At 59.8% G+C, this 115,343-nt stretch carries 95 protein-coding genes and 1 pseudogene (2 of these 96 cut by a window edge); 65 read left to right on the top strand and 31 right to left on the bottom strand.

From position 1 onward, the window contains the following. Nucleotides 1-852, bottom strand: the 5' portion of a protein-coding gene (locus tag ACKUG4_RS03080) for an OprD family porin (RefSeq protein ID WP_047530962.1). Its footprint begins 456 nt before the window's first position; the window shows 852 of its 1,308 coding nt (coding positions 1-852); its start codon is at nt 850-852; its stop codon lies off the left edge, out of view. A gap of 752 nt (nt 853-1,604) precedes the next feature. Between ACKUG4_RS03080 and ACKUG4_RS03085 the strand changes: the two are divergent. Further along, nucleotides 1,605-2,588, top strand: a pseudogene (locus tag ACKUG4_RS03085) (LLM class oxidoreductase). 142 nt (nt 2,589-2,730) lie between these two features. On the opposite strand, the gene ACKUG4_RS03090 reads toward ACKUG4_RS03085, so the two are convergent. Further along, on the bottom strand, nt 2,731-3,738 hold the full coding sequence (locus ACKUG4_RS03090) for a zinc-binding alcohol dehydrogenase family protein (RefSeq protein ID WP_445433396.1): 1,008 nt from the start codon (nt 3,736-3,738) through the stop codon (nt 2,731-2,733). A gap of 110 nt (nt 3,739-3,848) precedes the next feature. Between ACKUG4_RS03090 and ACKUG4_RS03095 the strand changes: the two genes are divergently transcribed. Further along, on the top strand, nt 3,849-4,739 hold the full coding sequence (locus tag ACKUG4_RS03095; protein ID WP_445433397.1) for a LysR family transcriptional regulator: 891 nt from the start codon (nt 3,849-3,851) through the stop codon (nt 4,737-4,739). 22 nt (nt 4,740-4,761) lie between these two features. Here the strand turns inward: ACKUG4_RS03095 and ACKUG4_RS03100 are convergent, their stop codons facing one another. Continuing rightward, complete coding sequence (locus ACKUG4_RS03100) at nt 4,762-6,543, bottom strand: monovalent cation:proton antiporter-2 (CPA2) family protein (RefSeq protein ID WP_445433398.1); 1,782 nt, start codon at nt 6,541-6,543, stop codon at nt 4,762-4,764. 462 nt (nt 6,544-7,005) lie between these two features. On the opposite strand from ACKUG4_RS03100, the gene ACKUG4_RS03105 reads away from it, so the two are divergent. Further along, nucleotides 7,006-7,869 (top strand): SPOR domain-containing protein, encoded by an 864-nt coding sequence (locus ACKUG4_RS03105; protein WP_445433399.1) that lies wholly within the window; start codon nt 7,006-7,008, stop codon nt 7,867-7,869. Nucleotides 7,870-7,939: 70 nt separating this feature from the next. Further along, a complete protein-coding gene (locus tag ACKUG4_RS03110) occupies nt 7,940-8,227 on the top strand; it encodes a DUF6388 family protein (RefSeq protein ID WP_445433400.1) in 288 nt (95 codons plus the stop codon). Nucleotides 8,228-8,330: 103 nt separating this feature from the next. On the opposite strand, the gene ACKUG4_RS03115 is transcribed toward ACKUG4_RS03110, so the two are convergent. Beyond that, nucleotides 8,331-9,185, bottom strand: a complete 855-nt coding sequence (locus ACKUG4_RS03115) for a helix-turn-helix transcriptional regulator (RefSeq protein WP_323607655.1) — start codon at nt 9,183-9,185, stop codon at nt 8,331-8,333. Nucleotides 9,186-9,373: 188 nt separating this feature from the next. Then, a complete protein-coding gene (locus ACKUG4_RS03120; protein WP_210552744.1) occupies nt 9,374-10,345 on the bottom strand; it encodes an XdhC family protein in 972 nt (323 codons plus the stop codon). Nucleotides 10,346-10,436: 91 nt separating this feature from the next. Here ACKUG4_RS03120 and ACKUG4_RS03125 point away from each other — a divergent pair, with 91 nt between their 5' ends. Then, nucleotides 10,437-11,222, top strand: a complete 786-nt coding sequence (locus tag ACKUG4_RS03125; protein ID WP_210552743.1) for an alpha/beta fold hydrolase — start codon at nt 10,437-10,439, stop codon at nt 11,220-11,222. Here the strand turns inward: ACKUG4_RS03125 and ACKUG4_RS03130 are convergent. The 13 genes from ACKUG4_RS03130 to ACKUG4_RS03190 form a co-directional block, all read right to left on the bottom strand. Further along, nucleotides 11,215-12,567 (bottom strand): MFS transporter, encoded by a 1,353-nt coding sequence (locus tag ACKUG4_RS03130; protein ID WP_445433401.1) that lies wholly within the window; start codon nt 12,565-12,567, stop codon nt 11,215-11,217. The two genes, ACKUG4_RS03125 and ACKUG4_RS03130, sit on opposite strands and share 8 nt — an antisense overlap. Before the next feature lie 101 nt (nt 12,568-12,668). Further along, complete coding sequence (locus ACKUG4_RS03135) at nt 12,669-13,472, bottom strand: enoyl-CoA hydratase/isomerase family protein (protein WP_445433402.1); 804 nt, start codon at nt 13,470-13,472, stop codon at nt 12,669-12,671. Between the two features lie 19 nt (nt 13,473-13,491). Further along, a complete protein-coding gene (locus ACKUG4_RS03140) occupies nt 13,492-15,030 on the bottom strand; it encodes an AMP-binding protein (RefSeq protein WP_445433403.1) in 1,539 nt (512 codons plus the stop codon). Nucleotides 15,031-15,035: 5 nt separating this feature from the next. Next, nucleotides 15,036-15,536 (bottom strand): (2Fe-2S)-binding protein, encoded by a 501-nt coding sequence (locus ACKUG4_RS03145; RefSeq protein WP_064596717.1) that lies wholly within the window; start codon nt 15,534-15,536, stop codon nt 15,036-15,038. Between the two features lie 2 nt (nt 15,537-15,538). Continuing rightward, nucleotides 15,539-16,345: an FAD binding domain-containing protein gene (locus tag ACKUG4_RS03150; RefSeq protein ID WP_445433404.1), complete on the bottom strand. Its 807-nt coding sequence runs from the start codon at nt 16,343-16,345 to the stop codon at nt 15,539-15,541. Next, nucleotides 16,342-19,341, bottom strand: coding sequence for a xanthine dehydrogenase family protein molybdopterin-binding subunit (locus ACKUG4_RS03155; protein ID WP_445433405.1), 3,000 nt, complete (start codon nt 19,339-19,341; stop codon nt 16,342-16,344). The genes ACKUG4_RS03150 and ACKUG4_RS03155 overlap by 4 nt, the downstream gene beginning before the upstream one ends. Before the next feature lie 162 nt (nt 19,342-19,503). After that, complete coding sequence (locus tag ACKUG4_RS03160) at nt 19,504-21,714, bottom strand: putative bifunctional diguanylate cyclase/phosphodiesterase (protein ID WP_445433406.1); 2,211 nt, start codon at nt 21,712-21,714, stop codon at nt 19,504-19,506. Between the two features lie 501 nt (nt 21,715-22,215). Beyond that, nucleotides 22,216-23,604 carry an LLM class flavin-dependent oxidoreductase gene (locus ACKUG4_RS03165; RefSeq protein WP_445433407.1) on the bottom strand — a complete coding sequence of 463 codons (1,389 nt, stop codon included), beginning with the start codon at nt 23,602-23,604 and terminating at the stop codon, nt 22,216-22,218. A 35-nt stretch (nt 23,605-23,639) separates the two neighbouring features. Then, the gene (locus ACKUG4_RS03170) at nt 23,640-24,485 is read right to left on the bottom strand and encodes an amino acid ABC transporter permease (RefSeq protein ID WP_221397371.1); all 846 of its coding nucleotides are present in this window, start codon (nt 24,483-24,485) and stop codon (nt 23,640-23,642) included. Then, complete coding sequence (locus ACKUG4_RS03175; protein WP_445433408.1) at nt 24,482-25,303, bottom strand: ABC transporter substrate-binding protein; 822 nt, start codon at nt 25,301-25,303, stop codon at nt 24,482-24,484. The genes ACKUG4_RS03170 and ACKUG4_RS03175 overlap by 4 nt, the downstream gene beginning before the upstream one ends. A 138-nt stretch (nt 25,304-25,441) precedes the next feature. Beyond that, complete coding sequence (locus ACKUG4_RS03180) at nt 25,442-26,467, bottom strand: sensor histidine kinase (RefSeq protein ID WP_445433409.1); 1,026 nt, start codon at nt 26,465-26,467, stop codon at nt 25,442-25,444. A gap of 10 nt (nt 26,468-26,477) precedes the next feature. Then, entirely contained in the window at nt 26,478-27,938 is a 1,461-nt protein-coding gene (locus ACKUG4_RS03185) for an ATPase domain-containing protein (protein WP_085610326.1), read from the bottom strand. Then, entirely contained in the window at nt 27,935-28,369 is a 435-nt protein-coding gene (locus ACKUG4_RS03190; protein ID WP_445433410.1) for a hypothetical protein, read from the bottom strand. The genes ACKUG4_RS03185 and ACKUG4_RS03190 overlap by 4 nt, the downstream gene beginning before the upstream one ends. 266 nt (nt 28,370-28,635) lie before the next feature. Here ACKUG4_RS03190 and ACKUG4_RS03195 point away from each other — a divergent pair, with 266 nt between their 5' ends. The 7 genes from ACKUG4_RS03195 to tspO all read left to right on the top strand — a co-directional run bounded on the left by ACKUG4_RS03195 (nt 28,636) and on the right by tspO (nt 38,127). Next, nucleotides 28,636-30,081 (top strand): ATPase domain-containing protein, encoded by a 1,446-nt coding sequence (locus tag ACKUG4_RS03195; protein WP_166742306.1) that lies wholly within the window; start codon nt 28,636-28,638, stop codon nt 30,079-30,081. 24 nt (nt 30,082-30,105) lie between these two features. Next, a complete protein-coding gene (locus ACKUG4_RS03200; protein WP_039768563.1) occupies nt 30,106-30,468 on the top strand; it encodes a response regulator in 363 nt (120 codons plus the stop codon). Between the two features lie 508 nt (nt 30,469-30,976). Next, the gene (locus ACKUG4_RS03205; RefSeq protein WP_440812533.1) at nt 30,977-31,960 is read left to right on the top strand and encodes an LLM class oxidoreductase; all 984 of its coding nucleotides are present in this window, start codon (nt 30,977-30,979) and stop codon (nt 31,958-31,960) included. A 459-nt stretch (nt 31,961-32,419) separates the two neighbouring features. Next, nucleotides 32,420-32,962 (top strand): DUF3833 domain-containing protein, encoded by a 543-nt coding sequence (locus tag ACKUG4_RS03210; RefSeq protein ID WP_445433411.1) that lies wholly within the window; start codon nt 32,420-32,422, stop codon nt 32,960-32,962. Between the two features lie 8 nt (nt 32,963-32,970). Then, nucleotides 32,971-34,509 (top strand): cryptochrome/photolyase family protein, encoded by a 1,539-nt coding sequence (locus ACKUG4_RS03215; protein WP_064600839.1) that lies wholly within the window; start codon nt 32,971-32,973, stop codon nt 34,507-34,509. 158 nt (nt 34,510-34,667) lie between these two features. Then, nucleotides 34,668-37,613: a PAS domain-containing hybrid sensor histidine kinase/response regulator gene (locus ACKUG4_RS03220; protein WP_445433412.1), complete on the top strand. Its 2,946-nt coding sequence runs from the start codon at nt 34,668-34,670 to the stop codon at nt 37,611-37,613. 58 nt (nt 37,614-37,671) lie between these two features. Further along, complete coding sequence (gene tspO / locus ACKUG4_RS03225; RefSeq protein ID WP_064600841.1) at nt 37,672-38,127, top strand: tryptophan-rich sensory protein TspO; 456 nt, start codon at nt 37,672-37,674, stop codon at nt 38,125-38,127. 27 nt (nt 38,128-38,154) lie between these two features. Here tspO and ACKUG4_RS03230 read toward each other — a convergent pair whose 3' ends face one another. Further along, on the bottom strand, nt 38,155-39,132 hold the full coding sequence (locus ACKUG4_RS03230; RefSeq protein WP_445433413.1) for an NAD-dependent epimerase: 978 nt from the start codon (nt 39,130-39,132) through the stop codon (nt 38,155-38,157). Between the two features lie 602 nt (nt 39,133-39,734). Between ACKUG4_RS03230 and rfaH the strand changes: the two genes are divergently transcribed. From rfaH to ACKUG4_RS03305, 15 genes are all read left to right on the top strand, one after another. Continuing rightward, entirely contained in the window at nt 39,735-40,271 is a 537-nt protein-coding gene (gene rfaH, locus ACKUG4_RS03235) for a transcription/translation regulatory transformer protein RfaH (protein WP_236187962.1), read from the top strand. A gap of 37 nt (nt 40,272-40,308) precedes the next feature. After that, entirely contained in the window at nt 40,309-41,469 is a 1,161-nt protein-coding gene (locus ACKUG4_RS03240) for an outer membrane beta-barrel protein (RefSeq protein WP_039768571.1), read from the top strand. 12 nt (nt 41,470-41,481) lie between these two features. Then, a complete protein-coding gene (locus ACKUG4_RS03245) occupies nt 41,482-42,015 on the top strand; it encodes a polysaccharide biosynthesis/export family protein (RefSeq protein ID WP_085610331.1) in 534 nt (177 codons plus the stop codon). A gap of 2 nt (nt 42,016-42,017) precedes the next feature. After that, nucleotides 42,018-44,330, top strand: a complete 2,313-nt coding sequence (locus tag ACKUG4_RS03250; protein ID WP_039768574.1) for a GumC family protein — start codon at nt 42,018-42,020, stop codon at nt 44,328-44,330. Nucleotides 44,331-44,478: 148 nt separating this feature from the next. Continuing rightward, complete coding sequence (locus ACKUG4_RS03255; protein WP_445433414.1) at nt 44,479-45,870, top strand: undecaprenyl-phosphate glucose phosphotransferase; 1,392 nt, start codon at nt 44,479-44,481, stop codon at nt 45,868-45,870. Nucleotides 45,871-45,937: 67 nt separating this feature from the next. Further along, nucleotides 45,938-47,278: a UDP-glucose dehydrogenase family protein gene (locus tag ACKUG4_RS03260; protein ID WP_064596759.1), complete on the top strand. Its 1,341-nt coding sequence runs from the start codon at nt 45,938-45,940 to the stop codon at nt 47,276-47,278. Nucleotides 47,279-47,291: 13 nt separating this feature from the next. Then, the gene (locus ACKUG4_RS03265; protein WP_445433415.1) at nt 47,292-47,996 is read left to right on the top strand and encodes a WecB/TagA/CpsF family glycosyltransferase; all 705 of its coding nucleotides are present in this window, start codon (nt 47,292-47,294) and stop codon (nt 47,994-47,996) included. 2 nt (nt 47,997-47,998) lie between these two features. Next, nucleotides 47,999-49,078, top strand: a complete 1,080-nt coding sequence (locus tag ACKUG4_RS03270) for a glycosyltransferase (RefSeq protein ID WP_445433416.1) — start codon at nt 47,999-48,001, stop codon at nt 49,076-49,078. Further along, nucleotides 49,075-50,187 (top strand): glycosyltransferase, encoded by a 1,113-nt coding sequence (locus ACKUG4_RS03275; RefSeq protein ID WP_445433417.1) that lies wholly within the window; start codon nt 49,075-49,077, stop codon nt 50,185-50,187. The genes ACKUG4_RS03270 and ACKUG4_RS03275 overlap by 4 nt, the downstream gene beginning before the upstream one ends. Further along, nucleotides 50,184-51,497, top strand: coding sequence for an O-antigen ligase family protein (locus tag ACKUG4_RS03280; protein WP_445433418.1), 1,314 nt, complete (start codon nt 50,184-50,186; stop codon nt 51,495-51,497). Before ACKUG4_RS03275 ends, ACKUG4_RS03280 begins: the two co-directional genes overlap by 4 nt. A gap of 16 nt (nt 51,498-51,513) precedes the next feature. Further along, nucleotides 51,514-52,467 (top strand): glycosyltransferase family 2 protein, encoded by a 954-nt coding sequence (locus ACKUG4_RS03285; protein ID WP_085646629.1) that lies wholly within the window; start codon nt 51,514-51,516, stop codon nt 52,465-52,467. Between the two features lie 13 nt (nt 52,468-52,480). Next, nucleotides 52,481-53,899 carry an oligosaccharide flippase family protein gene (locus ACKUG4_RS03290; protein ID WP_445433419.1) on the top strand — a complete coding sequence of 473 codons (1,419 nt, stop codon included), beginning with the start codon at nt 52,481-52,483 and terminating at the stop codon, nt 53,897-53,899. A 29-nt stretch (nt 53,900-53,928) separates the two neighbouring features. After that, nucleotides 53,929-54,984, top strand: a complete 1,056-nt coding sequence (galE, locus tag ACKUG4_RS03295; RefSeq protein ID WP_445433420.1) for a UDP-glucose 4-epimerase GalE — start codon at nt 53,929-53,931, stop codon at nt 54,982-54,984. A 5-nt stretch (nt 54,985-54,989) separates the two neighbouring features. Next, nucleotides 54,990-56,462 carry a family 16 glycosylhydrolase gene (locus tag ACKUG4_RS03300; protein WP_445433421.1) on the top strand — a complete coding sequence of 491 codons (1,473 nt, stop codon included), beginning with the start codon at nt 54,990-54,992 and terminating at the stop codon, nt 56,460-56,462. A gap of 127 nt (nt 56,463-56,589) precedes the next feature. Then, entirely contained in the window at nt 56,590-57,639 is a 1,050-nt protein-coding gene (locus ACKUG4_RS03305) for an acyltransferase family protein (protein ID WP_103385229.1), read from the top strand. A 103-nt stretch (nt 57,640-57,742) separates the two neighbouring features. On the opposite strand, the gene ACKUG4_RS03310 is transcribed toward ACKUG4_RS03305, so the two are convergent. Continuing rightward, nucleotides 57,743-58,651: a helix-turn-helix domain-containing protein gene (locus tag ACKUG4_RS03310; RefSeq protein ID WP_445433422.1), complete on the bottom strand. Its 909-nt coding sequence runs from the start codon at nt 58,649-58,651 to the stop codon at nt 57,743-57,745. Nucleotides 58,652-58,812: 161 nt separating this feature from the next. Here ACKUG4_RS03310 and ACKUG4_RS03315 point away from each other — a divergent pair, with 161 nt between their 5' ends. From ACKUG4_RS03315 to ACKUG4_RS03335, 5 genes are all read left to right on the top strand, one after another. Further along, complete coding sequence (locus ACKUG4_RS03315) at nt 58,813-60,171, top strand: glutamine synthetase family protein (RefSeq protein WP_064600843.1); 1,359 nt, start codon at nt 58,813-58,815, stop codon at nt 60,169-60,171. Between the two features lie 90 nt (nt 60,172-60,261). After that, nucleotides 60,262-61,350, top strand: a complete 1,089-nt coding sequence (locus ACKUG4_RS03320) for a polyamine ABC transporter substrate-binding protein (protein ID WP_445433423.1) — start codon at nt 60,262-60,264, stop codon at nt 61,348-61,350. Beyond that, complete coding sequence (locus ACKUG4_RS03325) at nt 61,347-62,648, top strand: NAD(P)/FAD-dependent oxidoreductase (protein ID WP_445433424.1); 1,302 nt, start codon at nt 61,347-61,349, stop codon at nt 62,646-62,648. The genes ACKUG4_RS03320 and ACKUG4_RS03325 overlap by 4 nt, the downstream gene beginning before the upstream one ends. 113 nt (nt 62,649-62,761) lie before the next feature. Continuing rightward, entirely contained in the window at nt 62,762-64,417 is a 1,656-nt protein-coding gene (locus ACKUG4_RS03330) for a PqiB family protein (RefSeq protein ID WP_074690527.1), read from the top strand. A gap of 16 nt (nt 64,418-64,433) precedes the next feature. After that, nucleotides 64,434-64,985, top strand: a complete 552-nt coding sequence (locus ACKUG4_RS03335; RefSeq protein ID WP_445433425.1) for a PqiC family protein — start codon at nt 64,434-64,436, stop codon at nt 64,983-64,985. 14 nt (nt 64,986-64,999) lie between these two features. Here ACKUG4_RS03335 and ACKUG4_RS03340 read toward each other — a convergent pair whose 3' ends face one another. Further along, complete coding sequence (locus ACKUG4_RS03340; protein ID WP_064596788.1) at nt 65,000-65,938, bottom strand: site-specific integrase; 939 nt, start codon at nt 65,936-65,938, stop codon at nt 65,000-65,002. Between the two features lie 354 nt (nt 65,939-66,292). Between ACKUG4_RS03340 and arnB the strand changes: the two genes are divergently transcribed. From arnB to ACKUG4_RS03390, 10 genes are read left to right on the top strand one after another with little or no spacing between them, the layout of a single operon-like run. Then, nucleotides 66,293-67,441 (top strand): UDP-4-amino-4-deoxy-L-arabinose aminotransferase, encoded by a 1,149-nt coding sequence (arnB, locus tag ACKUG4_RS03345; RefSeq protein ID WP_445433426.1) that lies wholly within the window; start codon nt 66,293-66,295, stop codon nt 67,439-67,441. Further along, nucleotides 67,438-68,460 (top strand): undecaprenyl-phosphate 4-deoxy-4-formamido-L-arabinose transferase, encoded by a 1,023-nt coding sequence (gene arnC, locus ACKUG4_RS03350; protein WP_445433427.1) that lies wholly within the window; start codon nt 67,438-67,440, stop codon nt 68,458-68,460. Before arnB ends, arnC begins: the two co-directional genes overlap by 4 nt. After that, entirely contained in the window at nt 68,457-70,448 is a 1,992-nt protein-coding gene (gene arnA / locus ACKUG4_RS03355; RefSeq protein WP_445433428.1) for a bifunctional UDP-4-amino-4-deoxy-L-arabinose formyltransferase/UDP-glucuronic acid oxidase ArnA, read from the top strand. The genes arnC and arnA overlap by 4 nt, the downstream gene beginning before the upstream one ends. Continuing rightward, entirely contained in the window at nt 70,448-71,332 is an 885-nt protein-coding gene (gene arnD, locus ACKUG4_RS03360) for a 4-deoxy-4-formamido-L-arabinose-phosphoundecaprenol deformylase (RefSeq protein ID WP_445433429.1), read from the top strand. Before arnA ends, arnD begins: the two co-directional genes overlap by 1 nt. Continuing rightward, a complete protein-coding gene (gene arnT / locus ACKUG4_RS03365; RefSeq protein WP_445433430.1) occupies nt 71,329-72,978 on the top strand; it encodes a lipid IV(A) 4-amino-4-deoxy-L-arabinosyltransferase in 1,650 nt (549 codons plus the stop codon). The genes arnD and arnT overlap by 4 nt, the downstream gene beginning before the upstream one ends. Beyond that, nucleotides 72,975-73,319, top strand: coding sequence for a 4-amino-4-deoxy-L-arabinose-phosphoundecaprenol flippase subunit ArnE (arnE, locus tag ACKUG4_RS03370; protein WP_440812470.1), 345 nt, complete (start codon nt 72,975-72,977; stop codon nt 73,317-73,319). The genes arnT and arnE overlap by 4 nt, the downstream gene beginning before the upstream one ends. Next, entirely contained in the window at nt 73,316-73,720 is a 405-nt protein-coding gene (gene arnF / locus ACKUG4_RS03375; RefSeq protein ID WP_440812468.1) for a 4-amino-4-deoxy-L-arabinose-phosphoundecaprenol flippase subunit ArnF, read from the top strand. The genes arnE and arnF overlap by 4 nt, the downstream gene beginning before the upstream one ends. After that, entirely contained in the window at nt 73,717-75,096 is a 1,380-nt protein-coding gene (locus ACKUG4_RS03380; RefSeq protein WP_064596803.1) for a UDP-glucose dehydrogenase family protein, read from the top strand. Before arnF ends, ACKUG4_RS03380 begins: the two co-directional genes overlap by 4 nt. Next, a complete protein-coding gene (locus tag ACKUG4_RS03385) occupies nt 75,096-76,688 on the top strand; it encodes an ArnT family glycosyltransferase (protein ID WP_445433431.1) in 1,593 nt (530 codons plus the stop codon). The genes ACKUG4_RS03380 and ACKUG4_RS03385 overlap by 1 nt, the downstream gene beginning before the upstream one ends. A 36-nt stretch (nt 76,689-76,724) precedes the next feature. Beyond that, nucleotides 76,725-77,252: a GNAT family N-acetyltransferase gene (locus ACKUG4_RS03390; protein WP_445433432.1), complete on the top strand. Its 528-nt coding sequence runs from the start codon at nt 76,725-76,727 to the stop codon at nt 77,250-77,252. On the opposite strand, the gene ACKUG4_RS03395 is transcribed toward ACKUG4_RS03390, so the two are convergent. Then, nucleotides 77,236-78,201 carry a LysR family transcriptional regulator gene (locus tag ACKUG4_RS03395; RefSeq protein ID WP_064596810.1) on the bottom strand — a complete coding sequence of 322 codons (966 nt, stop codon included), beginning with the start codon at nt 78,199-78,201 and terminating at the stop codon, nt 77,236-77,238. The genes ACKUG4_RS03390 and ACKUG4_RS03395 overlap by 17 nt on opposite strands. A 312-nt stretch (nt 78,202-78,513) precedes the next feature. On the opposite strand from ACKUG4_RS03395, the gene argH reads away from it, so the two are divergent. The 15 genes from argH to ACKUG4_RS03470 all read left to right on the top strand — a co-directional run bounded on the left by argH (nt 78,514) and on the right by ACKUG4_RS03470 (nt 94,871). After that, nucleotides 78,514-79,941 carry an argininosuccinate lyase gene (gene argH / locus ACKUG4_RS03400; protein WP_445433433.1) on the top strand — a complete coding sequence of 476 codons (1,428 nt, stop codon included), beginning with the start codon at nt 78,514-78,516 and terminating at the stop codon, nt 79,939-79,941. Between the two features lie 150 nt (nt 79,942-80,091). Further along, nucleotides 80,092-80,970, top strand: a complete 879-nt coding sequence (locus tag ACKUG4_RS03405; protein WP_085610364.1) for an amino acid ABC transporter permease — start codon at nt 80,092-80,094, stop codon at nt 80,968-80,970. Nucleotides 80,971-80,980: 10 nt separating this feature from the next. After that, nucleotides 80,981-81,745, top strand: a complete 765-nt coding sequence (locus ACKUG4_RS03410; protein ID WP_039768627.1) for an amino acid ABC transporter ATP-binding protein — start codon at nt 80,981-80,983, stop codon at nt 81,743-81,745. Nucleotides 81,746-81,784: 39 nt separating this feature from the next. Further along, nucleotides 81,785-82,609: an ABC transporter substrate-binding protein gene (locus ACKUG4_RS03415; protein WP_445433434.1), complete on the top strand. Its 825-nt coding sequence runs from the start codon at nt 81,785-81,787 to the stop codon at nt 82,607-82,609. 208 nt (nt 82,610-82,817) lie between these two features. Continuing rightward, on the top strand, nt 82,818-83,666 hold the full coding sequence (locus ACKUG4_RS03420) for a polysaccharide deacetylase family protein (protein WP_236187868.1): 849 nt from the start codon (nt 82,818-82,820) through the stop codon (nt 83,664-83,666). Next, nucleotides 83,659-84,549, top strand: coding sequence for a polysaccharide deacetylase family protein (locus tag ACKUG4_RS03425; RefSeq protein ID WP_445433435.1), 891 nt, complete (start codon nt 83,659-83,661; stop codon nt 84,547-84,549). The genes ACKUG4_RS03420 and ACKUG4_RS03425 overlap by 8 nt, the downstream gene beginning before the upstream one ends. Continuing rightward, a complete protein-coding gene (locus ACKUG4_RS03430) occupies nt 84,546-85,898 on the top strand; it encodes an MmgE/PrpD family protein (RefSeq protein WP_445433436.1) in 1,353 nt (450 codons plus the stop codon). Before ACKUG4_RS03425 ends, ACKUG4_RS03430 begins: the two co-directional genes overlap by 4 nt. A 16-nt stretch (nt 85,899-85,914) precedes the next feature. Next, nucleotides 85,915-87,093, top strand: coding sequence for an MFS transporter (locus ACKUG4_RS03435; RefSeq protein WP_064596823.1), 1,179 nt, complete (start codon nt 85,915-85,917; stop codon nt 87,091-87,093). A gap of 157 nt (nt 87,094-87,250) precedes the next feature. Next, nucleotides 87,251-87,937 carry an HPP family protein gene (locus tag ACKUG4_RS03440; protein ID WP_445433437.1) on the top strand — a complete coding sequence of 229 codons (687 nt, stop codon included), beginning with the start codon at nt 87,251-87,253 and terminating at the stop codon, nt 87,935-87,937. 408 nt (nt 87,938-88,345) lie between these two features. Beyond that, nucleotides 88,346-89,959 carry an acyl-CoA dehydrogenase family protein gene (locus ACKUG4_RS03445; RefSeq protein WP_445433438.1) on the top strand — a complete coding sequence of 538 codons (1,614 nt, stop codon included), beginning with the start codon at nt 88,346-88,348 and terminating at the stop codon, nt 89,957-89,959. 2 nt (nt 89,960-89,961) lie between these two features. Further along, complete coding sequence (locus ACKUG4_RS03450; RefSeq protein ID WP_445433439.1) at nt 89,962-91,188, top strand: cytochrome P450; 1,227 nt, start codon at nt 89,962-89,964, stop codon at nt 91,186-91,188. A 3-nt stretch (nt 91,189-91,191) separates the two neighbouring features. Then, the gene (locus ACKUG4_RS03455; RefSeq protein ID WP_445433440.1) at nt 91,192-91,596 is read left to right on the top strand and encodes a RidA family protein; all 405 of its coding nucleotides are present in this window, start codon (nt 91,192-91,194) and stop codon (nt 91,594-91,596) included. Continuing rightward, complete coding sequence (locus ACKUG4_RS03460) at nt 91,589-92,443, top strand: alpha/beta hydrolase (RefSeq protein WP_445433441.1); 855 nt, start codon at nt 91,589-91,591, stop codon at nt 92,441-92,443. Before ACKUG4_RS03455 ends, ACKUG4_RS03460 begins: the two co-directional genes overlap by 8 nt. A gap of 166 nt (nt 92,444-92,609) precedes the next feature. Next, a complete protein-coding gene (locus ACKUG4_RS03465) occupies nt 92,610-93,716 on the top strand; it encodes an enoyl-CoA hydratase/isomerase family protein (RefSeq protein ID WP_445433442.1) in 1,107 nt (368 codons plus the stop codon). Nucleotides 93,717-93,719: 3 nt separating this feature from the next. Next, the gene (locus tag ACKUG4_RS03470; protein WP_445433443.1) at nt 93,720-94,871 is read left to right on the top strand and encodes an acyl-CoA dehydrogenase family protein; all 1,152 of its coding nucleotides are present in this window, start codon (nt 93,720-93,722) and stop codon (nt 94,869-94,871) included. Between the two features lie 255 nt (nt 94,872-95,126). Here the strand turns inward: ACKUG4_RS03470 and ACKUG4_RS03475 are convergent, their stop codons facing one another. The 5 genes from ACKUG4_RS03475 to ACKUG4_RS03495 form a co-directional block, all read right to left on the bottom strand. Further along, nucleotides 95,127-95,900, bottom strand: a complete 774-nt coding sequence (locus ACKUG4_RS03475) for an enoyl-CoA hydratase (RefSeq protein ID WP_064381493.1) — start codon at nt 95,898-95,900, stop codon at nt 95,127-95,129. 14 nt (nt 95,901-95,914) lie between these two features. After that, the gene (locus tag ACKUG4_RS03480; protein WP_445433444.1) at nt 95,915-97,042 is read right to left on the bottom strand and encodes an acyl-CoA dehydrogenase; all 1,128 of its coding nucleotides are present in this window, start codon (nt 97,040-97,042) and stop codon (nt 95,915-95,917) included. Nucleotides 97,043-97,173: 131 nt separating this feature from the next. After that, the gene (locus ACKUG4_RS03485; RefSeq protein ID WP_445433445.1) at nt 97,174-98,367 is read right to left on the bottom strand and encodes an acetyl-CoA C-acyltransferase; all 1,194 of its coding nucleotides are present in this window, start codon (nt 98,365-98,367) and stop codon (nt 97,174-97,176) included. A 12-nt stretch (nt 98,368-98,379) separates the two neighbouring features. Continuing rightward, nucleotides 98,380-99,141, bottom strand: a complete 762-nt coding sequence (locus ACKUG4_RS03490; protein WP_445433446.1) for an SDR family NAD(P)-dependent oxidoreductase — start codon at nt 99,139-99,141, stop codon at nt 98,380-98,382. 15 nt (nt 99,142-99,156) lie between these two features. Further along, the gene (locus ACKUG4_RS03495; RefSeq protein ID WP_236187846.1) at nt 99,157-100,821 is read right to left on the bottom strand and encodes an AMP-binding protein; all 1,665 of its coding nucleotides are present in this window, start codon (nt 100,819-100,821) and stop codon (nt 99,157-99,159) included. A gap of 242 nt (nt 100,822-101,063) precedes the next feature. Here ACKUG4_RS03495 and ACKUG4_RS03500 point away from each other — a divergent pair, with 242 nt between their 5' ends. After that, on the top strand, nt 101,064-104,261 hold the full coding sequence (locus ACKUG4_RS03500) for a dermonecrotic toxin domain-containing protein (RefSeq protein ID WP_445433447.1): 3,198 nt from the start codon (nt 101,064-101,066) through the stop codon (nt 104,259-104,261). Nucleotide 104,262: 1 nt separating this feature from the next. On the opposite strand, the gene ACKUG4_RS03505 is transcribed toward ACKUG4_RS03500, so the two are convergent. Then, complete coding sequence (locus ACKUG4_RS03505; protein ID WP_445433448.1) at nt 104,263-105,300, bottom strand: AraC family transcriptional regulator; 1,038 nt, start codon at nt 105,298-105,300, stop codon at nt 104,263-104,265. A 179-nt stretch (nt 105,301-105,479) separates the two neighbouring features. On the opposite strand from ACKUG4_RS03505, the gene efeU reads away from it, so the two are divergent. Genes efeU through efeO (ACKUG4_RS03525) form a run of 4 tightly spaced genes read left to right on the top strand, consistent with a single transcriptional unit; the run spans nt 105,480 to nt 109,689 of the window. Beyond that, the gene (gene efeU, locus ACKUG4_RS03510) at nt 105,480-106,319 is read left to right on the top strand and encodes an iron uptake transporter permease EfeU (protein WP_445433449.1); all 840 of its coding nucleotides are present in this window, start codon (nt 105,480-105,482) and stop codon (nt 106,317-106,319) included. Between the two features lie 8 nt (nt 106,320-106,327). After that, nucleotides 106,328-107,527: an iron uptake system protein EfeO gene (gene efeO / locus ACKUG4_RS03515; protein WP_445433450.1), complete on the top strand. Its 1,200-nt coding sequence runs from the start codon at nt 106,328-106,330 to the stop codon at nt 107,525-107,527. 17 nt (nt 107,528-107,544) lie between these two features. Further along, the gene (gene efeB, locus ACKUG4_RS03520; protein ID WP_085610379.1) at nt 107,545-108,843 is read left to right on the top strand and encodes an iron uptake transporter deferrochelatase/peroxidase subunit; all 1,299 of its coding nucleotides are present in this window, start codon (nt 107,545-107,547) and stop codon (nt 108,841-108,843) included. Nucleotides 108,844-108,864: 21 nt separating this feature from the next. Next, nucleotides 108,865-109,689 (top strand): iron uptake system protein EfeO, encoded by an 825-nt coding sequence (gene efeO, locus ACKUG4_RS03525; protein WP_039768660.1) that lies wholly within the window; start codon nt 108,865-108,867, stop codon nt 109,687-109,689. Nucleotides 109,690-109,838: 149 nt separating this feature from the next. On the opposite strand, the gene pssA is transcribed toward efeO (ACKUG4_RS03525), so the two are convergent. After that, entirely contained in the window at nt 109,839-111,182 is a 1,344-nt protein-coding gene (gene pssA, locus ACKUG4_RS03530) for a CDP-diacylglycerol--serine O-phosphatidyltransferase (protein ID WP_445433451.1), read from the bottom strand. 217 nt (nt 111,183-111,399) lie between these two features. Between pssA and ACKUG4_RS03535 the strand changes: the two genes are divergently transcribed. Together ACKUG4_RS03535 and ACKUG4_RS03540 are read left to right on the top strand one after the other, a co-directional pair. Next, the gene (locus tag ACKUG4_RS03535) at nt 111,400-111,966 is read left to right on the top strand and encodes a TetR/AcrR family transcriptional regulator (RefSeq protein ID WP_445433452.1); all 567 of its coding nucleotides are present in this window, start codon (nt 111,400-111,402) and stop codon (nt 111,964-111,966) included. A 53-nt stretch (nt 111,967-112,019) separates the two neighbouring features. Beyond that, nucleotides 112,020-112,499, top strand: coding sequence for a nuclear transport factor 2 family protein (locus tag ACKUG4_RS03540; RefSeq protein WP_007951263.1), 480 nt, complete (start codon nt 112,020-112,022; stop codon nt 112,497-112,499). 42 nt (nt 112,500-112,541) lie between these two features. On the opposite strand, the gene sfnG is transcribed toward ACKUG4_RS03540, so the two are convergent. Next, complete coding sequence (sfnG, locus tag ACKUG4_RS03545) at nt 112,542-113,636, bottom strand: dimethylsulfone monooxygenase SfnG (RefSeq protein ID WP_064596862.1); 1,095 nt, start codon at nt 113,634-113,636, stop codon at nt 112,542-112,544. A 349-nt stretch (nt 113,637-113,985) separates the two neighbouring features. On the opposite strand from sfnG, the gene ACKUG4_RS03550 reads away from it, so the two are divergent. Continuing rightward, the gene (locus ACKUG4_RS03550; protein ID WP_027611974.1) at nt 113,986-114,765 is read left to right on the top strand and encodes a TSUP family transporter; all 780 of its coding nucleotides are present in this window, start codon (nt 113,986-113,988) and stop codon (nt 114,763-114,765) included. Here ACKUG4_RS03550 and nudC read toward each other — a convergent pair. Then, nucleotides 114,733-115,343 carry the 3' portion of an NAD(+) diphosphatase gene (gene nudC, locus ACKUG4_RS03555; RefSeq protein ID WP_445433453.1) on the bottom strand. 220 nt of this gene lie beyond the right edge of the window, so the window shows 611 of its 831 coding nt (coding positions 221-831); its start codon lies beyond the right edge, outside the window; its stop codon occupies nt 114,733-114,735. The genes ACKUG4_RS03550 and nudC overlap by 33 nt on opposite strands.

The following is a 115,343-nucleotide window of genomic DNA, read 5'->3' on the forward strand; positions in this document are numbered from 1 at the left end:
CCAGGTACGGTTATCGATTTCTCCATCACCGTTTTTGGTGTAGCCACTCATTCTGTAGCCTGACGTACCGGAGCTATTTGCACCTGACGAGTCAGTTTTGAAGTAGCGCAGGTCGGTTTTGAGGGACTGATTGTCCGAGATGGCAAGGGTGTGAATCAATCCCAAAAAATGCTGCGTATAGTAGTTATCGAGGCCGGCGTAGTAGTACTGAGCTGTCAGATCCTTGGTGACTTTCCAATCGCCCCCGGCGAAGTCAAACTGATTGCTTTCACGCGTACCACCAGTAACGGCCAACCCCGTCTGATCGCTCGAACCACGTCCTGTTGCATGTTCAATCCGACCTCCAGTCAAGGTCAGGCGATTGAGCTCGCTCGAGGTGATTTGAACGCCCTCGAAGGTTTGCGGAAGCACGCGCCCATCGTTGGCGACCAGAATGGGGAGTTTCGGAATCAAGGTGCCGTAGCGAAGTTCAGTTTTCGACATTTTGACTTTTCCGGTCAGCCCCAGCCTGCTCCACTCGTCGACGGCACGGTTGTCACTGTCAGAAGGCATCATGCTGCTGCCGACATGCCGTCCTTTGCCGCTGTCCAGGTTAACCCCCAGCAACCCCAGGCCATCGACACCAAAGCCAACCATGCCGTCGGTATAGCCCGATTTGAAGTCCAGCATGAAACCCTGCGCCCATTCTTCGGTTTTAGAAGGGGCGGCAACGCCATCGCGGTTGTCGTTATTGAAGTAGAAGTTTCTCATTCCCAAGGTGGCTTTGCTATCACTCAGGAAGTCAGCATGCGCCTGGACACTCAGGGTGATACTAAGAAACACCGAACTTGCAGTTATTGTTTTTCCACTCATTTATATAGCGCTCCATTTGTTATTTTTAAGTAATAGAAGCAACGCAAAATTTTCCAGGTGCGCGTTTTTATTATTCTTAATATCCTGCTAAAGACGAGAAATCGACGATGCCTAGCCCCTCGTGCATCAAGCTAATATCGTTAATGCAAGTTCCAAAGTCGCTCATCGCACCTGTTTCTGTTATGCAGCGCGATAGCGTTAGAGCCGATTGTGTGAGAAAGGCGCAGGGAGTGCCTTGCCTGGGGAAATGGAGTTCTGCGTTGGGGTCTGAAAATTTATCTTATCGTCTGAATTTCAGGACTGGGGCCGGACACAATTGTCGGTCGAGTATCTAAAGGCTCAGCGGGCTGACCTGACGACTGTCCTCAATAGCAACCCGCGGCGCGCCGATCACGACGCCCAAGGCCCAGACTGCGGTGTAATCATCTGCGACAGGTACCGAGACGGACGACGAACATGGCGGTTCCCCGCAATGCCGCCTACGCTTGTTGGATGGTCCCCATGCTTTTGCTCAGGCGATGTATCGGGTTGGAACGATCTGATTTATTTTGACCGTCAGCTCAATGCCAATCCGGACCTGCCCGCGCGTATTGCCAGCAACTGGCCCCTCACTCCGGTCGACCCGACCAGCATGTACGGCGCAACGGGCGAAGACTACACCATTACCCCACCTGTCGTTCTCAAGCGACCGATGCCGCAGCAACTCTGGAAACAGGGGCGCTGTTCACGTTCTCCCATTGAGGAAGATGAGTATGTATCGGCCGAGCACGATTCCTTACCAGCAGCACCGAGGGTTCAGCCGAACCTTCACTCAGGGTCATTTGAGCATTGGATTGTTCTTTCCTTTGGAGGCCTTCGATGGGGACACTCCGAGCATGCTCAACTAGGTCGAATTGGCTAAACGAGCGGAGGCTCTGGGCTTTTGCGCACTCTGGTTTCGCGACGTGCCTCTTCGGGACCCTGGCTTCGGCGATGTTGGCCAACTGTTCGACCCTTGGGTTTATCTGGGCTACATGGCTGCTCATACGTCGAAGATAGCGCTTGGCACCGCATCCATCGCCCTCCCTGTACACCATCCTCTGCACACGGCCAAGGCATCAGCCAGTGTTGATCAGTTGAGCGCAGGTCGCTTGATACTGGGGGTAGCTTCCGGCGATCGCCCAGTGGAGTTTTCGGCTTTTGGCGTCGATCCCGAAAGGCGCGGAGAAATTTTTCGGGAGCACTACGAGGTGATTCGCAGAGCCCACAGCACCAGCTTTGAGCCCATTCGCTGGAGCGGTGGTGAGATGCGGGGCGCAGACCTCATTCCGAAACCTACAACCCAAGTCATTCCAATGTTCGTGACCGGCAATAGCCGCCAGTCACTGGATTGGATCGCGCGCGAAAGCGTCGGATGGATCAACTATCCACGCATTCCGAACATGCAGCGAATGATCGTGGAAGATTGGCGGCAGGAGGTCATGAAGCAATGTGGCCCCGTCTATAAGCCCTTCACTCAGTCGCTCTACATCGACCTCGATGAGACCCCGTCTACGCCGCCCACTCGCATTCATTTGGGGTTCAAACTTGGACGCTACCATCTCCGGTTTTTGCTGGAGTCGCTTGAGGAAATCGGAGTGGACCACGTTATCCTGAATCTCAAATACGGAAAGCGCCCTGCTGCGGAAGTCATTGAAGAGCTGGGTACTCACATCGTTCCGCAATTCGGAGTACAGCCGCGTCCTGAAGCGAATTGATACGCCGGCCGCTTCCACGCCCGTCGAGATGGTGCGGTTCAACAGTTGCAACGGCTCTTCGAACAGGTCATCTGCCGTGGCGGTGACGCGTTGATACCAATGCATCGAAAAACGCGCAACCGCCCTCGCCTGATGAGTGAAATCAGAACCCCTCAAGAACAATCTTGCCCCGGGTTTTGCCGCTTTCGACCAGCGCATGGGCACGACGCATGTTTGCCGCATTGATCGCACCGAAGTGCTCGCCCACGGTGGTTTGCAGAACACCTTGGTCAATCAGAGCGCTGACCCGATTAAGCAGGTGATGCTGGTTGATCATGTCCGGGGTTTCATACAGCGAACGGGTGAACATCAGCTCCCAATGCAACGACAGCGATTTGCGCTTGAGCGGCATCACGTCGAGGCTGTCGGGATCGTCAATGACAGCCAGACGCCCTTGCGGCTTTAGGACGTCGATCAGTTGTGCAAAGTGCTGTTCGGTGTGAGTCAGGCTGGCGACATAATTGATTTCGGGCACGCCGAGCGCTTGCAACTGGACGAGCAGTGGCTGGCTGTGATCGATCACATGATGGGCGCCCAACTGCCGCACCCAATCAGCTGTCTCCTGGCGTGAAGCGGTACCAATGACGGTAAGGCGGGTCAACTGTCGGGCCAGTTGCACCAGCATCGAACCGACGCCCCCAGCCGCTCCGGTGATCAACAGGTACTTGCCCTCCCCCGAACCCTCGACGACACCGAGCCGGTCAAACAACAATTCCCAGGCAGTGATCGAGGTCAACGGCAACGCGGCCGCATCGGCGGCACTCAATGACCGAGGCTTGTGCCCGACGATCCGCTCATCGACCAGATGGTATTCGCTGTAGCTGCCAGTACGAGCAATCGAGCCGGCATAGAACACTTCATCGCCCGGCTGAAACAACGTCACCTCAGAGCCGACCTCGCGGACAATGCCTGAAGCATCCCAGCCGAGGATTTTCGGTTCTTTTGTGAAAGTTCCGGCGCGCACCTTGGTATCGACCGGATTCACTGATACCGCGCGAACTTCAACCAGCAGATCCCGTGGACCAGGTTTGGGCACCGGGAGACTGATGTCAATCAATGCTTGTGGATTGTCGATGGGCAAGGCGTGTTCGGTGAAGGTGATGGCTTTCATGGACACTCGCTGTCTGAAGGGTTTGTGCATTCGCTTGCAGCCATCTTCGACTTCCCATGTGCAAAGAAAAACCAGCAGAATGCGCCAACACTTTCACTGCAGGAGTGAAAATGATCCGCATCGATGATCTTGGTTTATTCATCCGCAGCGCCGCGCTGGGCAGTTTCACCGCAGCGGCGCTGGAGGCTGATCTTCTGCCTGGTCAGGTCGCCGCCGCCATCAAGCGTCTGGAGCGCGAACTGGACGTGCGCCTGTTCGCCCGCACCACTCGCAGCCTGCGATTGACTGCCGAGGGCGAGCAATATCTGCCCACCGCCCACGCAGTGCTTGAGACCCTGAAGCAAGGCAAGGAAAACCTGCGTGGTGAGAACGCCACGCTGAGGGGCGTACTGCAAGTGACAGCGCCGTCCGATCTGGGGCGCAACATACTGCTGCCGTGGTTGACGCAGTTCCGCCGTCAGCATCCAGAATTGACGTTGCGTTTTTTCCTGTCGGACCAGATGGCCAATCTGTTTCGCGACCCGGTGGACGTGGCGATTCGATACGGCCCGAACGAAGACGCCAACTATGTGGCACTGCCGCTTGCACCGTGGAACCAGCGGGTGCTGGTTGCCTCGCCGGAGTATGTGCAACGCTGCGGTTCTCCCCAAACGCCGGATGACTTGAGCAAGCATCCCTGCCTGCTCTATCTGCAAAATGGCCGGGTCTACGACAAGTGGAACCTTGGCGGGCAAACCGTTCAGGTTTCAGGACCGTTGTTCAGCGACGACGCCGATGTCGTGCGACGCTGGTCGTTGGAGGGTGAAGGTATCGCCAACAAATCCTGGCTGGATGTCAGTGCCGATATCGCTGCAGAGCGTCTGCTTGTGCTGCTGCCGGACTATCCCGGGGAAGCTTCACCGTTGAGCCTGGTGTGCCCACATCGCAAGCAGATCAGCCCTGCGGTCTCTCAGCTTTATACGTGGTTGAGAGGTCAGTTTTCTGCTCTGGAGCCCCGTTGAACCGAATGACTGAGATTGATGCTCACTGAGCATCCCGCGCTTCGTGGTTCGGCGGATCAATGCGCTCAATATTCCCCAATACCAACGCTCGTCCGGCAAACAGGTCGCCCGCTGTTTCCAAGGCAAAACGTTCGGCATCACGTTTGCGCACTTCGTCGATAACTGCGTCGGCTTCGTGCTCCGACGCACCCAGCGTCACCACGGCCTGACGGCCGAGCAGCAGGGCGGTCTCAAAGGTTTCCCGCACTATGTAGTCGGCGTCGTGTTCTACCAGTTCCAGCGCGTGTTCGCGGTCAAAAGCGCGCACCAGCACTTTCACCTGCGGGCAGTAGTGCCGCGTACTTTCGACAATGCGTGTCGCGGCTTTTTTATCATCCACACAAATAATGATGGCGCGGGCGTGATGGGCACCGGCAGCGTGCAATATTTCATGGCGGGCGCCATCGCCGTAATAGACCTTGAAACCGTAGGATGTCACGGCGCGGATGATCTCCGGATTTATATCGATGATTGAAATTTTCGCTCCCTGAGCGAGCGGCGCCTGGCAGGCAATCTGCCCCACACGGCCAAAACCGATGATCAGTACATTGCATTTCAGATTCTGTGCGGCTTCCACACCGTCCATGGAAACGGTCTGCGCGCGAGCAAACCGTTTGTACAGCAATAAAGTCACCGGCGTAATGATCATGGAGAGCACCACAATAGCCGTCATATTGGCGTTGACTTCAGGACTGATGGCCCTGAGTTTGAGCGCTTCGGCAAACAGCACAAAAGCAAATTCGCCACCCTGCGCCATAAGCAAGGCGCGATCCAGCGCGTCGTCATGACCGCTTTTCGCGAGGCGCGCGACCCCATAAATACACAGCGCCTTGACCAGCATCAGCGCCAGCACACCGGAGATGATGAGCTTCCAGGCCTCGGCCACCAATCGCAGATCCAACGACATGCCGACGCCGAGGAAAAACAGCCCCAGCAGCAGGCCGCGAAACGGATCAATGTCGGCCTCCAACTGGTGGCGGAAGGTGGATTCGGACAGCAGCACACCGGCCGCGAAAGCACCCATCGCCATTGAAAGACCGCCGAGTTCCATCAGCAACGCTGCGCCCAACACAACCAGCAGCGCAGCTGCAGTCATTACCTCGCGCGCTTTGACTTGGGCCAATACCCGAAACAGGGGATTGAGCAGCCACAATCCGATGGCCACCAATGCACCCAAGGACAGCGCTGCGGTACCTATGCGTTGCCAAAGGGGAGACGTGGGTCCATTCGCCAACTCAGTGGGCGCCAGAAATGCCACCACCGCCAGCAAAGGGGCTATCAACAGGTCTTCAAACAGCAAAATGGACACGACGTGCTGCCCTCTCGGCTCGGTAATGTCACCGCGTTCCGAGAGAACTTGCATAACCAGGGCCGTGGAAGTGAGTACAAAACCCGCTGCGCAGACAAATGACACCTGCCAAGGGAATCCAAAAGCCATGCCGACAAAAGTGAGCAGACAAGCGCAGACCACCACCTGCAGGCTGCCCAACCCAAAGATCTGCCTACGCAGATCCCATAGGTGCGAGGGTTTCATCTCCAGTCCAATCACAAAAAGAAACATGACCACACCCAACTCGGCCACATCAAGGATGGTGTGTGGGTCATTGATCAGTTGCAGTCCGAAGGGGCCAATGATCAGGCCCGCCGCCAGGTAACCGACCACTGAGCCGAGCCCGATGCGTTTGAACAGCGGTACTACCAGCACGGCGGCGGCAAGCAAAATGACGACACCCAATAATTGTCCTGCATTGCCTTCAACGGCCATGGCATTGACCCTCATCCCACATCAGGACCGGTAATGCGTCCACGGCCAGGCGTGTTGAGCAGAGCTTTCAGTCTGAAGCGCTCAGTTCCGCAAATTCTTCTGGACCAAGCACAAGATTCGGAGGGTTCGCCAGGAACTCTCCAGGGTAGGAGTGGCACCTGAAGTGTAGTGCAGGACACCCGCATCGTTTGAAAGGGTGACAAAAAATTCAGTAACAGCTTCCTCTCCGTACCGAAAAGGGCCGGCTAACAATCCTTTCATTTTTACCGAACTCGTAGCCTGAATCTTGGACAAGGCACTTTGCCCACGATATCAGCCTTAAATACAAGTGTTTTAATGACTCATCTTCAAATCCACCTGATACGGTTTTTTTTCGATCATCTGAGCCTTTTTCGTTAACCAACACTCTATAAAGTGCATGCCCGATGCTCTTTAAAACAACAAAAAAGCAGCCAACTAGTTTTGGCTCTTGGGCACACTGACGCGCTCGAGAATTTAGACCATCCCAGGATCAACAATAGAACCCCGCTTTATAAAAAAAATGGGCCAAATAACTATTCATTTGATTTGGAGATGGCCGCTGTGCGAAAGCTTGGCTTCGGCTTACTGGTAACTGGCGTTTTGGGGCAACTATCAGCGCTTATATGGGCCTACGTGTCTACAGGACAAACTTGTCAAAATAACGTCGACAATTCATACATCCAGCAAAAAGTGACAGCGTTCGAACAACCGGCCGATGACACCGCTAATAAAGTTGTGACAGAGCTCAGTACAAAACATTCCGACGGGGTCGTCGCACCCTTTGAGAAAAAGGGATCTCATGTACCCGATTCAGTGGAGGCTGACGCCGTACAGTATTTGATCGATCAGTCAGAAGAAATGCCAGAACTTACGTTGCCTTCATTGCCCTCACATTCACACAATTGGACGATTGTTCTCAGCGGTCTGATTACTTTTATCGGCCTGCTCCTGGCACTCTTCGCCCGCAAAAAAACCATTGCGCAATGGCATGTCTTTCGCACAGTGCCAGGATCGCTCATTACGCTGGAGCGCCCGTGTTTGACGTGCTGCGGCTATATTCTCCACACTAAAAAAGAAGCTTCAACCACGCCTTCATCCGGCCTGTGGGTGGTCGAAATCGCATTGAACACACCCCACCGCCATCACGCCGTAATGGCCATTCAGCAGATGGAGTTGCCGGTAGCACGTAAAGAAAACAACTTTGTCGTCATCGGCCCGTATAAACAGAAGCAGGACGCAGCTCGAGTTGTGAAAGAGCTGAGTGAAAGTCACGGCGTTCGAGGATGGGTGATGGCAGGAAATTGACATACTCAGACTTAGCGCTGTGCCGACTTCGAACAACCAGCTACTTACTGCATGCAACAAGAGAGCACTCATGATCGCAAAAGAACTTAGAGCCGAACTCGCCCTGACGAAATTCTTGGACGCCAACTTATGGATCCAACTTGAACTCGAATTGAACTACGACCTCGCTGAAAACTGTGGACTTTCGCCAGAAGAATATCGCCTTAAATTTCTGCAAGAAGCATTTGAAGCAGAAGCGGACGCTCACGACTGCGATTGCTGGGACTTCATCCTACAGTGGGTAGCTGAAACCAAGGAAGAACTTGAGTTGATGCGAGAAGAACGCATGAAGGAGATTTATGACTTTCTGGATAATTAATAGACCCTACAATTTTCGCAGTCTATAAAAGCCGCCAGCTTCAAAATAAAAGACTAATTTCATTGACGGGAGTATTGCCCAATACCCCCGCCCTCCTCTCGGTTCAAACCGTCGCATAACAATCCACCACACGCCGATATTGGCTGGGTGAAGCTCCGATGTGCTGACGGAAAAACCGTGTGAAATGACCTTGCTCGGAGAACCCGAGGTTCTCCGACAACAGGCCCAACGTGCCACTGCGCTCTCGCTCCAGCCAGGCAAAAGCCCGGCGCATGCGCGCGTCGTTAAGCAACAGGGTCGGCGTCATGCCGGTGTCTTTCTTGAACAGCGCAAAGAAGTGTGCCCGAGACAGACCACAGGCCCGCGCGGCGTTGTCGATCGGGTTCGGATCATCGAGGTGCTCAAGCAACCAGGCCGTGCCACGGCGCACGCGCGCATCCCGGAACTCACCTGTGTTGGGCGCACCCAGTAGAGACAAATGCCGCCAGCTGGAAAAGGCCTCGATCAGTTCGATCAGGAAGTCGAACAGCATGAACTCCAAGCGCTCTTTCGGCACGATCCCACAACCATGCGCTTCGGCGACCAGGATGTCGGCCAGGGTGCGATTTCGACTCGACAGCTCGATGCATGATTGGGCGAAAAAGTCCGGCCGACCGCTGAGCGCCAGCGACTGCTGGGCAGTGGCCAGCCAGGCGGGCTCGATGTAAAGCGCCAGGATAAGGGTGGCACCGGCACCCGGCTGCGGATCATAGAAATGCGGCTCCCAGGCGTTGACCAGCACCGCAGTGCGATCACTGAGCGGAACCCGCCGACCGTTAACGTTGAAGTAAGTGTCCTCGCCGGACACTTTGACCAGCACATGGCATTCGGAATGGGTATGGGTGACCAGCGAATGATCCATATTCAGCAAGGCGACCCGGCCAAACCTGCCGTGGAAAACCCGTTGGGCAATCGACATCAGATTCCTCCGCTCGCTTGAAGCGATATTGTTATCGGCCTCAATGCCTATCATCGGGGCGTTTATCTATTACTCAAGCCCGTCGATCGGTCCATGGTTCAGCAACACTTGGCTAGCCACTATCGCGCGCGACTGACCGAGCGTCTACCTCGACTTTCGCAGCCCCCACGTTCGTCGGAAAAACCGCCTTACAGGGCATGGCGTTCTTTGCCGTGATAAACACGCAGGATATCGGCCACCACCGCCAGAGCGATTTCCGCCGGGGCCTTGCTGCCCAGATCGAGGCCGATGGGCATGTGTAAACGGGCGATCTGTTCATCCGTCAGACCACCGATGCGCTTCAGCCGCTCGGCGCGTTTGGCCGAGGTTGCCTGAGAGCCCATGGCGCCGATGTAAAACGCCGGGGTGTGGACCGCTTCCATCAGCGCCAGATCATCGATTCGCGGATCGTGAGTCAGCGCCACCACCGCGGTCGCCGCGTGGCAGCCTCCGGCGGCAATGAACATCGAAGGCAGCACACGTTGCATCTCCACGCCTTCGAGATGCACATGCAGCATCTCTTCCCGGGGGTCGCAGGCGATAACTTCGCATCCGATGGCTCGGGCGAAACTGGCGCAAACTTCAGCGACCGGCGAGAGCCCTGCCAGAATCAGGCGTAACGCCGGGCCAACGCTGATGCGCACTCTTTCGTCGTCGACTTGTACCCGTTCGCTGCCGTGCCCCGCGTCCGGGTCCAGGCGCAAGGCACCGCTGCTCAGCTCGATATGACGCTGAAGACGTCGCTGACCGAGTAACGCCGCTTGCAGACTCTCCAGGTGTGCGATCCATTCAAGGCTGGCATCGCGGTGTTCGACCAGCACGATCAGCACACCACCACAGGGCAAACGCAGACGGTGGCGTTGCTCGACGCTGTCGCCATAACTGACGATCTGCGCCGGTTCGCGTAATTCACCGCGCGTCAGGCTTTCGAGAAACTCCTCTTCGACGCAGCCACCCGACAGCGAGCCGACGTGTTCGCCCGCGCCATTGGTCACCAGCATCGCACCCGGCGCACGCGGCGCCGAGCCATAGGTGGAGAGCACTGTGCACAGCCATTGGGCCTGCCCGGCGCGAGCCCATTGCAGTGCCTGGTCGATCACCTGAACATCGAGATGACGCATGTTTTCAATACCTCAAGCAAAAGCGTGGTGCTGCATGCGGGGTTACGTTTACGGTAACCTGCGAGCAATCTTGTTCAATTGTTGATTCAACATGTCGCCACAACAGTTTTTGCAACTTGGGCCGCTGCGCCTGGAATATCGCCAAATCCCTGCGGCTGAGCCTTCGCGACCGACGCTTGTGCTGTTGCACGAAGGCCTCGGCAGCGCCGAACAATGGAAAGACTTCCCCCTACGCCTGGCCCAGGCCAGCGGTTACGGTGTGGTCACTTACAGCCGTCAGGGTTATGGGCAATCGAGCCCGGTAACCCTGCCGCGTCCGCTGGACTACCTGAGCACCGACGGCCCTCGTGAACTGCGGCAATTGCTCGATGCCTTGCAACTGCCGCAAGTGGTCTTGCTCGGTCACAGTGACGGCGCATCCATCGTCCTTGCCTATGCCGCCACCAACGATCCACGCGTGTTGGGCAGCATCGCACTGGCACCTCACGTGATTGTCGAGACCGAGAGCCTCGATGGCATTCGCCATACCACCGAGGTGTGGCATCAGGGCGAATTGCGCGAGCGCCTGGCACGTCACCATGGGACCAATGTCGACGGCGCTTTTCACGGTTGGAGCGACAGTTGGTTGCACCCGGACTTTTCCCTGGACGATCTCGAAGCGCAGTTGGCTTATATCGAAAAACCGCTGCTGGTCATTCAAGGGCGCGAAGACCACTACGCCACGCCCGAGCAACTGGTGGTCATCCAGCGACAGGTATCTGGACCGTGCCGCTGTGTACTGCTGGATGACTGTCGACACTTTCCCCAAACCGAAGCGACCGAACGGACCTTGCAGCTGATCGGCGAATTCCTGGAGCACCTCCCCGCCTTTACTTGAAATTGCCTTGGGTTTCTGGAATCACCAGGCTGCCAATCAGGTAGATCACCGACAGACCGACGGCGAAAAACGCCAGTACCATGGGGATCTGCGCCGGGCTGCTGCTGACCAGAGAGACAAAGGTCGGCATGGTGCCGCCGAGGGCGAAACCGATGTTCCAGGACAACCCGGTGCCGCTGGCTCGCAGCTCGGTGGCAAAGCGTTCGTTAAGGAAGATCAGAATCGGCGCGATGATCGCCCCGCCCATGAAACCTATCCCCACGCAATACAGCGCAGTGCGGGTCAGCGAACCCGGGTCGGCGACCCCAAGGAACATCATGGGCAGGCCCACCAGGTTGATCACACCCAGCAGCATGAAGGTCTTCTTGCGACCGATCAGGTCACTCAGGTAACCGAAGGCCAGTGCTCCGACAATGGTTGCCACCGACCCATACATGAGCAGCTGCGAAGTCTGCGTATGAGGCACTTTAGCGACCACATTGAGCAATGTCGGCAGATACCCGCAGGCCAGGTAATACGTGGCACCGCCGCCGAATGTAATCAGCAGATTGACCAGCATCACGGCGCGGTACTCGCGACCGAACAGACGCTTGAGTGGCGACACGACCACTACCGCCGGCCCCTTGGTTTTGCGGGCTTGTTGCAGTTGCCGCCAGACCGGACTTTCATCCAGGTAACGGAACATCACCAGTCCGAAAAATGTGCTGAGCAGGCCGCAGAAGAACATGAAGCGCCAGCCCCAGACGTCAAATTCCTCCCCGGGAAAGATCTCCGACAACACCAGATAAGTGAATGACGCCAACAGCGCGCCCATGCCGGCACCGGCGCCACCGATCAACCCGGACATCAAGCCGCGATAGCGCGGCGAGATGGATTCGGTGCCGATGGTGTGAGTGGAGGCAACGATGCCGCCCACGAAAATGCCCTGAATTACACGTAATAACAGGAACAGTATCGGGGCCAATATGCCGACTTGGTGAATGGTCGGCAACGCACCAAACAGTGCCGTGGAAATACCGACGCCGACCATCGATACCATCAGCGCACGCTTGCGACCGTGTTTGTCGGCATACGCGCCGAAGATCGCCGAGCCCAGCGGACGCACCAGCAAGGCCACAGCGAACGAGGCATAGACCGCGGCCAGCGACAGGGTCGGGGTGTCCGAGGGGAAGAACATGCGGCCGATGATCGGCGCTACATAGAGCAGAATGAACAGGTCAAACAAATCCAGTGCCCAGCCGAATGTTGAAGCAAATGCCGCGAGCAAGGCCTTGCCCGGTGGGATCTGCGGTGTATCGGTAGTGGCGCTGGTGGGTGATGCAGTTATTGTTGTTGTCGTGGTCATGATTGCCTCACACAAGCGGTGAATCAAAAAGGGCGGCAGGCCCTGCTCCGTAAGGCGTACGCTATTGCCAACATACTCCCGGGCCTGCTCACTGGTACGATTTACTCGCCGATAAACACGGCCGTACGCTTGCTGTGAAACGCTTCGACGCCTTCCTTGAAGTCCTTGGAGCTACGCAGGCGGCTGTAGCAGTGACCTTCCATTTCGATCGCGACCGTCAGCGGCGCATCTTCGTTGTCGTTGATCAGTTTTTTCGCCGTGCGCTGAGCCAGCGGCGAGAAACGACGCAGTTCGTCGACCAACGCATCGACAGTGCTTTCCAGTTCGGCATCCGGCACGACCTCGGTCGCGATACCCCAGGCATACGCCTGGTCGCCCGTGATGCGTTTGGCGCGCATCACCATGTGTTTGGTGCGGGTGATGCCGATGATTTTCTGCAAGCGTGCGGAGCCTCCCGAGCCCGGGATCTGCCCCAGGTTCTGCTCAGGCAAGGCGTAGCGAGTGGTTTGCGAAGCAATGCGGAAATCGCAGGCCAGGGACAGTTCGAAACCGACGCCGAAGGTGTAGCCACGGTTGGCAACGATCACCGGTTTTTCACAACGTGCCGGTGCCGCGACATTCCAGGCCAGCTTGGAAACATGCTCCGGCGAAGCTTCGAGAAAGCCTTTGATGTCGCCACCGCTGGAGAAGTGTTCGCCCACCGAGCGCAGCACGATGACGCGCACGCCTTTGTGTGCATCGAGGGCTTCGAAGACCTGGCGCAGTTCATCACGCTGCCCCATGGAAATGACGTTCAACGGCGCGCGGTTGAGGATGATGTCGGCGCGCTCGCGAGCCACATCGACTTCAACCTGAAAGCCATCGAACTGAGTGTCGAGAAATTGCTGGATCGCTTGCTGTTGCATGAGAGTGTCCTCTGGATGATTAGCTGATGGCCTTCAAGGCCTGTTCCTGAAATTCGGCCAGCAGCACGCGCCGCAGCACCTTGCCCACTGGAGATTTGGGAATCTGGTCGATGAACTGGTACCGCCGTGGCCGCTTGAACTTGGCCAGGCCCGAAGCGATGCAATGGGCATCGAGGTCGCATTCCGAAACGTCGGCGCGGAGCTTGATGAACGCGGCAATGATCTTGCCCCACTGCTCGTCCGGCAGACCGACCACCACCACTTCTTCCACCGCCGGGTGCAGAGAGAGCATGTTTTCGATTTCTGCCGGGCTGACGTTTTCGCCGCCGGTGATGATCAAGTCATCAACACGACCCGTGACGAACAGATCGCCTTCCAGATCGAAGTAGCCGATGTCACCGGTGAAATACCATCCGTCACGCAATGCCTTGGCGGTCGCTTCGGGGCGGTTGAGGTAGCCTTCGAACGCCTCGTCACTCGCCAGGTCGGCGATGATCTGGCCCTCCTCCAATGGTTTGACTTGCACGTTCGCCGTTTCAGCATTGATCGGCACCACGCGCACGCGCTGGTTCATTGCACTGCGCCCTGACGAGCCGGGTTTGCGACTGGCTTGCTGGTCGATGGTGAAGGTGTAGATCTCCGAGCTGCCGTAATGATTGACGAACAATTGCGGCTGGAACGCCTGCTCGACACGACGCATCAAGCCGTCGCTCATCGGTGCACCGGCAAAGCCGATTTTTTCCACACTGGCGACTCGCTCGCGAGCGAAGGCCGGGTGTTCGATGAGCATGTGGTAGAGCGTCGGCACCAGGTACAGGTTGCTGACCTTTTCCCGCTCGATGGCCTGCAGCGTGGCTTCCACGTCGAACTTCGGCACACAGACGAAATGCCCGTCGATCAGCGCCATCGACAGCAACGAACGCACGCCCATGGTGTGATAAAGCGGCATGACACCCAGCGTGCACTCGCCCTGGCGATAAAGGTTCTGCGCTACGTGGGCAACCGCCGCGGCGCGTTCGCTACGGTGCCGACGGGGCACGCCCTTGGGCTTGCTGGTGGTTCCGGAGGTGTACAACAGCAGTGAAAAGTCTTCGGCGTCGGCCTCCAGAATGATGCCTGAGGGGCTCTGCGAACACAGTTCCTCGAAACTCAGGTCGGTGTTGGCGGCACAGAGTCTGGTGGCGATCCGTGGCAGCCTCGTGGCGGCGCTGCAACCCGCCACGGCGGTCACTGTAGCGTCGTCGTAAGCCACTGCACGGATTTGCGCATCTTCGATGCAGTAACCCAGCTCAGCGGCAGTCGAACGCCAGTTCAACGGGGTCATGACGATGCCCGCAAATTGACAGGCCCAATGCAGGGTCGCCATCTGCCAGCGGTTCTGCATCACAACCAGCAGTCGATCACCGCGTTGCAGTCCAAGGCATTGCAAGCCCCGAGCGGCACTCTGGATATCGACGAACCAGTCTTCATAAGTTTTCTTCAACGCACCGTCACTGACCGCCACAGCGTGCGGCCGGCGTTCAACGGCTGCGAGGAAACTGCGTCCGAGATCGAACATTATTGTTATACCCCTTCGTTCGTTTGGCGCTGGGCAGCGACTTCGAGCACGGCCTGGACGATGCCGGTGTAGCCCGTGCAGCGACATAGATGCCCGGAAAGCATGTCGCGCACCTGGGTCTCGTCCGGGTTGGGTACCCGTTCCAGGAAATCCACGCAGGACATGAGAATGCCCGCTGTGCAAAAGCCGCACTGCAGGGCGTGATGACGGCGAAAGGCTTGTTGCAGATCGCTCAGTGTGTCGTCGTCAGCCAGCGACTCGACGGTCTCGATACGCCGCTCGTGCCCCTGCACCGCGAGCATCAGGCAGGAACGCATGGCGACTCCGTCCACCAGCACCGTGCAGGCACCGCAGACACCGTGTTCGCATCCGACATGGACACCGGTGGCACCGAGGTCGTGGCGCAGGAAGTCGCAGAGTTGGGTCCGCGGTTCAGCCAGGGCTTCACGGGAACGGCCATTGAGTTCCAGGCGAATCGGAAAGGTTTGGTCGGCAGTTACACGCATGTTCAGACTCCTTCGATCAGCTGATGACCCAGTTCGCGAATCAGTTGGCGGCGATAGGCAGCGCTGGCCTGAACGTCGTCTTGTGCATCGAGCGACCAGGCGGTTTGATTGAGCGCGTCCGGCAGCCCTGCACCACGAGGCAGACTGCGACTTTGCGGACGGTCAGCGACCCCGCCGATGCCGAGTTCAACCTGGTCCGCGCCGATGGCCGCAGCCAGGGAGACAATTGCAAAGTCGCCGTGGCGCATGGCGATTTCGCGGAAGCGATAGGTGATGCCTTCACGCTTGAGCGGAAAACGCACCTCGACGACCAGTTCGTCTGCACGCTTGTCGGTGGTGAGAATGCCTTGAAAGAAATCCGCAGCCTTGACGACGCGCTTGCCTGTTTTCGACTCGAGAACGATGTCGCCGCCCAGCGTCACCAGGCACAGCGGCAATTCGGCGCTCGGGTCGGCATGAGCCACCGAACCGCAGACCGTGCCGCGATTACGCGTCTGGAAGTGACCGATCCATGGCATTGCCAGTGCCAGCAAGGGCACCTCGTCCATCAGGGTCGAACGCGCCAGCAACTGCGCCTGTCGTACCCCGGCCCCTACAGCCAGGCAATCCTTGCGAAGTTCGATATAGGCCAGTTCAGCCACATGATTGATATCGATCAGTAACTTGGGTTGAGCCAGGCGCATGTTCAGCACCGCCATCAGCGATTGGCCACCGGCGATGATGCGAGCTTCCTGGCCGTACTCGGCGAGCAACTCAACCACCTGACGACGGGTGTCAGCCCGAACGTAATCGAAAGCTGCTGGTTTCATTGCGCACCTCCCTTGCCAAACAGCGCGCCAAGCGAGGCTCGCAAACGCGCCCACCAGCCGGTGGAGATGGCTTGGCCGCTGACCCGTTGCGACAGGCGAGTAAAGATTTGTCCGATGATCACTTTCGAGGCCCCTTGCAACATACGGCCGCCGACCGCGGCGACTTTGCCGCTGACCGCCACCTGGTATTGGTATTCCAGACGTGTGTGGCCATTTTCCAGTTCGACGAAACGAACCTTGGCCTGGCCTTGAGCAGAGCCCATCGAACTGCTGCCGGAACCGGACAGACGCAATGAATGCGGCGGGTCCAGATCACTCAGTGCAACCTTGGCCTCGAAGCGCGCACGGATCATGCCGACGCCGACGGTGACGTCTGCGCGGTAACGGTTTTCGCCTTCAAGCACGAGGTCGTGGCAACCGGGAATGATTGCCGCCAGCGTCTGCGGGTCGAGCAAGGTATCGAAGACCTGTTGCGGCGCAGCAGGAATCACCACCGAGTCGTTGGCCCGCAGTGCCGGTCCACCGGCAGCTGCCGCGTCCAGGCTTTCGTCGGGTTCCATACCGGCAGGCCGTGGCGTCTCCTCGATCCCGATCAGCGTGCGTAATTTCGATGGCGTCAGTGGCAGACGGATGTCCGAGCGACCCAAGGCGTCGGCCACCGCGTTGGCGATGCACACCGGCGTGCTCATATTGTTGCCCTCGCCCACACCCTTGGCGCCCAGCGGGGTGAATGGCGATGGCGTTTCCATGTGCAGGATCACCGGTTCGATGACTTCCGGTGCGGTCGGCACCAGATAATCGGCGAAGGTCCCGGAGAGGAAGCTACCGTCCTCGCCATAGGCGAATTCTTCCATCAGCGCCGCGCCGAGGCCTTGGGTGAACCCACCACGAATCTGGCCATCGACCAGTGCCGGGTTGAGCAGGCGGCCGGCGTCATGGCAGGTGACGTAGCGATCGATGTGGATCTCGCCGGTCATGCGGTCGATTTCCAGACCACAGATGTCGAAGACAAAGCCGTAGCACAGCGAGCTATTGACCTGATCCTGGTCATCCGGTGCCTCCAATTGCGGCGGGCTCCAGAACGCAGTTTCACGCAGACCGCCGTTTTCCCCTTCCGGCAGCAGGCCCGGCGACCAGTGGGTCGCACCGGCAATCCGATGGAATGGCGCCACCGCCCCGCCATTGACGACAAAAATTTTGCCGCCCGCGAAACGAATATCTTCTGGACTGGCCTGCAATTGCTCGGCGGCAATCGCGGCAAGGCGATCACGGATTTTCAGTGCCGCCTTGTAGACGGCACCGGCCACAGCACCGGCGAAGCGGCTGGAATAGTTGCCCGAGGCAATCGACCAGGCATCCTTCTGGGTATCCAGCTCGACGTTGACCACGATGGATTCCAGCGCAACCCCAAGCACTTCGGCGACGACCTGAGCGACGGTGGTTTGATGGCCCTGCCCTTGGGGTGCCGAGGACACGTGCACACTGACGTCACCCAATGGGCCGACGTTGATGGTGGCGGTGGCGACAGCGCCGTTTTTCGGACCGGCCTTGCGCCGCTCTTCGGGTGTCATCGCGGTGGTGATGTATCCCATGTTGGAAATCGAAGGCTCGATGACGGCGGCATAACCGATGCCGTAGATCCGGCCTTCGGCACGCACCTGATCACGACGTTTGAGCAACTCGTCGAGACCGCCATCAGCCGCCGCCAAGGCAATGCCTGCCTGGTAATTGCCGGAATCGAGCAACGCACCGGCGGCCGCGCGATAAGGGAAGGCATCGGCTGGCACCAGGTTGCGGCGGATCACGTCCAACGGATCAAGCTTCAACTGCACGGCGATGTGTTGCAGCAGCCGTTCAAGGGCGAAATACACCTGCGGGCCACCGAAACCACGGTTCAGGCCGGAAGGAGTTTTGTTGGTCAGCACCACTCGATTGCGCACTTGCAAATTGCGGATCGCGTAGGCACCCGTCAGGTTGCCGTGCATGCGGTAGAAAGTCGCCGGTTCAGGCGCTCTCAGGTAGGCACCACAATCGTCGATCTGGTCATAACGCAAAGCGGTGATACGGCCATCCGCTTCTACCGCTGCTTCAATTTCGGTCACCCGATTGGTCGCCGAAGAAGCCCCCTGAAGATGTTCCAGACGGTCCTCGACCCACTTCACCGGTGCACCGACCTTGCGTGACGCCAGCCCCATCATCACCACGTAAGGGAAAACCCCTTGCTTGATGCCAAAGCTGCCGCCGGAATCTTTCGGTGTACGCAAACGGAGGCGGTTGCCGGGTACATTCAGTGCCCGGGCCATGACCGTGTGCAACGCATAGGGACCCTGAAAATTGGCCAGCACGTCATAAATGCCGGTGGCGCGCTCGTACTGAGCCAGCACCACATAGCATTCGATGGGCGTGCAGGAACTGCGCGGAAACTTCACTTTGAGCGAGACCTTGTGCGGCGCCTGCTCGAAGGCCTGCTCCGGCTCGCCATAACGAAAGCGCCGTTCGTTGACCACGTTGCTGCCGACCGCTTCGTGCAGGATCGGCGCCTGTTCGGCGGTGGCCCGTTCGGGATCGATGATCGGTGGCAGCGGCTCGTATTCAACGCGCACACCTTCGATGGCGTCCTCGGCCAGATAGCGGCTCTCAGCGATCACTACGGCCACCGGCTCTCCGACGTAACGTACCTTGTCGACGGCGACGCACCAGTGCTCCATCGGCTGCCGGACACCCACCGGGAACGGCAGCGCCCAGCGTTTGACGTCTTCGCCGACCAGCACGCCGTGCACGCCTTTCATCAGCAGCGCACTGGAAAAGTCCACCGAGGTGATCCGCGCATGAGCGTGGGGTGAACGGATGATCGCCGCATGTAGCGTACCCGGAGGGATCGCAGCGTCGTCGGCATAGCAACCGAGGCCGCGCAACAATGCGGCGTCCTCGACACGGGGCTGGCGGGCTCCGATGTGGCCGGTCTGGCTTTCGGTAGCAGGTTGGAAACTAGTCATTTTTTCGCGGCTCTTGTTGTTGTGCAGCGCGATAGCGTTAGAGCCGAGTGTGTGAGAAAGGCGCCGGGAGCGCCTTGCCTGGGGAGAGGGAGTTCCGCGCTGGAGTCTGAAAATTTGCCTTAGCGTCTGATTTTCAGGACTGGCACCCGACAGAATTGGCGGTCAGGGATGCGACGCGGGATGACTCAGGAACGCTTCGATTTCTGCATAGGGCATCGGTTTGGCGAAGTAATACCCCTGAAAGACATCGCAGCGACTGCCCTTCAGGAAATCCACCTGGGACGCCGTTTCCACGCCTTCGGCAACCACCGTCAGGCTGAGGTGATGGGCCATGGAAATAATGCCTTGGGTAATCGCTGCATCGTGGTGGTCGGTGGCGATTTCCTGGATGAACGAGCGGTCGATCTTGATCTTGTCGATGGGCAAACGTTTGAGGTAGCTGAGGCTGGAAAAACCGGTGCCGAAATCATCGAGCGCAATGCGTATACCCAACGCCTTGAGCCGGCACAGCGTGTCGATCGCCTGTTCAGCGTTATGCAACAGCAGCGATTCGGTGATCTCCAGCTCCAGCTGCTCACCACGCAGGCCATGTTTCTCCAGGGTAGCCTGGACACACTGGACGAAATGGCCACGCTGAAAATGCATCGGCGAAATATTCACGGCCATCGAGATACCGGTGATGCCCTGCTCGCCTAGCTCGCGCAGGTGCGCACAGGCCGTATCGAGTACCCAAAGGCTCAGCGGGATGATCTGACCACTGTCCTCTGCCACCGGCACAAACACCGCGGGTGAAATAAATCCTTTTTCCGGATGCTCCCAGCGCAGCAACGCTTCGATCCCGACCACCCGCCCCGTGCGCGCGTCTACCTGCGGTTGATAATGCAGTTGCAACGACTGAGTCTCGATAGCCTTTTGCAGGTCATTGCGCAGGCTCGCGTGTTCGCAAACGCGCTGATTGAGATCGCTGGTGTACCACTGAAAGTTGTTGCGCCCTTGCTGCTTGGCTTTGTACATGGCCATGTCAGCCTGCTGGATCAGTTGCATCGGCTGCTCGATGTGGCCATCGCTCAAGGTGATGCCGACACTTGCACTCACGTGCAGGTCAATGCCCTGGATGCAGTAGGGTCTGGCAATGCTGGCCATCAATCGCTCGGCTATTGGAACAACGTCCTCATCGTGAAGCAGGTCCGGCAGCAGCACGATAAATTCGTCACCGCCCATGCGTACGACGGTATCACCGGGACGAACCTGCTGAGTCATCCGCTGCGCCACTTCAATCAGTACCTGATCGCCGAAGTAGTGTCCGATCGAATCGTTGATGGATTTGAACCCATCCAGATCAATACACATCACCGCCAGACGACGCTTGCGCCGACGACTGAGGTGACAATCCAGAACAAGCCGCTCTTCAAGCGAAACACGGTTAAGCAAGCCAGTCAGACGATCATGGCAGGCGTTGAAGCTCAATTGGCGCTCGAAATGTTTCTGCTCGCTGATGTCCCGGGCAATGCCAAATACCCCGACGATCTCTCCGTTGACCATGATCGGCAGATTGGAGATGTCCATGGTCAACAGTTTTTTACTCTCGTCGAGAACCCGCGCCTCGAAGCGTTGAGGCTCTCCGGCGCGGGCTGCGGAAAAATGCTGACTGACCCGTTCCAGGTCCTCTTCGAGTACCAAATGGGAAAAGTGATGACCAATGAAATCGGTTGCCGTATGCGGTTTCAGCTTCAGGCCTGCCGGATTCACACTCTGGATGTTGCCGGCCAGATCGAGGGCGAACACCGGGTTGGGGTTGTAGGTGAACAACGAACGGAATTGTTGTTCGCTTTTCTCCAGACGTTGGCCGTCACGCTCATGGCGGATCGCAATGACCGCCAGTTGGGCTGCGCACGACAGACGTTGAACTTGTGCCTCATCCGGGGCATGGGCGCGGTTCTGGTACAGAGCGAATGTACCCAACACGCTTCCTTGATGGGAGAGCAAAGGCACCGACCAGCAGGAACGCAGGTTATGCCCCAGCGCCAGGCTGCGAAAACGCTCCCAATTCGGGTCACAGGCGATGTCTTCGGTTATTACGAGCTCGCGCCGGAACGCTGCGGTGCCGCAGGTGCCTTCCTGAGGGCCGATGGCCATTCCATGAATCGCGTCACTGTATTCGACCGGAAGACTGGGCGCTGCGCCATTCAGCAAGCGTTTGCCCTCGGCGTCGGTGAGCAATATCGAGCAGAAGGTCTCGGGGGCCTGTGCGTCGTGCATCTGGCAGATGGCGCAGAGTATGTCGCCCAGATGATGATCGGTCGCGATCATACCGAGGATGTCACGTTGCGATTCGGGGAGTGTCTTGTGGTGAAAGCCTGGACGAGTATTCATGGCGGTTCCTGAAGACTCTCTAGGTCGTCCGGTCTTCAGAGAGCCAGAAATAGTGGCGGCCGATCACTGTCCACTAGTGCGTCGGACGCGCACTCTATAGAGCACCAGCCAATGAATAAAAGGCTCAGATCCAATTTTAAAAACCGTATCAGGCTGCCAACGTTTGCAGGAATGGTCGGGGTGTTCGGCATTTGAAAGGCTCGATCGCACAGACACAACGTCAGCCCCTGAGATACAGCAGATTATCCCTCGCCGACTTCAAGAACGGCATATTTCGACTGAGCCCTTTTGCTAGCTTATTCAAACCACAGGGCACCCCATATACCGGTGCCCCGGCGTTGCTCTGACCTCCCTCCGTCCCTGCGGTTAACAGCCCCCATCAGTCCTCTAAGGAGCTAGTTGGATGACAACACAATCTTCGAATATCCACGCCGTGGATTCGCAAACGGCTCAACAGTTTTATATCAATGGTGGCTGGTGTTCGCCGGCAACGCGCTGCCATCAGCCATGAAGCGCCTTGTCGAAACGGAACGAAGCCCCATAGGCCGAGGCAGGCAGGTGATTAGAATGATCTGCCCGCAACCGCGAGCGGAAAGTGCCACTCTGCGGTTGAGTACGGTACAGACCACGCTTTTGCAGTTCGGGAATAACCAGTTCGACAAAATCCTCAAGGCTGCCGGGGCTGATCAACGGGTTGAGCATGTAGCCGCTGGTGCCGGAAATTCGCGCGTGCTCTTGGATGCGCTCGGCGACTTGCTGCGGTGTACCGACGAGAATCAGGTCGCTGCCACGGGTAACGCTGGCGAAGCGCTTTTTCACATCACCCGCCGTCAGCGGCTGACCACTGCCATCGGGGCGCATCACGTAAGAGGTCAGGCCTTCGGTGTGCGTCGAGAGTGCATCGCTGTCGGCGTAGCGGCTGATGTCGATGCCGGTGTCGCCGGCGTAACTGACCAGTTGTGCCTGCAAGTGATAGTTGCTTTGCAACTCGTCGTATTTGCGCTGGGCTTCGATTTCGGTTTTGGCCGTGACGATGCGCAGTACCGTCAACGATTTCACGTCTTCACGTTGACGCCCTCGCGCCTGAGCCTTGGCCCAGATGTCTTCCAGGCCCTGACGGATTTCCTGCGGGTTGGACTTGGCGATGAAGATCAGTTCCGCATGCTTGGCGGCGAATTCTCGACCGCGTCCCGACCAGCCCGCCTGAATCAGCAACGGGGTGCGCTGCGGGGACGGAGCGGTCAGGTGCGGCCCGGCCACGCGATAGTGCGCCCCCTCGTGATTGATCGGTCGCACTCGCTCGCCTCTGGCATACAGCTGGCGGGCCTTGTCGGCAACCACGGCGTCGTCGGCCCAACTGCCTTCCCAGAGTTTGTACACCACATCGAGAAACTCCTCGGCGCGTTCATAGCGATCGTCATGCTTGATCATTTGCTCCAGCCCGAAATTGCGGGCGGCGCTGGACAGGTAAGAGGTGACGATGTTCCAGCCCACTCGCCCATTGGTGAGGTGATCAAGCGTGCTGAAGCGCCGGGCGTGGGTGAACGGATGCTCATAACTGGTGGTCACCGTGACACCAAACGCCAGGTTTTCTGTCACGGCCGCCAACGCTGGAATGATCATCAACGGATCGTTGGCCGGTGCTTCCACCGCCCATTTCATGGCTGCATCGGCATTGCCGCCGAACACATCGTAAAAACCCAGCACATCACCAAAGAACAGCATATCGAGATGCGCCTGATCGGCAATCCGCGCCAGGTTGGACCAGTAGCCCAGCGAGTTGATCGCCAGGCGTTCGTCAGCCGGGTGCGTCCACAGACTCGGCGCACCGCCGCACCCGACACTGGCTTGTTCATAGAGTGCAAAAAGCAGAGGTTTAGGATCGGACATCTTGGTTCCTGCAAGAAATCATTCAACGGAATGGCTCAGCGCTGATGCTTGAAGCCTCTGCCGTAATGGCGTTCGAGGCGATGCTGGATCAGTTCGAGACCGATGGATAACAGCCAATAGATGGCGGCTGCGGTGGTCAGCATTTCAATGTAACGGTAGGACGAACGCCCATACGACTGCGCCAGAAACATCACTTCCCAAACACCCATGACCGAAATCAGGGACGAGTCCTTGAGCATCGAAATGAACTGGCTGGTGGTCGGCGGAATGATCGTGCGCATGGCTTGCGGCAGGATGATATGGATGAACGTCGCGGCCGGCCTCAGGCCCAGTGCGGCGGCTGCTTCGCGCTGACCTGGGGCAACTGCGAGGATGCCGGCACGAAAAATCTCACTGAGATAAGCCCCGTAGTTGAGCGACAGCGCGATGATCCCGGCGCTGATTGCGCCTGGCACCACGCCCAACTGCGGCAGCCCCAGATAGATCAACAGGATCTGGATCAACAGTGGCGTGCCGCGAAAGAACGAGGCGTAGAAGCTGGCGATACCAAACGCCACTGCGCTGCTCGACAGCCTGGCCAGCGCGGTGACAAAGCCCAGCAATAGCGAAAACCAGATCGAGCAGAAACACAGGAATATCGTCAGCGCGGCGCCTTGCAAGAACCCGTTCGGCCCCAGATGCAGGCCGACCAAGTTGGGCAACTTTTCCACAATGATCGAAAACTTCAGATCGAAGCGCATGAAAAACCACACGCCCAGACCCGACAGCGCCGCCCACGTCAGATACAGGCGCGTGCGAAAGCCGAACAGCTGACGTGTCAGTGGCGGCTGCTTTTGCGGGCTGACAGCCGCTTTGGCCGGATGCGGATTGATGGCTGTCATTGGCTGATATCAGAACCGATCCACTTGCGGGATATTTTGCTCAGCGTGCCGTCAGTCTTGAGTTGCGCAATGACCTCGGTGACTTTCGCATTCCATTGCGGATCGCCCTTCTCGACCGCCACGACGTTCGGCTCGGCATACAGTGGATCTCCGGCAATCTTGAAACGCGGATCCTGAGCGATGCGTTCACGCGCGGTGATGAGGTTGGTGACCATGGCATCCAGGCGCACGCCGGTGCCCAGTGCGAGATCCTGGAAGGCAACGGTTTCATTGTCGTAAGGGGCGATCTGGACATTGTCGAACGGATAGCTCAACGGTTTGTCCTCGGCGCCTTCAATGACCAGATCCTTGTTCAGATAGGCCTCATAGGTCGACGCACTGATCACACCGACTTTTTTGCCGGACAAGTCCTTGCCGGTGACTATCTCCTTGTCCTTCGCATTGACCACGATCACCGCCGGTGACTGGTAATACTCCACGGGGAAGTCGAACACTTCGGCCCGCGCCTTGCTCGGTGTCATCGAGCACACGCAGATGTCGTATCGACCGTTCCAGTGCCCCGCGGCAATCACGTCCCAGGAAGGTGTTTCAAGTTTCAGCTTGACCCCAAGGCGCTCGGCCACAGCTTTAGCGACATCCACATCGAAGCCGTCGAGCTGGTTCTGGTCATTGAGAAAAGAGAACGGCGGGTAACTCTCCATCAGGACACCGGTGAGCTCACCTTTTTGCGTCACGCGATCAAGGGTGGGCCCCGCGAATGCTGCCGCGCAACTGACGGCGAGCGCCAGGCCAAGTGTAAAATGTGTGGGGATCTTCAAGTGCGAATGCTCCAATCAGGAAATTTCTGGTTAGATTAAAACGCACTATAAAATTAATATGAACTTCGTTTTAGGAATAAAAAGCTACGCTTGAGCTATATGAAATTCAGGCGCCAAGATGTCGACTTGTAGATGGCGTCAATGTTCAGCCAAGGGCAGTTTCATGACGAACTCGCTACCCTTCCCTTCTCCCGAGCTGGCCCCCGTCACAGTACCGCCATGGGCTTCGATCAATTCCCGCACGACCGTAAGTCCAATGCCCAGGCCTGCGCCATTGAAACCGACCGCGTGAACATCCTGTACGAACGGCTCAAAAATGAACGGCAGTGCCTTGGGCGTTATTCCAATACCGGTATCGCGAATGCATATCGTCAGGTGATCGACTTCAATCGTCGCAGTCAGTGAGACCGTGCCATTGGCGGGCGTATATTTGGCGGCGTTGCCCAGTAGATTGCCGAGGATTTGAGTGAGGCGCGCTGGATCACCATTAACCATCAAGGCGCATTCCGGCAGATTCGAGCTGAAACTCAAACTGTTAGCGATCATGAGCGGGCTGCAGGCATCTATCGCCTCATGAATGATTCGAGCCATATCGACACGCTGGCAATCAAGTCGAAACTTGCCGGTACTGGCGCGAGCGATATCGAGCAGGTCTTCGACCAAGCGGGACATCTGCTTCACTTGCCCCTCTATCAACACCTGCATGCGCGGCAGTTCTTCACTCGGCACACGTACCAGCCGGCCGGCAATCATGCTGATGGGTGTCAGAGGATTGCGAAGTTCGTGTGCAACCAGGTTGAGGAAGTTGCGTTGCTGTTCCAGCGCATGTTCAGCGGCCGCCTGCAAATCCTGGGCACTCAGCGCGGCTATCACCAGCTTCTCGTTTGCCTCGCGCAATTCGAGATACATTTGCTGCTCTGCCTGGGCGACTGTCGGATTTTCTGCATCCGACTGCGCCGACAGGATTGACAGCACCAGTTGCTGGTTGGCTTCAATCAATTGTTCGACATGGTGGCTATCGACGAGCTGGGCATTGGCCTGGTTGAGTTCTTTATGAACCGCTGCCAGCACCGCACGCGCCGCCACCGTTTTCTGGCCGAGCACGAACAGTTCGCGTGCAGCGCCAGCGATGGCTTGCTCATTCTTGCCGTGACCCTCGCTCATGATATTTCGCTCATCCTTCGATGGTGACCGCGCGCTGCTGGGTAGGACGTCCCCCTAACAACCCTTCCCTGTCCGGCAACATTTCGCCGATCTGCAAGCCATCATCATCTATCCGGTACAACCTCAACTCGTCGGAATGCGCGCTGGCCCGCACCTTGACCACGGCCATGATGCGCAACAAGCGGCTCTGCACTTCTATGTAGCGCTGGACGATGATGGCATCGGTGAGAAACGCCGTGCCGTAAGGACTGAAACGCAGGTCGGTGTAGCGATCCTCCAGCTCGGAGGTCATCAATACACTGACACCTGCACTGGTGAGAGCGGTCACCATGCGTGACAGCGACTCACGAAAGTCTTCGCGGAATGTCGGAGCCAACGCCAGCTCAAAGCCTGACAGGGAGTCAATCACCAAACGAGTAGCGTTCAGGCGGTTGATCTCGCTCAACAGTAACTGGACGATTTCGTCGATTGACAAGTCTGGCGCGCGACTATCGACCAAACCCACCTTCCCGCCCTGAATCAACCCGGCGAGGGTGGCGTTCTGGGAGCGATTGGGACGCTGCTCGAATACCGCGATCACGCCGGTCTCACCATTGCGCACGCCTTCGGCGAGGAAGGTCGCAGCCAGAATGCTTTTGCCCGAACCTGATGGACCTGCCACCAGCAGGGAGTATCCACGGGGCAAGCCACCGCCCAGCATTTCGTCGAGTTGGGGCACACCCATTTTCAGGCGCTGCATCGGAAACGTCAGCGTGGGTTCAACGTGGTTGAGGGGGGCCGGTGCGAAAACCTTTATGCCTGATGTAGCGATGCGAAAGGTGTGCAGCCCCGGCAGCGTCGGCTGGCCGCGCATCTTCATGATTTCCATCTTGCGCACCATGGAGTTACGTTGAACGCTCTGACGCAGCCAGATCAGACCATCGGCCACCGTGAAAATAGGGTTGGTGTCAGTTTCAGTGAAATATTCACCGATCAGGAAAGTGGTGGCCTGCCAAGTGGTCATCAACATGCCTAACTGCTGAATGAACTGCGGCAAGTTGTTGTTGGGATTGTCCTGGGTCTGGCTCGCGAGCACCACTGAACGAAACGAATCGACGAACACCAGCGCCGGAGAGTACGCCTCAACCTCAGCGACGATTCGGCGTAGCACTTCGTCCAGATCCCCCGCCAGGGTGTCACTGGCCAGGTTGATATAACGGATTGACTGATTGACGGCTTCCTCGTCGAAAAAGTCGAATTGCTGTTGGTAACGCAACATCTTCAACGGAGGCTCGCCGAGCACGGTGAAGAACAGTGCCGGACGCTCGGGCGTCGCCAGGGCAAACATCATCTGATGCGCCAGGGTAGTTTTGCCACAGCCAGGCGGGCCGGCGATCAGGTTGAACGAGAACTCCGGCAATCCTCCGCCCAGCACCTCGTCCAGTCCTGGCACTCCAGTGGACAGACGCTTGATAGTCACTTTGGTGTTCATGGCGAGTTTTCCTGCGCAGATATGTCGCTCAAAGAAGGTTTCCACACGTCACGAAGCAAGCGTGCGGTGAGCGAGGGCCCGATCAGCGTAGTGAGCAGTTCGTAGAAGGTGGTCAGCATCACTTCACCAAACAACAAGGCGTCTGCTTCGCTTTCTGTAACGAGTTCAGAATGAAGAGCGTTCAGACCCGGCGCGGCTTGTACACGATCAGACAGGGGGGCCAGGTGTGGTTGGCGGGAGGCGCAGAGATGAAGGCTGCGTCGGTAAAGCGCAGCGACTCCCTGCTGACCGATGATGGGGGTAAGCGCTGTGTGCATAGCCTCCAAAATCGAGACAGTCGCTTGCGCGATACTTGCAGTATCAGCATTGGGGCCAACCCGGTGCGCCAGAGCAGCTACGATCTGGCGGCTCTCTTCGTTTAGCGCGGACATGGCTAGCTGATTTCTGATGGGCAGGTCTTGATAGTACACCCTGCAAGGCGTTGCAGAGACTCAATTGGCCCGAGAACCTTCTTTACTTTCGATTCCCCCGATTTATCGCCCACATTGAGGCTTCGCAGCTCCAGATTTAAGCGAATGAATAACTTTACCGGCACTGCTGCCTGAAACGTCAGTGAAGTGCAGATAGCCCCGGCACACAAATGGCGTTAGCATCCCGTACATTCGGTTTAACAGCATGATTTCAAGATCAGGGTCGCATAGTGGAAAAGTTAAATCGCCTTCAGAGTGGAATCGAAGGCCTGGATGCTCTGCTCAAGGGCGGATTGGTCTCAGGCGCTTCCTACATTATTCAGGGGCGTCCAGGGTCGGGCAAAACGATCCTCGCCAACCAACTTGGATTCCATCATGCGCGCAACGGCGGCCGTGTACTGGTAGCGACACTGCTTGCCGAATCCCATGACCGGCTTTTTCAGTTTCTGTCCACCTTGAGCTTTTACGACGCTTCCAAAGTTGGCGCTGAAATCCAGTTCGTCAGTGCATTCGATACGCTGGAAAATGAAGGTCTGGATGAAGTCGTAAAACTGCTGAGGCGTGAGATCAGCCGCCAGAAGGCGACAGTCATGGTTGTCGACGGATTGCTGAACGCACGCTCTAAAGCCGACTCGCCAATCGACACCAAGAAGTTCATCTCTGAATTGCAAGGGCACGCTGCATTTGCTGGATGCACCGTGTTGTTTCTCACCAGTTCCCGACTGGATGACGGCAGCCCCGAGCACACCATGGTGGATGGCGTGATCGAAATGGGAGAGGAGCTTTATGGCACCCGCTCGGTGCGTCGTATTCAACTGCGTAAAACCCGGGGTAGCGCGGCACTGACCGGACTTCACGAGTGCGAAATCACCGAGAACGGTCTGGTGGTTTATCCGCGCCTGGAAAGCCTCTACAGCCACCCCTCTTCGCCCGACAGCGCCAACATGACGCGCATCCCCAGCGGTATACATTCTCTGGACACGATACTGGGTGGCGGGCTGCACAGTTCCAGCGTGACGCTGGTCATGGGCCCATCAGGAATAGGCAAGACAACCCTAGGTCTTAAATTCCTGGGTGAGTCGACGGTGAAGGCACCGGGCCTGCATTTTGGCTTTTATGAAAGCCCGGAGCGGTTACGCCTGAAGGGCCAGTCACTAGGAATCGACATCAAAGGCATGGAAGAAAGCGGTGCGTTGAGCATCGCGTGGCAACCGACCACCGAAGGTCTCCTGGACGGCCTGGGCTCAAGGTTGCTGAGCATCGTCGAAGAAAAAGGCATCAAGCGTCTATTCATCGACAGCCTTAGCGGCATGACGCGGGTGTCGACGAATCCAGCCCGAATTACTGACTTTTACAGTGCCCTCATGAACGAATTACGTTCCAGGGGCGTGACCGTGTTTGCCTCTTGGGAGATGCGAGATCTGTTCGGCTCCGAGATCAGTTCACCAAACTCTGACCTGTCCAGCATCGTCGACAATCTGATGCTGATGCGGTTCTTCGAGAATGACTCTGAACTAAGCAGAACCATTTCCATTCTAAAAGTCAGAGATAGCTCTTATGACCCTTCGCGATTTGAAGTGGTCATCCGTGACCAGGACGTTGATCTGAAAAAGGCTTCAAGAAATGAACCGCCAGTTCCTAATCCTGCAGCCCTGCCAGGTTCATTTTCCTAGGTCTTCTATTCAGGTTGCATTCTCATGACCACCATCCTGGTTGTCGACGACGAATATTTGATCGCTGACATTCTCGGCTTTGCGCTGGAGGATGAAGGCTTCATGGTCGTGAAAGCCAGCAATGGCAAAAAAGGGCTTGAGGTACTTGAGCGAGAGCGCCCTGACCTGATCATTACCGACTTCATGATGCCGGTAATGGACGGACTCGAATTCGCCACGGCCGTCCGCGCCCTGCCCTCAGCGCATCTCTTGCCCATCATTCTGATCAGCGGCGCGCAAGCCCACCTCGGCATGGAGAGATCGGACTTGTTCAATGCTGTCCTGGAAAAGCCTTTCAATATCGATTCAATCCTTGCTACCGCCAGGCGACTGCTGGCTGCAAATTGAAACGGATTGAATCCATCTCCAAGACTGAACCTACCCGCTCGGCCCTGCATGCCTGATGGCATGCAGCTTTCACCCTTTGCTGGAACCGCTCGAGATTCATCGATGATTCGCTCAATGACCGAAGACATGTCGAGTGGGACTCGATGGACCATGATCCTGCCACCTGCTTGTGATCGGGTGAAGTCGCAAAGGTCTCCCACGATGTGCGAGGCACAATGGCGCAACACGGCAATACCGCCTACGCTGATGAGGTAACCTCTGGGCCCGTTTCCGAGTTGACGGTATCGAGCCGGGAGATGATTACTTTTACCGTCCGCTTATCACCCATCCGGACCTGCCCGCGCATATCGCCAGCAACTGGCTCCTCAATCCGGTCCAGCCGACCGGCAGTACGGCGCAATGGGCAAAGCTGCACTCAGCCCCCCCACCTGTCGTTCCCAAGCGACCGATGCCGCAGCACCTCTGGCAACGGGGCGCTGTTCACGTTCTGCCACTGAGGAAAATCAGTATGTATCGGCCGAGCACGATTCCTTATCAGCAGCATCGAGGGTTCAGCCGAACCTTCACGCCGGGGCATTTGAGCCTTGGATTGTTCTTTCCCATGGAGGCCTTCGACGGCGACACGCCGAGCATGCTCAACCAGGTCGCATTGGCGAAACAGGCCGAGGCACTGGGCTTCAGCGCGCTCTGGTTTCGTGACGTGCCGCTTCGCGATCCCGGATTCGGCGATGTCGGCCAAGTCTTCGACCCCTGGGTCTACCTGGGTTATATGGCCGCCCATACATCGGAAATTGCGCTTGGCACCGCCTCCATCGCCATCCCTTTGCACCATCCCCTGCACACGGCCAAGGCGTCAGCCAGCGTCGATCAGTTGAGCGCAGGTCGCTTGATTCTTGGGGTGGCGTCCGGCGATCGCCCGGTGGAGTTCTCGGCTTTTGGCGTCGATCCCGAAAGGCGCGGGGATATCTTTCGCGAGCACTACGCGGTGATTCGCCGAGCCCACAGCACCAGTTTCGAACCCATCCACTGGAGCGCCGGGGAAATGCGCGGCGCGGATCTGATTCCGAAACCGACCACCCAATTCATTCCAATGCTCGTGACCGGCAATAGCCGTCAGTCACTGGATTGGATCGCGCGCGAAAGCAACGGATGGATCAACTATCCACGCATACCGAACATGCAGAGACTGGTCGTGGAAGATTGGCGGCTGGAGGTCACGAAGCAATGTGGTTCCGTCTATAAGCCCTTCACTCAGTCGCTTTACATCGACCTTGATGAAAACCCGTCCACGCCACCCACTCGCATTCATTTGGGGTTCAAACTCGGACGCTACCATTTGCGGTTTTTGCTGGAGTCGCTTGAGGAAATCGGCGTCGATCACGTCATCCTGAATCTCAAATACGGAAAGCGCCCGGCAGCGGAGGTTATTGAGGAGCTGGGTACTCACATCATTGCGCAATTCGGTGCACAGCCAAGTCCGACAGCGCATTGATCTGTCGGCCACTCCTATCCCCGCAGGATGCTCACTGAGCATCCTGCGCCTCACGGTCCGGCGTTCACTGCGCTGGATATTGCCCAGTACCAGCGCTCGACCGGCAGACCGGCCAACCGCTGTTTCCAGGGCAAAACGTTCGGCATCGCGTTAAGGCGCAGCAAGCGCCCTGCGTGAGGGAAGAAGTATTGTCAGATGGTTTTTTTCAGCCTATCTTGATTTATACCTATACAGACCATCCAACCACGTACAACTATTTCGCGATGGCTTGCCCTCACGTACAGCGCTGCCGCGAGAAAAACAAAGCCGGCCATCGCCGTAAGACTCTCGTTGACGTCGTCAAAAGTCGAGCGTCAAGGCCAGCCGGGGAAAACGATAAACCTGTACATGTCCAGCCCACCGTACAAGCAAATGGTTCGAACCTGGCCTTCGACACCTTTGCAATCAGGGAGTAAGGCAATGACGCGATTCCTGCTGTTACTGACACTGATATTCAGCATCGCAAGCTGCACCAGCGTGGACGTCGCCCGTTATGCCGACCAACAACCAGCACTGGATCTGCATCGGTTTTTCAGCCAGCCCGTCAAGGCCTGGGGAATGTTTCAGAAGCGCAGCGGCGAAGTGACCAAGCGTTTCGAAGTGAATATCGTCAGTCGTCGCGAAGGCAACAACCTGATTCTCGACGAGCGCTTTCTGTACAGCGATGGCACCCGCCAGCACCGCGTATGGACATTGACGCCCGAGGACCAGGGACGCTGGAGCGGTCGCGCCGGCGATGTAGTCGGCGTTGCCCAAGGCCAGGTGGCGGGCAACACATTTCACTGGCGCTATCGGCTGAACGTACCGGTCGACGATTCGACCTATGAAATGAGCATGGACGACTGGATGTTCCTGATGGATGAGGACACGTTGATCAACCGCACCCGCATGTCCAAGTTCGGCGTGGAGGTCGGCCAGGTGACCTTGTTCTTCCGTCGCCAGGGCACCGAAGCAAGCCAATGAACCGCAAAATGAACACTACCCGCCGCTTGTGCCTGGTCCTGGGCGACCAGTTGTCCTTCGACCTGGCTTCCTTACAGGCACTCGATGCGGAGCGCGATACGGTGCTGCTGGTCGAGGTCATGGAAGAAGCCAGCCATGTGCCCCACCATCCACAGAAGATTGCCCTGATCTTCAGTGCCATGCGCCACTTCGCTCAGGCGTTGCGAGACCAAGGCATACGTGTCGAATACGTGACCCTGGATGACCCGGAAAACAGCGGCTCGGTGCCGGGTGAGCTGCATCGTTGGAAAAAGCTGTCGCAGGCCGACGAAGTGCACGTGACTGAGTGTGGCGACTGGCGGCTGGAGCATTCGATCAAGGAATGCCGTTTGCCCGTCCAGTGGCACGCCGATACGCGTTTTCTGTGCGGTCGCGAAGAATTTGCCGCATGGGCCGAGGGCAAAAAACAGCTGCGCATGGAGTTTTTCTACCGTGAGATGCGGCGCAAGAGCCGCTTGCTGCTCAATGGCGACGGTTCACCAGTGGGCGGCGCGTGGAATTTCGATGCCGAGAATCGCAAGGCCCTGCCCAAAGGCGTCAAAGCCCCCTACCCGGTACGCTTCAATAACGACCCCATCACCCGCGATGTGCTGGCACTGGTCAAGGCGCGCTTCAGCCAGCACTACGGCGCGCTCGATGACTTCAACTACCCCGTCACCCATGCCGATGCACAGGCTCTTTGGGCGTACTTTCTCGATTATGGCCTGGCGGGGTTTGGCGATTACCAGGACGCCATGGCCAGTGACGAGCCGTTCCTGTTTCATGCGCGCATCAGCGCAGCGCTGAACATTGGCCTGCTGGATTTGCGGCAAATTTGCAGTGATGTGGAGTCGGCGTACTGGGCCGGCAGCGTTGCGCTCAATGCCGCCGAAGGCTTCATTCGGCAACTGATTGGCTGGCGGGAATATGTGCGGGGCGTGTACTGGCTGAAGATGCCGGATTACGCGCATGGCAACTCGTTCGGCAACACCCGGGCATTGCCCGAGTTCTACTGGACCGGCGACACGCAAATGAACTGCATGCGCCACGCCATCGGGCAAAGCTTGCAACACGCCTACGCGCATCACATCCAGCGACTGATGGTCACCGGTAACTTCGCCCTGCTCGCCGGTATCGCGCCGAGCCAGATCTGCGAGTGGTATCTGGCGATCTACATGGATGCTTTTGACTGGGTCGAGCTGCCCAACACGCTGGGCATGGTCATGCACGCCGATGGCGGTTATCTCGGTTCCAAACCCTATTGCGCCAGCGGCCAGTACATCAATCGCATGTCGGATTACTGCCGCGGTTGCGCGTACAAGGTCCGCGAAAGCACGGCGGACAATGCCTGCCCGTTCAACGCGCTGTATTGGCATTTCCTGATGCGCCACGGTGAGCTGCTGCGCGGCAATCAGCGCATGGCCATGATGTACAAGAACCTCGACCGCATGCCGCAAACCAGGCAACAGGCACTCTGGCAACGCGGCCAGGCACTGTTGGCGCGCCTGGATAACGGCGATTCGATTTGAAATCAGCGTTCACCCGAAGCGACCTTGCTTCATCAGTGAAACTTAACGACGACGCAACCTGTCAACGGATGAGCAACCACAGAGCCACACCGCTTCGCGCTGATGGTTGCACCTGACGGGCTTACCCGCCCCATGAAAAACATGACCAAGAAGGTGAGATGGACACCCTCAAACACCTTAGTCGCGAAGCGCTCGAGTCCGAGGTCAAGCGATTACGCGCCGCGCTCAAGAGCACTGAAGTCGACAATGAGCGCGACATCACGGCGCGACTGCACGCCAGTCAGGCCGCGCTCGCTCGTAGTGAGGCGCGGCAGCGCGCGGTTTTCGAGAGTGCAGTGGATTTCGCGATTGTCGTCACTGACCTTGGCGGGAACATCACGGAATGGAACTGCGGCGCGACCAACGTGCTGGGCTGGTCCGCCGAAGAGGTTCGCGGCCAGAGCGCGGCCTGCTTTTTCACACCTGAGGACCGCGCTGCCGGCCGTGTAGAAGAGGAAATGCAACGCGCCCTTGTCGAAGGCCGTGCCTACGATGAGCGCTGGCATTTGCGCAAGAACGGCGAGCGATTCTGGGCCTCTGGCGAGCTGATGCCGCTCTACGATGAAGACCAGACTCACCTGGGGTTCGTGAAAATTCTCCGCGACCGGACTCAGGAGCATCTGTTCGGACGCGCCATGACCGAAACCCAGGAGCGCTATCGACTGGCGGTCAAGGCGACCAGCGATGCGGTGTGGGATTGGGACCTGCAAACCAACCAGATCATCTGGAACCAGGCGTTGCAACAGGCGTACGGTTTCCCGCTGGAGAATGTTGATCCCAGTGGCGACTGGCGGTTCGCGCGGATCCATCCGCAGGATCAGGCGCGGGTGCAGGCATCGATCCGCGCCGCCATCGAAGGCGACGGCACGACATGGAGCGCGGAGTATCGGTTCTGCTGTCAGGACGGCTCTTACGCCGAGGTGCTGGATCGCGGACACTTGATCCGCAATCCCGCTGGCCAGGCCGAGCGCATGATCGGCGCGATGCTTGACCTGACGCGCTCGCGCAGTGCCGAAACGGCGCTGCGCCAGAGTGAGGAACGCTTCAGTACCATTCTGGAAACCATCGAGTCGGCGTTCGCTATCGTCAAAGTCAAATTCGACGCCAACGATGAGCCTGTCGACTACTACTTCGTCGAGGCCAACCCGGCGTTCGAGCGCCAGTGCGGGGTCAACCTGCGCGGTAAATGGGTCACCGAGTTCGCGCCCAATCTGGAGCGTTTCTGGTTCGAAACCTACGGCCACGTGGCCAAGACCGGGGAACCGGCGAACTTCGAAAATTACGCCAATACCTTTGAACGCTGGTTCGATGTACGCGCGGTGCGGGTCGGCGATCCGGCCGACCGGCAGATCGCGATCCTGTTCAACGACGTCACCGAGCGGCGCGCCGCCGAGGAACGCTTGCGCGCCAGCGAGGCAATTGCCCGGGAAAACGTCGAACGAGTGCAACTGGCCCTTGCCGCCGGCGCCATCATCGGCACCTGGCACTGGGACCTGCTGACCGACCGCTTTGCCATCGACGAAGGCTTCGCCCAGGTGTTCAACCTCGACCCGGCACTGGGGCGCGAAGGCCTCAGCCTCGAACAAGTGATCCCCAGCGTGCACCCCGACGACCGCGATAGCCTGACCATGGCAATCGACGAAGCCATTGGCCGCGGTGGCGCCTATTCCCATCAGTACCGTGTACGGCGCGAGGACGGCAGATTCCAGTGGATCGAAGCCAACGGACGCGTTGAGTGTGCAGATGACGGAGTTCCCCTGCGTTTTCCCGGCGTGCTGATCGACGTCGAGGAGCGGCGGACCGTCGAGGCGGAGCGCGACCGGGCTCTTGCCGCGTTGCGTTCGCTCAACGACACCCTCGAGCAAAGGGTTTCATCGCGCACCGCCGAGTTGATGCAGGCAGAGGAAAAACTGCGTCAGTCGCAGAAGATGGAAGCGGTCGGCCAACTGACGGGAGGCCTCGCTCACGATTTCAACAACTTGTTGGCCGGCATTTCCGGCGCACTGGAGTTGATGGGCGCGCGGATCAATCAGGGCCGTTTGAACGAAGTCGACAAGTACATGGTGACCGCACAGGGCGCGGTCAAGCGAGCCGCGGCCCTTACCCACCGCCTGCTGGCGTTCTCCAGACGCCAGACCCTCGATCCACGACCGACCGACGTCAACACGCTGATGACCGGCATGACCGAGCTGATCCAGCGCACCGTGGGCCCGAGCATTCTCCTGGAAACCATTGGCTCGCCCGTGCTTTGGCCAACACTGGTCGATGCCAGTCAACTGGAGAACGCGCTGCTCAATCTGTGTATCAACGCGCGTGATGCAATGCCCGATGGCGGACGCATTACCATCGAGACGGCCAATCGCATCATGGATGCCGAGATCGCCGGCGCGCTGGACATGCCCGAGGGCGAGTATGTGTGCCTGTGCGTCACCGATACCGGCACCGGCATGTCGGCCGATGTCATCGCCAAGGCCTTCGACCCGTTCTTCACCACCAAACCGCTGGGCCAGGGCACAGGGCTGGGCTTGTCGATGATCTACGGGTTCGCCAAACAGTCCGGCGGCCAGGTGCGCGTGCACTCCCAGGTCGACCGGGGCACCACGATGTGCATCTACCTGCCTCGTCACCGTGGCGATCCCGTGCAGAGCCACGATGACAAGCACATCGCACCGGCGGTGGTGCCCAAGGCCAGCGAGACCATTCTGGTGGTGGACGACGAACCCACGGTGCGCGCGCTGCTGACCGAAGTGCTTGGCGATCTCGGCTACAACTTGCTTGAGGCAGGCGACAGCGTTGCCGGGCTGAAAGTATTGCAATCAAACGTGCATATCGACCTGCTGATCACCGATGTCGGCCTGCCAGGTGGCATGAACGGCCGGCAACTGGCCGACGCCGGCCGGGAGATCCGCCCGAACCTGACGACCCTCTTCATTACCGGTTACGCGGAGAACGCAGTAATCGGCGCCGCCCAACTGGGCCCGGGCATGCAGGTGCTGACCAAGCCGTTCGCGGTCGACACGCTGGTAGCGCGGGTCAGTGAACTGATGTGCTCAAGATCCGAATGAACGACCGCTGCGGCGGAACAAACCAGGCAAACGGGCTGCGGCCAAGGAGTGTGAAATGGTGACTTTCCTGATTTTTCTGATCGCGTGCGGTGCGGCGGCAACCACCGGCATGGTTTTCAAGCCCGGCCAATGGTACGCGCAGCTCAACAAACCGAAGTTCACGCCACCCAACTGGGTGTTTCCGGTGGCCTGGACGACGATCTACCTGCTGCTGGCCTGGGTCGGCTATCGCTTGACCATGATTCCCGGCAGCGAACAGGTGCTGGCATTGTGGGCGGCGCAGATTGCGCTGAACACACTGTGGACGCCTGTGTTCTTCGGCGCGCAGCGGATCGTTGCCGCGATGATTATTCTCGTACTGTTGTGGCTGGTCGTCGCCGTGATGGTGGTCCTGGCCCTGCGCCTGGATGTGATCACCGGGTTGATCCTGTTTCCTTATCTGGCCTGGCTGTGTGTCGCTGCGGCGCTTAATTTTTCGATCATGCGCAACAACCGGGTGGGTCTCGGCTCATGACCGTACTACAGGCGCATGAAGCGCCGCTCAAATCCGATAGTACTGGCGATACCAACTCACAAACTGCGCCACACCCTCTGCAACTTCCACTCGCGGAGAAAACCCGATCCATTGTTCCAATGCCGAAACATCAGCCCAGGTCTTGATGACATCGCCGGCCTGCATCGGCAACAGATTGCGCTGGGCTTTTATGCCCAGTGCCTGTTCGAGGCAGTCGACGAAATCCAGTAATGCGACCGGTTTGCCGCGTCCCAGGTTGAAAATCCGGTTGACGCCACTCACCTCCTTCTCCGGCGCTGGCGGTTTCGGACACAGGCGGACGATGCTTTCGACAACGTCATCGACGTAAGTAAAGTCCCGCGCCATCTGACCCTGGTTGTAGATGTCGATCGGTCGTCCCTGAAGAATGGCTTCGGTAAATTTGAACAGCGCCATATCCGGCCTGCCCCAGGGCCCGTAAACCGTGAAAAAGCGCAGGCCGCTGGCCTTCAAGCCGTAGAGATGGCAATAGCTGTCGGCGAGAAGCTCATTGGCGCGCTTGGTGGCGGCATACAGCGAGACAGGGTGCTCGACCGCATCATCGACGCTGTAGGGCAACTTGCTGTTGGCCCCGTATACCGAGCTGCTCGACGCGTAGATCAGATGCGCGGGCGGATAATGTCGGCAGGCTTCCAGCACATTCAGAAACCCCACCAGGTTCGATTGCGCATAGGCATCCGGGTTGTCGAGCGAATAGCGCACACCCGCCTGAGCGGCCAGATGCACCACCTCGGTGAAATCGTGCGCTTTGAATAACGCCATCAAGGCAGGCTTGTCGACAATATCCAGTGTTTCAAAACTGAAACTCTGCAGACTGCTCAACTGTTCAAGCCGCGCCTGTTTGAGATTCACACTGTAGTAATCGTTAAGGTTGTCGATACCGACAACTTCCTGGCCTTGCTGCGCCAATCGTTTGACCGCGTGATAGCCGATAAAGCCCGCAGCGCCTGTAACAAGAACGGTCATAATCCCTGCTCCACACAAGCCGACAGGCGATAAGTTATAGCGCTGGATGACTTATTCAGTCCAGGTTTTATAACAGCACCCAATAGTGGGGAAAGCTTTCGATCTAAATAATAGTCGCGACCATAACAGGCAGAAAAAGTTTCTACCGTTCAGCCAAAAGAATAAGTTATTAAAAAACAGTCAGTTATCCATCGGCAAAAGCATTACTGGATGGATGGCGTGTTTTTTGACTGCTAACGTTTGACAGACCAGAAAGACTGGCCGATAACTACCAAGGTTGATTTTTTGCAGGGCGCGAGCAGTCACTTACTCGCGCCCTGTCGCTTCAGGGACAACTACTTAGTTACCTAACCTTAAGCCTGAATGAACAGACCGTGCGGTAGCTTTGCCTTCTAAAAAGTTGAACCGATAATTCCTCCAGAGGTGACGCATAACAGAGCGAAACTTCACTGCTCGATGCACACCAATGAAACACTTTGTGATTCATGTTTGAAACACTTCAATAACCCATAATAAAAAGCACTTTCGCTGACAGCCCTTACTTAGCCCTCAATAGAGCTTCTGCCTGCCATAAACTTTCGATCATTACAGAGTTTACCAGCATGCCAGTCATCAGCTCGGACCACCCAAATTGGTACCTTTTGCAATGCAAGCCACGTCAGGATGAGCGTGCTCATCTCAATCTGCTTCAACAGAATTACGTGGTCTTTCATCCCCAACTCGTCAGCGAGCGCATTATTCGCGGAAAACGCCAGCGAGTGCACGAATCCCTCTTTCCTGGATATTTGTTCATCCAACTCAGTCGTGACGACAACTGGGCACCCTTGCGTTCCACCCGAGGGGTCAGTCGTTTTGTCGAATTCAATCATGGTCCCGCGACAGTGCCTGAGCACGTCATCGAGCATCTGCGTACGCGTTGCATCGAATCAATGACGTCGGGGCCGGATGAAGCGCTGAAACCCGGAGAGAATCTACAGATTGTCAGCGGCCCGCTCGCGCCACTGGAGGGCGTGTTCCTCGGATTGCACGGAACCGACCGCGTGATGATCCTCCTGCAGTTTCTCAACCGTGAGCAGCCTGTCTGCCTGCCATTGGGCGTGATTGAACGACAACAAGCCGGTTTTCACCCCTACAACTAACGACTTGCCTTATATGCCCTTGCTCAGGAGCTATAACATGGCTTTGAAGTCACGATGCCCTGTCGCGCTGATGATGGCCTGTCTCTATCCCGAAATGGCCTGGAGCATCAATCCGCAAGCCATTGATGTGTATGGATTCGACTTCACGCCATCGTTCCTGTTTTCGGAAAGTTATGACGACAACTTTCGCGAACTGGAAAACAGCAAACAGTCCTCCATGGTCACCAAGCTGGCGCCTTCTTTCGAGCTCAAGGCCGAGGATCGCAACAGTGCCACGCGACTGATCTGGCAACCCACTCGCTACATTTATCACGACGAGTCGGATGCCTCGAACACGGCACAACGCGTGCGTGCCGACAGCATCATGGAGTTCACTGACCGGCATCGTCTGAAGCTCGACGCCGAGTACCGCAAATGGGAGCGCACGGAATCGACGGCGGTCGAAGGCATCAACGACAAGCTCAACAACAAACGGGTGGGCGGTCTCTACACCTTCGGGGCGAAAAGCGCTGACAACCAAATCGATCTCGGGGCCAGTTACGCACAACTGCGCTACGACAACGCCGATGGCATCAACGACGACAAGGAGCGCAATACCACTGCCTTGACGAGCACCTGGTATCACCGCATCGGCAGCAACACCCGAGGTCTGGTGGAATACAACCACACCGACTTTGATTACCAGCAGGCCAACAGCCCGCGCAGCAGTAAATCCGACGCCGTCATGGCCGGTGCCGTATGGGATTTCACGGCACGCACGACGGGCAAGGTCCGCGTCGGTTACGAGAAAAAGAACTTCGACAACAGCGAATCCAAAGACCTCGACAACCCGACCTGGCAAGTCGATCTGCAATGGAAACCGCGGACCTATTCGACATTCACCTTCGTCGCTCGCCAGGCCCTTGCCGAGGGTGACGACGGCGCTGATGCCGTGAAGTCGACCTTCACCCAGGTCGGCTGGCGTCACGGCTGGACTGAACGGATTACTACCGTGGCCCAGGCCGGTTACGGGCGTTATGTCTACGAAGGCCAAAGCCGTACCGACAATCTTCAGGACTACAACCTGGCCGTGGTGTACGCCATGCGCCGTTGGCTGGATATCGAACTGGGTTATCGATACCGCGACAACGATTCCGATGCCGACAATGAAAGCTTCACCCGCAACGTGTTTCAGATCAGCTTCAACGTCAGCCTTTAAGAGGGTCTCGACATGAACACTCGCACACTTGTCCTTTTGTTCGCGTTGTTTCTCTTGCCCCACACCTATGCGGCAGATCCCGATACGCAATACAAACTCGCTGCCGGCGACGTGTTGCGAATCATCGTTTTCGGTGAGCCGGAATTGAGCATGAAAAAGATCCGGCTCAGTGATGCCGGCACCTTTTCCTACCCGTTTCTCGGCGAAATATCCGCCAAGGGACTGACCCCCGGCCAGGTCGAGAAAATCATCGTCGACGGGCTCAAGCAGGGTTATCTGATCGACCCGAAAGTCAGTCTCAGCCAGATCGAATACCGCTCGTTCTACATCAATGGCGAAGTGAAAAAGCCCGGCAGCTATCCGTTCGTGCCCGGACTGACACTGGAAAAAGCCATTGCACTGGGCGGTGGCTTGACCGAGCGGGCTTCGATGAAGCGAGTGACCATCTTGCGCGGTGATGGTGGCGCGACCGTGACCGATAACGTCACGCGCAGCACCACGATTGCCCCCGGCGATACCATTTCCATTGCACAAGGCTTTTTCTGATCATGGACAACAGCCCAAGCAACTACGTCGAACGTCCTCTTCAAGCGCATCTGCATCCGCAGCACGCCGAAGACAAGGACACCCTGGATCTGCTCAATCTGTGGAGGATCATCTGGCGCGCCAAGTGGCGCATCGGCTGGCTGGTGCTGCTCAGTTGCGTATTGGCGGCCGTGGTGGTCTCCAATATCACGCCGCAATACATTGGCAGCACCACCCTGCTGTTCAACGACAAAACACCTCCGCTGATGTCGTTCCAGCAAGTCAAGGACTCCGGCGGCAACGCCACAGATTACTTGCAGACTCAGCAGGCGCTCCTGCAATCGCGAGACCTCGCCGAACGCGCGGTGAAAAAACTCGGGCTGACGACTCACCCGGTCACCGATCCGCGCCAGCAGCCAAAGTCCTGGTTCGCGCCGCGCCAATGGCTGGCCGATCTTGACCTTGATCAATGGATCCCGGGGCTAGGTCGATATCTACCGCAAAAGAAAGAGCCACTCACTGAAGCAGACGTTTTCAACCAGGTCACGCAGAACCTCATGCTGCACACCAGCGTCAAGTTCGTTGGCAAAAGCCAGTTGCTCGAAATCGAAGTCGAGTTGCCAGACCCTGTTCTGGCAGCGGCGGCGGCCAACGCACTGGCTCAGGGCTTTACCGACAGCCAGCTCGATACCAGCGAGAAATCGTCGCAAACCACCACGGCCTGGATGAACACACGTCTGATCAAGCTGCGCGACAACCTGCGGGCGGCCGAGAAAAAACTCCAGGGTTACCGCGAAGAACAAGGTCTGGTGGATGTTGGCGGCGTTGCCACCATCAGCGCCAACGAACTGGAAATGACCGGCAATCGCATGGTCGACGCCCGACGCAACCGCGCTGAAGCCGAGAGCGAGTACCGGCAGGCGAAAGCCCTGGGCAACGGCGATCTGAGCCGACTGTCCAGCGTGCCGGCGGTCTTGAGCAACCCTCTGGTGCAGAAATTCCAGGCCGATCGCGCGGTGGCCCAGGCGAAGGTTGATGAACTGGCCGGGCGCTATGGTCCGAAGCACCCCAGCCTGATCTCCGCACAAACCGAGTTGCGCACCGCCACCACCAGTCTGCAATTGCAGGTGCAGCAAGTGGTGGCCGGTATCGAGCGGCAATACCAGCTCGCCACGGCGAGTGAAGCGTCGCTGCGTCAGTCCTTCAACAGCAACAAGGCGCAGATCCAGGACATCGCGCGCAAAGAGTTCCAGTTACGCGAATTCCAGCGTGAGGTCGACAGCACGCGCGCGCTGTATGAAACCTTCGTCACACGCCTGAAAGAAACCACGGCCACCGCCGACATGGACTCGACGAAAGTGCGCATCGTCGACCCGGCCATCGTTCCCGTCGACGCGAGCAAACCGCGCAAGACATTGATTGTCGCGATCGTCGGGTTGATTGCTGCAGTCATCGGCGTCGGGCTGGCACTGCTCTTCGAGAGTCTGAGCAATACCTTCAAAACCGATGAATCGATCGAGAGCGTGTTGAATGTTCCACTGCTCAGCGTCGTGCCGCTGGTGATAAAGAAAAGTCGCCGGCAACTGGCACGCCTGTTCGAGGACAACGACAACCCGCGTTTTTCCGAGACCATTCGCAACCTGCGCACCTGGCTGATGCTGCAAAGCAGCGAAAAACCGTCACAAGTGGTGCTCGTGACCTCCACGGTTGCCGGCGAGGGTAAAAGCACCATCGCCACCAACCTCGCCAGTTCGCTGACACCGCTGGAACGCGTGCTGCTGATCGATGCCGACATGCGTCAGCCAACCCTGTCGCTGAACTTCGATTTTCCGCCGGACAGCCCCGGACTGGCGAATGTCATTGCCGGCACGGCCAGACTTGAAGACTGCATTGTTTCAGTGGGCAATCTGGACATGCTGCCGGCCGGGAAGGTCTTGCCGCCGTCGCTGGATATGTTCGTTGCGCCACGCCTGCCGTCCCCTGGCGATCCGCTCAACCCGGTTCAGCCACCGCCACAGGATTTGCTCAGCTCGCCGCGCATGGCGCGCATGCTCGAAGCGCTCAGGTCACGTTATCGCCACATCATCATCGATTCTCCCCCAGCGGAGATGATCAGTGACGCGCTGCTGCTGGCAAAACATTCGGACGCGGTGATCTATGTCGTGAAGGCTGACAGCACGTCGATCAGCCAGGTTCAGCGAGGGATTGCCATGTTGCAACAAAGCCATGTGCCGGTCTTTGGCACGGTGCTCAACCAGGTCGACCTGCGCAAGGCGCGCAAGTACGGCTACCACCACTCCCGGGCGTTCTATAACTACGATTTCGCGCCCAGGTAACCATCGGGCGCATACGCCCGCCGCTACGCCCTCTTCTGCCAACGCACTACTCGCTTCACCTCCGCCGAGCTACGGAAAAGCCATCGGGAGGCACGCCGTGCCTGCTCGATTCGCGCTGATGCATGAATGCTGTCTCGAGGTTAAGCCCATGACATCGCTCTATACCGCTCACATGACACACCGCCGAGGCCTGACGTTCTGGGGCCAGTGGCTTTGCGCGCTGTCGCTGGTGACGGCGCTGTTGATATTGCTCGTGCATTGGCGCGTCGGCAGTCTGACCAGTGAATACCGCATCCTGATCATTCTGACGGTGCTCGGCTCGGTGCCGATCTACAGCGTGATGCAGGTCTACCACAAGCGCCATGGCCTGCTGGTCGGGCTCGGCAGATTGCTGGCCGGGTGGTTGACCCTGCTGGCCGTACTGGCGGCGATTGCGTTCTTCACCCAGACCAGCGCCATTTATTCACGCCAGGTGATCATGGTCTGGGCGGTGCTGGGTTTTGTGGTTCAGGCCTTGAGCTTTCTGCCCCTGCATTACCTGGCCCGCCTGTACTCGCGCAAGGTCTGCAACGGACGCCGTTCGGTGATCATCGGTACCTGCCCGACTGCCCATGAACTGGCGAAAAAGTTGTCCCGACCGAACCGCGCGCTGGTGCTGGGCTTCATTGCCGCCGAGGACAGCTGTGGCCCTGCCCCCAGCATTCTGCCGTTGCTCGGCCACGTTTCCGCCATCCGCGAGATCATCACGGGCCAGGAAGTGCGCCGCGTCTATATCGTGCTGCCGATGGCCCATGCCGCCACCATCGAAGCCCTCTACATCGACCTGCTGGACATGAACGTCGACGTGGTGTGGATCCCGGATTTCGGCAGCATGGTGTTGCTCAACCATTCGATCTCGGAAATCGAGCGAATGCCGGCCATCTACCTCAACGAGAGCCTGATCAGCTCGCACCCTGCCAGCCTGTTTTGCAAGGATCTGTTTGAACGCAGCCTTGCCGCCCTGGCGATTATTCTGCTCAGCCCGGTGCTGCTGGTGGTGGCCATCGCCGTCAAGCTGACCTCCGCCGGCCCGGTGCTGTTCAAGCAGAACCGTCACGGCTGCAACGGTGAAGTGATCAAGGTCTGGAAGTTTCGCTCGATGCACGTCCACGACGACCAGCAGGTCCGGCAGGCCACTCGCAACGATGACCGCCTGACGCCGATCGGTGGTTTCCTGCGCCGCAGCTCCATCGACGAATTGCCACAGCTGTTCAATGTGCTGTCCGGTCGCATGGCCCTGGTCGGCCCGCGCCCGCATGCCGTCACCCACAACATCTATTACACCGGCAAGGTCCGCGCCTACATGGCCCGGCATCGCCTCAAGCCGGGGATCACCGGCCTGGCCCAGATCACCGGCCACCGTGGCGAAACCGAGACCGTGGAAAAGATGCAGCTGCGCGTCGCCCAGGACCTCAACTACATCAACCAGTGGTCGCTGTGGCTCGACATCAAAATCCTCATCAAGACCCCCTTCACGCTGTTCTCGAAAAACATCTACTAAGCCCGCCCCAACTCTGCCGTCCCCTGCCCGACCGTTGATAACCGTCACCACGATCTGAGGTTCGACCATGAATGTGAGCGTATTCGGTATTGGTTACGTAGGCCTTGTCCAGGGTGCTGCATTGGCCGAGGTTGGGCACAACGTGCTCTGCGTCGACGTCGACGCCGGCAGGGTCGAGGCATTGAAAGAGGGCACGCTGCCGCTCTACGAACCCGGCCTGAAAAGCCTGGTGCGCGACAACTACCAAAGCGGCCGGCTGCGGTTCGGCACAGACCTGGTGGACGCCGTTCACCATGGCGATGTGCTGTTGATCGCCGTCGGCACACCGCCCGACGAAGACGGTTCGGCGGATCTCCAATACGTGCTGAGCGTGGCGCAGACCATCGCGCTGAACATGGATCGGCACCAGATCATCGTCGACAAATCCACCGTGCCCGTCGGTACGGGGGACCGAGTTCGAGCGTGTATCGAGCAGGTGCTGGCCGACAACGGTCGCGGCGATCTGACGTTCGACGTGGTTTCAAACCCGGAATTTCTCAAGGAAGGCTGCGCGGTCGAGGACTGCATGCGCCCGGACCGGATCATCATCGGCACCGACAGCCCGCGTGCCGAAGAGGTCATGCGCGAACTGTATGAACCGTTCAATCGCAGCCGCGAAAAAATCATTGTCATGGACGTTCGCAGCGCCGAGCTGACCAAGTACGCCGCCAACTGCATGCTGGCGACCAAGATCAGCTTCATGAACGAAATGGCCTGCCTCGCCGAAAGACTCGGCGCCGACATTGAAAAAGTGCGCCACGGCATCGGCGCCGACCCGCGCATCGGTTACCAGTTCATCTACCCAGGTCTGGGCTACGGCGGCTCGTGCTTTCCCAAAGACGTGAAAGCGCTGATACAGGCGGCCGACGGTGTCGACATTGACGCCCGGGTGCTCAAGGCCGTGGAGGCGCGCAACCAGGAACAGAAAGCCAGCCTCTACCGCAAGGTATTCGATCACTTCGACGGCCACCTTCGCGGCAAGACGTTTGCCCTGTGGGGGCTGAGTTTCAAACCCAATACCGACGACATGCGCGAAGCCCCCAGCCGGGTACTGATGGAGGCTTTGTGGCAAGCCGGCGCCAGCGTGCAGGCGTTTGATCCCAAAGCCATGGAAGAGGCCCAGCGCCTTTACGGCTCGCGCGACGACCTGACGCTGACAGGCACCAAGGAAGCGGCGCTGAAAAATGCCGACGCCCTGATCATCGTCACCGAATGGCAATCGTTTCGGGCACCGGACTTCGACCAGCTCAGCCGGTTGCTCAAACAGCCGTTGATTTTCGACGGGCGCAATCTGTTCGATCCGCAGCGTTTGAGCAAACGTGGGTTCACCTACGTCTCCGTGGGTCGGCAGACCCCTTCAGTTCTCTGAGAGGAGCCGCGCCATGTTCAAACTGGAGATAGTCGGGCACTACTCGGCGAAATTGCTGGAGGCCAACCAAGCCTATTCCTTCATCAACTTTGCCTCGATCGGCAGTTTTTTCGAGCAAAACCCGAGCAGCGTTGCCTATTTTTGCGACGGCATGCTGATGTCGACCTTCATGTCTCGCATCACCGGCAGACCGATTGGCCGGGTCAGCTTCGACTTCACCTCGATAGCCGACGTTGTGCTGCGCAGCGCCGAGCAACAGGGCAAACGGGTTTATTTCGTCGGCGCCCGACAAGCCGAACTCGACCTGTTCATCAGCAAGATCAAGAGCCTTTATCCACAGCTGAGCATCGCCGGCTATCACAACGGCTATTTCGACGCTGTCCAGGCCGAAGACATTCGGTACGACATCTGTCGCAGCGCAGCGGACATTCTGATCGTCGGCCTGGGCGCCGGACGGCAAGAGCAGTTCGAGCAGGATGCCCTGCGCGCAGGCTTTCGCGGGGTCGCCTTCAGCTGTGGCGGGTTCATCCGCCAGGAAGCTCTGGCCACGCGGCAGTACTACCCGGCGCTGATCAATCGCCTGCACTTGCGCGCGTTCTATCGCATGTACCGCGAGCCCCACACGATCAAACGCTACCTCATCGATTACCCGAGCAACTTCCTGCACCTGCTGAACATGATCGTTCGACACAAAGTCGCCATCAGCGTTGGGGAATGACCATGCACATCCTGTTTACCCTCAAGGATTTCAAGCCCGGCGGTGGCGTCGAGCGCGTTCAGCAGCGGCTGTCCGAGCAGTTTCTCAAGGACGGCCGGCGCGTGAGTTTTTTCGTCATGAACGCAGACATGCCCGACGCCCGGGACATTCAATGCTACAGCGGTGGCGGCAACGGCCTCGTCGGCCTGTTCAAGTCCATCGTTTTGCTGCGCCGGCTCATACGGCGTGAAGGTGTCACCCACCTCATTTCCGCCAAGGAGCAGGCCAACCTCTGCACGTGGTTCGCCACCCTCGGCAGTGCCTGCAAAGTCATCTACAGCCGCCATGCGACCCTCGATTGCAGCGAACAGAAAACCGGCCCCTCAAGCCTGCGCTTTCTCTACGCCTTGTACCTGTGTGGCAGCGGCAAGGTGGTGACGGTGTCCTCGGCGTTGCGCCAGACCCTCGCCGATGCCGTGCCCTGGGGGCGGCAGCGCATCCGTTATTGCCCGAACGCGGTCGTCACCGATCAACTGTTTCAAGCCGCCCGGGCGCCCCGGCCCGCCGACTTGCCCCGCAACTACTGGCTGAGCCTGGGGCGTCTGGTCGAACCCAAGGGGTTTCATCTGCTGCTCGATGCCTACGCCTTGGCGCTGCGCAGCGCGGCGCTGCCGGATCTGCTGATCGTCGGTGATGGCCCGTTGCGCGAAGCCTTGGTCACCCAGGCCAGGCAATTGGGTATCGCACAACGGGTGCATTTCAGCGGGTTTATGAGCAATCCCTATCCCGTGCTCAGGCACGCCCGACTGTTCATTCTGAGTTCGCTGCAAGAAGGCATGCCGACCGTGCTGATCGAGGCGTTGGCGCTGGGCACGCCGGTGCTGGCCTGCGATTGCGAGACCGGGCCCAGAGAACTGCTGGACCACGGCCGACTCGGTCAACTGGTGATCGTCAACGATGTACAGGCACTGGCCGACGGCATGCTGCGCAACCTGACCTCAGGTCATGCCATCGCCCCCGGCGAAGAGACGCTCACTGCCACCCTGCGCCCCTACACCAGTCAGTACGCGGCGCAGGCGTACTACCAGGTCTGGAATCAATGAAAAAGTTACTGATCATCCTCCATGACCTCAGCGCCGGCGGTGCTGAAAAAATGATGGCGCGCCTGGCCAAAGCGCTGGTGGATGCAGGCAACGACGTGACATTGCTGATGCTCACCGGCGGTGGCCTTCACGCAGCGCATCTCGATCCGCGTGTGAAAAAAGTCGAATTGCACAGCCCGCGCAGCGTCCGTGCGGTGCCGGCACTGACGCGATTCCTGCGTGACAATCGCTTTGACGCCCAGCTGGCAGCCCTCACCCACGTCAACGTGGTGGCGATCATCGCGGCGGCACTGTCCGGCACGCTGGCCCGGCTGCACGTCAGCGAGCGCAATGCCTTTTCCCATGACCGGCACGTGAATCCCGATTTGATGGTGCGCATCGCTTATCGGGTGGCGCCGCTGCTGTATCGGCTGATTCCCAACCCGGTAATCTGCGTTTCGCGCGGTGTCGCCCAGGACCTGGTCGATACCACCCTCGCCCGGCGCCAAGACGTGACCATCGCCGACAATCCGGTGCTCGACAACGACTTTCGCGAGAAGACACCGGGACCGCCCCGCCACCGCTGGCTGCTGGAAAAGTCCGGCACGGTGATCGTCGCCGTGGGGCGTCTGGCGCCACAAAAAGGTTTCGACACGCTGATCACAGCGTTCGCCGCACTGCCGGATCGCGATGCCCGCCTGATCATTTTTGGCGAAGGCGCACTCCGGGCCGAACTGCTGGAACAGGCGAAACAGCTGGGGGTGGCGGAGCGCTTCGATCTGCCGGGCTATGCCGATGATCCCCTGGCAGAAGTGGCCGCAGCCGATTGTTTCGTGCTGTCTTCACGTTTCGAGGGCAGCCCCAACGCGCTGGTCGAGGCGTTATCAACCGGCACGCCGGTGGTGGCCACCCGCTGCCCCCATGGTCCTCAGGAGATTCTCGGCGGCGGCGTGGTTGCCCCGCTGGTCGCAGTGGAAGATCCCATCGCCCTGGCACAGGCCATCGTCGAGCAACTGTCCATACCGCGCGATCTGCAGCGTCAATCACGCCTTGATGCGGCAGCACGATTCATGAGTGCCAGTGCAGTGCAGACCTACCTCAAAGCACTGGTTGGAGACCCGTCATCATGAGCCCCCTGACGATCCGCTATTCGACACTGCGCGACGCCTTCACGCTGTTCGGCATCCTGTTCTACATCCAGGTGATTACCTTTGTCCTCGGTCTGGGCAGTGCCGCGAACTTTGGCGATATCAACAAAGACCTCGAAGGCAATGTCGCCAATCAGGTCTGCGGCCTCATCACGCTGCTGGTGCCGTTGTTCTTTTTCATCCGCAACAAGGTATTCCTCAGCAAGACCTTTTATCGCAGCAATTTTTTTCTGCTGGTGTTCCTGCTCTGTGTCATCGCATCGATCGGCTGGTCCCACGACCCGATGCTCAGTCTCAAGCGGTTTATCGCCCTGCTCGGCGTGGTGTTTTTTGCAGGCTTCATTGCCTATAACTACTCCCTTGAAAAAATCGCCTTCATGCTCGGCTGCGCCATTGGCATCGCGGCGTTGATCGGGTTGTTGCTCGCCGTGGTCATGCCTGAAGTGGCGTTTCTCTCCGGGGGCATTCGCGACGGCGCGTTCAAAGGCGTTTTCGCCGAAAAGAATGCCGGCGCCCGACTCAATGCGATCGCCATCATGCTGTTGCTGCCGATGATCCGGCAGCGCAATCGCTGGGCGCTCTTGTGCTCATTCTTTTCGCTGGTCACGATCCTGCTTGCCCAGTCAGCCACCGGTGTAGCGCTGATTATTTCCGGCACGATCAGCTACTGGTACTTCCTCACGATGATCCGCCTGGGCATCAATCGCTCGCAGCTGATGTTCCTCGGATGCACCCTGCTCTACCTGCTGGTTTGCCTGTTTCTGTACAGCAACTTTGCGGTGCTGCTGGAAATGGCCGGGCGCGATCCGTCACTGACCGATCGGACCCTGATCTGGGAACTGCTCGCGCCTTTCATCGACAGCCAGTTACTCAAGGGCTACGGCTTCGGCGCCTTCTGGGCAAGTCCCGATGCCGATGCGTTCATCACCCGCTGGGGTTACATCGGCAACGCCCACAGCGGCTACATGGAGACCCTGCTCAATGGTGGCCTCATTCAGCTGACGGCGCTGGCGTTGATGTTCGGTGAAGCACTGTTCAAGCAATACCGCGCCGTGACGGCGAATCAGGCAGCCCGGTTTCGTGCCAGTGCGCTGGTCATCATCGGTCTGTTCGCCGTCACCAATTATGTGGCGTACGTGATCCCCAACTACCGCTCCGCCGAGTTTCTGGTGTTCTGCACCCTGGCCCTGACCTTCCGGCACCACCACGCGACCTACCCCGAATCCTCACCGGCAGCGCTGCGTCAGCGTTCGTCGGGCCGCGCACTACCGCGCGATTCCGCCCGCGCGTAACCCAAGGAGAATCACCGTGCCCAACCAAGCTCCCCGTTCAGCAGATTCAGTGTGCGTCATCATTCCGATGTACAACGGCGCCGACAGCATCGAGCAGACGCTGACCTCCCTGGCCCGGCAAACCCGACTGCCCGATCACGTCATCGTCATCGACGACGGGTCCACCGATGACGGACCACAACGGGTGCGAGACTTCACCGCGCCGTTTCGCCTGACCCTGTTGCAGCAAGCCAACGAAGGCCAGGCCAGTGCCCGTAACCATGGGATGCGCCACTCTAAAGAGACGTTTGTGGCGATGCTCGATGCCGATGACCAATGGCATCCGCGAAAGCTGGAGTTACAGCTGGCACTGTATGGCGAGCTCACGCAACAGGGCCGGCCTGTGGGGCTGATCGACTGCTACGCGCAAGTCAACTACAGCGATGGCAGGCGCCAACTGGACGACCGGTTGAAGAACGGCCGGCACTTCTACGATTTCATCCACGCCAACGTCGTCAATGGCGTTTCCACCGCGCTGGTCAAACGTGACGTGATCATGCAACTCGGCGGCTTCGACGCCAGCCTGCGTTATTCCGAAGACCGCTTCATGTGGACGCGGATCGCCGAACACTGGGAGATCCACACGGTGCCGGAGGTGCTGCTGGAGCGCACGGTCAATGGCGGCAACATGACCGCGAATCCGAAAAAGTACTACCAGAACAAAATCCGCTTCATCGAGGTGTACCTCGCCCGTTACGGCGCGCAGCTGACTCGGCAGCAGCGGATCGATTTCGTGCTGGGCAACCACACCGATTTTCTCGAGGCGTTTTCCCGACGCGGCGAGCATGACCAGGTCCTCGGCGTGTACCGGCGAATGCTGGATTGCTCCTGGCAGGCCCTGATCTTCGCCAGCGGCAAACCGACCTTGCGCTACCTGTATGCCCGCGCCAGAACCTTGCGCAAGGCAACGGCTTCAACCACGGCTCATTGATCCGGTATACGCCATGGCCAACCACCGTCTGACGACATTGACCTGGATCTTCACCGAGAAATTCGGCCTGATCCTGTTGTCGATGATTACCTTTGTCGCCTACGCCAGGCTGCTGTCGCCTGCCGAGCTGGGTGTGGGCACGGTAATCATCGCCATCGTCGAGTTGATCGGTCTGGTGTACTCCTCGGTGCTCGAAGACCCGCTTGTCCGGCTTGAGCGACTGGAAGACAAGCACATCAGCACCGCCTACTGGGCGGCGGTGCTGGTCAGTCTGGCGAGCATTGGCGTCATTTCGGGCGCGGTCATGCTGTACACCCCCGACCCGGTGCTGCGATGGATGACGGCGATAGCCTCGATAAAGATCCTGTTCACCATGATGGCGCGGGTCTATGTGGCGCAGATGCGCCGCAGCGGGAACTTCAAGATGCTGGCGTCGCGCACATTGCTGGGCAAAGTGGCGGGTGGCGTCGGTGGCATTGCCGTTGCGCTTTGGGGACTGGGTGCGTGGGCGGTCATTGCCCAGGCGCTGATCATGGAACTGGTGTCGATCATTGTGTTGATGCGCGCCGACCCGCGACGTATCCCTTTTTACATCGACGGTCCGATCCTGCGTGAATTGTTGAGGTCAGGCGCACCGGTGGCCATCAACGCGCTGAGCTCGCAAACCTTGCAGCGCGGGGTCAACGTGGTGCTGGGCATCACCGCCGGGGCGAACGCGGTCGGCATGTTCAACATGGCGATGCGCATCATTGAACTGCCACGCACCGCAATCTACAACGGCCTGCTGAGCTACGCGCTGCCGGCATTCTCCCGGCGCAGCGCAGAGCCCAAGCGATTGATCGGGATCGTTGGCGATTCAACCGCCGTCAGCGGTTTTCTGTTGACGCCCCTGTTCATTGGACTCGCACTCACGGCAAGCGACCTGATCCTGTTGATCTTCGGCGCCAAATGGGCAGAGGCCATCCCGCTGCTGCAAGTGCTGGCCTGCACCGCCGCCATCGGCAACAGCGCCATGTACGCCACCACCGCACTGGTGGCGGTCAACCGCAGTCACCTCACGATCAAGGCTGAAGTGCTGACCACCGCGCTGGCCCTGGCGCTGGTCTACGCCCTCGGCAACCTGTACGGCGGCATGGCTGCAGCCGTCGCTCTGCTGGCGCGCATGCTGGTCATCACGCCGTTGCAAATCCGCGGCCTGAACACGGCGATCGGCTACAGCTGGCGCGGCTTTTTCGAAGCCAGTTACCGCAGCGTGATCGCCTCGCTGGTCATGGCTGCAACCGTGCTGCTGGTGCTACCGCAGCTGGGTCTTCAGGGATACCTGCATTTGATCGGCAGCGTCGTGCTCGGCGCACTGAGTTATGCCGTGGGTTACAGCGCCCTGCACCCGCATTGGCCACAGGAATTCAAATCGGTTTTCACCTCCCGCTGAGTTCAGCCCTGAGACAGGAAGGCCTCACCATGCGCAAAACCACGTTGATTACTGGCGGTGCCGGCTACATCGGCTCGCATACGGCTCTGGCCCTCATTAACGCCGGCCACAAGGTGCTGGTGCTCGACAACCTGTGCAACAGCTGTCGAGAGTGCATCCGGCGCCTTGAGCAACTGACCCTGACCCGCGTCGACTTCATCAAGGGCGATATTCGCGACCCAGCCCTGCTCGACGATATCTTCAGCCGGTACGACATCGACGCCGTCGTGCACTTTGCCAGTCTCAAATCCGTCGAAGAAAGCGTGCGCAAGCCGCTGGACTACTACGTCAACAACGTTGCCGGCACGCTTGGCCTGTGTCAGGCGATGGCCCGCAATAACGTATTCCGGCTGGTGTTCAGCTCGTCAGCCACGGTGTACGGGGAGCCGACGCGCACGCCGATTGCCGAAGATTTCGGCACCGGCAAACCGGTCAATCCCTATGGCCGCACCAAGCTCATGATCGAGGAGTTGCTGACGGATCTGTGCAACTCCGATCCGCGCTGGAGCGTTGGATTGTTGCGTTACTTCAACCCGATCGGCGCCCACGAAAGCGGAATGATCGGCGAAGACCCGAGCGGCCGCCCCAACAACCTGTTGCCGTGCCTGACCCAGGTCGCCATAGGCCGGATACCCGAACTCACGGTGTACGGCAGCGACTATCCCACCGTGGACGGGACCTGCGTGCGCGACTACATCCACGTGGTCGACCTGGCCATCGGTCACCTCAAGGCCCTGCAAGTGCTGCAGCACGACAATGGCATTCACTTCTGGAACCTCGGCACCGGCGTCGGCTACAGCGTGCTGCAGATCATCCACAGTTTCGAGGACATCACCGGCATCAGCATTCCCTACCGCTTCGCCCCTCGACGTCTCGGCGACATCGCCAAGTGCTGGGCCGATCCGGCCAAGGCGGGACGCGAACTGGGCTGGAGCGCGCAACGCGGCCTGGAACAGATGATCACCGATACCTGGCGCTGGCAGTCGTGCAATCCGCAGGGGTATCAATCGTCATTCAAGATTCCGGCACCCGTTGCGGTGAAGTGATGCCGATGCTCAAGGAATGTCTGCTGGTCGTGCTGTTTTCGGTTGCGCTGGCAAGCAACGCCGCGCAGGCGCCAGCGCCTGTACCGACCACCGGCCTCGTGTTGTGGCTGGACGCGGCCGACTCATCCGCGATGACCCTGAATGCGCAGAACCGGCTCCAGCGCTGGAGCGACAAATCCGGCAAGGCCAATGACGCGACGGTCGCTGACGCCAACTCACCGCCACAGTGGACAAGAAACAGCCTCAATGGCCATGCGGTGGTGCGCTTCGACGGCAATTCGGGATTACTCGGCCGGGCCCTGCGCACGGCTAAAGGATCTGTGACCGTACTGGTCGTGTCCCGGCGGTTGCCGGAACAGGCCGGAGTCGATCCCTGGCAACGGTTGTTCAGTTCACGCCCGCAGGCCGCCAGCAACGACAACGTGCTGCCGAATTTCGCGGTCAGCCTGGCGCAAACCGGGGAGTACGAGCCGACGGTTTCCGTGCTCGAACTGCACGACGTGCCGATCGGCCCCTACGGGGTCGGGCGCAATGCCGTCGGTCACTCGGAAAACTTTCGCGGCGACATCGCCGAAGTGCTGGTGTATGACCGTCCATTCGCCTCGCTCGCCGAGCGCCAGCGCGCCTTTCAATACCTGGCAGACAAATGGTCCGTGGCCATCCCCACGCATGCCGACACCTGGACCCGCGTTGGCCTATTGGGGACATTGCCGACGCGCATCAACGCCCAACTGCCCTTGTCCGATCAGGCCAATGCCGGGCAATGGGTGCTCAACACGACGCTGTCCGACGAGTTCGATGGCACCACCCTCGACCGCACACGCTGGCACGTCAACAATGCCGTCGGGAATGAGTCGCTGGGCCGCAAGCCGGCGCTGTTCACCGAGCGCAACGCCAGCGTCGGCAATGGCAACCTGAACATTGTCTTTCGCAAGGAAACCTTGCCACAAAAGTACGTCGAGCTCGGCTTCAAGGACTACACCTCAGCCATGGTGCGTACCCTTGAACGCGGCTTCTACGGGTACTACGAAGCGCGGGCCAAACCCATGAATTCCGCAGCGTCCAGCGCCTTCTGGCTGGCCTGGACGGGCATGACTGACAACGCCACCGAAATCGACATCTTTGAAATCGGCGGCAAGACCAAAAATGCGCTTTCAGACCGCGCCTACAACATGAACGCCCACCTCTGGGCCACGCCGCACAGCACCGAACATATCGCCAACGGCAGCACCTGGACCAGTCCCTGGCGGCTGGCCGGCGACTTTCATGTCTACGGCTTCGACTGGCAGCCCGATACCCTGCGCTGGTACGTCGATGGTGTGCTGGTCAGAGAATCGAAGAACCATTATTTCTTTTTCCCCATGCAGATCGTCTTCGACAGCGAGGCCATGTGGAAATGGTTCGGCGTGGTCGACGATGCTGACCTGCCCTCCACTTTTGAAGTCGATTACATCCGCATGTGGCAACGCAATCCTTGACCCTCACACCAAGCCTGGGGCCAGACGATGAGCCGCCCCAACCGTCATAGCTTTCGCCTTGAGTCGATTTTCACTCGGCACAGTCGTCAGTTTTCAATCCGCGCTAACACCCCCGGAGCGCATGCACATGAACAACAGACGGCTGACAGAACTGGATTTGCTGCGCTTTCTTGCGGCGTTCGCGGTGGTGATCTTTCACTATGCGTTTCGCGGCTATGCGAGGGGTGAGATGTCGGTCATGCCCTATCCCCTTTTGGCTGACGTTGCCAAATACGGTTATCTGGGCGTTGAACTGTTTTTCATGATCAGCGGATTCGTCATTCTGATGACGGCTTCGAGCAACAACCTCAAGGTGTTCTTCATTTCCCGCGTCATTCGTCTCTGCCCGGCTTTCTGGGTGTGCTGCACGATCACGTTTCTCATCACGCTGGCCATCGGGCAGCCAAGATTTTCGGCCGATTTCTATCAATACCTGATCAACCTGACCTTTCTGGGCGACCTGCTCGGTGTGCCCCCCATAGACGGGGTCTACTGGTCTCTGTTCGTCGAAATAAAGTTCTACCTGATGATCGCCGTCCTGTTGGCTTTCAAGAAGATAGAGAAAATAGAAACCTTCCTCGTACTCTGGCTGCTGATCTCGGCCGCAGCGGAAGTCTTTGCTTTCGAAAAACTGCGCTCGGTCCTGATCACCGACTACGCGGCCTATTTCATCGCTGGCGCCACGTTCTACATCATCTGGGACAAGGGTTTTACCAAATCCCGTATTTCCTTGCTGGCAGCCGCGCAGGCATTGGCCAGCTTCAACGCGATCAAGTGGGCCGAGTCGATTGAACTGAAATATTCGACTGACTACGACTCCTTGATCATCTGCGGCGTCATTGCCCTGTTTTTCATGACCTTCCTTTTTATCGCGACGCATAAGACGTCAGCCGTGGGGAAGTTCGACTGGACAGCATTGGGCGCACTGACTTACCCGCTTTACCTGCTGCATCAAATGATCGGCTTCATGATCTTCAACATCGCTTATCCGACCATCAATCCACACGTGCTGCTCTGGGGCACCATCGCTTTGATGATAGGTGCGTCCCACGTCATCCATAAAGAAATAGAAACCCCGATGGCCAGACTGATGAAAAGATCCCTTTCGTCCTCCTTCAAGCGTCTCAGAGTTGGTTAGTCGGTAACGCAACAGGCTTGGCAATATCGGCAGATGAAAAAGGCGGGAGAGGTTTCGGTGAATACCGAAACCTCTCCCGCCTTTTTTTGTTTGTGGCGCAGAGTTACAAGGACGATGAACGCTTCAACGTCTCGCTCGGTAACTCCTTGAACAATGCTCGATAACTGCTTGAAAAACGGCCTAAATGCCAGAACGACCAGTTCATCGCTACCTCCGCCACGGTGGTCTCCGCGGGCGAACGCTTGAGCAATTCGCGCCGCGCACTGTTGAGCCGGCGCAAACGCAGCCATTGGCTTGGCGACATCCCCGTATAGGCCTTGAAGGTCTGCTGCAACTGGCGCAGGGAAACCCCGGCGACCCGCGATAATTCCAGCAGATTGAGGGTTTCTTCCGGCGAATCCGCCGCCCACTCGCCCACGCGTTTGAGGGTGATTCGCTCCTCGGCGCGACGCTGCAAACCGCCGCCATCCAGACACACGCTCGCGTTGTCGAGGATGAACAGGCAATCCTCCAATAGCTGCTGAGTCAGTGCCTCTTTACTCGGCAGATCAAGGGCTTGCGACAACTTCGTGAGAGTCGAGCTTAACCAGCGGCTGAACAATCCATTCTGCGCGCCATTGAGCGGTGCCATGAACAAACCCTCCAAGCGGGCCATGTCCAGTCCGTTGCGCTGGACGAATTCCGGGCCGAACACCACAGCGATTTCCTGATAGTTCTCCGGGGTGATCCAGATGTTGCGGCTCTCTTCATTGAGCAGATACAGCGCGTTGTCGCTGCGATCGAAACAGAACGCCAGCGACCCTTGCGGCGCGCTGAAATTCTGCTCGACCCGGGTGTTCATCTGTTCTTCGTAAACCTCCACACCCTGCAAATCCAGATAGCGGATCTGCCCGGCGAAATGCCCAGGCGACATCTGCTGGTAATGCTGCACCCAACCCGGCGTGGCGCGGATTTGTTCGGTGACATCGGCGGTGTTGAATGCTTGGACCTGAAGCGGATTGCACGTCGTCATGGGGAACCTTGCGCACTCTTTTGGTGCGCTTTGGTGCTGCTGAAAGTGGATAGATGGAACGGCAAGGCCCGCCCAAGATAGTCGTCAACGCGCCACAGGGGAAGCCTGCGAAAGATGAAATCGCGTTCCCCCGCGTCAATAAAACCAACGACGAGGTCTTTATGAATGCCCCTTTCGATCAGCTGTTCACATGGCTGAAAGATCACAAGATTACCGAAGTGGAATGCGTGGTCAGCGACCTGACCGGCATCGCCCGCGGCAAGATCGCACCGACCAACAAGTTCCTGCATGAGCGAGGCATGCGCCTGCCGGAAAGTGTGCTGCTGCAAACGGTAACCGGGGATTTTGTCGACGACGACATCTACTACGACCTGCTCGACCCGGCCGATATCGACATGGTTTGCAAGCCGGTGAGCGACGCGGTGTACGTGATTCCGTGGGCCATCGAGCCGACCGCCATCGTCATCCACGACACCTTCGACAAGTTCGGCAACCCGATCGAACTGTCGCCGCGCAACGTGCTGAAGAAAGTCCTGCAGCTGTACACCGACAAAGGCTGGAAGCCGATCGTGGCGCCGGAAATGGAGTTCTACCTGACCCAGCGCTGCGAAGACCCGGACTTGCCATTGAAAGCACCGCTGGGCCGTTCCGGTCGCGCCGAAAGCGGTCGTCAGTCGTTCTCCATCGACGCCGCCAACGAATTCGATCCGCTGTTCGAAGACGTCTACGACTGGTGCGAACTGCAAGGCCTGGACCTGGACACGCTGATCCACGAAGACGGCCCGGCGCAGATGGAAATCAACTTCCGCCACGGCGATGCACTGGATCTGGCCGACCAGATCACCGTGTTCAAGCGCACCCTGCGTGAAGCCGCCCTCAAGCACAACGTCACCGCGACCTTCATGGCCAAGCCGATCGGCGATGAGCCCGGCAGCGCCATGCACCTGCACCAGAGCGTGGTCGAAATCGCCAGCGGCCAGCCGATTTTCGCCAATGCCGACGGCAGCATGAGCGACCTGTTCCGCCATCACATCGGCGGTCTGCAGAAGTACATCCCGAAGGTGCTGCCGATGTTCGCGCCCAACGTGAACTCGTTCCGCCGCTTCCTGCCGGACACCTCGGCACCGGTCAACGTCGAATGGGGCGAAGAAAACCGCACCGTCGGCCTGCGTGTACCGACCTCCGGGCCCGAGGCGATGCGGGTTGAAAACCGTCTGCCGGGCGCCGACGCCAACCCGTACCTGGCCATCGCCGCGAGCCTGCTGTGCGGTTACATCGGCATGGTCGAAGGCATCGAACCGAGCGCTGCCGTCGAAGGTCGGGCCTACGAGCGCCGCAACCTGCGCCTGCCGATCACCATCGAAGAAGCCCTGACCCAGATGGAAGAGTGCGACACCGTCGCGCAATACCTGGGCAACAAGTTCGTGCGCGGCTACGTCGCGGTGAAACGCGCCGAGCATGAAAACTTCAAGCGCGTGATCAGTTCCTGGGAGCGGGAGTTCCTGTTGCTGAGCGTGTAACCAACACCCGCCCTTGTGGGACCTGGCTTGCCAGCTCCCACAAGGGAACGTGCTCACCTGAAAAACCCAATAATTCGAAGAGGTGTCGATATGCGTCTGTTGAAATCCATGATCCCCGCCGCGCTGGCCCTGGCGTGCAGTGCCGGTGCCTTCGCCCAACCCCAGGTCAGCGTCTACAACTGGACCGATTACATTGGCGAAACCACCCTCGCCGACTTCCAGTCCAGCAGCGGGATCAAGGTGATTTATGACGTCTTCGACTCCAATGAAACCCTCGAAGGCAAACTGCTCGCCGGCCGCACCGGCTATGACGTGGTGGTGCCGTCCAACCACTTCCTCGCGCGTCAGGTAAAGGCCGGCGCGTTCCTCAAACTGGATCGCTCGCAACTGCCGAACTGGAAAAACCTCGACCCGAAACTGCTGGCCCTGCTTGAGAAAAACGATCCGGGCAACGAGCACTCGGTGCCGTATCTGTGGGGCACTAATGGCATCGGCTACAACGTCGACAAGGTCAAGCAGGTGCTGGGCATCGATCACATCGATTCCTGGGCCGTGCTGTTCGAACCGGAGAACCTGAAGAAACTCACCCAGTGCGGTGTGTCGATGATGGACTCGGCCGATGAAGTGTTCCCGGCGATCCTCAACTATATGGGCATGGACCCGCGCAGCGAGAAACCCGAGGACTACAAGAAGGCCGAAGAAAAACTGCTGAGCATCCGGCCGTACATCACTTATTTCCACTCCTCGAAATACGTGTCCGACTTGGCCAACGGCGATATCTGCGTGGCCTTCGGTTATTCCGGCGACGTGTTCCAGGCCGCCAACCGCGCCAAGGAAGCCAAAAACGGCGTGAACATCGCCTACTCGATTCCCAAGGAAGGCGCGAACCTGTGGTTCGACCTGCTGGCGATTCCCGCCGACGCCGGCAACACCAGGGAAGCTCACGCCTTCATCAATTACCTGCTCGATCCGCAAGTAATCGCCAAGGTCAGCGCCTCGGTCGGCTACGCCAACCCGAACCCGGCGGCCAAGCAATACATGGATCCCGAGCTGGTCAACAATCCCGAGGTCTATCCGTCTCAGGAAGTCCTGGACAAGCTCTACATCTCCTCTACCCCGCCCCAGTCGATCATGCGTCTGATGACCCGGTCCTGGAGCAAAGTGAAGTCGAACAAATGAATCAGTACACCCAGGAACACGCCCGCTCCTATTACGCCGCGTCGGCCCGGGCCGGCACACCTTATCCGCAACTGGCGGGTGACCTGATCGCCGATGTCTGCGTGATCGGTGGCGGTTTCACCGGTGTCAACACGGCCATTGAACTGGCGCAGCGCGGACTCTCGGTGATTCTGCTTGAAGCCCGGCGCATCGGCTGGGGCGCCAGCGGGCGCAATGGCGGGCAGTTGATTCGCGGGATCGGTCATGACGTAGAAGGCTTCGCCCGGCATGTCGGCAGCGAAGGCGTGCGCTACCTGCACCGAGCCGGGATCGACTCGGTGGAGCTGGTGCGCCAGCGCATCACCGACAACGCCATCGAGTGCGACCTGCGCTGGGGCTTCTGCGAACTGGCCAACACGCCAGCGCAGTTCGACGCCTTCAAGGCCGAGCAGGACAGCCTGGCGCAGTTGGGCTACCGCCATGAAACGCGGCTGGTTGCCCCTGAGCTGATTCGTCAGCAAGTGGTGAACGCGGGGGTCTACAAGGGCGGCCTGATCGACATGGGCTCAGGCCATCTACATCCGCTGGATCTGGTGCAGGGTGAAGCGCGGCTGGCGGCATCCCTCGGGGTGAGGATTTTCGACCAGAGCCCGGTGCTGGAAATTCTCCACGGCCCGACCGTTCAAGTCCGCACCCAGAGCGGCAGCGTGCGCGCCGGCAGTCTGGTACTCGGCTGCAACGCGCATCTGGACGAACTCGAACAGCAACTCAGCGGCAAGGTCCTGCCCGCCGGCAGCTACATCATCGCCACTGAACCGCTGCCGGCGGAACGCGCCGCCGAGCTGATTCCGCAGAACCTGGCGCTGTGCGACCAGAAAGTCGGCCTCGATTACTACCGGCTCTCGGCGGACCGACGCTTGCTGTTCGGTGGCGCCTGCCATTATTCGGGGCGGGATCCGACGGACATCGCCGCCTACATGCGACCAAAGATGCTCAAGGTGTTCCCGCAACTGGCGGATGTGCGCATCGACTATCAGTGGGGCGGCAAGATCGGCATCACCGCCAACCGCTTCCCGCAGGTCGGTCGATTGAAACAGCACCCGAATGTGTTCTACGCCCAGGGCTATTCCGGCCATGGCCTGAACGTCACCCACTGGTGCGCCAAGCTGCTGGGCGAAGCAATTCATGCCGGTCACAGTCAGGGCATGGATGTGTTCAGCAGCGTGCCGCACATGACCTTCCCCGGCGGCCCGGCGCTGCGTTCGCCACTGCTGGCACTGGGCATGTTCTGGTATCGCCTGAGGGAACTGCTGGGATGACGCTTCCCGGTTAAAGCGGCCTGCGCATTTGCTCTATCGCGAAGCACTTCTATATTGATGAAGTGCTTTTGCGTTCCTGACGCTCAGTGCCCAACACACCCTGGAGGTCATGGATGGAGTCGTCAGCCGCCGATCAACCGCGAGCGCCCGGCCAGGCGCCGGTCAAGACCCGGCGTTTCAGCATTTCGCTGGTGTGGATCGTGCCGATCGTCGCGGTGCTGGTGGGCCTCTCGCTGGTGGTGCACAACCTGATGCAGGAAGGCCCGACCATCACCGTCACCTTCAAGACCGGCAGCGGCCTGACCGCCAACAAGACCGAAGTCAAATACCGCAACGTGGTGATCGGCCAGGTGACAGATGTCGAGCTGAGCGACGACCAGAAAAGCGTCAACGCCACGATCAAACTGGCCAAGCAGGCCGAAACCTTTACCCGCGAAGACTCGCAGTTCTGGGTCGTCCGGCCGCGCATCGGTGCGGGCGGTGTCTCGGGCATCGATACGTTGCTGTCCGGTGACTACATCGGCGCCGACATCGGTCAGTCCAACTCGCGCTCGAAAAACTTCAAAGGCCTGGAGAATCCACCGCCTATCACCTACGGCGAGCCGGGTAAACGCTTCAACCTGCACGCCTCGGACCTCGGCTCGCTGGACATCGGCTCGCCGGTCTATTACCGCAAGATCCCGGTGGGCCAAGTGGTGGCCTATGCGCTGGACGCCGATGGCAAAGGGGTCAACATCGAGGTGTTCATCCATGCGCCGAACGACGCCTACGTCACCGAAAACACCCGGTTCTGGAACGCCAGCGGCATTGACGTCAACGTCGGCGCCAACGGGTTTGCGGTGAAAACCGAATCGTTGTCGACCTTGCTGGTGGGCGGCATCGCCTTCCGCGCGCCGGAGTACAGCCCCAACGACGTTGCCGCCGCCGAAGAAAGAACTTACGACCTGTTCGACGACCAGCAAACCGCCCTCGCCCCGCCCAACGGCAAGGCGCAATACCTGACCCTGCGTTTCGATCAAGCCCTGCGCGGGCTGAAAGTCGGCGCACCGGTGGAGTTTCTCGGCATCGAAATCGGCCGGGTGGTGAGCGTCAATCTGGACTTCGATGCGAAAAAACGCAGCTTTCCGCTCAACGTCGGCATCGTGATCTACCCGCAACGCCTCGGTCAGGCTCACGTGAAGATGCTCAAGGTACTCGAGCACAATCCGGACGACGAAGCCGCCGCCGTGCGCCTGATCGGCACCTTTATCGATAACGGTCTGCGCGCCCAGGCCCGCAGCGGCAACCTGCTGACCGGGCAGTTGTATATCGCGCTGGATTTCTTCCCCAAAGCCGAAAAAGTCGCGTTCGACCCGACCGCCCGCCCGATCAGCGTTCCGACCGTCCCCGGCAGCCTCGAACAGTTGCAGGAAAAACTCGAAGCGATGATCGACAAGCTCAACAAACTGCCGGTGGAACGGATTGCCGGCAACCTCGACAGCAACCTCGTGGAATTGCGCAAAGGCCTGACCCAGTTCAATGCCAGGACCCTGCCCGGCGTACAGAACACCCTCGCCGACCTGAGCAAGACCCTGCAGTCGGCCAGCTCGACCCTGGCCGAAGATTCGCCGCAACGCGAACAACTGACCGAGACCCTCGACGAGCTTGGGCGCATGTCGCGTTCGCTGCGTGAACTGTCCGATTACCTGGGCCGTCATCCGGAATCGTTGATTCGCGGCCGCCCCGACAACGCCCCGCCGCTGGACCTCAAAGGGCCGCCGCGTAATTGAGCACAGGAGCTGTCCCATGGCTTTAAAGCTGAAGTTCACCGTGCTCGCCATCGGCCTGCTGCTTGGCGCCTGCAAAAGCGCCCCGATCAGCTTTCACACCCTGACGCCGACGCAACCGATGACCGGCCGCGCCGGCTCGGAAATCACCATCGAAGGCATCAGCGTGCCGCCCCAGGTCGACCGGCCGCAAATCGTGATCCGCCAGGGCAACAGCGGCCTGGCGATCCTTGAGACCGAATGGTGGGGCGCCAGCCTCAGCGATGAATTGCGCAGCGCACTGGTGGATCAGCTCAGTAATGCCGGCGGCCCGCGCAAAACCTCGGTGCGCATCGATGTGCAACGCTTCGATTCGATTCCCGGGCAATACGGGCTGATCGACGTCAAATGGCGCCTGCGCCAGGCCAACACCGGCGACGACGCGCTGCTCGCCTGTCGCTCGCTGCTGCAAACCCCGTCCGGGCCGACCATTGATGATCTGGTGGTGGCCCAGCAGAACAACGTCAAGCGTCTGGCCGCGTTGATCAGTCAGGCTTCCACCGTCTCACGCGGCTGCCCGCCCGCCTCCTGAGCGAAACGCACTGCCTACAAGTCGAAACGATCCACCGCGCGGCGCCTTTCGTTGTCGTCGCGCACGTCGTAGTTGGCGGTTGTCTGGATATTGCTGTGGTGGGCGAGCTTCTGGGCAATCGACAGGTCATGCTCCTCGATCACCCGGGTGATGAACGAACGGCGGAAGTCATGGGGCATGATCTTCACCCCGACCTGGGTGCCGCGCTGGCGGGCGATGTAATAGATCGCGTGCTTGGTGATGCGCTCGCGTGTGATGTGACTACCACGGCGGATGCGGTTGAACAGAAACGCATCGTCGCTCTCGCCCTCCTTGAGTTCCGAACGACGAAACTCCAGCCACGCATTCAATTTGGCGAACGCCCAGGCCGGCGCGTACTTGATCAGCTGTTTGTTGCCCTTGGCGGTGACACAGAGACTGCGTTCGCTGAAATCCACCTGATTCAAGTCCAGATCCACCGACTCCGACTTGCGCATGCCGGTGCCGTACAACAGCGCAATCACTGCCGCATCGCGCAAACCTTGCGGTCGCGGATCGGCCGCGCAGACTTCCATCAATTCATGAATCAGCGTGCGCTTCAGATTGCGCCCCTGGGACAGTCGCGTGCCGGCAATGCCTTTGACCGAGCGCATCTTCAATAGATGGTCCTGGCTGATCAGGCTCATGCGCCAGGCTTCATTCATTACACCGCGAATGGCGTTTACATACAGCGAAGAAGTGTTCGGTGCGTAGTTGTCCGCGCGCAATGCAGCGACTAGCGCAACGACGTCCTCCGGTTGCAGCCCGTGCCAGGGAATGTCCTCAAGGTTCACGTCTTCGAACCCGAGGCGGTCGGCAGCGTCCTGCAACACGTAACGCATGGTCAGTTGGCTGGAGGGCGCCAGGCGCGCCAGATAAACAGTCAGCGGATTGCTGTTGGAGGGTGAGGATTCAGTACTCGACAAGTCAATCAAACGAAACGGCCTTGAATAAGAAACAGTTCAACAAAACAACTAAAAACGGTAACAAAACTTAAATAAGACGGGGCACTTCTGTAGGACTTTTCTACTAAAAACGCCGATGAACGGAAGAAGTCTGAACGGTGGCTGTATAAGTTTCAGATAGACGATTCGCCAACCGCTTTTTCATGTTCCTTTCACAAAAACGCGCATAACCTTAATTGCATCCAGTGGGCCCCGAATGGCTCACAACGTGCCGTCCGGGGACGCAAAAGTCAATCAGGCATTCCCCGGGCGGTACTTCAAACCCTTGAAAACACGTGTTTTTCAGACAATTGGCTGAAGGATGGCTGTCGCCCCGAGGTTCTTATGAGTCAAGCGTTTCTCCCGTTTTCCCGGCCCAGTATCGGTGCAGAAGAAATTGCCGCCGTCGAACAAGTATTGCGTTCGGGCTGGATCACCACCGGGCCGAAGAATCAGGCATTGGAAGAACACTTCGGCAACTATGTCGGTAGTCGGCATGCCGTGGCACTTTCCTCGGCCACCGGGGCCATGCATGTAACTTTACTGGCGCTGGAAATCGGCCCCGGCGATGAAGTCATCACCCCGTCGCAGACCTGGGTGTCCACCGCCAACATGATTTCCCTGCTCGGCGCCACGCCGGTGTTCGTCGATGTCGACCGCGACACCCTGATGACCGACGCCGCGCGCATCGAAGCCGCCATCACCCCGCGCACCAAAGCAATCATTCCGGTGCATTACGCCGGCGCCGCGTTTGATCTCGACCCGCTCTACGCCCTGGCCGAAAAGCACGGTATCGCCGTGATCGAAGACGCTGCCCACGCCGCCGGCACCCGCTACAAGGGCCGCCACGTGGGTTCGCAAGGCACCGCGATCTTTTCTTTCCACGCGATCAAGAACATGACCTGCGCCGAAGGCGCGATGTTCGTCACCGATGATGAAGCGTTGGCCAACCGCGTGCGCATGCTCAAGTTTCATGGCCTGGGCGTCGATGCCTACGACCGCCTGACCCATGGCCGCAAACCCCAGGCCCAGGTGATCGAGCCCGGCTTCAAATACAACCTGGCCGACATCAACGCCGCGATTGCCCTGGTGCAACTGGAGCGTCTGGACGCGATCAACGCCCGTCGCACCGAACTGGCCACGCAATACCTGCAAAAACTCGAAGGCCTGCCCGTGCAACCGCTGGCCGTGCCGAACTACCCGCAACAGCACGCCTGGCACCTGTTCATCCTGCGCATCGACAGCGAACGCTGCGGCATGGACCGCGAAGCCTTCATGAAGGGTTTGCAGGATCAGGGCATCGGCACCGGCATTCACTTCATCGCCACCCACCTGCACACCTGGTATCGCCAGCGTGAGCCGCATCTGTCCCTGCCCGACACCGAGTGGAACTCGGCGCGGCTGTGCTCGATTCCCTTGTTTCCCGACATGACCGACCAGGATCTGGACCGGGTCGTCGGAGCCATTGAACACCTGATGGGGAAACGCCCGTGAGACCTTATCCGATTCATTGTGTGTCGATCGTCATCCCGGTCTACAACGAAGAAGACAGCCTGCCGGAACTGCTGCGCCGCACCCAGGCCGCCTGCCAGCAATTGCGCCATGACTACGAAATCGTGCTGGTCGACGACGGCAGTCGTGACGCCTCCGCGCAATTGCTCGAAGACGCTGCCTCGGTCGATGACAGCCCGTTTGTGGCCGTCATCCTCAACCGCAACTACGGCCAGCACGCAGCGATCATGGCCGGTTTCGAGCAGTGCAAGGGCGACGTGGTGATCACCCTCGACGCCGACCTGCAGAATCCGCCGGAAGAAATCCCGCGACTGGTGGCCGAGGCCGAAAAAGGTTTTGACGTGGTCGGCACCGTGCGCGGCAATCGCCAGGATTCGGCGCTGCGTCGCTACCCCTCGAAACTGATCAACCTCGCCGTGCAACGCTCCACCGGCGTTGCCATGAGCGATTACGGCTGCATGCTGCGCGCTTACCGCCGCACCATCATCGACGCAATGCTCGCCTGCCGCGAGCGCAGCACGTTCATTCCGATCCTCGCCAACAGCTTCGCCCGCCACACCACGGAAATCACCGTGGCCCACGCCGAGCGCAAGCACGGTGATTCGAAATACAGCCCGATGCGTTTGATCAACCTGATGTTCGACCTGATCACTTGCATGACCACCACGCCCCTGCGGCTGCTGAGCATCGTCGGCTTTGCCATGGCCGGGCTCGGCGTGCTGTTCGCGGCGGCACTGATCGTCATGCGCCTGGCCTTTGGTGCCGGATGGGCCGGCGACGGCCTGTTCGTACTGTTCGCCGTGCTGTTCGTGTTCACCGGCGGCCAGTTCATCGGCATGGGTCTGCTCGGCGAATACCAGGGCCGCATGTACAGCGACGTGCGCGCTCGTCCACGTTTCTTCATTGAAAAAGTCCTGCGCGGCCATCCCGCCACGCCGGCCCCCGCCATCACCGTTGACGGCCTCACTTCCAACTCCACGTCCGATCAGGTTCTCTCATGAGCGCAAAAACCGTTGTCTTCGCTTACCACGATATTGGCTGCGCCGGCATTCAAGCCCTGCTCGACAGTGGCTATGACATTGCGGCGGTATTTACCCATGCCGATGACCCGAAGGAGAACACCTTCTACGCCTCTGTTGCACAACTGTGCGCCAACAAAGGCATCGCGGTTCACGCACCGGAAGACGCCAACCATCCGCTGTGGATCGAGCGGATCGCCAAGCTCGACCCGGATTACATCTTCTCGTTCTACTACCGCAACCTGCTGAGCGAGCCGCTGCTGGCGCTGGCCAAAAAAGGCGCGTTCAACCTGCACGGCTCCTTGTTGCCGCGCTACCGTGGCCGCGCGCCGGCCAACTGGGTGCTGGTCAACGGCGAAACCGAAACCGGTGTCACCCTGCACCGTATGGTCAAACGCGCCGACGCCGGCGCCATCCTCGCCCAACAACGTGTAGCCATCGAACGCAGCGACACCGCGCTGAGCCTGCACGGCAAACTGCGGATCACCGCCAGCGACCTGCTACGCGATGCATTGCCGGCGATGTTGCACGGCAAACTGCGGGAAACCCCGCAGGACGAATCCCAGGCCACGGTGTTCGGCCGTCGCACCCCGGCGGACGGCAAACTGGTCTGGGCGCAACCGGCCGAAAAACTGTTCAACCTCGTGCGGGCCGTGACTCAGCCCTACCCCGGCGCCTTCTGCGCCGTGGGCGAGCACAAGCTGATCGTGTGGAGCGCCGAAGTCGTCAAGGGCAACGAAGGCCAGGCGCCGGGCCGGGTCATCAGCGTCGATCCGCTGCGCATCGCCTGCGGTGAAGATTCGCTGGTGATCAACGCCGGCCAGCGCAACGACAACGGCCTGTACCTGAGCGGCCCGCAACTGGCCAATGAACTGGGTCTGGTGGACGGCTCGCTGCTGCGCGGTGCCGAATCCGGCCGTGGCCCGCGCCGTACACGGGTGCTGATCCTTGGCGTCAACGGCTTCATCGGCAACCATTTGTCCGAGCGTCTGCTGCGTGACGAGCGCTATGAAGTCTATGGCCTGGACATCGGCTCCGATGCCATCGACCGCCTGCGCAGCCACCCCCGTTTTCACTTCGTCGAAGGCGACATCAGCATTCATTCGGAGTGGATCGAGTACCACATCAAGAAATGCGACGTGGTCCTGCCGCTGGTGGCCATTGCCACGCCGATCGAATACACGCGCAACCCGCTGCGGGTGTTCGAGCTCGACTTCGAAGAAAACCTGAAACTGGTGCGCTACTGCGTCAAATACAACAAGCGCGTGATCTTCCCGTCGACCTCGGAAGTCTATGGCATGTGCCAGGACAAGCACTTCGACGAAGACAGCTCGAACCTGATCGTCGGCCCGATCAACAAACAGCGCTGGATCTACTCGGTGTCCAAGCAACTGCTGGACCGGGTGATCTGGGCCTACGGCGCCAAGGGCCTGAACTTCACCCTGTTCCGCCCCTTCAACTGGATGGGCCCACGGCTGGATCGCCTCGATTCGGCGCGCATCGGCAGCTCCCGCGCCATCACCCAGTTGATCCTCAATCTGGTGGAAGGCACGCCGATCCGCCTGTTCGACGGCGGCGAGCAGAAACGCTGCTTCACCGACATCGCCGACGGCGTCGAAGCACTGGCGCGGATCATCGATAACGACAACGACGTCTGCAACGGCCAGATCATCAACATCGGCAACCCGGACAACGAAGCGAGCATTCGCCAGTTGGGCGAGGAACTGCTGCGCCAGTTCGAGGCACATCCGTTGCGCAGCAACTTCCCGCCGTTCGCCGGTTTCCGCGACGTGGAAAGCAAGGCGTTCTACGGCGCCGGTTATCAGGATGTCGAGCACCGCAAACCAAGCATTGCCAACGCCAAGCGCCTGCTGGACTGGACGCCGACCGTGGAAATGCGCGAGACCATCGGCAACACGCTGGATTTCTTCCTGCGTGAGGCCATGGCCGAAATCGAGAGCAAGCGTTAATGCAGGCCGGCCTGCGCATCGACGTCGACACCTTTCGCGGCACCCGTGAAGGCGTGCCGCGTCTGCTCGACATCCTCGACGAGGCGCAGATCAAGGCGACATTTTTCTTCAGTGTCGGCCCGGACAACATGGGCCGGCATCTGTGGCGCCTGATCCGTCCGCAGTTCCTGTGGAAGATGCTGCGTTCCAACGCCGCCAGCCTGTACGGCTGGGACATCCTGCTGGCCGGCACGGCCTGGCCGGGCAAGCCGATCGGCCGCGACCTCGGGCACCTGATGCGTCAGGCCCGGGCCGCCGGCCACGAAGTCGGCCTGCACGCCTGGGATCACCACGGCTGGCAGGCCAATGCCGGGCGCTGGAGCGATGCGCAACTGGTCGAGCAGATCCGTCAGGGCGTCGACACTTTGGGCGACATCCTTGGCGAAAAGGTCACGTGCTCGGCCGCCGCCGGTTGGCGTGCGGACGAGCGTGTGATCGAAGCCAAGCAGGCCTTCGGCTTTCGCTACAACAGCGATTGCCGAGGGCAGCGGCTGTTCCGGCCGTTGCTGGCCGATGGCTCGGTCGGTGCGCCACAGATTCCGGTGGACCTGCCGACCTTCGATGAAGTGGTAGGGCCGAGCGTGACAGCGAAGGATTTCAACGCCTTCATCCTCGAACGGTTCCGCCCTGAAAACCTCAACGTCTACACCATTCACGCCGAAGTAGAAGGGATTCTGATGGCCGAAGACTTTCGTCGACTGCTGGCCGACGCGCGCCAGCGACATATCAACTTTCAGCCCCTGGGCGATTTGCTGCCCGAATTTCTCAACACCCTGCCCGTCGGCCGTGTGCAACGCGGCACTCTCCAAGGCCGTGAAGGCTGGCTGGGAGTGCAAGGCGCATGAGCAAACGCTGGGCATTGCCGCTGTTGCTGGGGATTTTCCTGCTGGCCTATCTGTTGCCGTTGGGCAGCCACGGTTTGTGGATTCCCGATGAAACCCGTTATGCGCAGATCAGCCAGGAGATGCTGCTGAGCGGCAACTGGATGTCGCCGCATTTCATGAGCCTGCGTTACTTCGAAAAACCGGCAGCCGGTTACTGGATGATTGCCATCGGGCAGGCCGTGTTCGGGCAAAACCTGTTTGGCGTGCGGTTTGCTTCGGCCCTGAGCACCGGGTTGAGCGTGCTGCTGTGCTTCCTCATCGCCCGCCGTTTGTGGAACGACCCGCGCAAAAGCTTCGTCTGCGCCCTGCTCTACATGAGTTTCGTCATCGTAACCGGCCAGGCCGGTTACGCCAACCTCGATCCGCAATTCACTTTGTGGGTCAACCTGAGTCTGGTGGCGCTGTGGTTTGCCCTCGACAGCCGTTCCAATGGTCAGCGGATCGCCGGCTGGGCGGTGCTGGGTCTGGCCTGCGGCATGGGGTTCATGACCAAGGGTTTTCTCGCCTGGCTGTTGCCGGTGCTGATCGCGTTGCCGTGGATGCTCTGGCAAAAACGCTGGAAGGAATTGCTGCTGTACGGCCCGGTGGCCATTGCGGTGGCGATCATCGTCAGCCTGCCGTGGGTGTTGGCGGTTCATGGTCAGGAACCGGATTACTGGCGGTTCTTCTTCTGGCATGAGCACATTCGTCGGTTTGCCGGTGACGACGCCCAGCATGACGCGCCGTGGTGGTTCTATCTGCCGCTGCTGGTGGCCTTCAGTCTACCGTGGGTCGGGATGCTGCCGGTGGCGCTGAAGCAGGCGTGGCAGACCCGCCGCGACACCAGCATCGCGTTTCTCGGCCTGTGGCTGCTGATGCCGCTGCTGTTCTTCAGCCTGAGCAACGGCAAGCTGCCGACCTACATCCTGCCGTGCCTGCTGCCGCTGGCGTTGCTGTTGGGCCACGCGCTGGCCGATCGCTTGCGTCTGGAGCACGGCCGGGCGCTGGGCCTCAATGGTCTACTGAATCTGTTGCTGGGCATCGTCACGCTGATCGGGCTGGTTTACGTGCAGCTCAAGCGTCCGTTGTACGACCACGAATTACACAGTCTGGTGCTGGTGTTCATCGCCCTGACCGGCTGGATCATCAGCAACCTGCTGCAGGCCTTCCGCCCGTTGCAATGCTGGGCGGCGCCGGCAGTGGGCAGCCTGCTGCTGATCGCATTGCTGCCGGCGGCACTGCCCAAATCGGTGGTGGCGAACAAGATGCCGGACCAGTTCGTCCTCGCCCACCAATCGGAACTGGCGACCACTACGCACCTGTTGAGCAACGACCTGGGCGCCGCGTCGGCCCTGTCCTGGCGGGTCAAACGCCCGCAGGTGGCGCTGTACAACACGATAGGCGAATTGAAATATGGCCTTGCCTATCCTGACGGCATTCACCAACGGGTCGATCCCGATCAGGTGCAACAGTGGATGCGCGAAGCCCGCAAGACCGGTTCGGTCGGCGTGGTGATGCGGGTCAAGGGGCAAGACGAACTGGACGAACTCGACAGACTGCCCAAGGACGGCGTTCGTTATGAGCAAGGCAACCTGGTGATCATGATTCTTCCGCAGGAGGCGTCATGAGTCTGTGGTTGCTGTTGCTCGCCTGCCTGCTGACCTGCCTGGGCCAGGTCGCGCAGAAATTCGCCGTCGAGCGCTGGCGCGGCGCGAGCCTGTCGTGGTCGCGCAAAGTGCGCTCGCCGTGGCTGTGGCTGGCGCTGTTTGCCCTCGGTGCCGGTCTGCTGGTGTGGCTGCTGGTGTTGCAGCGCCTGCCGGTCGGCATCGCCTACCCGATGCTCAGCCTCAATTTCGTGATCATCACCCTGATCGCCCGCTTCGCATTCAAGGAGCCCGTCGACGTTCAGCACTGGTTCGGCGTGTTGCTGGTGATTGGTGGCGTGGCTTTGTTGGGGCAACAGTCATGAACTCGCGTCGTGGAATCGTCTTCGCCCTCGCCAGTGTGCTGCTGGTCAGCATGGCGCAATTGAGCATGCGCTGGAGCATGACGCGCCTGCCCCGGCCGGATCAGTGGCTGTCCGTGCCCAGCGTCGATTCAACCGCGCTGGCCGTGGTGCTCGCGGCGATCTTCGCCTATGCGCTGTCGATGCTCTGCTGGCTCGCCGCCCTGCGCGATCTGCCGCTGGGCCGGGCCTATTCGCTGCTGAGCATCAGCTATGCGCTGGTGTACCTGCTGGCGGCCAGCCTGCCGCTGTTCAACGAATCCTTCAGTTTCTCTAAATCACTGGGTGTGGCGCTGGTCATGCTCGGGGTCATCACCATCAACACTCGTCCGGCCCGTGCGCCCGAATTGAGGAGTTCGCCATGAAAATCACAGTGTTTGGTAGCGGTTATGTCGGTCTGGTGCAGGCCGCTGTGCTGGCCGAAGTCGGCCATGACGTGGTGTGCATGGACATCGATGAGAAAAAAGTCGAGCTGCTGCGCCAGGGTCACGTCAGCATCTTTGAGCCGGGGCTGGCCAGTCTGGTCCGCGAAGGCCTGGACGCCGGGCGCCTGCAATTCACCTGCGATGAAAAACTCGCGGTGCAGCACGGCAAGGTCGCGTTCATTGCCGTTGGCACCCCGTCGAAAGAAGACGGTTCGGCCGACCTGCGTTACGTGCTGTCGGTGGGTGACGCGGTGGCCCGGCACCGTGAACAGCCACTGATTCTGGTGGAAAAATCCACCGTACCCGTCGGCACCGGTGACACCTTGCGCACGCACCTGGACAAAGCCCTGGTCAAGGCCGGACGCCTGCTGCAGTTCGATATCGTCTCCAACCCGGAATTTCTCAAGGAAGGCTCGGCGGTCGCCGATTGCCGCCGGCCCGACCGGATCGTCATCGGCTGCGAACGCGAAGAAGTGCGCGACGTGATGCGCGACCTGTACTCGCCGTTCAACCGCAACCACGACCGCATCATGTTCATGGACCTGCGCAGCGCCGAGCTGACCAAGTACGCCGCCAACTGCATGCTGGCGACCAAGATCAGCTTCATCAACCAGATCGCCGAACTGGCCGAACACCTTGGTGCGGACATCGAGTCGGTGCGCCAGGGCATCGGCGCCGACAGCCGTATCGGCTATCACTTCATCTACCCCGGTTGCGGCTACGGCGGTTCGTGCTTCCCGAAAGACATGCGCGCGCTGATCCACAGCGCCGAAGAGGCGCACTGCTCCAGCGACTTGCTGCAAGCGGTGGAAGCAATCAACCAGCGGCAAAAACACAAACTGTTCGAGCGCATCAACGCGTTCTACAAGGGCGAATTGCGCGGCAAGACCTTCGCCGTCTGGGGCCTGGCCTTCAAACCCAACACTGACGATATGCGCGACGCGCCGAGCCGGGTCCTGCTCGAATCGCTGTGGGCCGCCGGCGCCAATGTGCGCGCGTTCGATCCGGAAGCGATGCAGGAAACCCAGCATCTGTACCCGGACGAATCGAAACTGATGCTGATGGGCACCCCGGAATCGGTACTCGCCGGTTCCGATGCGCTGATCATCTGCACCGAATGGCAGCAGTTCAAGGCGCCGGATTTCGACCTGATCCAACAACGCCTCAAGGCCCCGGTGATCTTCGACGGACGCAACCTGTACGACGCCGAACGCCTGGCCCGCAACGGCTTCCATTACTTCCCGATGGGCCGTGGCGAATCGCGCTCCCTGCCGATTCCTTTGCAGCAGTGGCCGCACGCCTCGGACGTGGCTTGATGGGGTTAACCCCCGCCCTGCGCCGGCAGTCCCTGATCGCAGGGCTGCTGGCGTTTCTGCTGTTCATCACTGGCGTGTACGGGCAGGCGCCCATCGGTTTCGACTCGCGCTTCGTGTTGTTCGCGCAGGAAATGCTCCGGCACGGGCCCAGTGTATTTCCCACCACTTACGGTGAGCCGTACGCCGATTATTCGGCGCTCTCGACCTTGTTCATCTGGCTGTTGTCGCTGCCGTTCGGCACGGTCAACAGCCTGACGGCGTGGTTGCCGAGCGCGGCTGCCGGCGCGGTGATCGTGACGTTGATGTATCGCTTGCTTGCGCCCTCATCCGTGCGTTGGGCGGTGGTCAGCATCGCGCTGCTGATGCTCACCAGCACCTTCATCACCGAGACCCGCGCGGTGTCGCAGGACCTGATGCTCGCCGCCGTGGCGTTTTCGGTGTTCTACCTCGGCTATGCCCACGACCATTTCGCTGCCGGTCGGCGCTGGCCGCTGGTGTTCCTTCTGTTGCTGCTGGGGTTCGGTATTCGCGGGCCGATCGGGCTGGTGGTGCCGAGCGGCATGCTCTGCAGTTACTACCTGCTGGATCGCCAGTGGTCGCGTCTGTTGACCTTCGGCGTGCTGGCTTCGCTGCTACTGGCGGCCGGCGTGGGGCTGCTGTTGTGGCTGGCGGAGGTCAGCGGCGGGCCGGCGTTTCGGCAGGACGTGATCCGCATGCAGTTCATGGGGCGCATGGACGGCAGCGAAGGCGTCAGCGGTTCGCTGTATTACTTCACCAGTTCTCTGGGCAACTATGCGCTGGCGTATCCGCTGGCCTTGCTCGCGCTGGCGGCGGCGTGGCTGAGCAAGCCACGGCAACGCGGCCCGGCCCTGCGACTGGTGCAGTATTGCGCCGCTGCGGGGTTGATCGTCATGGTCGGGCTGTCGATTCCACAGGCGAAAAAGGCCCGTTACCTGCTGCCGATGTTGCCCATGGCGGCGATCATTGCGGCGTATCCATTTCAGGTGGTGCATGGCCGGGTGTTTGCCTGGCTGCGCGTCGGCATGCAGGGGCTGTGGTTGTTGATTCCCGCGTTGTTGATCGCTTTGTTGTGGGTGGCGAAGCGGCGGTTTCCCGAGTCGTTGACCGATCTGACGCTGGTAATGATCGTGCTGGGATTGCTGCAACTGGCCGCTTTGTCACGGTTGTGGCGACCGCGCTGGCGAACCGAAGTCCTCGCGTTCAGCGCTGTGCTGGCGGTCTGGTCGGCCTACGTTCTGGTGTTCGAGCCGGTGGAACGGCTGCTCTACGACACGCGAACCTTCAGCCAGGCTGCGCTTGCGCGAATCCACGCGCAACCCGCGCCGCTGGTGTTGCACGGCATGGGCAAGGACGCCAAGGCCATCAAGTTCATGGTCAACGTCGATCAGGATCTGCAACCGCAGTTCAGCGAAACCACGCAAGCGCTCGAAGCACTCAAGGGGCCGGCATGGTTGATGATGGATCGCAGCGACTATCGAGCGCTGCAAGGCACGCCGCTCGGGGCGTTGCAGCCTGCGTTGAGCGGCCGTTTCGATAAAAACGATTATGTGTTGCTGTGGCTGGCGCCTTAACCTGCGCGACGTGATTTCCACAGGGACCGCTGACTGATGACCTTTACCGTGCGACAGGCCCTTGCAGCTGATGCCATCGCCCTCCCCGCCATCGAGCGTTCGGCCGCCGCGCTGTTTCGACTCGACCCTTCACTGGCCTGGCTGGCGGATGCCGCTGTGCCGCAGGCTTCGGCGCATTTGCCGGCCATTGAACGGGGTGAACTGTGGGTGGCGCAAAACAACGACGGGCAACTTGCAGGTTTTTTAAGGGCGGTGACGGTCGACCAACAGTTGCACATTGAGGAACTGTCCGTCAGCCAACACTTTCAGGGCCGGGGTGTCGGTCGCAAGTTGCTGTTGGCGGCGATTGAACAGGCACGCCTGTGGCAACTTCGGGCGGTGACGCTGACGACCTTTCGCGATCTGCCGTGGAATGCGCCGTTCTATCAACGCATGGGTTTTGCGCTATTGAACGCCGAGGAAAAGGACGCGCGTCTGAACCATGTATTGCGCGATGAAATCGCTCACGGATTGCCCGGCGAGCGACGTTGCGCCATGCGCCTGATGCTCACGCCGTCGCCTTGAGATCGACCCCCAGCGCCTGGGCGAACGCCTTGACCAACGGACTGCGCACGGTGTTGTGGCGCAGGATCAAATTGAACGGCGTGACGAAGTGGATCAGTTCCGGGCACACCGCGCGAAACTGCCCGGCGGCCACCAGCGTGGCGGCGTAGTGCTGGGGCAGAAAGCCCACGAAACGCCCGGTCTTGATCAACAATGCCACCGCTTCGACCTGGGTCGCCGAGGCGGAAAAACTGTCGTAGCGGGCGAAGTTGAGCTTGTCGCGATGGATCGCGTAGCGGTGGTTGATGCACTCGTAATCCTGCAGCACGTTGCCGCCCATCTGCTCCGTCGGCATCTCGAACAACGGATGGCCGACGGCGCAGTAAGCCTGCGAGCGTTCTTCATAGAGCGGGTAATAATCGAACTCTTCGCGCTTTTGATAAACCGGGACTATTCCGGCAACTAAGCGACCTTCCACCACGCCTCTTTCCACTTCATCCAACTGGGTCGCCTGAAGTTGAAACCTTACTTTCGGGGAATGTTCATTTATCTTTCTAAGCGCGGCAACTAACGGTGAATTATCGTCGCTAATCGTATTGTCGATCACCCCCACTCCAAGATCGCCGATAAGTTCGTTCTGCGCTGAACTAAGCCGGTCACGAAAGTTGTCGACCGAAGCAAACAGATCGATCGACGCCTGATACACCAGACGCCCTTCTTCGGTCAGGTGAAACCCTTCGCGCCCCCGGGTACACAGGCGCATGCCGATGCGGATTTCCAGGTCGGAGATCTGTTTGCTGATCGCGGCCAGGCCCACATTCAGCTCGTTTTGCGCCGCGCTGAAGCCGCCGGCCTCGACCACCGCCTTGAACACCTTGAGCAGTTTGAAATCCAGTCCGCTGAGGGCCAACGGTGCCCGGTGAGCGGTTTTGACCGGTGGGTTTCCGGAATTGGAAAGTGGGGTTTCCATAATGCTGATTTACCTCTGGCGCAATGTTCAACAATCTGTGTCCAACAACAAAAACATCGCCGGCTAATAATAATGATCACAGAAAACCAGCCTTGGCAACCGCCAGAAAATCCCGAACATCAGTGCCAACTCACTGATCGCCAAACATTAAAAGCTGACACTTCGATCAGCTCTTGTCTCTTTGCAACTGCCCTCTTGAAAACTGCTTTGGCCTGATTCTGTCTGCCGCTTCTGTCCACTAATTGGCCGGCACGATTTTTCAGGGCCCAGCACACCGATTTCAGTTCGCGTTACCGACGAGGAAAACAACAAATGTCTCAAACCACCGACCGTCTCTGGGGTGCCCGTTTCAAAAGCGGCCCGTCCGCAGCCCTGGCGGCCCTGTCCCGTTGCCCCGAGCGCTATTTCCGCCTGACGCCGTACGATCTGGCCGGCTCCAAGGCCCACGCCGGGGAACTGCAACGTGCCGGCCTGCTCGACGAGCAGGAAACCCGCACGATGATCGAAGCCCTGGACGGCATCGGTGCCGATTTTGCTGCCGGGCGCACCGCCCCGACCCTGGACGACGAAGACGTTCACACCTTCATCGAGCGCCTGCTGACCGAACGCCTCGGCGCACTGGGCGGCAAGCTGCGCGCCGGCCGTTCGCGCAACGACCAGACCGCCAACGACCTGCGCCTGTTCCTGCGTGACCACGTGCGCACCCTGGCCGTGGAAGTGCTGGCCCTGCAAACGGCGCTGGTGGATCAGGCCGAGCAGCACATCGAAAGCATCTGCCCGGGTTTCACTCACTTGCAGCAGGCGCAACCGATCGTGTTCGCCCATCACCTGCTGGCCCACGCGCAATCGATGTTGCGTGACGTGCAACGCCTAGTGGATTGGGACGCGCGCACTTCGCTGTCGCCCCTCGGTGCCGCAGCCATGGCGGGTTCCGCGATTGCTCGCCAGCCGCAGCAATCGGCCAGGGAAATGGGCTACGCCGGGGTCTGCGAAAACTCCATCGACGCTGTGGCCAGCCGCGATCACGTCGCCGAATTCCTGTTCATCGCCAGCATGCTCGGGATCAACATCTCGCGTCTGGCCGAAGAGTTCTGCCTGTGGTCGTCGCGCCAGTTCCGTTGGGTCGATCTGGACGACGCCTACGCCACCGGCAGCTCGATCATGCCGCAGAAGAAAAATCCCGACATCGCCGAACTGGCGCGGGGCAAGGCTGGCCGTCTGATCGGCAACCTGACCGGCCTGCTCTCGACCCTCAAATCCCTGCCGCTGTCGTACAACCGCGACCTGAGCGAAGACAAGAATGGCGTGCTCGACAGCGTCGACACCCTGCTGCTGGTGCTGCCGGCCATGGCCGGGATGGTCGCGACCATGACCGTCAACGTCGAGGAACTGCGGCGTCAGGCACCGCTGGGTTTCACCCTCGCCACCGAAGTCGCCGACTGGCTGGCGGTGCGCGGTGTGCCGTTCAAGGAAGCCCACGAAATCACCGGCGCGCTGGTGCAGGCCTGCGAGAAACACGGCATCGAACTGTGGGAAGCCTCGCCGGCGCTGCTGGCCGAGATCGACCCGCGCCTCACGGCAGACGTGCGAGACAGCCTGACCCTGGAGGCCGCCATCGCAGCCCGCAGCGGCTGGGGCGGCACCGCACCGCAACAGGTGCGCGAGCAGATCGGCCGCCTGAAAACCGCCCTCGCCGCACAGCGGCAGTGGACCGAAAACTACCAGGGCTTCCGCCTCTAACGGCCAATACGCAAACCCTGTAGGAGCGAGCCTGCTCGCGATGGCGATGGATCAGCCAGCAGAGATGTCGAGAGTGCTACAGCAATCGCGAGCAGGCTCGCTCCCACAGTGGAATGCGGTGGATTTGAAAGTACAGTTCGGAGAAACACCATGAGCCAGACTCAGGCAGAACGACTCCAGGCGGAGCGCAAACTGGCGGAAAACCAGTTCGACATTACCCAGTACCAGCACGTGCCACGGCGTTATTACGGGCGGATCTTTTTCGCCACGTTGATTGTGATCGCGATCATCGGTCTGGTGCGCGCCTTCGCCGAAGGCAAGATCGAATGGTCGTACATCGGCCAGTTCCTCACCTCCGAAGCGATCATGTGGGGCCTGTTCAACACGATCATCATGGCCGTACTCGCCATGGCGCTGGGCATCGTGTTCGGCGTGATCACCGCGATCATGCGCATGTCGGCCAACCCGATCCTGCGCTACGTGGCCGTGACCTACACCTGGCTGTTTCGCGGTACGCCGCTGATCCTGCAACTGCTGTTGTGGTTCAACCTGGCGCTGATCTTCCCCACCATCGGCATTCCCGGCCTGTTCGAACTCGACACCGTGAGCCTGATGACCCCGTTCGTGGCCGCCCTGCTCGGCTTGAGCATCAACCAGGGCGCCTACACCGCTGAAGTGGTGCGCGCCGGCCTGCTGTCCGTGGACACCGGCCAGTACGAAGCAGCCAAGTCGATCGGCATGCCGCGCCTGCAGGCGCTGCGCCGGATCATCCTGCCCCAGGCCATGCGGATCATCATTCCGCCGGTCGGCAACGAATTCATCGGCATGGTGAAAATGACCTCGCTGGCGAGCGTCATCCAGTACTCGGAACTGCTCTACAACGCCCAGAACATTTACTACGCCAACGCCCGGGTCATGGAGCTGCTGATCGTCGCCGGTATCTGGTACCTGGCCACCGTCACCGTCCTGTCCTTTGGTCAAAGCCGTCTGGAGCGTCGTTTCGCTCGCGGCGCCGGCAAGCGTTCTTGAGGAGTCGAACATGAGAAACATCGTCAAGGCCGTGAGCCTGAACAAATATTACGACCAGTACCACGCGCTCAAGGACATCAACATCGAGGTCGAGCAAGGCGAAGTGCTGTGCATCATCGGCCCGTCCGGCTCGGGCAAGAGCACCCTGCTGCGCTGCGTCAACCAGTTGGAAAAGATCGACAAGGGCGGCCTGTGGGTCGACGGCGAACTGGTCGGCTACCGCGTGGTCGGGCACAAGCTGCACGAACTCAACGAGTCGCAGATCGCCCGCCAGCGCCTGGCCACCGGCATGGTGTTCCAGCGCTTCAACCTGTTCCCGCACATGACCGTGCTGCAAAACATCATCGAAGGCCCGTGTCAGGTGCTCAAGCGTTCGCCCAAGGAGGCGCACGAAGAAGCCCTGGAACTGCTGGCCCGGGTCGGCCTAGCCGACAAACGCAACAGCTACCCGATCGAACTGTCGGGCGGTCAGCAGCAACGGGTGGCGATTGCCCGCGCGCTGGCCATGCGACCCAAGCTGATGCTGTTCGATGAACCCACTTCGGCACTCGACCCGGAACTGGTCGGTGAGGTGCTGTCGGTGATGCGCGATCTGGCGCAGACCGGCATGACCATGATCGTCGTCACCCATGAACTGGGCTTCGCCCGGGAGGTTTCCAACCGCATGGTGTTCATGGACGGCGGGCAGATCGTGGAGGCTGGAAGCCCCGAAGAAATACTAATAAGTCCGCAAAACCCGCGCACCCAAAGCTTCATTTCTGCCGTTCGAACCTGAGGCCCCTTTGGCCTTCACAACACTCATAAGAGAACGTCCATGAAGAACTTCGTCATTCCAGCAGTACTCACCTCCCTCATGTCTTCCGGTGTCGCCGTGGCCGCCGAGTTGCCGGCCAGCATCAAGGAAAAAGGCGAGATCGTCGTCGCGATCATGCCCAACTATCCGCCGATGGACTTCAAGGACCCGGCCACCAACAAGCTCACCGGCCTTGACTACGACCTGGGCAACGCCCTGGCCGAACGTCTCGGGGTGAAGATCAAGTGGCAGGAAACCGGCTTCGAGCAAATGATCAACGCCCTGACCACCGACCGCGTGGACATGGTCCTGTCGGGCATGACCGACACCGCCGAGCGCCAGGCCAGCGTGACCTTCGTCGACTACTTCACCAGCGGCCCGCAGTTCTACACCTTGCAGAAGAACACCGCGACCAACGAGATCATCGACCTGTGCGGCAAGAAAGTCGGCACCAGCCGCCGCACCACGTTCCCGGCGGAAATCGCCGAGTGGAGCAAGGCCAACTGTGAAGCCGCCGGGAAACCGGCGATCAACGTGATCGGTACCGAAGGCTCGGCCGACGCCCGTGCGCAACTGCGCCAGAGCCGTATCGACGCGGCGATGCAGGGCAGCGAAACCCTGTCGTACCTCAAGACCCAGGAAAAGGACATGTACAAGACGGTCGGCCAGCCGATCTCCGTGCAGTTCACCGGGCTGGGCGTGAGCAAGAAAAAGCCTGAGCTGAGTGAAGCGGTGAAAGTGGCGCTGCAGAGCATGGTGGATGACGGCAGCTATGGCGCGATCCTGAAGAAGTGGGATCTGGAGTTGGGTGCCATTAAGACGGTGACCGTCAACGCCGGCAAGTAACGGTCAAGATCGCCTCCCCTCACCCCAGCCCTCTCCCCCAAGGGGGCGAGGGGGAAAGGGAGCCGATTTGCGTGCTGTTCAGAACCTGAGTTCGACTCGATTTTTCAGGTCGAGGCAACCCTCCAAAACACCTCAATCGGCTCCCTCTCCCTCCGGGAGAGGGCTGGGGTGAGGGAAAGCTTGTAAATACCATCGGAGCGTCACCCCCATGTCCGCCCCTCAACAACCCACCTGGCCCGACCAGCACAAAGCCTGCCTCGCCCTCGCCTTCGACCTCGACGGCCCGACCGGCGATGCCATGCTCAACAACTCGATCTGGCACAAACCCGAATACTTCGGCTTCGGCGGCTACGGCCCCTACCGCGCCTTGCCACGCCTGCTGGATCTGCTCGACACCTTCAAGATCCCGACCACTTTCTTCGTCCCCGCCTGGGTCGTGGAAAACTGGCCAAAACAGTGCCAGGCCATCGTCGAGCGCGGTCATGAAGTCGCCTACCACGGCTACAAACACGAATCCTTCTACGCCCTGACGCTGGACCAGCAGCAGGCCGTGATGAACAAGTCCCGCGACGTGTTCTGGCAATACCTGCACATCCGCGCCGAGGGGTTTCGCACCCCGTCGGGTGACTGGCGCGCGGAAACGCCGGCGATGCTGGCCGACAACGGTGTCATCTATTCCAGCAGCATGCGCGGCGACGATCGCCCGTATCTGGTCAACGTCCCCGGCCATGACACGCCGCTGGTGGAGATTCCCGGCCGCTGGGAAATGGACGACTACGCCTCCCTCGCCTACACCCGCGCACCGAACTTCCCGTCCGGGCTCGACCGCACCGCCAGCTACGAGCTGACCCTCGACAACTGGCAACGCGAGTACGACGGCGCGATGGACGAAGGCCTGTGCCTGACCACCCTGTTCCACCCGAAAATCACCGGCAAACCGGGGCGCATCCTGTTGCTGGAGAAACTCTTCGACCACATGCGCCAGCGCGATGACGTGTGGTTCGCCACCTGCCGCGACGTCGCCCGCTGGTGGCTGAAGGAGCATCACCATGGCTGACGCTGACAACCTCTGGCCCGCCGGCAAACGCTGCGCGGTGGTGCTGACCGTCGATTACAACGACATCCACGGCATTCTCACCCAGGCCCCGGAAGTCGCCGGGCGCGACAAGACGCTGTCGGTGTGGCGCTACGGCACGCAACGGGGCGTCGAGCGTTTGCTCGGCCTGTTCAGGGAACTCGGGGTGCGCAGCAGCTGGTTCGTGCCCGGCATCGTCGCCGAGGAAAACCCGCAGCACATCGCCGCGATTCAGGCTGACGGCCATGAAATCGCCTGCGCCGGTTACCGCCATCAGAATTACGACACGCTGGATCTGGCGGCGCTGAGTGCGGAAGTCGCCAAAGGCTGCGCAGCGCTGCAAGCCTTGACCGGCGTGCGTCCGACCGGTTTCCGGATTCCCGCCGGCAACGGCGCGCCGGGATTCATTGAAGCCTTGAGAGACCACGGCATTCACTGGTCTTCCTCATGGCGCGGCGATGACCTGCCGTTCTTGCACCCGACCGCGCCCGAAGTGGTCGAGTTGCCGCTGCATTACGAACTGGAAGACGAGCCTTATTTCGCCTTCAACCTGAGCCCGGCCGTGCCGCCGGCACAATCGCGGATCGCTTCCTACAGCCACACCCTGGGCAACCTGCAAATGGACTTCGCCGGATTTCACCGCTTCGGCCTGTGCTACGTGCTGCGCCTGCACCCGGAAATCATCGCCACGCCAGGACGCATCGGTGTGCTGCGCGAATTGCTGCAAAGCATTCAGCAGCATGACGACGTGTGGATCGCCAGCGGCACCGAAGTCGCGCAGTGGTGGGCGCAAACGGCGGCGCCGGTCACGCAGGATCATCCGGCGTCGGTATATGAGCGCCATTATCGGGACTACCTCGTATGACCGAACGCATGCAGCGGCTGGCGCAGTTTTGCGTCGAGACCCGCTTTGAAGACCTGCCGCCAGCGTTGGTGGAACAGGCCAAGCGGCACATTCTCGACACCTTCGGCGCAGCGCTGGCCGGGGCTGACAGTGCGGTGGCGCTTCAGGCGCGGCAGGTGTTCGGCGCGGAGCCGGGCAACGCGCTGGTCTGGGGTTCGTCACTGCGAGTCGGCGCAGGGCATGCGGCCTTGCTCAACGGCATCGCCGCCCATGCGCTGGAGCTGGACGACACCGGCGGTTGCGATCACTCGGGCGCGGTGGTGTTGCCGGCGGTGATGGCGGCGCTGTCACTGGTGGATCGGCCGGTGGACGGTCGCGAATTCATCACCGCCGTGGTGATCGGCTACGAAATTGGTCGGCGGGTGCTGGAAGCCTGCGGCAGTTATTCGGCGCACAACGGCGCCGGCTGGCATTCAACCGCCACCTGCGGCGTGTTCGGCGCGGCGGCAGCCTGTGCGCGGGTCTTTGCGCTGGATATCGGGCAAACCGTGTCGGCACTGGGCATTGCCGGCAGTTTCAGCGGCGGGTTGTGGGCGTTCATCCATGACGGTTCGCAAAGCAAGAAACTGCACAGCGGCCGGGCGGCCGAGGGTGGTTTGCTCGCAGCGCGTTTTGCCCGTGAAGGCGTCAGTGGGCCGTCGGTGTTGTTCGAGAATGTCTGGGGTGGATTTCTCAAGACCCTGGCGCCGGGCAGCGCGCAACCGGATGCGCTGGATGCCGAATTGGGGCGTGTGTGGAAACTCGCGCGCTGTTCGATCAAACCCTATGCCGCGTGTCGTGGCACCCATTCGGCCATCGATGCACTCGGCTTGTTGCTGGAGCAATTGCAGGTCGGCGCCGATCAGGTGGAAGACGTCCAGGTGAACCTGTGCGGGTTTCTGCTCGACATGTGCGGCGGCCGCGACACCCGCAGTCTGGCCGCCGCGCAAATGAGCCTGCCCTACGCCCTCGCCGCGCGACTGGTGCATGGTCATTGCCGCCTCGAGGCTTACGATGAGCAGCCGCGCAACGATCCGCAAATCACCCACTGGCTGACGCGCATTCGCCTTGAAGTGGATGAGCGACTGTCGGAGGATGGCGAGCCGCTGGTCATTGTTCGAACCCGCGACGGGCGTCAGGCGAGGCTGTGCGTCGAGGTGCCGCTGGGTGCGCCGGGCAATCCGCTAAGCGAGGCGGCGCTGGAGGAGAAGTTTTTCAGTCTGGCGCTGCGAGTCATTTCACCGGTCAAGGTTGAGCCGTTACTGGCGCAACTGCGGCAACTGCAAACGCTGGATTCCGTGCGCAATCTTGAGCACCTGTTAACCGAATAAGGACATTTGATTTTCCGTGGCCACCTACTCGCTCGTTATCCGCCGCCTGATGATCGTCTCGCTGACCATCGTCGTCAGCCGCGCCATCACCAGTCCGTTGCTCACGCTGTTTCTGAGCAACAAGCTCGGCCTCAACCAACAGGATGTCGGGCTGTTGCTGGGCATCGCGGTGTTCATCGCTACCCTGCTTGCGCTGTACGGCGGCTACATCATCGACCGGCTCGAGAAGCGCCGGTTGCTGATTCTGGCGATGCTCTCCAGCGCCATCGGCTTCGTGCTGCTGACCTTCGCCAAAGACCTGTACCTGACGACCGCCACCCTGGTCATCACCGAAACCGCCTCTGCGCTGTTCCTGATCGGCTCCAAGGCGATCCTCAGTGAAAACCTGCCCATGGGCCAGCGGGCCAAGGCGTTTTCCCTGCGCTATACGCTGACCAACATCGGCTACGCCACCGGCCCGATGCTCGGCGTGGTAATCGCCGGGGTCTACCCGATTGCGCCGTTCCTGATTGCCGCCGGCATCGCTTTCGGCAGCATCTTCCTGATGATCGGGATTCCCAAGGATGCCAGCCCGGTCGCCGCCATCGGCCAGCCGCAAAGCTTCCTGAAAACCCTGATCACCCTGAAAAACGACCGCACGCTGATCATGTTCACCTGCGGCTGTCTGCTCAGCACCGTGGTTCACGGCCGCTTCACCCTGTACCTGTCGCAATACCTGCTGGTGGTCGAAGACTCGCAACGGGCGTTACAAACCATGGCTGCCCTGCTCGCCTGCAACGCCATCGCGGTGATCCTGCTGCAATACCAGATCGGTCGCTTCCTCAACCGGGAAAAACTGCGCTACTGGATCGCCGCCGGCACCAGCCTGTTCATCCTCGGCCTGATCGGCTTCAGCCTGGCCGACAGCCTGGTGACCTGGTGCATCGCGATGTTCATCTTCACCCTCGGCGAGATGATCATTTACCCGTCGGAATTCCTGTTCGTCGACACTTTGGCCCCGGAAGAACTGCGCGGCAGCTATTACGGCGCGCAGAACCTGGCGGCCCTCGGCGGCGCGCTGAGCCCGGTGATTTGCGGCTTTCTGCTGATGCATACGCCGGCGCCGACCATGTTCTACGCCCTCAGCGCACTGACGGCGATGGGCGGGTTTCTGTGTTTCATGAGTGGGCGGCGCGTGGCTTTACTGCATAAATAATGCACTGAAACTGCATTTATATGAATTTGTCAGCATCGTGATTGCTTGGCACACTGTGCGCGTTCCTCCCCCAATAGTTGGAACACTTCGAAGGACTTTCCGCGTTTACGGACAAGTCCTTTTTTTTGCCCTGCATTTCGCAAAGGATCGATTCTGCATGCTCGCTCGCTGGTTGCCCGCCGCCATCAACACCCGTCCCACCGAATGGAGCCGCGCCGCCATCGGCATGGCGCTGGGCACGTTGTTCAGCGTGTGGGCGTGCAGTCAGGTATTCGGCATTGAAGTGGCCTACCACCTGATCGGCCCGCTGGGCGCCTCGGCGGTGCTGCTGTTCGCGGTGTCCTCCGGCGCCCTCGCCCAGCCATGGTCGATCATCGGCGGCTACCTGTGCGCCGGTGTCGTCGCGTTGCTGGTGGCCCACGTGCTCGGCCGATCCCTGGGCAGTGCGTGCCTAGCGGCGGGCATGGCGCTGATCCTGATGTGCTGGCTGCGCTGCCTGCACCCGCCGGCCGGCGCCGTGGCGCTGACGATGGTGCTGGCCGACCCGCTGACCATCGCCATGGACTGGAAAGCCCTGGAACCGGTGATGCTCAGCGCCGCCTGCCTGCTGCTGGCCGCCCTGGCCTACAACAACCTGACTCGCATCCGCTACCCGAAACGCCCCGCCGAACCGGCGCCGGCCATGGCACCGGTGGATATTCAGGCCATCACGGCCGAGGATCTGAAACGGGCAATGGCCGATATGGAGGCATTCATCGATGTCACGCCGGAGGATCTGGAACGGTTGATTCATGCCAGTGAGCTGCATGCCAAGCGGCGCAGCATTGGTCAGGTATTCAGCTGACCGAATCGCTCCCCGCCTCGACGATTGAAGAGACTGTGCGCGTGCGCTTGTGCGTGCTTCCGACAAAAGGCCCTTCGCCAACCTTGCCAAATGATCGGGAGTCACTAGATTTCATCTCTGTACCGCACAGAGTTGTCTGCCTTTCACTAAGAAGTCTGGCTCGCTGTAACGCCCAGTAGCGATGACATCGGAAGTCTGGCCATGGAGAAACGCTCAACGTCGTTGAGAAGCGAGCTGGCTTTGCGCTTTGATTGAACCGTTCACTTCAAAAAACACCGCATTGCCTGCGTAACCTGTTGTCCGCTCGATGCCCCGCCTGTTGTACACAGGTACATGTGTTCTTCGCCAGCTCCGTAAATCTGGTGGTTTTCGAATCCCTGATTTCGAGATCTGCGAGAGGAACGTTTCATGAGCGACCCACTGCTGCAATTGCTGCGCACGCCCTTGTTCGACCCCGGCAAGCGCCATCGTCTTTCCTTACGCGAATACATGGATCTGAACATCGATCGTATGCGCGCCATTTTAGGCGGCGGCCACATGACCAACGGCATGTGGCTGGGCCAACCCTGTCAGTCCGATTTCCGACTGCTGCTTCAACGCGCCGCCTACCTGGGCGCTTATGACTATTCCCTGATTGCCAGCATCGTCGATCACATGATTGCCGGCGATGCCTTGCTTGCTCATGGCGATGATCGTCAGGTGCGTGACTACCGTGAAGAAATCAACCGACTGGGTGCCGTCTATGCATTTGGTTGCACGGAAATCGCCAGGGGTTCGGAAGTCGGCAATCTGCAGACCACGGTCATCCACGACTCGCAAAACCATTGCCTGATCCTTGACTCACCGTCTGCGCAAGCCTGCAAGTTCTGGATCGGCAACGCCCTGCACGCGGCCCAGGTGGTCATGGTACTGGGACGTCTGATCGTCAATGGCGTGGATGAGGGACTTCACTGGTTCCGAGTGCGCATTCGCGAGAACGAGAACGGCCCATTGCTGCCGGGCGTGCGCATTACCACCTGCGATCCGAAGGGCGGCATTCATGCCAATCAGGTTGCCGGCATCCGCTTTTGTGCAATGAAACTACCGCTGGAAGCGATGATGCAACGCTATGCCCGATTCTCGCCAGACGGCGTCTTCAGCAGCGACATCATGCGCAAGGAGCGCCTGACGTGCGCGATGCAGACATTCATTCAGGAACGCCTGTTCCTTATTGCGGCCGCTTGCGGGGCCGCCAGCCTGTGTGTCCACCTGGGGTATCGTTTCGCTTGCCATCGACTGGTCAAGAATGCCGATAACAACCAGCCACTGCTGAGCCGGGCCCTGTTTCGACAACGGTTGTATGTCGAGCAACTCAAGGTCCTGGCCCTGAAGCTGCTGGAACAGGCGGTCCTGGCCCGGTTCGAGGGAATGTGGAGCCAGCCGAAAAAGCGCACCGAGCTGCATATTCTCGCCGCCATCGCCAAAAGCGTCGGCACCTGGCTGGGGCTGGACGTCATCCGGGCAACCCGGCAGCTCTGTGGGTCCCAGGGGTTTCACCATGACAATCAGATCGTCACCTTGTGCATGGATCACGAGATCAGCACCACGTTCGCCGGTGATAACAGCATCCTGTGTGCTCAGGTCGCCAGGGACGCCATCACCCGACCACGGTTTGCCTCCCATAACATCGCCCAGCGCATCGAGTCGCTCATCGTTGATCAATGCCGCGCCAGTGCTGAATTTTCCCACCGCCAGGCCGTGGCACTCACCTACGCCCGCGCGCTGGACCTGATACTGGTCGAAGGCGAACGCGACCGGCTCGTTTCGCCCGCAACGCTTCAGGACATGCTCCATGTCTTTTCCCCGGTGTTGCACCCTTGGGGGCTGTCGGTCGCTGGCGACGAACTGGAACTGCACGCGACGCAAGCCCGGCTCGGCGAGATCGACGATCTGCTCAAGCCACCGCCGGAGCTGGTCAGCGCCCCCATCGACAAACCCGATTACGCGGAGCGTTTCACGGCTGCACTCTATGAGGACGCGTGAGCATGGCCATTCATTCCTTTCCGGACTTCTCTGACCGCTACACCATCCAGAACCCCTATCCGGCGTATGCGTACCTGAGAAATCATCAACCGGTCTATTGGTGCGATCACTTGCATGCCTGGTTTCTGACCCGCTATGGCGATGTCCATGCCGCCCAGGCCGATACCCGACGTTACTCCTCGAACCGTATGCGGCAACTGGTGGACACCCGCGTATCGAAAGAACAACGCGAGCAGCTGAACGTCTTCGTCCGCCTGGCCTCGCAATGGATGTATTCCCAGGATGGAGACGCGCACAAGGCCAGTCGTCAGTTGCTGGGCAAGGCATTCACACCCCGCGCCATTGAGTCGTTGCGCCAGATCATTCAGGACATCACCGATCGAGAACTGTCCGGCCTGCAAGGCCAGGTCGACCTCAAGGCCAGCCTTTTCGACCGGATTCCCGCGCTGATCCTCGCCGAGCTGTACGGCATCGATCGCGAAGACGCCCTGAAACTGCGGCGCTGGACGAGGGACATCGTGATGTTTGTCGGCGGCAGCCACGATCCCGACTATGGGCCTGAACAGGCGCTGGCAGGGATTGAAGAAATGTACGCCTACTTTGCCGACCTCATTGAAAAGCGCCGCCGCCAACCCCGGGACGATCTGGTTAGTCGGGTGCTTGAGTCGAGTCTGGAAAGTGCGGCAAGCGATGACGAGGTACTGGCGCAGATTGTCTTCATTCTGGTTGCCGGTTACACCACCAGCGCTGACCAACTCTGTATCGGCCTGCTGCACTTGCTCGAACACCCTGCGCAGCATGCGGCCCTCAAAGACGATCCGGCCCTGGTAAACCCGGCCGTGGAGGAAATGCTGCGTTTCGATGCCGCCGGTTCCTTGAGCCATCGAGTGCTGACCGAAGACGTCACGATCGAAGGCGTCACGATGAAGGCAGGAGACCTGGTCTATCTGATACGAGCCTCCGCCAACCGCGATCCTGCGAAATTCACTGACCCTGACACCTTCGATATCCGTCGAGCTGACCATGACCATCTGGCATTTGGCCGTGGACAGCACTTCTGCATGGGCACGGCGCTGTTCCGCCTGGAGGCCGAGATCGTTTTTACGTCCCTGCTCAAGCGCTTTCCCGATTTGGGTCTTGTCGTGGACAGCCCTGCGACCTGGCGCAACAGCAACCTTCAATTCCGGGGTTTGAAGGCACTTCCGATCAATCTTGGCAAAGGAGTCTGAACCATGGAGTTTCAACGTGTGTTTTCTGCCGCCCCCTGGGAATCCATCGCCGGCGACTGCAGAGCCTTGAAGGCTGGCGATACCCTTCTGGTAGGCGGCACGGTGGCGTTCGATGATGACGGCAAACCCTTCAAGCCCGGCGACGCCTATGCCCAGACGCTGCGGTGCCTGGAGATCATCGAACAGGCACTAAAACAACTGGGCGCGGATCGCACGCGCATCATTGCAACCAGCATGTACACCAGCAATATGGATCTCTGGCCGAAAATCGCCCAGGCCCACAAGGAATTCTTTGATCAACATCCACCCACCACCAAGCTGCTGGAAGTCGCACGATTGATCGGCCCTGAATTCGTTATAGAGATTGAGGCAGAGGCGCGCTCGACCCGGGATCGCGGTCATGAATGAGGCCTCTTTGACCGTAGAGGACGCCAGAGCAGCGTTGCGTCAGGCACAAGTGACCCGTGTTCACGACATGGCGATTGAAAGTCACGGTCGCCGGTTGCCGCTGCGCCTTTACTGGCCTGCGGGCAAGGGGCCTTTTGCCGTGCTGGTGTTCTTCCATGGTGGCGGCTGGGTCACGGGCGACCTGGATACCCATGATGGTTTCTGCCGACTGATGTGTGACTGGGCTGGCTGTGCGGTGATCGCCGTTGATTACGCCCGCCCTCCGGAACACCTGTTTCCGGCAGCCCTGGATGATTGCTGGACAGCTTTGCAGTGGGTCGTACGGCAGGGTCGCGAGCATGGCCTTGATACTTCGAGAATCGCGGTCGCCGGCGGTGGCTCCGGAGGGGCAATGGCCGCGGTCATCTGTCAGCGCGACTCGGCGCAGCAAAGACCGTGTCTCGGCTTTCAGCTGCTGCTTTACCCTTTGCTCGATTGTCACACCCGATACCCGTCCCACGAGCAGTTCGCGCAAGGACATGGCCTTACCACACAGATGCTCGAATGGTATCTCGGACACTATCTGCCGCCCGGCACATCGCGCACCGATCCGCGGTTGTCCCCCCTGCTCGACGACGCGTTGCACGGACTGCCGCGGACGCTGATCATCACCAGCGAACTCGACATTCTGCGGGATGAAGGCCGTGCCTATGCAGCGAGATTGCGTGCAGCAGGTGTGAGCGTCGAACACCTGGAATTTAAAGGCATGCGCCATGGTTTCATGAACCATCCCGCGGCGCATGATGAGGCTCGGCAGGCACTGCTGTCATGCGTCCGCTCGCTGCAGGCACAGTTTCGCGGGGAGTGACAGCCAGTGCTTCTCTGCGCGGGAGTTCCCCCGGTCAAGATCAGGCAAAAATGCAGATAGCCCATGCACATATCCCCGTTGTACACGGCAAATTTGCACTGTTACGATCCGCTAACGCTCGCGCGCGAGTTTCTCGAATAAAGACAATAAAAGCAGGGAGTTAGTGATGACTGCTCAGGTTTCATCCCCGCGGACTTCGTCCATGGACGCCACGCCACACGAAGTGCTGGCCGAGGTTCGCAACCACATCGGTCATCTGACCCTCAATCGCCCCGCCGGCCTCAATGCCCTGACCCTCGATATGGTGCGCCAGCTCCAGCAGCACCTGGACGTCTGGGCCGCCGATGCCGATATCCACGCGGTGGTACTGCGCGGTGCCGGCGAGAAAGCCTTCTGTGCCGGTGGCGACATTCGCTCGCTGTACGACAGCTTCAAAAGCGGCGACACGCTGCACGAAGATTTCTTCGTCGAGGAATACGCCCTCGACCTGACGATCCACCACTACCGCAAACCGGTGCTGGCGCTGATGGACGGTTTCGTTCTCGGCGGCGGCATGGGTCTGGTGCAAGGCGCGGATCTGCGGGTGGTCACCGAGAAGAGCCGTCTGGCGATGCCTGAAGTGGCGATCGGCTATTTCCCGGATGTCGGCGGCAGTTATTTCCTCCCACGGGTTCCCGGCGAGCTGGGGATTTATCTGGGCGTCAGCGGCGTGCAGATCCGTGCAGCGGATGCGCTGTATTGCGGCCTCGCCGACTGGTATCTGGACAGCAGCAAACTCGGCATCCTCGACGAACAGCTTGATCATCTGGAGTGGCACGACACGCCACTCAAAGACCTGCAAAGCCTGCTGGCCCGCCACGCCGTGCAAACCCTGCCGGATGCGCCGCTCGAAGCCTTGCGCCCGGCCATCGACCACTTCTTCGCCTTGCCAGATGTGCCGAGCATCGTCGAGCAACTGCGCGCCGTAACCGTCGCCGACAGCCACGAATGGGCGACCACCACCGCCGACCTGCTGGAAACCCGCTCGCCGCTGGCCATGGGCGTGACCCTGGAAATGCTCCGTCGCGGCCGTCACCTGAGCCTGGAACAGTGCTTCGCCCTCGAACTGCATCTGGATCGCCAGTGGTTCGAACGTGGCGACCTGATCGAAGGCGTGCGCGCCCTGCTGATCGACAAAGACAAATCACCACGCTGGAATCCGCCGACCCTGGCCGCGCTGCACGCCGAACAGGTCGCGAGTTTCTTCCACGGTTTCGCAGAGAGCGGGAGCTGAGCCATGCACGATCTCGAATTGACTGAAGACCAGGTCATGATCCGCGACATGGCCCGGGACTTTGCCCGTGGCGAAATCGCGCCCAACGCACAAGCCTGGGAAAAGGCCGGCTGGATCGATGACGCCCTGGTGGCAAAGATGGGCGAACTCGGCTTGCTGGGCATGGTAGTGCCGGAAGAATGGGGCGGCACTTACGTCGACTACGTGGCTTATGCGCTGGCGGTGGAAGAGATTTCCGCCGGTGACGGCGCCACCGGCGCGTTCATGAGCATCCACAACTCGGTGGGCTGCGGCCCGGTGCTGAACTACGGCAGCGAAGAACAGAAACAGACCTGGCTGGCGGATCTGGCCAGCGGCGCGGTGATCGGCTGCTTCTGCCTGACTGAGCCCCAGGCCGGCTCCGAAGCCCACAACCTGCGCACCCGCGCCGAACTGCGCGACGGGCAATGGGTGATCAACGGCGCCAAGCAATTTGTCAGCAACGGCAAGCGGGCGAAGCTGGCGATCGTGTTTGCGGTGACAGATCCGGATCTGGGCAAGCGTGGCATCTCGGCATTTCTGGTGCCGACCGACACGCCGGGCTTCATCGTCGATCGCACAGAACACAAGATGGGCATCCGCGCTTCCGATACCTGCGCCGTGACGCTGAACAATTGCAGCATTCCTGAAGCCAATCTGCTGGGTGAACGCGGTAAAGGTTTGGCGATTGCCCTTTCCAACCTGGAAGGCGGACGCATCGGTATTGCCGCGCAAGCATTGGGCATCGCCCGTGCAGCGTTCGAGGCGGCGTTGGGTTACGCCCGTGATCGGGTGCAGTTCGGCAAGGCCATCGTCGAGCACCAGAGCATCGCCAACCTGCTGGCGGACATGCAGATGCAGATCAACGCGGCACGCTTGATGATCCTGCACGCGGCGCGGCTGCGCACGGCGGGCAAACCGTGTCTGTCGGAGGCTTCGCAGGCCAAGCTGTTTGCGTCGGAGATGGCTGAAAAGGTGTGTTCGTCAGCGATTCAGATTCATGGCGGGTATGGGTATCTGGAGGATTACCCGGTTGAGAAGTACTACCGGGATGCGCGGATCACCCAGATTTATGAGGGGTCGAGCGAGATACAGCGAATGGTGATTGCTCGGGAGTTGAAGAACTATCAGTTGTGACCGTGTCGGCCCCTTTCCCTCACCCCAGCCCTCTCCCGGAGGGAGAGGGAGCCGACCGAGGTGTCTGGCGTCATACATCGACCTGAAAGATCGCGTCGATTATGGATAGCGGACTACATGCTTTTTACAGCCTGAGTTCGACTTGGTAATTCAGGTCGGCGTAACTCCCGAGTACAACCCGGTCAGTCCCCTCTCCCTCCGGGCGGTCCGACGTTTCGGGAGGGTTAGGGTGAGGGGGCTCTTGAGGGCGCCGCGTTATTTGCCCTGGAACTCGGCAGGCCGCTTGGCCACAAACGCCGCCATCCCCTCCTTCTGATCCTGCGTCGCAAACGCCGCATGGAACACCCGACGCTCGAAGCGCACGCCCTCAGTCAGGTTCACTTCGAATGCACGATTCACGCTTTCCTTGACCATCATCGTAATCGGCAGCGATTTGCTGGCGATCACTGCGGCGACTTTCAGCGCTTCGTCCAGCAACTCGGCACTCGGCACGATCCGCGCGACGATGCCGCAGCGCTCGGCTTCCACCGCGTCGATCATGCGGCCGCTCAGGCACATTTCCATGGCCTTGGCCTTGCCCACCGCCCGCGTCAGACGCTGGGTGCCGCCCATGCCCGGCAGCACGCCGAGGTTGATTTCCGGCTGGCCGAACTTGGCGTTGTCGCCGGCCAGGATGAAGTCGCACATCAGCGCCAGTTCACAGCCGCCGCCCAGGGCAAAACCGTTGACGGCGGCGATGATCGGCTTGCGGCGGTTGGCCACCCGATCGCTGTCGCTGAACAGATCGTCCATGTAGATCTGCGGGTAGGTCAGATCAGCCATTTCCTTGATGTCGGCACCGGCGGCGAAGGCTTTGGTCGAACCGGTGATGACGATGCAGCCAATGTTCGCGTCGGCTTCAAAACCATCGAGCGCGCGGTTCACTTCGCTGACCAGTTGCGCGTTGAGGGCGTTCAGCGCCTGTGGACGATTGAGGGTGATCAGGCCGACGCGGCCATGGGTTTCCAGCAAAATCGTTTCGTAACTCATGTGCAGATTCCTTCTCAAAGATTGCGCGAAATGACCATGCGCTGAATGTCGCTGGTGCCTTCGTAGATCTGGCAGACCCGCACGTCGCGGTAGATGCGCTCCAGCGGGAAGTCGTTGAGGTAACCGTAACCGCCGAGGGTTTGCAAGGCCATGGAGCAGACCTTTTCGGCCATTTCCGAGGCGAACAGTTTGGCCATCGACGCTTCGACCAGTGCCGGCTGACCGCTGTCGCGCAGGGCGGCGGCGTAATGCACCATCTGCCGCGCCACGGCGATCTGGGTGGCCATGTCCGCCAGGCGGAATGCGACAGCCTGATGTTCGATGATCGGCTTGCCGAAGGTGTCACGTTCACGGGCGTAATCGCGTGCCGCTTCGAACGCGGCGCGGGCCATGCCCACCGATTGCGAAGCGATGCCGACGCGGCCACCTTCGAGGTTGGCCAGGGCGATCTTGTAGCCCTCGCCCTCCTCGCCCAACCGGTTGGCCACCGGCACTTTCACGTCTTCGAACAGAATCTGGCAGGTGTCCGAGGCGTGCTGGCCGAGCTTGTCTTCGACGCGAGCGACTTTGTAGCCCGGCGAGTCGGTCGGCACGATAAACGCGCTGATCCCGCGCTTGCTGGCGCTTGGGTCGGTGACCGCAAACACGATCACGATCCCGGCGTTCTGCCCGGAGGTGATGAACTGTTTGCAGCCGTTGAGCACGTAGTGATCGCCTTCCAGCCGGGCGCGGGTTTTCAGGCTGCTGGCGTCGGAGCCAGCTTGCGGTTCGGTCAACGCGAAAGCACCGAGCATCTCGCCGCTGGCCAGCGGTTTGAGGAAGCGCTCGCGCTGGTCGTCGTTGCCGAACTTGAGGATCGGCACGCAACCCACCGAGTTGTGCACGCTCATGATCGTCGAGCAGGCGCCGTCGCCGGCGGCGATTTCTTCCAGGGCCATGGCGTAGGCCAGGTAACCGGTGTCGCAACCGCCCCACTGCTCCGGCACCAGCATGCCGAAGAAGCCCAGCCCGGCCATTTCGCCGATGGCTTCTTTCGGGAAGCGGTGTTCGCGATCCCACTCGGCGGCGAACGGTTTGAGCCGTTCCTCGGCAAACTGCCGGGCCATGTCGCGGATTTGTTGTTGGTCGTCATTGGGAATCATGGCAAATCCTTAAAACATAAAACCTGTGGGAGCCAGCCTGCTGGCGATTGAAGTCTGTCAGTCAATATTTGCTTGTATGACACACCGCTATCGCCAGCAGGCTGGCTCCCACAAGGGATTTGGTGTTTACCTCAGTTGAGGCACTCGACCGCCATCGCCGTGGCTTCGCCGCCGCCAATGCAGATCGCCGCGACGCCGCGTTTCAGGCCTTTCTGGCGCAGGGCCGAGAGCAAGGTCACCACAATCCGCGCGCCGGACGCACCGATCGGGTGGCCGAGGGCGCAGGCGCCGCCGTGGATGTTGAGCTTGTCGTGAGGAATTTCCAGGTGGGTCATCGCCGCCATGCCGACCACGGCGAAGGCTTCGTTGACCTCGAACAGATCGACCTGATCCAGCGACCAGCCGGTTTTCTTCATCAGCTTCTTGATCGCCCCAATCGGCGCCACCGGGAACAGGCCCGGGGTGTCGGCAAACGCGGCGTGGCCGTGAATCACCGCCAGCGGTTTCAGACCTTGTTGCTGCGCTTGCGACTGACGCATCAGCACCAGCGCAGCGGCGCCGTCGGAAATCGAGCTGGAGTTGGCCGCAGTTACCGTACCGCCCTCGCGGAACGCCGGTTTCAGCGAAGCGATCTTGTCCAGTTTGGCCTTCGGTGGCTGCTCGTCGTTGCTGATCACAACCTGTTCTTTGCCGACGGTCACGGTCAGCGGCACGATCTCGGCCTTGAAGCTGCCGTCCTTGATCGCCTGCTGGGCGCGGGTGGTCGAGGCAATGGCGAAAGCGTCCTGAGCCTCGCGGCTGAAGCCGTTGGTTTCAGCGCAATCCTCGGCGAAGGTGCCCATCAGGCGGCCCTTGTCGTAGGCGTCTTCGAGGCCGTCGAGGAACATCGAATCCAGCACCCGGCCGTGGCCCATGCGATAGCCGGCGCGAGCGCGGTCCAGCAGGTACGGCGCGTTGGACATGCTTTCCATGCCGCCGGCGATCACCACATCGGCGCTGCCGGCCAGCAACATGTCGTGGGCCAGGATGGTGGTTTCCATGCCCGAGCCGCACATCTTGTTGACCGTGGTGCAACGGGTGGATTTGTCCAGCCCGGCGCCCAGCGCAGCCTGACGCGCAGGCGCCTGACCGAGACCGGCCGGCAATACGCAGCCGAACAACACTTCATCGACCGCATCGGTGGCGACACCGGCGCGTTCAACCGCCGCCTTGATTGCTGCTGCGCCGAGTTGCGGCGCAGTCAGGCTTTTCAGTTCGCCCTGAAAACCGCCCATCGGGGTGCGGACGGCGCTGACGATGACAATCGGATCATTGGAGATGGTCATGGGAAATCCTCCTTACTTGGCGGCCATGCGCAAGGCACCGTCGAGACGGATCACCTCGCCGTTGAGCATGCTGTTTTCAATAATATGCCGCACCAGCGCGGCATATTCGGCAGGTTTGCCCAGACGCGGCGGGAACGGCACTCCGGCGGCCAGCGAGTCGCGCACTTCCGGGGTCATGCCGGCCATCATCGGGGTTTCGAAAATGCCCGGAGCGATGGTCATCACGCGAATGCCGAAGCGCGCCAGCTCACGGGCCGCAGGCAGGGTCAGGCTGGCGATGGCGCCTTTGGATGCAGAGTACGCCGCCTGGCCAATCTGGCCGTCGAACGCCGCAACCGACGCGGTGTTGATGATCACACCACGCTCGCCGTCGGCGTTGGCTTCGCTTTCGGCAATCGCTGCCGCTGCCAGACGCAGCATGTTGAAGCTGCCGATCAGGTTGACGTTGATCACCTGAGCGAAGCTGGACAAGGCGTGCGGGCCGTTCTTGCCGAGGATCTTCTCACCGCGAACGATGCCGGCGCAGTTCACCAGCCCGTTGAGGCTGCCAAAGGCTTTAACGGTCGCCTGCACGGCGGCTTCGGCGGCGGCTTCGTTGCTGATGTCGGCAACCACGCTTTGCGCGCCGAGGCGCTGAGCCTGGGCAAAGACGGCGTCGGCGTTCATGTCCACCAGCATCACTTTGGCGCCGGCGTTCACCAGCAATTCAGCGGTAGCGGCACCCAGGCCGGACGCGCCGCCGGTGACGATAAAAACCTTGTTCTCGATCTGCATGACTGCCTTCCTGATTCAAGCTGAAACGTTGTGCGCCGCGGCCTCTTGAGCCTTGGCGATTTCCTGGTTGCGCAAGATAAAGCGCTGCAATTTGCCGCTCGGGGTTTTCGGCAACTCGCTGACAAATTCGATTTCACGGGGGTACGAATGCGCGGCCAGACGCTTGCGCACGTGTAGGCGCAGTTCTTCGGCAAGCGCCGGTTCCGCGCGGTATTGCGGGTTGAGCACGACGAAGGCTTTGACCAGCTCGGTGCGCTCTGGGTCGGGCTTGCCGACCACTGCGGCTTCAACCACGGCAGGGTGTTCGATCAATGCGCTTTCCACGTCGAATGGGCCGACCCGGTAGCCGGACGTGGTGATCACGTCATCGCTGCGGCCGACGAAGCTGATGCTGCCGTCCGGGTTCCACTCGACGGTGTCGCCGCTCAGGTAGTAATCGCCGACGAAGGCTTTGGTCGGCGCGCCTTCGTAGCCGGCGAACCAGCACATCGGCGACTGTGTGCGGTCGATGGCGAGGATGCCGGGCTGGCCGACGCCGAGTTCATTGTTCTGCTCGTCGAGCACCACGATGCGATGGCCCGGCGAAGCAAAACCGGCAGCGCCGAGGTGGATCGGGTGTTCGAGGCCGTGGTGGTTGCACAGGACCATGCCCAGTTCGGTCTGGCCGTAGTGGTCGTGAATGACCACGCCGAGGTTGTCGGCGAACCAGCGGATCACTTCCGGGTTCAACGGCTCGCCGGCGCTGCTGACGATCCGTAGCTTGCCCTTGATCGACTTGGCGAACTCGTCGCCGCCGGCAATCAGCAGACGATACGCCGTCGGCGAACCGGTGAGGTTGGTGATGCCGTACTTGTTGATCACCCGGCAGGTACTTTCGAGGGTGAACGGGCCATCGTAGAACGTGATCGGGTGGCCCATCGACAACGGGCCGGTGACACCGAAATAAATGCCGTAGGCCCAGCCTGGATCGGCGACGTTCCAGAACGCATCTTCCGGGCGCAGGTCGACGGCATCGCGGGTGTAACTCTGGAACGCGACGATGGCCTTGAGCGGCACCGACAGCGCTTTCGACGGGCCGGTGGTGCCCGAGGTGAACATCAGCAGGAACGGGTCTTCGCCGGTCAGCATCAGCGGTTCGCAGACACTGGAATGGTTGGGCAACTCGGCCCAGAAACTGAAATCGCCACGGACGATGCCTTGGCCTTTCGGGCCGCCGACGGTGACCAGTGTCGGGCAATCGGCGACTTCGCTGAGTTTCGGCCGGTTGGCGGCATCGGTGACCACCACTTTGGCGCCGGAGCTGTTCAGGCGATGTTCGAGGGCTTTGGGGCCAAACGCGGTGAACAGCGGTTGATACACCGCGCCGATGCGCCAGGTGGCGAACACGGTGATCAGCAATTCGATATTGCGCGGCAGCAGGCCGGCGACCTTGTCGCCCTTCTGCACGCCCTGGGCGAGAAGGAAATTGGCGAAACGCGCGGCTTTGTCCTGCAGGTCGCTGAAGGTGTACGTCGCACTGGTGCCATCGCGGCCTTCCCAGAACAGGGCGATGCGCCCCGGCAAGGCGTGGCGGTCACAACATTCGACGCAAGCGTTGAGCGCCTCGAGCGTGCCGCTGAGCGCTGCGTCCACGGTGTGCTGATAATCAAACTGTGCGGTGGCAGACAAGTAATCGCGCATTGCCAGAATCCCTCTGTTCTTATTAGGTTGGGGAACCGTAAACAACAGAGGAATACTCGCGCCGCACGCCGGTTGCGGCAATGGTCAAAGCCCTCAAAGTGGATGACTGGTTTGGCCAAACATGACTTTCGCACAACCGATTCCTTACATATAGATAACTATAACCATTAGTCGCAAGTTGGTTTTCTTGATAGCGTCCAATGACAAACAACCACGGTTTTGTTTCATGCAAGGAGCGCATCATGCCGTCCCAAAAAAAGTCGTTCAATCATAATAATTTCATCTTCAAACAATCGGTAATTACTAAATTCCAAGACCGCCCTACATTGCGCAGTGTTGCCCGATCGCAATTGGAGAATTATTTACAGCACTGTCTTGGATCGCAGCCACTGCTGCTTGAGACGATACTCTATCTTGATACCCGGTTTGGCCCGAGCTCTGAGCCGGCACCTTTACTGGATACGTTTATCCAGGCTTTCTGTGAAGGGCGCTGTATTGTTGTAAACGAGGATAACCTGATCACTCCGTTGGATATCCCTGGCGGCGTTCGTTTCGATCTTGCCGCTTTCCAATTGAGCCTGGAAGAACTCTGTCAAACACTGATCACCACATTGCAGCAGCAGTTGCTGGACTACTGGCAGCAACCCACCGATAACGGCATGAGCCGTTGGCAGTGGTTGTCGGAGGCATTGAAAGATGCCTGTGCATCGAATATCAACGAGTCGCTTCACCAGACAGATCAAGACTTGTATTTCGCTTTAACTGGCTTGGTCATAAAATCCCAAAAACAACATCGACAACTATTCAATGAGCATTTGCGACCCCCGACCTATCTATTGAAGTTCACTTTGAATAACGGGACGGATAGTCTTTCGCTGGTTTATCCTGCCTTGCTCGTCACGGATAAGTCAGGAACAGTATTGATTCAACCCTCGGGAGCCTGGGAGCGATTCAACTCCGAGTCAGACTGCATACAGAATATCTCCCGACACTTGGAGTGTCGCTGGGATGTCACGTCCCTGAGTGTTGAACGTTATGAACCTGATGCGGATATTTTTGATGAATTGGTGCGGGTCTTGATCGATCAGCAACTGTTGGAACTTGAACGCATACAGATTCCGGTCGACGAAATGTTCGAGAGCGCTGAGCAGCAGTTCGACCAGGCCACCGATCCACTACTCCTGTTGGCCGGGAAACAGTCGCCTGTTTCCCAAGCGGAAAATGTCGACAAGCATTTGCCACGATGGCTGAAGAATGCGGATCCCGGCGAAAGATGCACCTATCGGCGCTATGTGTTGGCCATGGCGGCAACTCACTTGGAGCATGATGGCGCGACGTTTTTCACTCATCTCGATTCCATTCGCGATTTTGCCTATCAAGCGCTCATCAATCAGATGAGCCTTGACGGGCATGAGCCGGTCGATCCTGATGACATTGAACTCAACATCAAGGTTGCTCGAGGTGTACCTGGTGGGTGGGGAAGCCTGGAAACGATTCGCCTGGGCATTATCGATTTTGCACTGGAAAATCTCGCTGGCCTGCCATGGGGCACGATAACCGTCAAAAGCCTGAACCAGCGCGAAATACCTGCATGGATGACAAACGATTATGTCAAGGCACTCATCCAGTCGGTGGACATTGGCCGTACCTTCCCGGCGTATCTGCAACAGCATCTGTTCGATAATCCTACCGAGGCGTCGTTCCGGCAAAATCTGTTTACGGTTCACCTGCGCAATCAACTGCCGCTCCAGGCACTGGAAGCCAAACTGACAGGCGCCCATGGTTTTGACGAGGAAGGTGTGCGTCTGATCGTCGCATTGGCTGACGGCGGCGAGGCCACTCAAGACGTCGTTGTCAGCCCTCTGCTCCTGCGGCTCGGGCCGGTTCTGAATATGTTCGTCATTACTGCCGGCGACCGGAGCGATGCTCCCGTCATCCTCTATCAACCCTTCTATTCACCTTCATTGATCCAATACCCTTCGCGCAGCCATCTGCAACAGGCAATTCAATCCGACTCTACACTGCAAAAAAACATCCATGCCTGGTACAAAGCCGTGGTCAGGCGCCCCGGGCTACTGGGCGCCAACGAAATACGTCTGCGCTGGGAACTGGAGAACGCATCCCCACTGCAGGGTGATGTTTTTCAGAACTGGTATGAGGCGAACGGTCGGGCGCTCGTTGAGTTGGCAGACCGGCAATCGGTGTCCAACGCTGAAAATCGCTGGGCCCACTTCAAGACGCTCGGCTGGTTGATATTCGAGTCGTTGTTGCCGCTCGTGACCGGGCCGGCAGCCACTGCCGGATGGTTGGTGCAACTGGCAGTTAGTCTCAAGGCCGACCTTGCAGCATTGGCGCAATCGGACGGTCAGGACAAATCCTTTGCCGTGGCTGACATGCTGCTAAACCTGGCGGCAGTGCTCATGCACGCCGGACGCATCACGACGGGCTTACAAAACGCCGAACCTGTTGCGCAGCTGTCTATCGAAACGGAAGGATTCGAATATTCCGTCGAAAGGCCCGCCTCCCCTACGCCCGATTTACCGATTGTCGAAAACCATGGCTTACCGAGTGAACAGCATCCGCAGGTAGACCTATCAGTCACCACAAACACCTGGGCTACGCCACGCTCACCCTATTCCCGGGCGCAAAAAGCGATACTCGACAGCTTCGCGCTGGAAAAGCCGGCAGATCTCGGAGAACCAGTAGCGCAAGGACGCAACAAAGGACTTTATCGATACAACGACAAGTGGCATGCCTTGGTTGAAGGGCAGTTTTTTCGGGTTTCGATTGAAGAGGGGCTGGTGCTGATCATTGATCCGGTGGATAACCCGCGGCCCGGCCCCTTCCTGATGTCGGACGGTCGGGGACGATGGACATTCGATAAGGGGTTGTATCTGAAAGGAGGCGCGCCAAGCAAGCGCGGCCACGACGGTTCCAACGCGGATGCACCCGCGCCGTCACGCCGGTTGATCGCTGACAGTAGCGGGTTTCCGACGGTTGTCGAAACCGAAATCAAGTCCCTGCCCAAGCGTCTGTATCACTACGTGAACAGGGATAAACTGGCGACAATCAGAGCCACAAAAAGCGCGTTTATCGACAACTCATCCAACGATGCTTACGGCAGACCGCAACGCAATATCGTTGGACTGTATGTGACGGATCTCGCTCCAGACTCGATGCCGCTGCAACAGCTTTCGGAAACCCTGTTCGGTAAAAACCGTTACAACGTCTCATCCCGTGCCAACAAGATCCACGCGGTTCTGGAGCTTGATCCCACGCTTTATCCAGAGGGCACTGTAAAGCTGTTCAAGCTCGAAAGCCCGAAACTGTCGGATCATATCTACGTCTTGCGCGGGTCCAAGAATGACTTGCAATTGCGCATCAAGGCCTCGGCGTTCGGTACCGGCACCACCTCGTTAGTCAACGTGAAAGAATTGTGACTCACGCCTCAGTCGAGCCAGCTTCGGCTGGCTGGCTGAGGATCAGATTACGGTAATGCCCTGGATTGGAACCCGCCCATTTGCGGAACGCTTTATAAAAGGAGCTGACATCGGCAAAGCCCAAGCGCGCGGCGATTTCGACGAAACTGATCGAAGGCTCCGCCAGCCAGGTAATCGCCAGCTCCTTGCGCACGCTGTCCTTCAAACCCTGATAGGTGTGCCCTTCTTCCGCCAGACGTCGGCGCAGGGTCGAGGCCGACATGCACAACTGCTGGGCCAGCGCGTCGGTTTCCGGCCACTGTTCGGCGGGCAACTGCCGCAGATCCTGCTTGATCCGGCTGGCAAGGCTTTCCGGGTCGCGGTACTTCACCAGAATGTTGGCCGGGGCATGGGCCAGGAAGCGTTTCAACTCCTCGGCGCTGCGCTTGATCGGCAGATCCAGCACGTCGGCGGCGAAAATCATCCGCGTGCGTGGCCGGTCGAAGCGCAGGTTTTCCGAGAACATCACCCGATAGTCATCACAAAAATCCGGCGCCGGGCAGCGCAGCTCGATGGCCAGGATCGGAATCCGTCGCCCCGCCAGCCAGCACGCCACGCCGTGGACGATCATCCAGTAAGTGAAATAGGTGAAGGCGCGACGCGGTTCCGGATCGTCTTCCAGCAGCACGATTTCCGCCAGACTCTGCTGGTGCACCAGTTGCGCCGGCAGGCGTTCAAGCATCAACGACAGGAAATTCAAACCGCTGCTCAGCCCGGCCGCCAGGTTCGGCTGGGCCATTGCGCTGCGGCAGAGGAATTCGAGGCTGCCGGATTTCAGCTTGCGCGGGTCCATGCCGAAGAACTCGTCATCGCCGCGCCGCGCCAACAGGCGCCACAACCGCGCGTACTGGCTGGCCGGCACACGGGCGTCATCGGTGGGCAGCAACGCCGGATCGATCCCGACCTTGCTCAAGACTTCTTCCGTGGCCACGCCCGGGGCACAACTTTGCAGCAGTGCTTCGCGCACCAGTTGAATGGCGATGGTGTCTTTTTCCGACATGGAACGCGCGCAATCCTGTTGTTGTTCGAGTGGCGGGCATCTTAGCGCAGCTGGCTGGGCGGCGTGGATGTTCAGACTCGTTCAGCTGAGGTTCAGCTAAATGTCAATGAATGCCATGTGAGAATGACTTTCATTATGTTACAACTTGTAACCTCATTTCGTTACACAGTGACCGCCGAATGCTCGTTCCCTTTTTGATCATGTTGCGCGAAGGCATCGAAGCCGCGCTGATCGTTGGCATCATCGCCAGCTACCTGCAACAGACCGGCCGTGGCCAGTGGATGCCGGCGGTGTGGATAGGCGTGTTTCTCGCTGCTGCGCTGGCGTTGCTGGTCGGCGGTGGCCTGGAGCTGGTCAGTGCCGAATTCCCGCAAAAGCAGCAGGAACTGTTCGAAGGCGTGGTCGGGCTGGTGGCCGTGGGCATTCTCAGTTCGATGGTGTTCTGGATGCGCAAGGTGGCGCGTTCGATCAAGCATTCGCTGCAAGCCTCTCTCGACCAAGCGCTGACCGCGTCGAAGCATCAGGTCATCGCGCTGATCGCCATGGTGTTTTTCGCCGTGGCCCGGGAAGGCCTGGAAACCGTGTTCTTCCTGCTCGCCGTGTTCCAGCAGAGCGAAGGCCCGGCCGCGCCGATCGGCGCCCTGCTCGGCCTGATTCTGGCGATCGTCGTCGGCTTCCTGATCTACAGCGGCAGCATGCGTTTGAATCTATCGGCGTTCTTCCGCTGGACCGGGCTGTTCATCCTCGTGGTCGCCGCCGGGATTCTCGCCAACTCGGTGCAGGCCCTGCATGAAGCTGGGGTGTGGAACCACCTGCAAACCGTGCTCTTCGACTTCAGCGCGACGCTGCCGATGGACGGCCCGCTGGGCTCGGTGCTGGCCGGCATGTTCGGTTATCAGGATGCACCGACCGTCAGCACCCTCGGCGCGTACCTGATTTATCTGCTGGTGGCTCTGGTCATGTTCTTCATGCCGGCGCCCAAGCCTGCTGCCCAATCGTCTTCCGTTTCCAGCCAATAAGGGCCGTCATGTCAAAGCCTAATACTCCTCAGGCCTCGCCTCCCCGCGCCTTGCGCTGGGCGGTGGCCGGTTCGGTGGTCGTGATGATCGCCGCCGGTGGCCTGTTCTACTACGCCTCGAAACTGGCCGCCGCCAAACGTCAGCACAACCGTGACGAAGTGGTGGTCAACATCCATCCGCACAGTTGCGAACCGAACGCCCTGACGGTGCCGGCTGGCCGCGCCAGTTTCCGCATCGTCAATCGCTCCGACCGGGCGGTGGAGTGGGAAATTCTCGACGGCGTGCTGGTGATCGAAGAGCGCGAGAACATCGCGCCGGGCCTGAGCCAGGTGATCAACGCCAACCTGCAACCCGGCGACTACGCCATCACCTGCGGCCTGCTGAGCAACCCGCGCGGCACCCTGCACGTGACGCCGACCGCCGCTTCGGATGCCGCCGCCAAGGCCAAGCCGTCGATGGTTGCCTTCGTCGGGCCGCTGTCTGAGTTCCGCGTCTATCTGGCCAGCCAGGGCAGCGCGCTGATCAAAGCCGTGACGGCGCTGAATCAAGCCATCGACAGCGGCGATCTGGCCCAGGCCCAGGCGTCGTATTTGCCGGCCCGCGCCGCGTATCAGCGTCTGGCCCCCGCCGCACAACGCCTGGCGGAACTGGACAACAGCATCAACGCCCGCGCCGATTACTTCGAAAAACGCGAGCTGGATCCGGCCTTCGTCGGTTTCCACCGCCTCGAATACGCGCTGTTCCAGCAACGCAAACTCGACGGGCTGACACCGATTGCCCAGGGCTTGCTCGACAACGTCACCACGCTGAAACAACAGCTGCTGGCCCAATCGCTGCCGCCGGAGCAACTGGTGGAAATCGTCGTGCGCAACCTCAACACCCTCGCCGACGTTCGCGCCGCCAGCGGCGAAGAGGAACGCTACAGCCACAGCGATCTCAACGGCTTCGCAGCCAATCAGGAAACCGCGCACAAAGTCGTCGAATTGCTGCGCCCGCTGCTGAGCAAATCCGCCGCCGACCTGCTGCCGAAAATCGACGGCGCGATGGCTGATTTCGATACCACGCTGAACGGCTTCAAGGCCAAGGACGGCTACGCCAGTTACGACACCGTCAACGGTGAGCAACGCAAGCAGATCGCCGACAAGGCCAAGGCCCTGGCCGACGCCCTCGACGCCATTGATCCCGCCCTCGGCCTCTCCGGCCTGTAAGCAGAAGACGAATACCGATGAACGATTCCGAACACTTCAACCTGCAACGTCGCCGCGTACTGATGGGCATGGGCGCCGCCGGTGTCGCACTGGCCGGCACTGCCCTGAGCTGCCCGGCGATGGCCGCCGCCCCTGCGCAAGTCACCGAAGCGCCGAGCAGCGACAAGACCCAGGATCACCACGATTTCCATGGCGTGCACCAGACTGGCATCGTCACCCCGCGTCCGGCGGCCGGCATGCTGGTGTCGTTCGATGTGCTGGCCAGCGACCGTGAAGACCTGGAGCGGCTGTTCCGCACCCTCAACGAGCGCATCGCGTTCCTGATGAAGGGCGGCCCGGTGGCGCAGATCGATCCGAAGTTGCCGCCGCCGGATTCCGGAATCCTCGGCCCGGTGGTGACACCGGACAACCTGACCATCACCGTGTCCGTCGGCGAATCGTTGTTCGATGAGCGCTTCGGCCTCGCGTCCGCCAAACCCAAGCGTCTGGTGCGCATGGTCGGTTTCCCCAACGATGCGCTGGAAGCCGATTGCTGCCACGGCGACCTGAGCCTGCAGTTCTGCTCCAACACCGCCGACACCAACATCCACGCCCTGCGCGACATCGTGAAGAACCTGCCGGACCTGCTGCTGGTGCGCTGGAAACAGGAAGGCAGCGTGCCGCCGCAAGCCCCGGCCAAGCCTGGTGTGCCGGCGCAATCGGCGCGTAACTTCCTGGGTTTCCGCGACGGTTCGGCCAACCCGGATTCCAACGACGGCAAAGCCATGGACCGCATCGTCTGGGTGCAACCGGGCAGTGATGAACCGGCCTGGGCCACCCACGGCAGTTATCAGGCGGTGCGGATCATCCGCAACTTCGTCGAACGCTGGGACCGCACGCCGTTGCAGGAACAGGAAAGCATCATCGGCCGAGTCAAAACCACCGGCGCGCCGATGGGCGCCAGCCATGAGACCGAAGTCCCGGATTACAGCAAGGATCCGGAAGGCAAACTGACCAAGCTCGACGCGCACATTCGCCTGGCCAATCCGCGCACCGCCGCGAGCCAGGCCAACCTGATCCTGCGCCGGCCGTTCAACTATTCCAACGGCGTGAACAAGAACGGCCAGCTTGACATGGGCCTGCTGTTCATCTGCTACCAGGCCGATCTGGAAAAAGGCTTCATCACCGTGCAGACCCGCCTCAACGGTGAGCCGCTGGAGGAATACCTCAAGCCGGTCGGCGGCGGTTACTTCTTCACCCTGCCGGGTGTCACGGGCGACAAGGACTTCATCGGTCGCTCGCTGCTCAACGCTACTCAACCAAAAACAACTGCATAGCATTCAACAGGAGCCGCCCCCATGAAAAAGACGCCACTCGCGTTATTGCTGACCCTTGGTTTGCTCAACACCCCGCTGTCGGCGTTCGCCGCGACCGCGCCGCTGGATTTGGTGGGGCCGGTGTCGGACTACAAGATCTATGTCACCGAACAATTGGATGAACTGGCCAGCCACACCCAGCAGTTCACCGACGCGGTGAAAAAAGGCGACCTGGCCACCGCGCAAAAGCTCTACGCGCCGACCCGCGTTTATTACGAGTCGATCGAGCCGATCGCCGAGCTGTTCAGTGACCTCGACGCTTCCATCGACTCCCGCGTCGACGACCACGAGCAAGGCGTAAAAGCCGAAGATTTCACCGGTTTCCACCGCATCGAGTACTCGCTGTTCTCGGAAAAGAGCACCAAGGATCTCGACGCCCTGGCCGACGGCCTGAACAAGGACGTGAAGGACCTGCAAACCCGCGTCGCCGGCCTGACCTTCCCGCCGGAGAAAGTCGTCGGCGGCGCCGCTGCACTGCTCGAAGAAGTTGCCGCGACCAAGATCTCCGGTGAAGAAGACCGTTACAGCCACACCGACCTCTACGACTTCCAGGGCAATATCGACGGCGCGAAGAAAATCGTCGACCTGTTCCGTCCGCAGATCGAGAAACAGGACAAAGCCTTCGTCGCCAAAGTCGACAAGAACTTCGCCACCGTGGACAAGATCCTGGCCAAGTACAAGACCAGGGACGGTGGTTTCGAGACTTACGACAAGGTCAAGGACAACGACCGCAAGGCGTTGGTCGGCCCGGTCAATACCCTGGCTGAAGACCTTTCCACATTGCGTGGGAAACTGGGTTTGAACTGAGACGTGTAGCGCCTGTTCTACCCCTTTCGCGAGCAAGCCCGCTCCCACACTGGATCTTCGCTGAGCACAATTTTGTGTTCAACAAAGACCCTGTGTGGGAGCGGGCTTGCTCGCGAAGGCATTTTTAGCGGCGCCGAAAATTCTGTGTCTTAGAGAATGCGATAGAGCAACCGCTCGACCCGCACCCGGCTCACGCGCTTGAGGAACTTGGCCACCCCGGCCGGGTAATCCGGCAGGGCTTCCAGGTCCTGGAATCGCTCGATCCGCGTGGTGTGTTCGAAGATGTTCTCCAGCTCCAGACGGCGCGGCTCCAGCCATTCGCCTTTCGGGTCATCGATCAGCAAGGCGTTTTCCAGATCGAGACGGAACGCCCGCGGGTTCAGATTATTGCCGGTCAGCAACGTGTAGCGCTGGTCGATCCACATGCCCTTGAGGTGATAGCTGTTGTCGCCTTCACGCCACAGGTGCAGGTTCAACTGGCCGCTGTCGATGTTGCGCTGATGCCGCTTGGCGAAGCGGCGCAGGCTGATCTCGTAGAGATACGGCAGCGCGGCGATCACCTTGAACGGCTCGCTCGGCGGAATGTAGAAGTCGTTGGCGGTCTTGTCGCCGACCACGATGTCGATCTTCACGCCGCGCGCCAGTGCGCGGTTGATCTCGCGGATCACCCCCAGCGGCAGGTTGAAGTACGGTGTGCAGATGGTCAGTTGCTTCTGGGCGCTGGCGATCAGCTCGAGAATCACCCGGTTCAGCGGATTGTTCTTGCCCACACCCAGCAACGGGCTGACCGACAGGCCAGTGTGCGCCGTGCTGCCGGCACTGGTGTCGTACGCCGCGTATTTCAGGCGGCTGCGCAGGTCGCCGATGTCGTTGCGCAGGCTGCGGGTGGTCGGCAGGTTCGGCAGGTCGAGGCGATGCACCGCTTTCGATTCGATCAGGCCGTGCTTGACCAGATGGTGCATCGAGTCCGCCAGTTCGCGGCTTTGCAACACGTGATAACGGTCGAAACGGTACTTGTCGAATTTGTGCAGGTAGACGTTGTTCAGGCTCGCACCGCTGTAGACCACGCAATCGTCGATCACGAAGCCTTTGAGGTGCAGCACGCCGAACAGCTCGCGGGTCTGCACCGGCACGCCGTAGACCGGCACCATGCTCTGGTGGGTGCGGGTCATTTCCTGATACCACGCCGAATTGCCCGGCTGCTTGCCGGCACCAATCAAGCCGCGCTGGGCCCGCAGCCAGTCGACGACCACCGCGATTTCAAGCTCGGGACGCTTGAGTTTGGCGGCGTGCAAGGCATCGAGGATTTCCTGGCCGGCTTCATCGTTTTGCAGATAAAGCGCGACGAGGTAGATGCGCCGGGTCGCCTGGGCGATTTTCTCCAGCAGGCAACGACGGAAATCGGCGGCGCCGGGCAGGATCGTCACGGCCTCGGCGGTCAGCGGAAAGCTGCGCAGTTTGGGCAGCAGAGAGCGTTTGAAAAGCAACGGCATAGGGCTCGCAATGGGTCGAATCCGAAGAACCCGAGAGCTTACACCATCAACTCCTTCGGGTCTTGTGAGTGTCTGTAATGACTTCATCACCAGCCGCCAGGTTCCCTCGGCTGAAATGCATTTTTTCTGTGGGAGCCGGCCTGCTGGCGATCGCTATCTTCCAGATGAAAGAAATATCCGCTTGACCAAGGAGAACGATCGTTCTACTGTTCACCACATGAACGAAATCACACGCAACGACACAACCCGAGACATCATTCTGGATGTCACCGAAAAGTTGATCTACAAAAGTGGCATCGCCGCCACCGGCATGGATCTTCTGGTGAAAACCGCCGGCGTTTCCAGAAAGAGTATCTACCGCTACTTCGCCAACAAGGAGGAGCTGACCGTCGCCGCCCTGCAACGCCGCGACGTGCGCTGGATGCACTGGTACAGAAGCGCCGTCGATCAGGCCGAGACCCCGGCCGACCGCCTGCTCAACCTGTTCACCGTGCTCAAGGGCTGGTTCGCCTCGGAAGGCTTCCGGGGCTGTGCCTTCATCAATACCAGTGGCGAGACCGGCGATCCCGAGGATCCGGTTCGCCAGGTCGCCAAAGACCACAAACAGAAACTGCTCGACTACTTGTGCGAGCTGTGTACCGAACATGGGGCCGTGGACCCGCAACTGCTGGCCAAACAGTTGCTGATCCTGATTGACGGCGCCATTACCGTAGCGCTTGTGATGGGTGATCACAGTGCCGCCGATAATGCGCAATGCATGGCGCGAAAGTTATTGGACCTGTAACGCCTTAATAAGCCTGACAAGTTGTTTAACTGTTAACAGATCGGGAGACAAACATGTCTACTGCAGCCGAAGTTCGTCCGCCATTGCCACCGTTCAACCGTGAATCAGCCATTGAAAAAGTTCGTCTGGCCGAGGATGGCTGGAACTCCCGCGACCCGGAGCGCGTGTCGCTGGCCTACACCCTGGACACCAAATGGCGCAACCGCGCCGAATTCGCCAACAACCGCGAAGAAGCCAAGGGTTTCCTGACCCGCAAATGGGCCAAGGAACTGGATTACCGCCTGATCAAGGAGCTCTGGGCCTACTCCGACACCCGCATTGCCGTGCGCTACGCCTACGAGTGGCACGACGACTCGGGCAACTGGTTCCGTTCCTACGGCAACGAGAACTGGGAATTTGACGAGCACGGCCTGATGTTCCAGCGTTATGCCTGCATCAACGACATGCCGATCAAGGAAAGCGAACGCAAGTTCCACTGGCCGCTGGGTCGCCGCCCGGATGATCATCCGGGGTTGTCCGAACTGGGTCTGTAATTAAGTAGCCGATCCCTCCTGCATAGTGTGCAGGAGGGATTTTCAAGCAACTTCAGCGGTCTGGATCGATTGCGCTTTGGCTTCCAGTTCCCGCACCAACGGCAACACCCGCTGGCCGAAATACTCCACCTCTTCCTGAAAATGCAGGAATCCCGCCAATACCAGGTCGACACCCACCGCTTTCAGCGCCACGATCCTCTCGGCAATCTGCAGTGGCGTACCGATCAGGTTGGTCTTGAAGCCGTCGTTGTACTGCACCAGATCTTCAAAGGTCGATTTGGCCCAGTTACCCTCACCTTCCGGCGACGCCCTGCCCGCCTGTTTCGCCGCATCCCCAAAGGCATTCACCGCTTCCGGGTCCGCCTGATCGATGATCTGCGCCAGCACTGCTTTGGCTTCTTCCTCGGTATCCCGAGCGATGACAAACGCGTTTACCCCGATTTTCACCGAGTGTTGGTTCGCTGCCGCTTTGGCGCGAATGTCATCGACCTGCGCCTTGATACCCTCGACGCTGTTGCCATTGGTGAAATACCAGTCCGACACCCGTGCCGCCATGTCCCGCGCGGCACGAGAACTGCCGCCCTGAAAGATTTCCGGCCGGCCCAGCGGTTTCGGCTTGAGGCTGTAGTTGTCGAAGCGATAGAAATCGCCACGGAAGGTGAAATTGTCCTGACTCCAGATCCCTCGCAGCGAACGGATAAACTCTTCCGAGCGACGGTAGCGCTCGTCGTGCTCCAGCCAATGCTCGCCAATCGCCTGGAATTCGCCCTTGAACCAGCCGCTGACGATGTTCACCGCGATCCGGCCGTTGGTGAGTTGATCGATGGTCGCCAACTGTTTCGCCGCCAGCGCCGGTTGCCACGGCCCGGGCAGAATGGCGGCGATGACTTTGAGCTTGCTGGTGGCCGCGAGCAGCGCATGGCTGAAAGCAACCGATTCATGCTGGAACTCGGCGCCGTAACCGGCGGTGAAGCGGATTTGCGTCAGGGCGTATTCGAAACCCGCCGCCTCGGCCAGTTGCGCCAGCTTGCGGTTGTAGTCGATGCCCCAATCAGTGCGTTGCTCGATCTTGCTGACCACCAGCCCACCGCTGACGTTCGGTACCCAGTAGGCAAATTTCACGGCTTGCTGACTCATTGGCGTGTCCTCGGGACAGTTGATGAAGGTGAGTAAGCCAGAGCAGCAAGCGTGCCAGCCTCGATAGCCCGGTTTTATTGGGCTTGCAGATAATCAGGATGCGTTGTGTGAGGGTGATTTGTTGACTGGCTGTTCTAGGGGCAACAGTTGAGATATGTGCGGATTGGACTGACCTCTTCGTCGGATCGCCGCCCGGAGCAAGCTCGCTCCCACAGGGGAACGCATTCCAGAATGTGGGAGCGGGCTTGCTCGCGAAGGCGTCCGACAGGTCGCCGCAAAAGCTGGATACAGGTAACATGGCTGCCCTCCCCGCAGCCCAGCTCTGCAACCTGCCGAATAAGCCGATTCCATGCCTTTCGAACTCAGCGTTGACCTCACCACCCTGGCCGTTCTGGCCCTTGTCGCTTTCATTGCCGGATTCATCGACGCCATCGCCGGCGGTGGCGGTCTGTTGACCACGCCTGCGTTGCTCACCGCCGGCCTGCCGCCGCACCTGGTTCTGGGCACCAACAAGTTGAGTTCGACCTTCGGTTCGGCCACCGCCAGTTTCACTTTCTACCGACGCAAGCTGTTTCACCCACGGCAGTGGATGCATGCCATCGTCGGCACCCTGGTTGGCGCGCTGACCGGCGCCATCGTCGCCCATTACCTGCCCGCCGAATGGCTGAACAAGATGCTGCCGGTGATCGTCTTCGCCTGTGGCCTGTACCTGTTGTTTGGCGGCACGCCGAAAGCGCCGCTGGACAGCGACGCGCCGATCAAGAAAAAGTGGCAATCGACCCAGGGCTTCAGCCTCGGTTTCTACGACGGCGTGGCCGGCCCCGGCACTGGCGCGTTCTGGACCGTCAGCAGCCTGCTGCTGTACCCGATCGATCTGGTCAAGGCCAGCGGCGTGGCACGCAGCATGAACTTCGTCAGCAACATTGCCGCGCTGTCGGTGTTCGTGTTTTCCGGGCAGGTGGACTGGATCATCGGCCTGAGCATGGGCCTGTCGGTGATGGTCGGCGCATTCTTCGGGGCGCGCACCGCGATCAGCGGCGGCGCCAAGTTCATTCGTCCGGTGTTCATCACCGTGGTGTTGGGGTTGACCGTGCGCCTAGCCTGGCAGCACTGGTTCAGCGTGGCCTAAGCGCCGCGCCACGTAGACGTCGATCAGGTAACGGGCAATCGATTTGGACGCCGGCAACGGCGGCAGAGCGTGCACGTTGAACCACTTGGCGTCTTCGATCTCGTCTTCCTGACAGACAATCTCGCCACCGGCATATTCGGCATGGAAGCCGAGCATCATCGAGTGCGGGAACGGCCAGCACTGGCTGCCCATGTACTGAATGTTCTTCACCTCGATCTGCACTTCCTCGCGCACTTCGCGGATCAGGCAATCCTCGGCCGACTCCCCAGGTTCGGCAAACCCGGCCAGCGTGCTGTAGACCCCGGTGACAAAACGCGGTGAACGCGCCAGCAAGATCTCATCGCCACGGGTCACCAGCACGATCATGCTCGGCGAAATCCGCGGATAACTGCGCAGATCGCAGGGCTGGCAATACATCGCCCGCTCCCGCGGCACCTGGGTCATGGCCTGACCACAATTGCCGCAGAACCGGTGCTCACGGGCCCAGGTCCCGATTTGCGCCGCGTAACCCAGCACTTTGTAGATCGTGTGATCGCCGTCGAGCATGAACGCCCGCAGGCCTTTCCAGTTGCACCCCG

It is taken from the genome of Candidatus Pseudomonas auctus, from assembly GCF_048654275.1.
Lineage (GTDB): Bacteria > Pseudomonadota > Gammaproteobacteria > Pseudomonadales > Pseudomonadaceae > Aquipseudomonas > Aquipseudomonas pharyngis.

Coding starts and splice junctions, on each gene's coding strand:
- ACKUG4_RS03090 (WP_445433396.1), bottom strand. CDS start 3,738: ATGAAAGCCATCACCTTCACCGAACACGCCTTGCCCATCGACAATCCA.
- ACKUG4_RS03095 (WP_445433397.1), top strand. CDS start 3,849: ATGATCCGCATCGATGATCTTGGTTTATTCATCCGCAGCGCCGCGCTG.
- ACKUG4_RS03100 (WP_445433398.1), bottom strand. CDS start 6,543: ATGGCCGTTGAAGGCAATGCAGGACAATTATTGGGTGTCGTCATTTTG.
- ACKUG4_RS03110 (WP_445433400.1), top strand. CDS start 7,940: ATGATCGCAAAAGAACTTAGAGCCGAACTCGCCCTGACGAAATTCTTG.
- ACKUG4_RS03115 (WP_323607655.1), bottom strand. CDS start 9,185: ATGTCGATTGCCCAACGGGTTTTCCACGGCAGGTTTGGCCGGGTCGCC.
- ACKUG4_RS03120 (WP_210552744.1), bottom strand. CDS start 10,345: ATGCGTCATCTCGATGTTCAGGTGATCGACCAGGCACTGCAATGGGCT.
- ACKUG4_RS03125 (WP_210552743.1), top strand. CDS start 10,437: ATGTCGCCACAACAGTTTTTGCAACTTGGGCCGCTGCGCCTGGAATAT.
- ACKUG4_RS03130 (WP_445433401.1), bottom strand. CDS start 12,567: ATGACCACGACAACAACAATAACTGCATCACCCACCAGCGCCACTACC.
- ACKUG4_RS03135 (WP_445433402.1), bottom strand. CDS start 13,472: ATGCAACAGCAAGCGATCCAGCAATTTCTCGACACTCAGTTCGATGGC.
- ACKUG4_RS03140 (WP_445433403.1), bottom strand. CDS start 15,030: ATGTTCGATCTCGGACGCAGTTTCCTCGCAGCCGTTGAACGCCGGCCG.
- ACKUG4_RS03145 (WP_064596717.1), bottom strand. CDS start 15,536: ATGCGTGTAACTGCCGACCAAACCTTTCCGATTCGCCTGGAACTCAAT.
- ACKUG4_RS03150 (WP_445433404.1), bottom strand. CDS start 16,345: ATGAAACCAGCAGCTTTCGATTACGTTCGGGCTGACACCCGTCGTCAG.
- ACKUG4_RS03155 (WP_445433405.1), bottom strand. CDS start 19,341: ATGACTAGTTTCCAACCTGCTACCGAAAGCCAGACCGGCCACATCGGA.
- ACKUG4_RS03160 (WP_445433406.1), bottom strand. CDS start 21,714: ATGAATACTCGTCCAGGCTTTCACCACAAGACACTCCCCGAATCGCAA.
- ACKUG4_RS03165 (WP_445433407.1), bottom strand. CDS start 23,604: ATGTCCGATCCTAAACCTCTGCTTTTTGCACTCTATGAACAAGCCAGT.
- ACKUG4_RS03170 (WP_221397371.1), bottom strand. CDS start 24,485: ATGACAGCCATCAATCCGCATCCGGCCAAAGCGGCTGTCAGCCCGCAA.
- ACKUG4_RS03180 (WP_445433409.1), bottom strand. CDS start 26,467: ATGAGCGAGGGTCACGGCAAGAATGAGCAAGCCATCGCTGGCGCTGCA.
- ACKUG4_RS03185 (WP_085610326.1), bottom strand. CDS start 27,938: ATGAACACCAAAGTGACTATCAAGCGTCTGTCCACTGGAGTGCCAGGA.
- ACKUG4_RS03190 (WP_445433410.1), bottom strand. CDS start 28,369: ATGTCCGCGCTAAACGAAGAGAGCCGCCAGATCGTAGCTGCTCTGGCG.
- ACKUG4_RS03200 (WP_039768563.1), top strand. CDS start 30,106: ATGACCACCATCCTGGTTGTCGACGACGAATATTTGATCGCTGACATT.
- ACKUG4_RS03205 (WP_440812533.1), top strand. CDS start 30,977: ATGTATCGGCCGAGCACGATTCCTTATCAGCAGCATCGAGGGTTCAGC.
- ACKUG4_RS03210 (WP_445433411.1), top strand. CDS start 32,420: ATGACGCGATTCCTGCTGTTACTGACACTGATATTCAGCATCGCAAGC.
- ACKUG4_RS03215 (WP_064600839.1), top strand. CDS start 32,971: ATGAACACTACCCGCCGCTTGTGCCTGGTCCTGGGCGACCAGTTGTCC.
- ACKUG4_RS03220 (WP_445433412.1), top strand. CDS start 34,668: ATGGACACCCTCAAACACCTTAGTCGCGAAGCGCTCGAGTCCGAGGTC.
- ACKUG4_RS03230 (WP_445433413.1), bottom strand. CDS start 39,132: ATGACCGTTCTTGTTACAGGCGCTGCGGGCTTTATCGGCTATCACGCG.
- rfaH (WP_236187962.1), top strand. CDS start 39,735: ATGCCAGTCATCAGCTCGGACCACCCAAATTGGTACCTTTTGCAATGC.
- ACKUG4_RS03240 (WP_039768571.1), top strand. CDS start 40,309: ATGGCTTTGAAGTCACGATGCCCTGTCGCGCTGATGATGGCCTGTCTC.
- ACKUG4_RS03245 (WP_085610331.1), top strand. CDS start 41,482: ATGAACACTCGCACACTTGTCCTTTTGTTCGCGTTGTTTCTCTTGCCC.
- ACKUG4_RS03250 (WP_039768574.1), top strand. CDS start 42,018: ATGGACAACAGCCCAAGCAACTACGTCGAACGTCCTCTTCAAGCGCAT.
- ACKUG4_RS03255 (WP_445433414.1), top strand. CDS start 44,479: ATGACATCGCTCTATACCGCTCACATGACACACCGCCGAGGCCTGACG.
- ACKUG4_RS03260 (WP_064596759.1), top strand. CDS start 45,938: ATGAATGTGAGCGTATTCGGTATTGGTTACGTAGGCCTTGTCCAGGGT.
- ACKUG4_RS03265 (WP_445433415.1), top strand. CDS start 47,292: ATGTTCAAACTGGAGATAGTCGGGCACTACTCGGCGAAATTGCTGGAG.
- ACKUG4_RS03270 (WP_445433416.1), top strand. CDS start 47,999: ATGCACATCCTGTTTACCCTCAAGGATTTCAAGCCCGGCGGTGGCGTC.
- ACKUG4_RS03275 (WP_445433417.1), top strand. CDS start 49,075: ATGAAAAAGTTACTGATCATCCTCCATGACCTCAGCGCCGGCGGTGCT.
- ACKUG4_RS03280 (WP_445433418.1), top strand. CDS start 50,184: ATGAGCCCCCTGACGATCCGCTATTCGACACTGCGCGACGCCTTCACG.
- ACKUG4_RS03290 (WP_445433419.1), top strand. CDS start 52,481: ATGGCCAACCACCGTCTGACGACATTGACCTGGATCTTCACCGAGAAA.
- galE (WP_445433420.1), top strand. CDS start 53,929: ATGCGCAAAACCACGTTGATTACTGGCGGTGCCGGCTACATCGGCTCG.
- ACKUG4_RS03300 (WP_445433421.1), top strand. CDS start 54,990: ATGCTCAAGGAATGTCTGCTGGTCGTGCTGTTTTCGGTTGCGCTGGCA.
- ACKUG4_RS03305 (WP_103385229.1), top strand. CDS start 56,590: ATGAACAACAGACGGCTGACAGAACTGGATTTGCTGCGCTTTCTTGCG.
- ACKUG4_RS03310 (WP_445433422.1), bottom strand. CDS start 58,651: ATGACGACGTGCAATCCGCTTCAGGTCCAAGCATTCAACACCGCCGAT.
- ACKUG4_RS03315 (WP_064600843.1), top strand. CDS start 58,813: ATGAATGCCCCTTTCGATCAGCTGTTCACATGGCTGAAAGATCACAAG.
- ACKUG4_RS03320 (WP_445433423.1), top strand. CDS start 60,262: ATGCGTCTGTTGAAATCCATGATCCCCGCCGCGCTGGCCCTGGCGTGC.
- ACKUG4_RS03325 (WP_445433424.1), top strand. CDS start 61,347: ATGAATCAGTACACCCAGGAACACGCCCGCTCCTATTACGCCGCGTCG.
- ACKUG4_RS03330 (WP_074690527.1), top strand. CDS start 62,762: ATGGAGTCGTCAGCCGCCGATCAACCGCGAGCGCCCGGCCAGGCGCCG.
- ACKUG4_RS03335 (WP_445433425.1), top strand. CDS start 64,434: ATGGCTTTAAAGCTGAAGTTCACCGTGCTCGCCATCGGCCTGCTGCTT.
- arnB (WP_445433426.1), top strand. CDS start 66,293: ATGAGTCAAGCGTTTCTCCCGTTTTCCCGGCCCAGTATCGGTGCAGAA.
- arnA (WP_445433428.1), top strand. CDS start 68,457: ATGAGCGCAAAAACCGTTGTCTTCGCTTACCACGATATTGGCTGCGCC.
- arnD (WP_445433429.1), top strand. CDS start 70,448: ATGCAGGCCGGCCTGCGCATCGACGTCGACACCTTTCGCGGCACCCGT.
- arnT (WP_445433430.1), top strand. CDS start 71,329: ATGAGCAAACGCTGGGCATTGCCGCTGTTGCTGGGGATTTTCCTGCTG.
- arnE (WP_440812470.1), top strand. CDS start 72,975: ATGAGTCTGTGGTTGCTGTTGCTCGCCTGCCTGCTGACCTGCCTGGGC.
- arnF (WP_440812468.1), top strand. CDS start 73,316: ATGAACTCGCGTCGTGGAATCGTCTTCGCCCTCGCCAGTGTGCTGCTG.
- ACKUG4_RS03380 (WP_064596803.1), top strand. CDS start 73,717: ATGAAAATCACAGTGTTTGGTAGCGGTTATGTCGGTCTGGTGCAGGCC.
- ACKUG4_RS03385 (WP_445433431.1), top strand. CDS start 75,096: ATGGGGTTAACCCCCGCCCTGCGCCGGCAGTCCCTGATCGCAGGGCTG.
- ACKUG4_RS03390 (WP_445433432.1), top strand. CDS start 76,725: ATGACCTTTACCGTGCGACAGGCCCTTGCAGCTGATGCCATCGCCCTC.
- ACKUG4_RS03395 (WP_064596810.1), bottom strand. CDS start 78,201: ATGGAAACCCCACTTTCCAATTCCGGAAACCCACCGGTCAAAACCGCT.
- argH (WP_445433433.1), top strand. CDS start 78,514: ATGTCTCAAACCACCGACCGTCTCTGGGGTGCCCGTTTCAAAAGCGGC.
- ACKUG4_RS03405 (WP_085610364.1), top strand. CDS start 80,092: ATGAGCCAGACTCAGGCAGAACGACTCCAGGCGGAGCGCAAACTGGCG.
- ACKUG4_RS03410 (WP_039768627.1), top strand. CDS start 80,981: ATGAGAAACATCGTCAAGGCCGTGAGCCTGAACAAATATTACGACCAG.
- ACKUG4_RS03415 (WP_445433434.1), top strand. CDS start 81,785: ATGAAGAACTTCGTCATTCCAGCAGTACTCACCTCCCTCATGTCTTCC.
- ACKUG4_RS03420 (WP_236187868.1), top strand. CDS start 82,818: ATGTCCGCCCCTCAACAACCCACCTGGCCCGACCAGCACAAAGCCTGC.
- ACKUG4_RS03425 (WP_445433435.1), top strand. CDS start 83,659: ATGGCTGACGCTGACAACCTCTGGCCCGCCGGCAAACGCTGCGCGGTG.
- ACKUG4_RS03430 (WP_445433436.1), top strand. CDS start 84,546: ATGACCGAACGCATGCAGCGGCTGGCGCAGTTTTGCGTCGAGACCCGC.
- ACKUG4_RS03440 (WP_445433437.1), top strand. CDS start 87,251: ATGCTCGCTCGCTGGTTGCCCGCCGCCATCAACACCCGTCCCACCGAA.
- ACKUG4_RS03445 (WP_445433438.1), top strand. CDS start 88,346: ATGAGCGACCCACTGCTGCAATTGCTGCGCACGCCCTTGTTCGACCCC.
- ACKUG4_RS03450 (WP_445433439.1), top strand. CDS start 89,962: ATGGCCATTCATTCCTTTCCGGACTTCTCTGACCGCTACACCATCCAG.
- ACKUG4_RS03455 (WP_445433440.1), top strand. CDS start 91,192: ATGGAGTTTCAACGTGTGTTTTCTGCCGCCCCCTGGGAATCCATCGCC.
- ACKUG4_RS03460 (WP_445433441.1), top strand. CDS start 91,589: ATGAATGAGGCCTCTTTGACCGTAGAGGACGCCAGAGCAGCGTTGCGT.
- ACKUG4_RS03465 (WP_445433442.1), top strand. CDS start 92,610: ATGACTGCTCAGGTTTCATCCCCGCGGACTTCGTCCATGGACGCCACG.
- ACKUG4_RS03470 (WP_445433443.1), top strand. CDS start 93,720: ATGCACGATCTCGAATTGACTGAAGACCAGGTCATGATCCGCGACATG.
- ACKUG4_RS03475 (WP_064381493.1), bottom strand. CDS start 95,900: ATGAGTTACGAAACGATTTTGCTGGAAACCCATGGCCGCGTCGGCCTG.
- ACKUG4_RS03480 (WP_445433444.1), bottom strand. CDS start 97,042: ATGATTCCCAATGACGACCAACAACAAATCCGCGACATGGCCCGGCAG.
- ACKUG4_RS03485 (WP_445433445.1), bottom strand. CDS start 98,367: ATGACCATCTCCAATGATCCGATTGTCATCGTCAGCGCCGTCCGCACC.
- ACKUG4_RS03490 (WP_445433446.1), bottom strand. CDS start 99,141: ATGCAGATCGAGAACAAGGTTTTTATCGTCACCGGCGGCGCGTCCGGC.
- ACKUG4_RS03495 (WP_236187846.1), bottom strand. CDS start 100,821: ATGCGCGATTACTTGTCTGCCACCGCACAGTTTGATTATCAGCACACC.
- ACKUG4_RS03500 (WP_445433447.1), top strand. CDS start 101,064: ATGCCGTCCCAAAAAAAGTCGTTCAATCATAATAATTTCATCTTCAAA.
- ACKUG4_RS03505 (WP_445433448.1), bottom strand. CDS start 105,300: ATGTCGGAAAAAGACACCATCGCCATTCAACTGGTGCGCGAAGCACTG.
- efeU (WP_445433449.1), top strand. CDS start 105,480: ATGCTCGTTCCCTTTTTGATCATGTTGCGCGAAGGCATCGAAGCCGCG.
- efeO (WP_445433450.1), top strand. CDS start 106,328: ATGTCAAAGCCTAATACTCCTCAGGCCTCGCCTCCCCGCGCCTTGCGC.
- efeB (WP_085610379.1), top strand. CDS start 107,545: ATGAACGATTCCGAACACTTCAACCTGCAACGTCGCCGCGTACTGATG.
- efeO (WP_039768660.1), top strand. CDS start 108,865: ATGAAAAAGACGCCACTCGCGTTATTGCTGACCCTTGGTTTGCTCAAC.
- pssA (WP_445433451.1), bottom strand. CDS start 111,182: ATGCCGTTGCTTTTCAAACGCTCTCTGCTGCCCAAACTGCGCAGCTTT.
- ACKUG4_RS03535 (WP_445433452.1), top strand. CDS start 111,400: ATGAACGAAATCACACGCAACGACACAACCCGAGACATCATTCTGGAT.
- ACKUG4_RS03540 (WP_007951263.1), top strand. CDS start 112,020: ATGTCTACTGCAGCCGAAGTTCGTCCGCCATTGCCACCGTTCAACCGT.
- sfnG (WP_064596862.1), bottom strand. CDS start 113,636: ATGAGTCAGCAAGCCGTGAAATTTGCCTACTGGGTACCGAACGTCAGC.
- ACKUG4_RS03550 (WP_027611974.1), top strand. CDS start 113,986: ATGCCTTTCGAACTCAGCGTTGACCTCACCACCCTGGCCGTTCTGGCC.